This window comes from Massilia aerilata (genome assembly GCF_042656905.1).
GTDB classification, from domain to species: domain Bacteria; phylum Pseudomonadota; class Gammaproteobacteria; order Burkholderiales; family Burkholderiaceae_D; genus Telluria; species Telluria aerilata.
This window is the reverse complement of record NZ_JBHSMZ010000026.1, coordinates 447,631-531,175: the sequence shown is the minus strand read 5'-3', so window position 1 is coordinate 531,175 and position 83,545 is coordinate 447,631. Positions and strand designations below refer to the sequence as shown.

General features: G+C 62.9%; 68 protein-coding genes, 1 tRNA gene and 1 pseudogene (1 of these 70 cut by a window edge). 38 read left to right on the top strand and 32 right to left on the bottom strand.

Annotated features, from left to right (window positions below; genetic code table 11):
* Positions 1-530 precede the first annotated feature (530 nt).
* Positions 531-1,538: a ParM/StbA family protein gene (locus ACFPO9_RS27675; RefSeq protein WP_379777644.1), complete on the top strand. Its 1,008-nt coding sequence runs from the start codon at positions 531-533 to the stop codon at positions 1,536-1,538.
* Here ACFPO9_RS27675 and ACFPO9_RS27670 read toward each other — a convergent pair.
* A complete protein-coding gene (locus ACFPO9_RS27670) occupies positions 1,529-1,756 on the bottom strand; it encodes a hypothetical protein (protein WP_379777642.1) in 228 nt (75 codons plus the stop codon). The two genes, ACFPO9_RS27675 and ACFPO9_RS27670, sit on opposite strands and share 10 nt — an antisense overlap.
* Before the next feature lie 271 nt (positions 1,757-2,027).
* Positions 2,028-2,798, bottom strand: a complete 771-nt coding sequence (locus ACFPO9_RS27665) for a penicillin-insensitive murein endopeptidase (protein WP_379777640.1) — start codon at positions 2,796-2,798, stop codon at positions 2,028-2,030.
* 114 nt (positions 2,799-2,912) lie between these two features.
* On the opposite strand from ACFPO9_RS27665, the gene ACFPO9_RS27660 reads away from it, so the two are divergent.
* Entirely contained in the window at positions 2,913-3,182 is a 270-nt protein-coding gene (locus ACFPO9_RS27660; protein ID WP_379777638.1) for a hypothetical protein, read from the top strand.
* A gap of 63 nt (positions 3,183-3,245) precedes the next feature.
* On the opposite strand, the pseudogene tssK reads toward ACFPO9_RS27660, so the two are convergent.
* Positions 3,246-4,574, bottom strand: a pseudogene (tssK, locus tag ACFPO9_RS27655) (type VI secretion system baseplate subunit TssK).
* Positions 4,575-4,776: 202 nt separating this feature from the next.
* Between tssK and tssE the strand changes: the two are divergent.
* The 3 genes from tssE to tssG are packed head-to-tail and all read left to right on the top strand — an operon-like array spanning position 4,777 to position 8,158.
* Positions 4,777-5,256, top strand: coding sequence for a type VI secretion system baseplate subunit TssE (gene tssE / locus ACFPO9_RS27650; protein WP_379777636.1), 480 nt, complete (start codon positions 4,777-4,779; stop codon positions 5,254-5,256).
* Between the two features lie 11 nt (positions 5,257-5,267).
* Positions 5,268-7,097, top strand: a complete 1,830-nt coding sequence (gene tssF / locus ACFPO9_RS27645) for a type VI secretion system baseplate subunit TssF (RefSeq protein ID WP_379777634.1) — start codon at positions 5,268-5,270, stop codon at positions 7,095-7,097.
* Positions 7,061-8,158 (top strand): type VI secretion system baseplate subunit TssG, encoded by a 1,098-nt coding sequence (tssG, locus tag ACFPO9_RS27640; protein WP_379777632.1) that lies wholly within the window; start codon positions 7,061-7,063, stop codon positions 8,156-8,158. The genes tssF and tssG overlap by 37 nt, the downstream gene beginning before the upstream one ends.
* Positions 8,159-8,168: 10 nt before the next feature.
* On the opposite strand, the gene ACFPO9_RS27635 is transcribed toward tssG, so the two are convergent.
* Positions 8,169-9,380, bottom strand: a complete 1,212-nt coding sequence (locus tag ACFPO9_RS27635) for an AcrVA2 family anti-CRISPR protein (protein WP_379777630.1) — start codon at positions 9,378-9,380, stop codon at positions 8,169-8,171.
* Between the two features lie 247 nt (positions 9,381-9,627).
* On the opposite strand from ACFPO9_RS27635, the gene ACFPO9_RS27630 reads away from it, so the two are divergent.
* The 5 genes from ACFPO9_RS27630 (at position 9,628) to ACFPO9_RS27610 (ending at position 16,133) form a co-directional block, all read left to right on the top strand.
* Positions 9,628-12,258 (top strand): type VI secretion system Vgr family protein, encoded by a 2,631-nt coding sequence (locus ACFPO9_RS27630; protein ID WP_379777628.1) that lies wholly within the window; start codon positions 9,628-9,630, stop codon positions 12,256-12,258.
* A gap of 1 nt (position 12,259) precedes the next feature.
* Positions 12,260-14,113 carry an esterase/lipase family protein gene (locus ACFPO9_RS27625; protein WP_379777626.1) on the top strand — a complete coding sequence of 618 codons (1,854 nt, stop codon included), beginning with the start codon at positions 12,260-12,262 and terminating at the stop codon, positions 14,111-14,113.
* Between the two features lie 94 nt (positions 14,114-14,207).
* Positions 14,208-15,293 (top strand): T6SS immunity protein Tli4 family protein, encoded by a 1,086-nt coding sequence (locus ACFPO9_RS27620; protein WP_379777624.1) that lies wholly within the window; start codon positions 14,208-14,210, stop codon positions 15,291-15,293.
* Positions 15,294-15,343: 50 nt separating this feature from the next.
* Complete coding sequence (locus ACFPO9_RS27615; protein ID WP_379777622.1) at positions 15,344-15,622, top strand: PAAR domain-containing protein; 279 nt, start codon at positions 15,344-15,346, stop codon at positions 15,620-15,622.
* Positions 15,623-15,818: 196 nt separating this feature from the next.
* A complete protein-coding gene (locus tag ACFPO9_RS27610) occupies positions 15,819-16,133 on the top strand; it encodes a T6SS immunity protein Tli4 family protein (RefSeq protein WP_379777673.1) in 315 nt (104 codons plus the stop codon).
* Positions 16,134-16,539: 406 nt separating this feature from the next.
* Here the strand turns inward: ACFPO9_RS27610 and ACFPO9_RS27605 are convergent, their stop codons facing one another.
* The 7 genes from ACFPO9_RS27605 to ACFPO9_RS27575 form a co-directional block, all read right to left on the bottom strand.
* Positions 16,540-17,877, bottom strand: coding sequence for a tyrosine-type recombinase/integrase (locus tag ACFPO9_RS27605; RefSeq protein ID WP_379777620.1), 1,338 nt, complete (start codon positions 17,875-17,877; stop codon positions 16,540-16,542).
* A gap of 273 nt (positions 17,878-18,150) precedes the next feature.
* Complete coding sequence (locus tag ACFPO9_RS27600) at positions 18,151-19,188, bottom strand: tetratricopeptide repeat protein (RefSeq protein WP_379777618.1); 1,038 nt, start codon at positions 19,186-19,188, stop codon at positions 18,151-18,153.
* A 48-nt stretch (positions 19,189-19,236) separates the two neighbouring features.
* Positions 19,237-19,980 (bottom strand): hypothetical protein, encoded by a 744-nt coding sequence (locus tag ACFPO9_RS27595; protein WP_379777616.1) that lies wholly within the window; start codon positions 19,978-19,980, stop codon positions 19,237-19,239.
* A 48-nt stretch (positions 19,981-20,028) separates the two neighbouring features.
* On the bottom strand, positions 20,029-21,048 hold the full coding sequence (rtcA, locus tag ACFPO9_RS27590; RefSeq protein WP_379777614.1) for an RNA 3'-terminal phosphate cyclase: 1,020 nt from the start codon (positions 21,046-21,048) through the stop codon (positions 20,029-20,031).
* A gap of 9 nt (positions 21,049-21,057) precedes the next feature.
* Positions 21,058-22,293 carry an RtcB family protein gene (locus ACFPO9_RS27585; protein WP_379777612.1) on the bottom strand — a complete coding sequence of 412 codons (1,236 nt, stop codon included), beginning with the start codon at positions 22,291-22,293 and terminating at the stop codon, positions 21,058-21,060.
* 94 nt (positions 22,294-22,387) lie between these two features.
* Positions 22,388-22,451 (bottom strand) — tRNA-Cys (locus tag ACFPO9_RS27580).
* Positions 22,452-22,590: 139 nt separating this feature from the next.
* Positions 22,591-24,144, bottom strand: coding sequence for a vWA domain-containing protein (locus ACFPO9_RS27575; protein ID WP_379777610.1), 1,554 nt, complete (start codon positions 24,142-24,144; stop codon positions 22,591-22,593).
* A 189-nt stretch (positions 24,145-24,333) separates the two neighbouring features.
* Here ACFPO9_RS27575 and rtcR point away from each other — a divergent pair, with 189 nt between their 5' ends.
* Positions 24,334-25,941 (top strand): RNA repair transcriptional activator RtcR, encoded by a 1,608-nt coding sequence (gene rtcR, locus ACFPO9_RS27570; protein WP_379777608.1) that lies wholly within the window; start codon positions 24,334-24,336, stop codon positions 25,939-25,941.
* Between the two features lie 109 nt (positions 25,942-26,050).
* Positions 26,051-26,827 carry a GIN domain-containing protein gene (locus ACFPO9_RS27565; RefSeq protein WP_379777606.1) on the top strand — a complete coding sequence of 259 codons (777 nt, stop codon included), beginning with the start codon at positions 26,051-26,053 and terminating at the stop codon, positions 26,825-26,827.
* A 51-nt stretch (positions 26,828-26,878) separates the two neighbouring features.
* Here the strand turns inward: ACFPO9_RS27565 and ACFPO9_RS27560 are convergent, their stop codons facing one another.
* The 12 genes from ACFPO9_RS27560 to ACFPO9_RS27505 form a co-directional block, all read right to left on the bottom strand.
* A complete protein-coding gene (locus tag ACFPO9_RS27560) occupies positions 26,879-27,205 on the bottom strand; it encodes a BON domain-containing protein (RefSeq protein ID WP_230025138.1) in 327 nt (108 codons plus the stop codon).
* A gap of 93 nt (positions 27,206-27,298) precedes the next feature.
* Entirely contained in the window at positions 27,299-28,399 is a 1,101-nt protein-coding gene (locus ACFPO9_RS27555) for a LytR C-terminal domain-containing protein (RefSeq protein WP_379777604.1), read from the bottom strand.
* A 21-nt stretch (positions 28,400-28,420) separates the two neighbouring features.
* Positions 28,421-29,359, bottom strand: coding sequence for a type II secretion system F family protein (locus tag ACFPO9_RS27550; RefSeq protein WP_379777602.1), 939 nt, complete (start codon positions 29,357-29,359; stop codon positions 28,421-28,423).
* A gap of 10 nt (positions 29,360-29,369) precedes the next feature.
* A complete protein-coding gene (locus ACFPO9_RS27545) occupies positions 29,370-30,347 on the bottom strand; it encodes a type II secretion system F family protein (protein WP_379777601.1) in 978 nt (325 codons plus the stop codon).
* Positions 30,348-30,363: 16 nt separating this feature from the next.
* Positions 30,364-31,710, bottom strand: a complete 1,347-nt coding sequence (locus ACFPO9_RS27540; RefSeq protein WP_379777599.1) for a CpaF family protein — start codon at positions 31,708-31,710, stop codon at positions 30,364-30,366.
* Between the two features lie 20 nt (positions 31,711-31,730).
* Positions 31,731-32,906 (bottom strand): AAA family ATPase, encoded by a 1,176-nt coding sequence (locus ACFPO9_RS27535; RefSeq protein WP_379777597.1) that lies wholly within the window; start codon positions 32,904-32,906, stop codon positions 31,731-31,733.
* 82 nt (positions 32,907-32,988) lie between these two features.
* Entirely contained in the window at positions 32,989-33,273 is a 285-nt protein-coding gene (locus ACFPO9_RS27530; RefSeq protein ID WP_379777595.1) for a hypothetical protein, read from the bottom strand.
* A gap of 9 nt (positions 33,274-33,282) precedes the next feature.
* Entirely contained in the window at positions 33,283-34,839 is a 1,557-nt protein-coding gene (locus ACFPO9_RS27525) for a type II and III secretion system protein family protein (RefSeq protein ID WP_379777593.1), read from the bottom strand.
* Between the two features lie 35 nt (positions 34,840-34,874).
* Positions 34,875-35,729 carry a Flp pilus assembly protein CpaB gene (cpaB, locus tag ACFPO9_RS27520; RefSeq protein WP_379777591.1) on the bottom strand — a complete coding sequence of 285 codons (855 nt, stop codon included), beginning with the start codon at positions 35,727-35,729 and terminating at the stop codon, positions 34,875-34,877.
* Positions 35,730-37,097, bottom strand: coding sequence for an ATP-binding protein (locus ACFPO9_RS27515; protein WP_379777589.1), 1,368 nt, complete (start codon positions 37,095-37,097; stop codon positions 35,730-35,732).
* A 96-nt stretch (positions 37,098-37,193) separates the two neighbouring features.
* Positions 37,194-37,715, bottom strand: a complete 522-nt coding sequence (locus ACFPO9_RS27510) for an A24 family peptidase (RefSeq protein WP_379777587.1) — start codon at positions 37,713-37,715, stop codon at positions 37,194-37,196.
* 54 nt (positions 37,716-37,769) lie between these two features.
* Positions 37,770-37,946 (bottom strand): Flp family type IVb pilin, encoded by a 177-nt coding sequence (locus ACFPO9_RS27505; RefSeq protein ID WP_379777585.1) that lies wholly within the window; start codon positions 37,944-37,946, stop codon positions 37,770-37,772.
* Positions 37,947-38,358: 412 nt separating this feature from the next.
* Between ACFPO9_RS27505 and ACFPO9_RS27500 the strand changes: the two genes are divergently transcribed.
* The gene (locus tag ACFPO9_RS27500; RefSeq protein WP_379777583.1) at positions 38,359-39,390 is read left to right on the top strand and encodes a GGDEF domain-containing protein; all 1,032 of its coding nucleotides are present in this window, start codon (positions 38,359-38,361) and stop codon (positions 39,388-39,390) included.
* A gap of 7 nt (positions 39,391-39,397) precedes the next feature.
* Here ACFPO9_RS27500 and ACFPO9_RS27495 read toward each other — a convergent pair whose 3' ends face one another.
* The gene (locus ACFPO9_RS27495; RefSeq protein WP_379777581.1) at positions 39,398-40,621 is read right to left on the bottom strand and encodes an HD-GYP domain-containing protein; all 1,224 of its coding nucleotides are present in this window, start codon (positions 40,619-40,621) and stop codon (positions 39,398-39,400) included.
* A gap of 131 nt (positions 40,622-40,752) precedes the next feature.
* Between ACFPO9_RS27495 and ACFPO9_RS27490 the strand changes: the two genes are divergently transcribed.
* From ACFPO9_RS27490 to ACFPO9_RS27460, 7 genes are all read left to right on the top strand, one after another.
* Positions 40,753-41,691 carry a LysR substrate-binding domain-containing protein gene (locus ACFPO9_RS27490; RefSeq protein ID WP_379777579.1) on the top strand — a complete coding sequence of 313 codons (939 nt, stop codon included), beginning with the start codon at positions 40,753-40,755 and terminating at the stop codon, positions 41,689-41,691.
* A 171-nt stretch (positions 41,692-41,862) separates the two neighbouring features.
* Entirely contained in the window at positions 41,863-45,453 is a 3,591-nt protein-coding gene (locus ACFPO9_RS27485; protein WP_379777577.1) for an indolepyruvate ferredoxin oxidoreductase family protein, read from the top strand.
* A 109-nt stretch (positions 45,454-45,562) separates the two neighbouring features.
* On the top strand, positions 45,563-48,850 hold the full coding sequence (icmF, locus tag ACFPO9_RS27480; RefSeq protein ID WP_379777575.1) for a fused isobutyryl-CoA mutase/GTPase IcmF: 3,288 nt from the start codon (positions 45,563-45,565) through the stop codon (positions 48,848-48,850).
* A 206-nt stretch (positions 48,851-49,056) separates the two neighbouring features.
* On the top strand, positions 49,057-49,359 hold the full coding sequence (locus tag ACFPO9_RS27475) for a hypothetical protein (protein WP_230025174.1): 303 nt from the start codon (positions 49,057-49,059) through the stop codon (positions 49,357-49,359).
* Between the two features lie 226 nt (positions 49,360-49,585).
* The gene (gene prsT / locus ACFPO9_RS27470; RefSeq protein WP_379777573.1) at positions 49,586-52,360 is read left to right on the top strand and encodes an XrtA/PEP-CTERM system TPR-repeat protein PrsT; all 2,775 of its coding nucleotides are present in this window, start codon (positions 49,586-49,588) and stop codon (positions 52,358-52,360) included.
* Positions 52,361-52,427: 67 nt separating this feature from the next.
* Positions 52,428-53,300 (top strand): PEP-CTERM/exosortase system-associated acyltransferase, encoded by an 873-nt coding sequence (locus ACFPO9_RS27465; protein ID WP_379777571.1) that lies wholly within the window; start codon positions 52,428-52,430, stop codon positions 53,298-53,300.
* A gap of 26 nt (positions 53,301-53,326) precedes the next feature.
* On the top strand, positions 53,327-54,154 hold the full coding sequence (locus ACFPO9_RS27460) for a PEP-CTERM/exosortase system-associated acyltransferase (protein WP_379777569.1): 828 nt from the start codon (positions 53,327-53,329) through the stop codon (positions 54,152-54,154).
* Here the strand turns inward: ACFPO9_RS27460 and ACFPO9_RS27455 are convergent.
* Entirely contained in the window at positions 54,151-55,020 is an 870-nt protein-coding gene (locus tag ACFPO9_RS27455) for a ThiF family adenylyltransferase (protein ID WP_379777567.1), read from the bottom strand. The two genes, ACFPO9_RS27460 and ACFPO9_RS27455, sit on opposite strands and share 4 nt — an antisense overlap.
* 208 nt (positions 55,021-55,228) lie before the next feature.
* Between ACFPO9_RS27455 and ACFPO9_RS27450 the strand changes: the two genes are divergently transcribed.
* Positions 55,229-56,107, top strand: a complete 879-nt coding sequence (locus tag ACFPO9_RS27450) for a PEP-CTERM sorting domain-containing protein (protein ID WP_379777565.1) — start codon at positions 55,229-55,231, stop codon at positions 56,105-56,107.
* A 129-nt stretch (positions 56,108-56,236) separates the two neighbouring features.
* Here the strand turns inward: ACFPO9_RS27450 and ACFPO9_RS27445 are convergent, their stop codons facing one another.
* The 6 genes from ACFPO9_RS27445 to ACFPO9_RS27420 form a co-directional block, all read right to left on the bottom strand.
* A complete protein-coding gene (locus tag ACFPO9_RS27445; protein WP_379777563.1) occupies positions 56,237-57,340 on the bottom strand; it encodes a nucleotidyltransferase domain-containing protein in 1,104 nt (367 codons plus the stop codon).
* A 5-nt stretch (positions 57,341-57,345) separates the two neighbouring features.
* Positions 57,346-58,263 (bottom strand): HprK-related kinase A, encoded by a 918-nt coding sequence (locus tag ACFPO9_RS27440; protein WP_379777561.1) that lies wholly within the window; start codon positions 58,261-58,263, stop codon positions 57,346-57,348.
* Positions 58,257-58,544 (bottom strand): HPr-rel-A system PqqD family peptide chaperone, encoded by a 288-nt coding sequence (locus ACFPO9_RS27435; RefSeq protein ID WP_379777559.1) that lies wholly within the window; start codon positions 58,542-58,544, stop codon positions 58,257-58,259. Before ACFPO9_RS27435 ends, ACFPO9_RS27440 begins: the two co-directional genes overlap by 7 nt.
* A 1-nt stretch (position 58,545) precedes the next feature.
* Positions 58,546-59,172 (bottom strand): hypothetical protein, encoded by a 627-nt coding sequence (locus ACFPO9_RS27430; protein WP_379777557.1) that lies wholly within the window; start codon positions 59,170-59,172, stop codon positions 58,546-58,548.
* 190 nt (positions 59,173-59,362) lie between these two features.
* Entirely contained in the window at positions 59,363-59,947 is a 585-nt protein-coding gene (locus tag ACFPO9_RS27425; protein WP_379777671.1) for an XrtA/PEP-CTERM system exopolysaccharide export protein, read from the bottom strand.
* Positions 59,948-60,095: 148 nt separating this feature from the next.
* On the bottom strand, positions 60,096-60,797 hold the full coding sequence (locus tag ACFPO9_RS27420; RefSeq protein WP_379777555.1) for a S1 family peptidase: 702 nt from the start codon (positions 60,795-60,797) through the stop codon (positions 60,096-60,098).
* Between the two features lie 445 nt (positions 60,798-61,242).
* Between ACFPO9_RS27420 and ACFPO9_RS27415 the strand changes: the two genes are divergently transcribed.
* From ACFPO9_RS27415 to ACFPO9_RS27335, 17 genes are read left to right on the top strand one after another with little or no spacing between them, the layout of a single operon-like run.
* The gene (locus ACFPO9_RS27415; RefSeq protein WP_379777553.1) at positions 61,243-62,787 is read left to right on the top strand and encodes an XrtA system polysaccharide chain length determinant; all 1,545 of its coding nucleotides are present in this window, start codon (positions 61,243-61,245) and stop codon (positions 62,785-62,787) included.
* Positions 62,788-62,823: 36 nt separating this feature from the next.
* On the top strand, positions 62,824-63,774 hold the full coding sequence (locus ACFPO9_RS27410) for an XrtA-associated tyrosine autokinase (protein ID WP_379777551.1): 951 nt from the start codon (positions 62,824-62,826) through the stop codon (positions 63,772-63,774).
* Positions 63,755-65,338 (top strand): TIGR03016 family PEP-CTERM system-associated outer membrane protein, encoded by a 1,584-nt coding sequence (locus ACFPO9_RS27405; RefSeq protein ID WP_379777549.1) that lies wholly within the window; start codon positions 63,755-63,757, stop codon positions 65,336-65,338. Before ACFPO9_RS27410 ends, ACFPO9_RS27405 begins: the two co-directional genes overlap by 20 nt.
* Positions 65,339-65,350: 12 nt before the next feature.
* A complete protein-coding gene (locus tag ACFPO9_RS27400; RefSeq protein ID WP_379777547.1) occupies positions 65,351-66,406 on the top strand; it encodes an XrtA/PEP-CTERM system-associated ATPase in 1,056 nt (351 codons plus the stop codon).
* Positions 66,403-67,287 (top strand): XrtA system polysaccharide deacetylase, encoded by an 885-nt coding sequence (locus tag ACFPO9_RS27395; protein ID WP_379777545.1) that lies wholly within the window; start codon positions 66,403-66,405, stop codon positions 67,285-67,287. Before ACFPO9_RS27400 ends, ACFPO9_RS27395 begins: the two co-directional genes overlap by 4 nt.
* Positions 67,284-68,381, top strand: coding sequence for a FemAB family XrtA/PEP-CTERM system-associated protein (locus tag ACFPO9_RS27390; protein WP_379777543.1), 1,098 nt, complete (start codon positions 67,284-67,286; stop codon positions 68,379-68,381). Before ACFPO9_RS27395 ends, ACFPO9_RS27390 begins: the two co-directional genes overlap by 4 nt.
* A gap of 5 nt (positions 68,382-68,386) precedes the next feature.
* Positions 68,387-69,589, top strand: a complete 1,203-nt coding sequence (locus ACFPO9_RS27385) for a TIGR03087 family PEP-CTERM/XrtA system glycosyltransferase (protein ID WP_379777541.1) — start codon at positions 68,387-68,389, stop codon at positions 69,587-69,589.
* Positions 69,580-71,127, top strand: coding sequence for an exosortase A (gene xrtA / locus ACFPO9_RS27380; protein ID WP_379777539.1), 1,548 nt, complete (start codon positions 69,580-69,582; stop codon positions 71,125-71,127). The genes ACFPO9_RS27385 and xrtA overlap by 10 nt, the downstream gene beginning before the upstream one ends.
* Before the next feature lie 37 nt (positions 71,128-71,164).
* Complete coding sequence (locus ACFPO9_RS27375; protein WP_379777537.1) at positions 71,165-72,334, top strand: TIGR03088 family PEP-CTERM/XrtA system glycosyltransferase; 1,170 nt, start codon at positions 71,165-71,167, stop codon at positions 72,332-72,334.
* On the top strand, positions 72,322-74,220 hold the full coding sequence (locus ACFPO9_RS27370) for an XrtA/PEP-CTERM system amidotransferase (RefSeq protein ID WP_379777535.1): 1,899 nt from the start codon (positions 72,322-72,324) through the stop codon (positions 74,218-74,220). The genes ACFPO9_RS27375 and ACFPO9_RS27370 overlap by 13 nt, the downstream gene beginning before the upstream one ends.
* On the top strand, positions 74,221-75,435 hold the full coding sequence (locus ACFPO9_RS27365; RefSeq protein ID WP_379777533.1) for a TIGR04063 family PEP-CTERM/XrtA system glycosyltransferase: 1,215 nt from the start codon (positions 74,221-74,223) through the stop codon (positions 75,433-75,435).
* Complete coding sequence (locus ACFPO9_RS27360; protein WP_379777531.1) at positions 75,432-76,607, top strand: glycosyltransferase family 4 protein; 1,176 nt, start codon at positions 75,432-75,434, stop codon at positions 76,605-76,607. Before ACFPO9_RS27365 ends, ACFPO9_RS27360 begins: the two co-directional genes overlap by 4 nt.
* On the top strand, positions 76,600-77,901 hold the full coding sequence (locus ACFPO9_RS27355; protein ID WP_379777529.1) for a putative O-glycosylation ligase, exosortase A system-associated: 1,302 nt from the start codon (positions 76,600-76,602) through the stop codon (positions 77,899-77,901). Before ACFPO9_RS27360 ends, ACFPO9_RS27355 begins: the two co-directional genes overlap by 8 nt.
* Positions 77,898-78,878: a polysaccharide deacetylase family protein gene (locus ACFPO9_RS27350; protein WP_379777527.1), complete on the top strand. Its 981-nt coding sequence runs from the start codon at positions 77,898-77,900 to the stop codon at positions 78,876-78,878. Before ACFPO9_RS27355 ends, ACFPO9_RS27350 begins: the two co-directional genes overlap by 4 nt.
* A gap of 4 nt (positions 78,879-78,882) precedes the next feature.
* A complete protein-coding gene (locus tag ACFPO9_RS27345; protein WP_379777525.1) occupies positions 78,883-80,262 on the top strand; it encodes a glycosyltransferase in 1,380 nt (459 codons plus the stop codon).
* The gene (locus ACFPO9_RS27340; protein ID WP_379777523.1) at positions 80,259-81,707 is read left to right on the top strand and encodes an MOP flippase family protein; all 1,449 of its coding nucleotides are present in this window, start codon (positions 80,259-80,261) and stop codon (positions 81,705-81,707) included. Before ACFPO9_RS27345 ends, ACFPO9_RS27340 begins: the two co-directional genes overlap by 4 nt.
* Before the next feature lie 24 nt (positions 81,708-81,731).
* Positions 81,732-83,471: an asparagine synthase-related protein gene (locus ACFPO9_RS27335; RefSeq protein ID WP_379777521.1), complete on the top strand. Its 1,740-nt coding sequence runs from the start codon at positions 81,732-81,734 to the stop codon at positions 83,469-83,471.
* Between the two features lie 15 nt (positions 83,472-83,486).
* Here the strand turns inward: ACFPO9_RS27335 and ACFPO9_RS27330 are convergent, their stop codons facing one another.
* Positions 83,487-83,545, bottom strand: partial view of a pyridoxal-dependent decarboxylase, exosortase A system-associated gene (locus ACFPO9_RS27330; RefSeq protein WP_379777519.1) — the 3' portion only. The gene runs 1,177 nt beyond the window's last position; the window shows 59 of its 1,236 coding nt (coding positions 1,178-1,236); its start codon lies beyond the right edge, outside the window; the stop codon is at positions 83,487-83,489.

The following is an 83,545-nucleotide window of genomic DNA, read 5'->3' as shown; positions in this document are numbered from 1 at the left end:
TCACAGTCGTATTCCTATCCGTAAGGATACCGCACCGACCGTGTCTGGTGAATCAGGGGGCTATCTCAAGGGGTAACTAACCCGATCACGATGGTTGCAGTTGAGATTGGACGTGGCGCACTCGAATGACGAGCCGAGACGCACCGAAGGCGCTAACGGCTGAGCTAGGGAATTCAATCTGTGATCGAGTTTTCCCTGCCATTTCGCTAGAACACCGACGGCGACACGCTTTCGGGATCACTCTGTACCTGTCTGTGAAGACCCGTGACGAGACTTCAGGCATTGCGGGAGACCTACATGGCGCAATGCATCCCAGCGGCAACTACGCGTCAAGAGACAACAGCCGCGCATGAGTTGCCAAGATTTCCGCCGGTGGCGATAGGTAGTGACAGCGCAATTTCGAACCTGATTTTCCGACACGGACGGAATCCAGGTTTCGATTGCAGCTCGGTGTCGCAAAGCCAGACCTGACTTGCGTACGCCGACTTCCCCGTTACCTTTAAATCTTTAACTCATATCTGGAGTCATCAGTGGAAAACCTCTCGATCGCAATTGACGGCGGCCATTCAATGTTCAAAGTACGCGCAGCCTCTCTGGCCTCGCCCGACAAGCGCTTCTCTTTCCAGATCCCGACCGTCGTGATGCCGGCAATCGCGCTGACGAACGAGCAGACCCGGCAGAAAGCCGATCTTGAGACTGTCGAGCTGGACGGCCGCCGATACTTCTTTGGTGAGACCGCACTGCGGCAGGGACGCTCCGAAGTCTATACGGGGCAAAACGCGGACTGGATCGAAAGCCCCCAGCACGACGCGCTGGTACTGGGCGCATGGCGCAAGGCCATGCAGGCGTTCAGCAATCCACCCGCCCGGGTTCATCTGGTGATGGGCTTGCCGGCGAAATTCGTTGGGCCGCAGCGTGACACGCTTCGCAGCCGCATCGCGGCCTTGCTCACGCCGCGGCTCTTGCCAGGTCAAACACTCAGGGTGATGGCCCAGAGCCAGGCGGACGCACCGCTGCAGTGGCTCTCGATCCAAAGCAACGGTAGCCCGCACCCGCAGCGAGACCTCGACAACGAAGCCTGGGGTGTGATCGAGATCGGGCATTACACCACCGACTTCGCCCTGTCCGACCGAGGCGCAATGATGGAATACGCGGCCGTGTCATGCGCAGGAATGCATCTGGTCTACGACGGCATGTCGAGTGCACTGGCGCAGTCCAAGCTGCCGACGTCCCTCGACGTCGTGGACGAAGCGGTGCGCAGCGGTAGCATCAAGCACTTCGGCGAGCGGGTCGATGTGTCGCATCTGCTGCGGCAAGCGAGAGCTGGCTTTGAAGCGGTAGTGATGGATGAGGCCAACCGAGTGTTTGGCCAGAAGGCTGCAGTTCTGGACGGGATCATCGTTGGCGGTGGCGGCGCCGAGCTGCTCCTAGACGGCCTGAAACAACGATACCCCAATGCTGTTTGCAGCGACGAGCCGCGGATGATGGTGGCGGAAGGCTTCTGCCGTCTCGGCTTGCTGTCCCTGCTTCAGTCCTGACGCTGGAACTTCCTATGTCGGCACAAACGGAAAAACCGCCGAAAATCGGTACCGAGATCACCGTGCGAATCAGCCTGACTTTTCAGGAGGCCCCGGACGTTCACACTTTGCTGGCAATGACGCCGGTGCGTGAACGTGGAAAGCTGGTGCGCCTGGCACTTGAACGGTACATCGCGGAGACGGATCATCCTGCTGGAGACGTCGAACAGCAGATCCATGCCATTTCGACGTGGCTGAGGTCTCGAACTGTGCATGCGGAGACAGCGCTACCTGTCGCCCACCGCCCCCAGGCTGATCGCACAATCTGTACTGAGGTGCCCCGTCCGGCTCACGACACCACAACGCCCACGTCAGCGCAAAGTGATCCGGTTTCCGAAAGTGCGACTGGGTCGGCTTCATCCATTAATCGATGGCTTCAGGTCTAGCCAACCGGACTGAAGCTCAGGGGGGCCGACAGCGAACTTTGTCTGCCTCCCTCAGCATGACCGACTACGGGGCACACGGTATAGCGAAGTCGACGTGATAATGCTCATCGTGGCGGATCCAGGCTTCGCCTTTCATGTAGGGCAGCCCTCGAATTTGCGGGCCGCGCGCAGTCCTCATTAGCTGCTTGGTCAGCACCGGATCGAAAATCACCAGACCAATGCGGACACCATTACGGCGTGCGACCTGGTCCAGCTGATAAAGATGCTCTGCAATCGTCTCAAAATCGATACGCAGTGGCCCGAATTTGCCATTCATGTCGAATTCGAGACCATAGCCGAAGCGATTGTTCGGACTACGAGGCAGTAATGCGGGCTGCCCATTCCGATCCTTCACCGGAACGAGAAAGTCGAGGGACGTGCCTGCTTGATGAGTTCGATGCGGCAGCATCGGCCCGCCCTCTTTCAGTCCTGTCTCACCATACACGAGCTCTACCTGCGGCCGACTTTTCTGCATTTCTGCATACGTCTGTAGCACGATGTCACGCACAGTCGAATGTACGTATGTTCGGCCTAGCTGTATTCCTAATTGGCTGTACGCTTCGAAGTTCGGACCACGAAGCGGGAGTTGTACCGCGTGTTCTATTCTCCCTGCGGCAGGTCTGCCATGGCAAATACTGGGAATATCCGCTGCAAGTGCAGGTCCGGTAAGGAAACTGATCGCGACGGCCGGCAATATACATGCCCAAAATTGTGCACGCAGCCTTGAATTGGCTGACGCGTATCTCTTCAGGATCAGCGCGGCGCGCTCCGCAGCAGCTTCTTGCTCACTAGCCAATTTGTGCTCTCATCGAAAATGTCAGCGGCGATACCATCTGGACCGAAAGGGCAACTTGCCCCATGAAGATGTCAATCTACAATCAAAGCATTATCTACTTCAGAAAGAATCTTTATGTCACTGGATTTGATCGATATGAGCGATGATGTTTTTGATGAATGGTTGCAAAAGATAAGCGGCCTGAATCCAGGAGATGATTTGACCGAGGAACGGTTAGTAATACTGGTGAGTACCACTCTCCGGGAGCTCAAGCCGGAAGCACGGGCAAGAGGCTTGGTCGCCTTGGCGAATCTATGTTATGCAATGGCCGACAAGACGTTAGGGGCCCAGCAGCCTGTGACGAAATGCTTGGAGATTGTAGTCAGCGCTACTCAACGGCATTGACCAATCGGTGCAGAGTAGCGCAGCCAGCAATAGCAAGAAACGCATGGCGCGTCGTCATCAAGCTCACTGCGTGAACGCGATCAGCTCCATTTTCAACTCACGCATGCCGTCCGGCGCATAGATCGCAATCGCCTGCGCTTTCAGCGCGTTCTCGTAGAGCCCGTTCTTGGTCGACAGCAGGAAGTAATAGGTGTCCGGACGAACAGGCACCGCGGTCGGCACCTGTGGCATGTGCGTCAGCGTGATGCCAGGAAGTGCCGATACCACGATGCGCTCGATGTCGTCGGGCGAGCCGATCTTGAACCGGAGCGGTACCGCCGCCACCAGCTCGAGCGCCGGCATGTCCGCACTTACCGCAAGACAGAGCTGCGTTTCCTGGGTCAGTTTCGACGCATCGAGCGTCCCCCTGTAATGGGTGCGGCGATTGTCCTCGGCGATGAGCGGAATGGTGAAGTACTTGGCCGAGATGACGGTATCGACCAAGTCGCGGATCACTGCGTCGAGCTGCGCAAACGTGACGCCGGGATCGGCGTGAACGTAGGCCGGCAGATCCGACGTCGTGTACCTGTCCGAAAATGTCATCAAGCCGCCGGCAAGGGCAAGCAGCTTCTCGTACAGGTCCTCGGGATGCTGCACCCGTGAACGGGCGCAGTGCTGCAGGGATGCGTTCGCCGTGCTGATGATGTTCAGCATCCACTAGGACGTGATGTCGCCAGCATGCACCTCGAAGGTAGACGCATTCGTCTTCCGGTGCGAATTGTGCAGCGACACGATCTTGGCCGAGAGCGCGCTCATCAAGCCGTCGAGCAGTTGCTGGAGCGGACGAGCTGCACTGATCGCCACGCATGGCGGGACGAAGGTCGGATCGGCCTCGAAGCCACCGCGCGGGGCGCGATGGATGCGCAGTACGGGAAAGCTGACATGGCCATCGCACGGCTCGGCGTGGGACATCAGCCGGAGCCGCTTCTTCAGGAATGGCACGTCGATCGGCACCGCATCGCTGAACAGGTCGGACGTTTCAGCCTCCGCCAGCGCATAGCGCCCGCCCTCCTCCGCATTGGCGCCATGCGGCCGGATGGTCGGAAGGGCCGCGTAGATGGTGAAGGTGTTGATTTCCTGCGGCAGCTGGGTCAGGTCGACCGGAAGCGGCAACAGGTCCGTCGCCGGTGCGTCGTAGACCTCTCCATCCTGGAAGATCAGCGACATCGCCTGCGCCTCGAGCATGTTATGGCCGAGTCCTTCCATGTTCCACTGCAAAAGCCGGACACCCCAGAAGTTGGGATTGAGCGCGGAAACCATCCTGAGCAGTCGCGTCTCGTGGTACAGGTCCTGCCGCTGGAAATGCTGGGGGCCCAGCGTCAGCCCTTCGGACCACAAGATTTTCGCTCCCATGCTCATCGATTTCTCCTCGACCCAAATCCGCATTGTTCAGATTCCACAAAGCATGGCCGGCATCGCGTAAAAATTGTTGATCTGGCGCATCAACCTTAAATTTCGTCTGCTAAATAGGGCTGTTGATGGGGCGCAACTTTATATTTTGCCAGAAGGGAATAATGGCGCTTCTTCCGCTGCAGGACGGCTTTAGGGGAACAATATGCAGAGTTTCGTGCCAGGCTTGTTCGACCGTTTGGATGCCGATGACGACGCCCCGCAGGGCGAATTCCGAGCACCGACCAAAAAGGCCGACGAATGGAAGGAAAGTATCACTCGCGACCTGGAGGCGCTCTTGAATACCCGTTCCGCCCTCCTTCCTGATGCACTGGACGGTTACCCCGAAGTCGGCGGGTCCATCGTGAACTACGGCCTGATCGACTTCGCCGGCATGTGCATGACGAGCGACACGGACCAGCAGCGCATCTGCACCGCGGTCCAGAAGGCGATCGAGCGGCACGAACCGCGGCTGCACAAGGTGATGGCCACGCTACAGCCCCGAAAAGGGGCCATAAACCGGGTCGACTTCGTGATCACCGCCGAATTGAAAAACGCACAGGTAGCTGAACCGATGCAATTCAACGCCGTGTTCCAGCCGTCGCTGCAGCGCTATTCGGTCCAGAGCGTACGCAGCGCTCCTTAGGCAGAGCCACCATGGACGAACTGTTTGCGCAGTACGAACGCGAGCTCGTCACGATGCGGCAGCTTTGCCGCGAGTACGCCGACCGCTATCCGAAGGTCGCGGCCAAACTGCAGATCGGCGGCGACGCCTGCGACGATCCGCATGTCGAGCGCCTGATCCAGTCCGTCGCCCTGCTGTGCGCCAGGGTATCGAAGCGCCTGGACGACTCCTATCCAGAATTCACGGAGGCGCTGCTCAACCTCCTGTTTCCGCACTATCTGAGGCCGTTTCCCTCGTGCGCGATCGTGCGCTTTCCCCCGGCCGCCCGCAGCGCCGGCGGTAGCACCGGAACCGTCCCGCGGGGAACCTTGCTGGAGTCGGCGCCGGTTCGCGGCGTGAACTGCAAGTTCCAGACCGCATACGATGTCACGCCGTCCCCGGCCGCCATTGCCTCGGCCTGGTTCGATGCGGTCATCCGCGCGCCTTCCTCTGCCAGGCTGCCGCCGGGCGTGGCGGCGTCGATCGGCATCGAGTTCGAAGTCGCAGCCCCCGTCCTTGCAGTGACGACACCCTTGCGGGTCTACCTCGACGGCGACTCGTCGTTTTGCGCAGCGCTGCGCGATACGCTGTTCATGCGCACGTCAGTTGCGTACGTCCAGGCGGCAGGCGAGACGGCATGGGTTCCGGTCGCCTCGATACCGATCGCGCCAGCTGGCTTTGTCGACGAGGACGCCCTGATCCCGTTCGACGCCCGCTCCCACCGCGCCTACCGGGTACTTGCGGAGTACTTCGCCTTTCCAGAAAAGTTTAGTTTTGTTGACATCGACCTGGCCGCACTCCGCGCTCGTCTCCCTGCGGATTGCACCCGCTTCACGCTGCATCTGGGGCTGGCGGGGATGCCGCCAGGCTCGGACCAGGCAAGGATGCTCGGCGGGCTGTCGGCGCAAAGCCTGCTCCCCGGCTGCACCCCGGTCGTCAACCTGTTCAGGCAGCCGGGTGTCCCGATCGACTACAGCCAGCAAACGGCCGAGTATTCGGTGCTGGCGCATGCCACGCATACACCGGCGTACGAAGTCTACTCGGTCGACCGCGTTCACATGGTGCGGCAGCGGGGCAAGGACATCGCGCCGGTCGAATTCCGCCCCTTCTATGCGCTCCGGCACGGCGACAGCGATGCGCGCAAGGGGCGCTACTGGATCCTGCGCCATGACGACACGCTGGCAGCTACCAGTCCGGGCCATGAAAAAGTCATCTCGCTCGTCGACGTCGACGGTGCGCCGCTCGAGATCGAGCAAGCAACGCTGTCGATCGACCTCACCTGCACGAACCGCGACCTGCCCTGCCTGTTGAAAACCGGAGCGGCCGGTGGCGACCTGTCCATTCCGGGCGCCACCAAGGGAACGGCGGCCCGCATTCTTCGCAGGCCCACGCGCCCCCATCGCCTGGCAAATGGCCATGGCGCCCACTGGCGCCTCATCTCGCACCTGACGCTCAACCATCACTCGCTCGCCACCGGAGGCGCGGACGGCCTGCGCGAGATGCTGGCCTTGTACGACTTCAACGGATCGGCGGTATCGCGGCGGCAAATCGCCGGCATCGTCGGGCTGGAACATGCGGAGGCCACCGCGTGGCTGAGGCACAAGCGCGGGGCATCCCTGGCGCACGGCACCGAAGTGCGCCTGACGATCGACGAAGAGGCCTTCGTTGGCGCCGGCCTGCACGTGTTCGTCCAGGTCATCGACCAGTTCTTTGCGCTGTACGTCCAAACGAACAGTTTTATCGAGCTCGTGATCCTGTCACACCAGTCCGGAGAGGAGCTGTTCCGATGCACACCGAGAAGCGGCAGCATGCCGCTGTCATGATCGAGCCTCTGCGCGCAGCGCCATACCGGTACCGGTTCGCACAACTGCTGAACATCCTGGTGCGGATGCTGCGGCAACAGGGCATCCCGTATACCCAAGCCTTCAGCCGAGTGCTGCGCTTTCGTAATAGTCTGTCGCTGGCTTTTCCGGCCAGCGAGATCGAAAGCATGCAGGTCGAAGCGGAGGACGGCGGCGGTATGCCGCGCATTCACATCACGCCGGCATTCATTGGGCTGCTTGGCGCAAGCGGTACCCTGCCCCTGCACGACACCGAGCGCGCGGCCGCCAGGGCGGGTCTTGGCGGGGACGAGAGCTGGAAGCCATTCGTGGACCTGTTCTCGAATCGCGTTATCGGCTTGTTCTACGAGGCCTGGGGAAAATACCGCGTCGAGCACGGCCTGGACACGCGAGGCCAGGATGATCTGCTCCCGCTGCTGAGTGCATTGGGCGGTCTGCGGCCGGCCAGCTTCGGGGCAGCCAGGTCGTATGCGTCGATTCCGGCAGAAGTCGCCGGCTACTATGCCGGCTTGCTCAGGACGCGTCCAATCGCCGCCTCGACCGTGGAGCGGGTGCTGGGCGAGTATTTCGGTGTGCCTGTTCGTGTCGAGGAATTCGTCGGCGCCTGGGATCCCTTGCCGGCGAAGATGCGCAGCACGCTTGGCGTTACCGATCCCACCCTCGGCTTCGGCGCCGCCCTTGGTACGCGCACATGGCGCAACGACTTGCGGGTCCGTCTGCATATTGGTCCACTAGATGATGAGACGGCAAAAGCCTTCCTGCCGAATGGCCGATCCCATGCCGCATTGAAGGAAATCGTCAGCCTGTTTGCAGTGCCTTCCGTGCAGTACGAAGTCAGGCTCTTACTGGACAAGCCGTGTCTCAAGCCATTGACCCTGGCGACCAAAGGGCCGGATCGCAAACGTCTCGGCCTGAATTCCTTCCTGACCGTCAGTGCGGGGAAAGCGAGCCGGCCTGAGATACGTTCTGTTCTCCGTCTGACGGCGAAGGGACCGACCGGACAGCAGAATCGGGCGGAACAAACGCCTGCGATTCGGCTGTAATCGCATTCACCTATAAGCCAATCGGACGCTCAGAACCCCGCGTGCCGCCGGCACGATACGGCTTAGGGGCTGGAATGTCTCCCTGCAGCTGTGACGCGTGGATCAGCATGGGGGCGACGAATATCAGCTTGCGTTCGACTTTCCCGACTCCACAAGCCTGCATTCGGAAGTGCCCGCGGCGCCAATGCGGCGCCACGGTACCGCCACCCTCATGAGCGGCGCTCTCCTGAGGCAGGTCATCCGGGCCAACGCGGATGCCGTTGTAGAGGGATTCGGCGCGTTGAAGCAATCGAGCCCGCTTCTTGACCCCGAGTCCGGCGATGCGCCGCATCGCTTCATCGAATTCGCGATGCTCGATGCTCCGTGCCTGCCTGAGCGCCATGTAGAGGAAGACCTTGACCACATAGCTCACCGCCGCGTACATGGGCTTGTAGAAGGTCTCGGCCGACCGTCCCTTCGCCGTATCAAGAACCCGATTGAGCCATTCGCCCAAGGGCTTATCGTCACGCTCCGTGTCTCCCAGCAGGGACACATGGCCGCTAAAGCAGTCCTGGCGCTGGCTGATGAAAATGAGCTCGAGCGTCCACTTGATTCCATCGCCCTCGCAGCTCGATGGCGGCGTGAAAAAGCAGAACACGCCATCGAACTGACGGTCCGGCAGATCCGAATCCGGCACCTTCAGGTGGCGAGCCGCCTCCGGACCGAACTTGAGATATTGCGCAGGATAGGGAGGCGCAACCATCTTCATCGGCAGCTCCAGGTCCATGTCCGAATTGAGGAGCAAGGTCTCGAGCGCCGGCGTCGCTTCGATGACGGCTCCCTTCTGCAGTTCGTACTTCAGGTTCGCGCTGATCGATATGGCCTGCAGGCGCGCGTCGACCTGCGCCTGTGCTTCGGCTTCCATGCTGCCATGCTTACCCGCACGCATGTCGTTGAGCTGCTGCTGGATCTCCTGGCGGATGCTCCAGCACGTCGCCTCCGGGTCCGCCCACCGCGTCCATTCCTGGCCGCTGCCGAGCGCCTGTTTCCAAGCATCGAATGCACCCTGGTTCCGGACCTGGACCGGGTACGGCCGGCCATGGAGCTTGCCGACGCGGCTCTTCTTCAAGGCCGGGCCGACCTCGATGCGTTCCACGATGAGTGCATCCCCGTTCCCGCTGCTGGCGGGCCTGAGAACGATCTCCATCCCCATGGGCCTTCCGGTGGATACGTGCTTGCGCATACTCTCTCCCTTGTTTTGCGCTGCTTTCTGGCAACCAAGGGAAAAATGTAGAACCCGCCCGCCGGCTCGCCTTGAGATTAATCAAGCTCAGCTAGATCGGCACATGCAACGGACAACCGTTGTCATTCTGCCACCATCAAAACAAATGCTGAGCCCGGCTTTTGATTTTGATCAAGTTCCCCGAAGACCTGTTGGTTACGTTAACTGATGGAAAATCTGATACCTGGTAAACCATCGGAGGCAACACATGGGCGAAAGCCAAGCGATCGCGGCGGGAGCTGCGCTATCGGCGTTCAGTTACGGTGCGCAGCACAACCGCCTGATGCGCATGGACTTCCCCCGCGGCGACGGCCCGGATCGCATCCTCCTGCCTAACCGTTTGAAGGCGCATGAGGAAGTCTCGCGGTGCTATCTCTACGAGCTCGAAGTCCTGTCGGACGACGCGCGGATTCCCCTGAAGGCGATAATGGCCAAGATGGTCACGATCTCCGTGGTACGCGAAGACGGCTCGCTGCGCTACTTCAACGGCTATGTCACCGAATTCCGTTTCCTTCGCACCGATGGCGGTTTCGCTTTCTACCGCATGGTCCTCGAACCCTGGCTGGCATTTACGAAGCTGCGCAAGGACAACGTGTCCTTCCATGGCAAGAGCGTCATCGAACTGACCGAACTCACGTTTGCCCATTACCGCCAGGCCGACTGGCGCACGCACATCATCGACGACGACCCGCGCTTGACCTGCGCGAACCAGTACGGCGAAACCGACTATAACCACCTGCACCGCCGCTGGGAGGCGCTCGGCCTGATGTATTCGTACGAGCATCGGGCCGACGGGCACACGCTCTGGCTCTACGACAGGAGCACGCTGGCGCAACCGATCGATCCGACCAGGATCGACGATTCCGGCGAGATCCCGTTCCGCGACAAAGCGGGCTCCCTCGAAGACGACGGCATCCGCGAATGGAGCCCCGTGCGCCGCCTCGGCTCCGGCCGGACGACCCTGGCCAGCTTCGACTACAAGAACCCGGTGGTGCAACGGGCAAGCGCCGAGTCCCTGAATAACCAGGGCGACGTCTATCCCCATGAAATCTACGAAAACACCGGCTCGTACGGTTTCCGCACCCACGACGAGGGCGAAAAGCTCGCGCAGCAGCGCATGGGCGAGCGCGACGCCAACACGCAAACCTTCGAAGCGCGCGGCAACGCTCGTACCGCCCAGCCGGGCCGGTGCTTCAAGCTCGGCGGCCACTTCAGCGCCGAGCTGCGCGTGCCCAAGCGCGGCGAGCCGGCCAAGCCCAGCATCCGCAACCGCGACTACCTGATCCTCTCGGTCGACCACGAAGCCAGCAACAACTACCAGGCCGGACCGGGCGCGCCATCGCACTACGAAAACACGTTCCGCTGCGTGCGCAGGGACATCCAGTGGCGCCCGGGACGCCACTACAACAGCCAGCCCTGCAGCTACCCCGGTATCCAGACCGCCATCGTGGTCGGGCCGGCCGGCGCCGAGATCCACACCGATGGTTACGGGCGGGTCAAGGTGCAATTTCATTGGAACAGGCTGGACAACTACGACGAGAACAGCTCGGCCTGGGTGCGCGTGATGTCACCTGGGGCCGGGGTCGAATTCGGGAATATCCGCCTCCCGAGGGTCGGTGAGGAAGTGGGAGTGGTCTTCCTCAACGGGAACATCGACCACCCGGTCATTCTGGGCGCGCTGTATAACCACACCCATATGCCGCCGTGGCAGCTGCCGGAGCAGCAGGCTTTGACGGGACTGCGCAGCCGCGAACTGCAGGCGGGCGAAGCGAGCGGGCGTGGCAATCACCTGGTGCTGGACGATACCCCAGGCAAGATCCAGGCGCAGTTGAAGAGCGATCATCAGTGCAGCCAGCTGTCACTCGGGCATATCTCCCGCATCGAAGATCACCAAGGGCGCCAGGACGAACGAGGTGAAGGCTGGGAAATCGCTACCGATGCCTGGGGCGTCGCCCGGGCCGGAAAAGGCCTGCTGATCACCACTGAGGCGCGCCCCAACGCGAGCTCCCAAGTCAAGGACATGGGCGAGACCATTCAACGTCTCGCCTCCGCCCAACAAAAACAAAAGGACCATGCGGAAGTAGCGGAGAAAAACCGGGCACAGGAAAGCGGCCAGCAATCACGCGTAGCGGCCTCGCTCAAGGCGCAAAACGACGCGGTTCGGGGTGCTGGCGCCAGTTCCGCAAAACGCAGCTTCCCGGAACTCTCCGAGCCTCATTTGATACTAGCGAGCTCCGCTGGAATTGCCACTACCACGGCTCAGTCTACGCACATCGCTAGCGACGTGGACACCGCGATCACAACGGGAAAAAGCGTCGCGATCGCGGCCGGCGACGGTTTGTTCGCAAGTGTCGTCACTACGCTCCGCCTGTTCGTTCAACGAGCTGGCATGAAGCTGATTGCAGCGGCAGGCGATATCGACGTGCAGACCCTCTCGGACAGTATCAATTTGCTCGCCAAATTGAACATCACACAGACGGGGAACCGAATTGTTATCAATGCCAAGGAAGACATCGTCATCAACGGCGGTGGTAGCTACGTCAAATTCAGTAAGGCCGGGATTGAGCACGGTACAACCGGCACATTTGTGGCCCATGCCGCCTCCCATAGCTTCATCGATCCAAAGAGCCTCGCGCTGGCCTCGAACGAAATGGAAAAGGGCCACTTCGATCAGACCCCAATCTTGCGCGATCTCGACGGACCGCTAGCAAATCGCAAGTTCGAGCTGACCCGCGAAGATGGAACGATCATCAGGGGCGTCACCGATGCCGAGGGTCGTATGCCGGTGCAAAAAGGCATTTCGATGGCGACAGCAAAATTACGGATATTGAGCGACTAATATGACCGACAGTACGAACGATGTTAAAAAGATGACACAAAGCGTAGGTGGGGCGATGGAGGGTGAATTTGACCTGACACCAAGTCACACCGAGCAGCGCGAAACCATATTCATGATGCCGCCGAGCAGAGTGATTCCAATTATTTTCTTGCCGGGGGTTATGGGGAGTAACCTTCGCATGAGCAGGGCTCGCACTGCAAAGGTTGGTGACGAAAACGATATTGCATGGCGGCCGGATACGCTGGGAGCAACGACACTATTCACCAAAGTCACGACAGCCTCGCTTTTGACACCCGAAGAACGCCAATTAAAACTCGACCCAGATGAGACCGAGGTTGACTATTACCGATTTACCGAAAATGAGGGAAGATTCGACCCAAGCGGCGATCAAACCCAAACGTCGGATAATCGGCACAGTAATATTCCCGATTCTCTCCGGAACGTCGGTATGTTGACGACCGACCGCGCTGCATGGGGCGCCGATAGTACAAAGAAAAGCGCAGGCGCGGCTACTGCAGCACAAAAAGCACGCTGGCGTGGCTGGAGCGAAATCGGATTTAACGACTACCGTGACGCACTTGAAATCCTAGAAGGCCGGCTCTATCACATCACGGACCCCTATTATGCGCAGGTTTCACATAATCCTTTGCATGAAGTCTGGGTGTCCGGAAAAGATTATGGCAGATCGGTCACGGGTGTCAATCTGGCAAAGTGGGGCGCTCCTGCTGGCAAAGCATTGGAAGAGACCGAAGTTTTGCGCATAGCGAATTGCCTCTACCCTGTCCATGCGATGGGGTACAACTGGCTGCAGAGCAATGCAGTATCGGCTCGAAAAACGGCGGCGCGGATCAGGGCATTAATCAAGTCATATCAAGATCATGGACAAAAATGCGATAAAGTCATATTGGTTACGCATTCGATGGGAGGAATACTGGCGCGTGCAATTATTCATCCGGAAATGGGTGGGCTGAACGACGCCGTACTGGGAATTTATCACAGCGTTCAGCCCGTGCATGGCGCAGGTGCCGCTTACAAGCGCGTTCGCAGCGGCGTTACGGGTCATTTGCCAACTGCGCTCGTCATTGGCAATACGGGCCAGGACGTTACGGCCGTTTTTGCCAATGCACCGGGTCCTCTCGAGCTGCTGCCAACTTCTGCATATGGCCAAGGCTGGCTGAAGGTAGTCGATCAGAATGACAGAGTACTTGCACAATGGCCAACAAACGCCAAGGACGTCGGTAGCCAACCAGGAACGTCAAATGCACTGCAAACGGATGGCACGCCGCTCAAGGATATCTACCTTCAAAAGAGCGGCAACTGGTGGCGTTTGATTAACCCGGAGTGGACCAATCCGGCCGGCAAGAAGTACAAAAACAGCTCGGCTTGGGAAATGGTGAGACAACGGATTATTGACTCGCAAGATTTTCACGATAAGATCAAGCATACATTTCATGCAAATACTTATGCGAGCTATGGTACGGACGCCACTGACAAGAACCTGACCCATGGAAACGTCATATATAAAGTGGATTCGCTATCGAACGACTTCAACGATATTGCGTCCTCCATATCGCCAGGACGTGGCGCGCCATCGACCTGGAAAATCATCAGCGAAGATGGAAAAGGCGATTTAATTGTTATGTCGGCGGAAAAGCGAAAATTCAAGCTCAAGTTACTATCTCCAAGAGATCCTGGAGACGGAACAGTTCCAGCCGATTACTCAGCCGCAAAAGTTAAGGCCAAGATACACTTCAAACAAACTGGTTATGATCACCAAGGCAGCTATCACAACGACTTTGTGTTAGCGTCAATGCTGTATTCTGTGGTCAAAATTGCCAACACAGCGGAGGGTTGAAAAAAATAGCATAGTCTGCATTAAGCCGCTACGTGCCCGGCAAACTGCGCGCCTCCCATTATGTTTGCGAACATTTTTATTCTCATCAAACCAAATGGCTATAGTCAATAGACGAGATTCTGGAAAAGCGGGTACTCGTATCGCAGTGATCACATTTATCGCCTTCTTAATTCTGCTATTTTTGTTCAATTGCCAGAAGTATTCGTATAAGGAGCGGGGCGTGCCAAATAGAATTGAACCATCTCGCAAGCTGAGCGAACTTTTTTCTAAAACTAAAGATGTTTGTTTCGGCCGTTATGTATTGACCGTGCCAGCCGAAGCGCGTCTTGTTTTTGGCTATCAGGAATTTCCGGCTGAAATTACTACTCACAAGAATGCAGCAGGACAAGCAAAACATTTAGCTGACGCATTCATTGTCGAGTTAAAAAAGGAGCGAAATGACGCAGAGGTGACGTACCTGGGTCCCGGAGCAATCCCTTCAAGCGTCCAAATTCGCTTTTTTGCTAGTGCCTTCTTAAAGCAGGAAGGTGCCCAAGGGATTAGGAACTTCAATCAAATCGGCGATCATGTCTTTGAATATGGTTGGGGTTCAGGCGAAGAGGAGTCAGCGGACCAAATCATAAAGCGCATGGCTGAGATTGCCCGTAATCTTCGTGTCCGCGACAACGCAGAGGTCCCGAAAGAGCCCGGAGTATGCATTGACGAAGGATTTATTGCCGACAACACTAGCAACGATCAGGAGATCTTCGGCGCGGGAATCTCGCTGCCAAGCATCCCCGATGTGAGATTCTCGATCAGGTCGAACAAGAATGCGAGTACCGAGGGGCCGAATGGTGTCGGTCTTATTGAACGCCATAAGGGCGCAATGACAGCTCAAGGCATTGTTTTCCCCGTAGTCGCGGACTTGGCGAGGTTGCGAATGGGCAGGCACATGGTGAATTCCTGGGATGGTGAAGAGGTATTGCTTCGGCACAATGGGGAGGAAGGGGCAATTGCGCACGAGTTCTTATGGGCATTCGTGGGCAAAACCGGGGACGGGGCCAAGCCAGCCAGCGTTAACATCCATCTGGACACCGGGGTTGCTGCCGACACGAAATTTGCGACAAGGGGCTCACTCTCAGATGATGAGGCCGTGGCCTTATGGGACAAACTTCTTAGCGGCCTGCGCTTCCGGAATTGAGCCTGGGGCGTGGTCGAAATAATGAAACCGCTGCGAAGAGAGTACGAAGCATGTCAATGAAAATCATCGTCGTGGGCGATTCTACCGATCACGGCGGCAAGGTGATCAGCGGCTCGCCACAGCACGACGTAGACGGGAAGCCCATCGCGCGGCTTGGCGACCAGGTGGATTGCCCCCAGCACTACCCGGGCGGTAAACCACACGGAGTCAACAAGATCATTACCGGCCACTCCAGCGTGACTGTGGGAGGTATTGCGGTAGCCGTGGAAGGCTGTGTCACGGAATGTGGATGCAAGTTAATTGGCACGCACCGGGCCAGCGTGGGCTGAACGGGCCCGATAACTGTCCCGCCAACTCACCGCCAAGCTACGCAAGGACAACGTGTCGTTCCACGGCAAGAGCGTCATCGAACTGACCGAGCTCACGTTGGCCCATTACCGTCAGGGCGACTGGCATACGGCGATCGTTGGCGCCTATCCGTGGCTGACCTGCGCGAACTAGTACGGAGAGACCGACTACAACCATCTGTACCGCCGCTTAGAGAAGCTCGAGCCGCACCACTGGTACGAGCACCGGGCCGACGGGCACACGCTCTGGCTCAGCGACCGAAACACGCTCGCGCAGCCCACCGATCCAACGGGATCGCTCATCCCCAGGCCGGACGGTACCCACGACTTCGAGTGGGCTTTCGTCGGTACCCCGAGAGACGTCGCTAACCCATCCGATTTTCACGCCGCCATGTTCATCAAGGTTACAGACAATATGGTCGGCGCAGCGAAGAAGACATCGGTAAGCGACGACGAAGCTGTTGCATTTTGGGACGAGCTCTCTCGGGGCTGAAGTTCAGGGTCAAAGTGCCTGGCGCACCTGAAGGCTGGTACTTCCCCCCCAGATAAAGCCGGCACTGCAGCCGCAAGCTAGTGACGTTCGAATCGCTCTCTCTGCTGATCAACAAACAGGACCAACAAAGAAGCATCAAGGACGCGGCGTAATTCGCCTCAACGATAAACCCGGTCACGGCGGCCAAGTCATCAGTGCATCCTCGGGCACAACCGTAATGGGCGTGGTCGCAGCACTCCAAGATGACATGACGTAGTGCCCGAGGTGCAAGGGTAACATTGGGATCAAGCCTGATGGCGCGGGGGCGCACCATGAAGGCAAGCCGTATGCCTACGACGGAGACGTAACCGAATGCGGCGCAAATTGATCACGCCAGTATGAGCTGACCGCTAAAAGTACCGCCACCTCAGCCAGCCACAACGCGCAAGGGGGCTGCCAACGGTGGTATGTCAACCTGGGCCTGCTCAAGTATCCACGCCTCGATCTTCACGTGCCAGACCCTCAGCAGATCAAGCGGCCGACGAATGTAGTTTTGCTCGCGCACACCTTGCGGCGCGTGCCCTTGTATCTGCGCGGCGATACCTTTCGGCGTTTCGATCCACTCGCTCAGTGTGGCGAACGAGCGCCGCAACCCGTGCAGAGTAAGTTTCGGCAATCCAGCCGCTGCGACTGCCTCATTATGCGCAATTCGCGGCTCCGCGATGCGACCGGACTTGGACGTCGGGCTCGAAAACACGTAGTCGTTACGACGCGGCAGCTTGGTTAGTAGCTGCGCCACAAACGGGGTAAGTGGGACCATCCGAAAATCCTCGACCTTGTCGGAAAGCTTGATGCTGCCCCACTGGAAATTCACGTCGGTCCACTTCAATGCCGCTAGTTCCTCGCGCCTGGCACCGGTGAGCAGCAGGACTTGGAGGTAAGCGGCTATGACAGGGTTTCCGATCTTGCGCACGGCGTCGAACCACGACTGCAACATCTCGCGCTGAAGGACGTCGTGGCGTCGTTTCTCTTTCCCCAGACTCTCGCGGGTTCGCGCGCTCTTCGTTGGATTAGTGTTCACCAGGCTCGAGTACGTTTTATGCGAAGCACACCAATTCATGAACGCCTTGAGCAGCCGCCAAGCCAAGCGTGCGCTCGATGGGCGGATCTTTGCCTCTTCCTTCGCCCAGGCCTCGATACGCTCCGTCGTCAGATCGATGAGTCGCAGCTTCGACAAGGACCAGAGCGGCCCTGCCTTGGTCGGTTTCGGACTGCGCTTCCGGGGTTGCCCACCTTCCTGGATAATCTTGCGATGCGCGGCAATGTGATGGCCGGACCAACCCTTCTCTCGCGTCGCTATACGGTCATCGATGTACTCGGACCAGACGTCACCCAAAGTCACGGACTCGCGCAGCCGTCTGTCGTGTTCGGCCGCGATTGCGGCCTCCTGAGCATCGCGGGCCGCCTTCTCTGCCGCTAACGCATCCGCCTTCACTTTCCGCGGATCCTGTCCGTTATCAATCAGGACCTTCAGACGGCGGGCTTCTGCCTGGGCCTTGGCGATGTCCCAGGTACGTGGGTCACCAATCGTGAGTCGAATGGTAGAGCCGTTCAACTTTCCCTGAAAAATATAGGACTTTGCCCCGTTCGCGGTCACTCGCAGGCCAAGGCCCGGTGAAGCCGTGTCCCAAAGAAAGGATTGGCTCTTCCCACTCTCGCAGGCGAACTCCTCTACCCTCCCAGCCGTGAACTTTATTTTTTTCACTACTACCCATGAATAAGCCCTGTGTAACCACCATGTAACCCAAATGGTAGCATACTCATCAACACATTTCCATGTGGAATCGGTCGTGGAATAATCATAAGCCAATGATTTAAAAGGAGTTTGGCTCATAAAATCAACACCACTCAACACTCACGAATACCGATTTGTGGTGATTTGTAATCATCAGGTGGCGGGTTCGAGTCCTGCAGCCGGCACCAAACACATGCATCCAGCCCAGCCTTTACCGGTTGGGCTTTTTGCTTTCTGGGCCACCTATAAAGCAGCCAGCGCCGGCATCCCCTCCTTGCCCAGCCAGGTTGTATTGAACCGCTGCTGCACCAGCCGCAGCGACACCGCATCCCCCTTCTGCCGATACACCTCCATCAGCCCCCGCAGCGCCCAGCCATTGCTGGGCGTGTGCGCCAGGGCCGCACGGAACACATCCTCGGCATCCTCCAGCTTCCCGGCTTTCAACAAGGCGACGCCCAGCGACTGCCGCGCCGGGTAGTACCAGTAAGGCGGCTCCATGTAGGGCAGCCTGTCCTGTGCCGCAACCGCCTCGCGGTAGGCCGCCAGCGCCACCGGGTGATCTCCTTGCGCATCGGCCAGGCGGCCGGTGGCGACATATCTCGCGGTCCTGACGATGTCCCGGGCCGGCACGTTCCAGGCGGCGAAGGGTTTGAAGTCCGTGTTGCGCTCGATCGCCGCCAGTGCATCGATCTCGCGCCGGCTGTCCTTGACCATGCCCTTGCGCGCGTACCCGACCGCGCGCGCGTAACGCCACATGGCCTGCACCAGTACCAGGTCCGGTCCCGGGTCCGGCAGCGCGATCAGGGTGTCCGGCTCGCTGAACTGGACCTGCGAAAAATACGGCGCCGCCTTCACCGGCTGGATGCTCGGGTATTTCGCCACCAGTTCACGAGGCAATGCCTGGTCCAGCTTGCGAGCGGCTTCAAGCGCGGTCTTGCCGTCGCCGCCCATCAGCGCAGACACCATCACGAAGTGGATGTTGTGCGGGTAGTAGGCGCCTTTATAAACCGGGTCGCTGCCCGAGCGGCCGAAGTAGCGCTCGTCGGTAGCGACCGCGGCGATGTTCGCCGCCAGCGATTCCCTGTACATGCCGAGCCGGTAATAGATGTGGGACGGCATGTGCACGATGTGGCCGGCGCCGGGAATCTGACGGGCCAGCAGGCGCGCATACGGCAAGGCCCGTTCCGGCGTCGACGAGGCTTCCACCGCGTGGATGTAGTAGTGCTCGGCGCCGGGATGGTTCGGATTGCGCTTGAGGACAGTCTCCAGCGCCGCGATCATCTCGGGCGTGCGGCCCTTCGGCTGGGTGCCGCCGGCCTCCCAGTAATCTCAGGGCGCCAGGTCCATCAGCGATTCGGCGTACAGCACCTGGATGGTATCGTCGGCCGGATAGGCGCGCGCGGCTTCCGCCATGGCGTCGGCATAGGCCTTGTCGAGGTGGGCGCGGTCTTCCACCGCCGTGTCGGCGTAGCGCTGGGCGACGGCGCGGATCAGCGCCTGCTCCCGCGGTCTGGCGCGGCTCGAGAGCTGCAGGGCCTTCTGCGCCGCGGCGTGGGCCGGGGCGGCCGCATCCGGGAACATCGGTGCGTTGATGTTGGGGCCGAGCGCCAGCGCTTCGCCCCAGTGGCACATCGCGCAGTCGGGGTCGATGCGGGCGGCGGCGCGGAAGGCGCGCTGGGCCTCGGCGTGGTTGAAGGCGAAAGTCAGGCGCAGGCCCTGGTCGAAATAGGCCTGGGCTTGCGGGCTGCTGGTGGTGACCGGCATGTGCAGCTTGCCGAGGTCCTTGTACAGCGGCGGCGGCGCGTTGTCGCCGGCGGCCGGCAAAGCTTGGCCCGGCCGGAAGGGCCGCGTTTCGGTCGGGTAGCTTTGCTGAAGCGGCGCTTGCCGGGCCTGCAGCAGGCTGGCCAGCAGCACGGGGCGTCCGGGCCGGGCCGGCGTGCAGCTGGCGCCTCCAGCGAACAGCGGGTCGAAGGCGGGGCGCTGCTGGCCCGGTCCGGCCTGCGACGGTATAAAACCCAGCAGCGAAACGAGGCCGGCGCTCGCCAGGGCCGGCAGGATGCGATGATGTCTCATGATGCCCTCCTCTCACCAAGCTAGGCGATGGTGGAGGGCTTGGCAAGATCAGCGTGGATGCACGCTGATGGCGTCGGCGCCCTCGTGTTTGCCGAACGCGAAGCGCACCGGCAGAAACAGCTCGATGACCTCGGCATTGGTGCGCGCATGCATCGACACCTCGTCCACCGTGAAGCCGCCGCCGCCCGCCAGCGCCAGCGGCAGCATCAGCTGGTCGCCCAGGTATTCAGCCACCGCCGCCTGCGTGCACAGGTACTGGCGGGCGCGCTGGACGGCATGGCGCGCCACCGTCTCCGCCGACACCGATTTCTCGCCGAAGGCCGTGAACACCTCGGCCGCGTGCTCGTATTCCAGGGTCAGCATCAGCGCGTTGCCTGGTCCCTGGTCGGCCGGCAGGGTGCGGTTCAGCAGCTGGTCCTCGCCCCAGTTCATGGATTTGCCGACGCACTCCAGCTCGCGCTGCGCGACCCGTCCCGGGATGCCGGCGATGAAGCATTCGGCATACGCCGCCTTGCGCTCGCCGCGCGCCATCCAGCTGCGCGGACGCAGCGCTGCGCAGGGGCTGACCCTGGCCAGCACTTCGCCGCCGCCCGCCGGATAAAAACCGAAACGATCCAGGTGCAGCTCGATGTGTGCGCCCATCTCGGCCAGGCGCGGCAGGAAGGCGCGCTGCAGGAACTGGACCGGCGGCGCCATCGGATTGTGGGTGCCGCCCGACAGCCGCAGGGTCGACGGGCGGTCGGCCGTCAGCAGCGCCGGCAGCACGGTCTGCAGCACCAGCGTGCAGCTGCCGGCGGTGCCGATCGCGAAGTGGTAGTCGCCGCCCTGCACCTTGCCCGGATTGAATTCCAGCTCCTGGCTGCCAAGTACGGCGCCCGCGGCCTCGGCGCCGCAGATGCGCGCGGCCGCCTGCACCGCCACCAGGTGCTGGCGCATCAGGCCGGGCTTGGCGCGCCGGGCGCGGATCTGCCGGATCCGGAAAGGCCGCCCGGTGATCATCGCCAGCGTCAGCGCCGTGCGCAGGATCTGGCCGCCGCCTTCGCCGGACGATCCATCCAGTTCGATCATCTTCTTCTCCTATCCCTTCACGCACACGACCTGCTTCAGCGTATGCACCACTTCGACCAGGTCGCTCTGCGCCTGCATCACCGCGTCGATGTCCTTGTACGCCATCGGGATCTCGTCGATCACGCCCTCGTCCTTGCGGCACTCGACGCCTTCGGTCGCCCTGACATGGTCGTCGATCGAATAGCGGCGCTTGGCTTCGGTGCGGCTCATGGTGCGGCCGGCGCCGTGGCTGCAGCTGTTGAAGCTCTCCGGATTGCCCTTGCCGCGCACGATAAAGCTCTTCGCGCCCATCGAACCCGGGATGATGCCGAGCTCCCCTTCGCGCGCCGACACCGCGCCCTTGCGCGTCACCAGCACTTCCTTGCCGAAGTGCTGCTCCTTCTGCACGTAGTTGTGGTGGCAGTTCACCGCTTCCACGTGGGTCTCGAAGGGTTTCGTGATCACCGTGCGCACCGCCGCGATCAGGTTCCGCATCATCACCTCGCGGTTCATGCGGGCGAACTTCTGGGCCCAGCCGACCGCTTCGATGTAGTCGTCATAGTGCTGCGTCCCTTCCGGCAGATAGGCCAGGTCCTGGTCCGGCAGGTTGATGAAGTGGGTCCGCATGTCCTGCTTGGCCTGCTCGATGAAGTGGGTGCCGATCGCATTGCCGACGCCGCGCGAGCCCGAGTGCAGCATGAACCAGACGAAGCCCTGCTCGTCGAGGCAGATCTCGATGAAGTGGTTACCCGTCCCCAGCGTTCCCAGGTGCTTGTAGTTATTGGTGTTGCGCAGCCGCGGCGTCTTCTGGCAGATGACGTCGAATTCGTCCTTCAGCGCCATCCAGGCCGTGTCGACGGCTTGCGGCGGCGAATCCCACGAACCCTTGTCGCGTCCCTTGAAGCCGCGCGTCTTGGGCGACATCCCGTGCGGCACCGAGCGCTCGATCGCGCTGCGCAGCGGCCCCAGGTTGTCCGGCAGGTCCGACGCAGCCAGGGTGGTCTTGGCCGCCATCATGCCGCAGCCGATGTCGACCCCGACCGCGGCCGGGATGATCGCGCCCAGCGTCGGGATCACGCTGCCGATGGTCGATCCCTTACCGAGGTGGACGTCGGGCATCGCCGCCATGTGCTTGTAGATGAAGGGCATGCGCGCCGTGTTGGCCAGCTGGCGCTTGGCTTCCTCCTCGACCGGCACGCCGCGGGTCCACATCTTGACCGGACGGCCGCCTTCCACGTTCAGGACATCGTAGTGTTCGTTTTTCATGTTCGTTCTCTTTTCGTTCTACTGCATGATAAATAAGTGGCGACAAAATTGGTGAAACGGTGCTCTACCAGCTGAGCTACGCCGGCCTTGCGGCTGGCGGCGGGATTCGAACCCGCGACACCCTCGGTTGTAACGATGTAGTTCCACCGGCATTCGCCAAAACGGTTTACTGCTTGTTAAGTCCCGACAAGGGTCGACAAGACGTTCTGCCAGACGCGCTGCGCCTGCCAGGCCGGAATCGAACCGGTATCACCAGATGTAGTCCTGTCTGCATTCGGGAAAACCTTTTGTCCTTCGCTACAAGGCAACCGCTTCGATCTCGCCCACCCAGTGATCCGATTGCAGCTGGCCCGCGGCAAAGGCGGCGGCGATGTCGAACACCGCGTCCGAAAAGCCGCCGACGTTCAGCACATCCGCCGCCTCCTGCGCCTGCACCGTGCCGTAGGGCGTGATGTCGATGCACACCAGCCTTGCCTGCGGGTTGCGCTGCTTGAAGCGGCGCCATTCGTGCATGGTCGCGGTGGCGCCGCTGCGCGTCGCGTCGATCCACGACTGGTTGTCCGACACGAACACCACCAGGTCGGCGCGCGCCTTCATCCGGTTCAGCCGCGCCAGCGGTGCGCTGCAGTTGGTGCCGCCGCCGCAGACGGACGCCAGCCGTTCCGCGTTGGCCATCACCGGATCGCCTGCGTCGAGCCCGACCTCGACCACGTCCTGCGCGAAGGGCAGCACGCGGGTCTGCGGGTTCGTGCGCAGCATCGCCGCCGCCACCAGGGCCGCCACGTCGATGCAGCGCATCTTTGTGGTGGCCGAACCGCGGTAGCCCGACACGGGGCTGGACATCGAGCCCGACACGTCCGGACAGACCACGACCCGGCCCTCGATGCGCGGCACCTTCGCCAGCGAGATCTCCAGCGCGTCCCGCAGCGCTTCGTGCAGCATGCCCGGCAGGTCCGCGTTCGCCGAGCGGCAGGCCGCCATCAGCTGGTAGGGAAAGACCCGCGCCCTGGCGATTTCAAGCGGGTCGCGCAAACGCGCTGCCACGGCCCCGATCATGCCTGGCAGTTCGAACACGCCATGGCGCTGGAAGGTGTTCAGGTTCATGCGCAGCATCTGCCAGCCGCCGCGCAGCGCCAGCTGAGCCCAGGCAGCGGCCGGCAGCTCGAGCGCGGTCAGCATCTGGAACGGCACCGCGGGCAGCTCGGCGCCGCGTTCCTTCTTCCAGACCTCGAAGGCGCGCACGCTCGCCGGCAGCGCCTGCACCGCGCAGGGTTTGCCGATCAGCCAGGCAAAGAAGGCTTCGCGCCAGGCTTCCGCCGGCTTCGGATGCACCATCTTGACCACATCGGCCAGCGAGGGCGTCGTGCCGACCGCGGCCGCCAGCAGCGCCTGTTCGCTGGCGCCGTTCAGCCATTGCTGCACCAGCTTCTTCGGACGCGTTCCCAGCGACTTGCGGCCGGTGGCGCCGGAGCGCAGGATCTGCACGAAATTGCGCAGCATCCGGCCGTTGTCGATGACCCGGCCGAACACCAGGACCAGTTCCGGCGCGCCGCGCGCCGCCAGCAGGGCCGCCAGCAAGGCCGGCATGTCTTTCATGTAGCCGCGTTCACGGCAGTAGATCGCGGTCTGGGCGATGAAGCGGCTGTCGATTTCCCTGGCCAGCCCGAGGATGGTCTCGAGCTGGTTTTCGGCGCCGGCGTACCAGGTGTCGTTCAGGCATCCGGTGGCCGCGTACTGCGCCAGACGGTGCTTTGGCGCCAGACGGTAGGCCGGCGCTGCCTCGAAGTCGAGCGCATCGGCTGCCGGGAGCAGCTTGCTCTTGAGGGTCTGGAACAGGCTTGCGTTTGCCATTTTATTTTTCCTTCTTGTCGTTTGCCTCTCTTCTTTTGCAAGCGCCGTGCCAGGCGAAGCGGCTTGTGTATCTGGTATTGGCAAGTACTTGATTTACAAGGCAACCCCGGCTTTTTCACGCGTGACTCAGGCAATCCCCTCATCGACATAAATGTGATAAATTTATCCTCTGAGATAAATTTTTATACGATGAAAAACAAGAAAATCGTGGTGATCGGTTTCGTCGGCGCCCAGCTCGACAGCGGCAGGGGCAGCGTGCGCTGGGAAAAATGGCGGCCGACGGTGGCGCTTACCCAGCATGAAGACGTGGTCGTCGACCGCATCGAGTTGCTGTTCAACGGGAATATGCATGCGCTGGTCGAACAGGTCAGCCAGGATATCGGCGCGGTGTCGCCCGAGACCGTGGTGGTGCCGCGCCATGTCGAGATCGGCGACCCCTGGGACTTCGAGCAGGTGTATGGCGCCCTGTTCGATTTTGCGAAGACCTATCCCTTCGATCCGGACAGGGAGGAGTACTGGGTCCACATCACGACCGGCACCCACGTCGTGCAGATCTGCCTGTTCCTGATGACGGAGGCGAACTACTTCCCTGGCCGCCTGCTCCAGACCTCGCCGCCGCGGCGCCACGAGCCGGGCGTGCCGGGCAGTTATGCGCTGATCGACCTCGACCTGTCGAAATACGACCAGATCGCGCAGCGCTTCTCGCGCGAGCAGCAGGAAGGAGTGGCTTTCCTGAAGTCCGGCATCGCCACGCGCAATGGCCGCTTCAACGGGATGATCGAGGAAATCGAGCGCGTCGCCATCAAGTCGAAGGCGCCGATGCTGCTGATGGGTCCCACCGGCGCCGGCAAATCCTTCCTGGCGCGCCGCCTCTACGCGCTGAAAAAGGCGCGGCGCCAGGTCGAGGGCGCCTTCGTCGAGATCAACTGCGCGACCCTGCACGGCGACGGCGCCGGCTCGACCCTGTTCGGCCACATCAAGGGCGCTTTCACGGGCGCCGCTTCCGACCGCGCCGGCTTGCTGCGCACGGCGAACAAGGGCCTGCTGTTCCTCGACGAGATCGGCGAACTGGGCCTCGACGAGCAAGCGATGCTGCTGAAAGCGATCGAGGAGAAGCGCTTCCTGCCGGTCGGCGGCGACCATGAAGTGCACAGCGACTTCCAGCTGATCGCCGGCACCAACCGCGACCTGGCGCGCGAAGTAGCGCGCGGGCGCTTCCGCGACGACCTGTTCGCGCGCATCAACCTGTGGACCTACGAGCTGCCCGGCCTGGCCGAGCGCCCCGAGGACATCGAACCGAACATCGACTACCTGCTGCGCGAGTTCGGCGCCGAGCATGGCCAGATGGTCCGCTTCAACAAGGAGGCGCGCGACCGCTACATGCGCTTCGCGATGTCGGATGCGGCGCGCTGGACCGGCAACTTCCGCGACTTGTCGGCCTCGGTCATGCGCATGGCCACGCTGGCCGAGTCGGGCCGCATCACCAACGAGATCGTCGAGGCGGAATACGGCCGTCTGAAGCGGCTCTGGCAGCCCTTCCGCGAGCCGGCCGGCGGCGCTGCCGACATGGATCTGGGCCAGTTGCTCGGCGCCGGCGCCGCTGCGGAGCTGGACCAGTTCGACGCGCTGCAGCTGGCGGCGGTGGTGGGCGTATGCCGGCAATCGAAGACGCTATCGGACGCGGGCCGCAGGCTGTTCGCGGTCTCGCGCAATGCCAAGCGCCAGCCGAACGACGCCGACCGCCTGAAGAAATACCTGGCGCGCTTCGGCCTGTCCTGGGATGCCTTGCAAAGTTAGGGGATTTTGCGCTTCATACCGCCGATGCTGCAGTCTGTCGCAATCCGGGCAGCCGGCGGAATGTGCAGGCATATAGTGAATCCATCAGAACACCTTTTGGAGACAAGTCATGAACAAACTGCTCGGCACCGCATTCCTGGCCACCACCTTCGCCATGGGCACCCATGCCGCCTGGGCGGACGACATCGTGCGTGAAAACCGCGCTGTCGATGCCAGGGTCTCGAAGATCCACCTGGGCGGCGTAATCCGCCTGAACGTGCGCCAGGGTGCGACGCCGTCGCTGGTGGTGTCGGGCGACCGCCGCTACGTGGCGAAGATCACCACCACCCAGCGCGGCGACACGCTGACCATCGACACCGAGAACAATAACAACCTGCACTTCGGGCGCAATAATCCGGGCGAGCTGCGCGCCGACCTGGTGGTGCCGAACCTGCAGGAATTCGTGTCCGAGGGCGTGGGTTCGAGCGAGGTATCGGGCTTCAGCGGCGACAAGCTGACCGTCTCGCTGGATGGCGCGGGCGCCGTCAAGGTCAGCGGCCAGTACCGCGACATCGATGCCCACCTGGGCGGCGTCGGCGGCCTGACGCTGAATACCACCGGCCAGGCCGACCGCATCGAGGTGGAACTGGGCGGCGCCGGCCAGATCAGCGTGAGCGGCCATACCAAGGTGCTGCGCGCCCACCTGGGCGGCGTCGGCAGCCTCGATGCGCAGCAGCTGCGCGCCGACTCGGTCGACCTCGACATGTCCGGCCTGGGCGGCGCCAGCGTGTTCGCGAAGACCGCGGCCAACGTCAGCCTGAACGGCATGGGCTCGGCCACGGTCTACGGCAAGCCGTCGACGCGCAATGCGACCACGAATGGGTTTGGGAAGGTGAGCTGGCAGTAATCAGCCAGGAATCCCGGCCGGCGGAACCGGCCGGTATTGCAGATGCGGCGCTTAGCGGATCACCGTGTCGTTCTTCACGGATTTCACGCCCTTCACGCCGCGCGCCAGTTCGACAGCCTTCTGGGCGCTTTCGCGCGAGTCGACGAAGCCGCTCAGCTGGACCGTACCCTTGAACGTTTCCACCTGAACCTGGGTTGCCTTGACTGTCGGATCGGCGGCGAAGGCTGCCTTCACCTTGCCGGTAATCATCGAATCATCGATGTATTCGCCGGTGCCTTCGCGGGTGGCAGTCGGGGCGCAGGCGACCACCGATACCAGCATGGCGCCAGCGATGACAGATTGGGCAATAGCGATCTGGAAACGACGAGTAAAAGCCATGGCAGTTCTCCCGAATTGGTTGAGATTTTTATTATTCCCAATTTCGGCCTGGGCCGGCGCTCGATACTGTTGTGAAAACGATACCGCCCCTGTTCAAGGCGCACCCGCTACGCTTGCCTGCCCTGCCGGCACGGCGCTCGCGCGGCTGGCAATCAATCCGGCCGACAGGTCGCGGCCGATCACCAGCCGCAGGCTGGCGCGTCCGGTCTTGCTGACTTCGACCGGCTTGCCGGCGCCGAAACGCTCTGCCAGCCGCTCGGCCACGCCGCGGAAGGCCGGCTGGTACTCGACGCGGGTCTGGCGCACCGCGAAACCCTTTTCGTTGGTCAGCCGCACCACCTTCAGGTCGGCATCGCGTAACTGGCGCGACATCAGCCGCGCCAGGCCCTGACGCCCGTTGCCGTTGCTGATCTCGAGCGCGGCGACGATGACCGGATCCCGGTTTTCTTTCGGCAGCTGCGGCGCGGGCGGCCTGGTTGCCGGCGCCGGCGGCGTGCCACGCGAAGGGACCACGCGGCGCAGTTCGAGCATGCCGTTCGGCCGGGTGGTCACTTCGACGAAGGCCCAGTCCTGGTCCGGCCGCTGCGACGCCTTGACCGCCTGTTCGATGGCCGGCAGCCTGGCGCCGCCATCGGCGGCGGCGTAATCGCTGCGGAAATCGTGTTCACGCAGGGCGCTCGCCTGGCGCAGCATCTGCCCCGCGCGCTCGTCCTGGCCGAGCTGCTGCAGGGTCTCGCCGAGGCGCTGCCAGGTGCGATGGTTGAGCGGGTCGAGCAGGCAGGCTTTCTCCAGCGCGACCAGGGCTTCATCGTATTGGCCATTGAGGAAATAGGCATGGCCGAGGTTCCCGAACAGGAAGGCGGTGCCGGCGCCCGAGGCCATCGTGGCACCGCGCGTGAGCTCGCGCCAGATCGGGATCGCTTTGGCGAAATCGCGTTGCTCGGCGTAGGCGGTCGCCAGGCCGTTGCGCGCGTTGACGTGGCTGGCATCTACTTGCAGCGCCTGCTGGTAGGCAGCGATCGCATCCTCGTAGCGGCGCGCCAGGTGCAGGTTGCGGCCGCGCAGGTAGTGGTCGTCGGCGGCTGCGACGGCGGCCTGCGGCGCTTCATGCCGCAGATAGGGACTACCGCAGGCCACCAGCAGCGCGCCACTGCACAACAGAGGCAAGGTGTGGATCAGGATTCGGGTACGCATGACACTCTCCGCGATTGATCATTAATTGCTGAGGAGACTGCTGAAGACGCGCGTGAGCTGGATCATGGCGGGTCCAAGCAGGACCATCAGCAAGGTCGGGAAGATGCAAAAGATGAGGGGGAACAGCAGCTTCAGGCCGATCTTGGCGGCCGCTTCCTCGGCGATCAGGCGGCGCTTGTTGCGCAGGTTTTCCGAGTACACGCGCAAGGCGTCGCCGATGCTGGTGCCGAAGCGCTCCGACTGGATCAGCATCGCGACCAGCGAATCGACGTCGTCCAGGCCGATCCGCAGGGCGAAATTGCGCAGCGCCTTTTCCTTGGTGAAGCCAGCCCGCATCTCCATCAGCACCAGTTGCAGTTCCTGCGCCAGGGTCACGCTCTTGATGTGGATTTCGGCCGCCACTTTCACCAGCGCGCGCTCGAGGCTCAGGCCCGCTTCGACGCAGACGGTCAGCAGGTCGAGCGCGTCGGGGATGGTCTCGAAGATCTCGCGCTTGCGGCGCTTGATGACGTGGGCCAGGACCGCGTTCGGCAGGTAATAGCCGCAGGATGCCGCCAGCAGCAGGAAAAACATCACCCGGGTGCCGCCCGGGGAGCCCGGCACGAAGGCGATCACGATGCCGGCCAGCGCGGGAAGGACCAGCGCCAGCACGGTCTTCGCGGCGAAGTACAAGGCCGGCGCAGCCGGGTTGCGCCAGCCGGCATTCATGAAGCGCGCGCGCAGTGCCGACTTCTCCCACCCCTCTTCCGGCACCGACAGCTTGGTCAACGGGCGCACGGCGCGCACCACTTGTTCGACCCAGCCGCGGCGGCGGTCCGCAGCTTCGGTGTCCGATTGGGCAGTGGAATCCGCCAGGCGCGCGCGCAGTGTACCGGGAGAGAACAGCACCATGCCCAGCCAGATCAGGCCGCAAGCGATCGCGAACACGATCAGCAGGAACAGCAGTTGTGCGCTCGTCATCGATGTCTCCTCAGATGCGGATACGGATTATCTTGCGCAGCCATATCACGCCGAAGACGATCATCGCCAGCGCGTACCAGAGCAGCCTGATGCCACTTGGATCCGTCCAGAGCGGCCTGATGTAATCGGGATTGATCAGCACCAGCATGCCGGCCACGCAGAATGGCAGCAGGCCGAGTACCCAGGCCGACATCCTGCCTTCGGCGGACAGCACCCGCACCTGGGCCGCCAGCTTCAGGCGGCCACGGATGATCTGGCTGATATTGCCGAGGATTTCAGCCAGGTTGCCGCCGGTCTCGCGCTGGATCAGGATGGCGATGATCAGGTAGCGCAGGTCGGTCAGCGGAATCCGCGCGGCCAGGTTGTGCAGCGCTTCGCTCATCGGTACGCCATAGTTGATTTCTTCGCGCGCGATGCGGAACTCGCCGCTGAGAGGTTCGGGCAGCTCGTTGCCGACGATCTGCAACACGTTGGTGAACGAATGGCCGGCGCGCAGGGCGCGGGCGATGAAATCGGCCGCTTCCGGCAGTTGCTCTTCGATGCGCGCCAGGCGCCGCACGCGGGCGCGCCGCACCAGCACCAGCGGCACGACCGCGAACAGCAGCGCCACGCCGGCCTGCAGCGCCAGCGGCGATGGCCATCGCGTGACCAGGAAGGCGCCCGCCAGCAACGCGGCGCCCGACCATGTCAGGAAAGACCCGACTGACCATTTCACGCCGGACTGCACCAGCAGCTGGTCGATGCGGTGCGCGAACGCGGCGCGGTGCAGAAGCCGGTCAGCCAGGTCGTTGCGGCTGAAGCGACGCTGCTTCAGGATCGAGATGCGCTCGCCCGTGCGGCCGGCGACGCCGGACATGAGCTGCAGACGGCGCGCCACGCGCTGCGCCGCTGCGCCATGCGCGCCGACCCACCAGAGGTAGAAGCCTTCGATGCCGAGAATGATGGCAGCGAACAGGAACACCACGAAAGCATAGAAGAGAATGTCCATGCGAGACCCCGCGCGCTCAGGTGAATATCCGGTCGGGGTCGAAGGTGTCTTCGGGGACCGGCGCGCCGAACATCCTGAGCCGCTCGGCGAAGCGCGGACGCACGCCGGTGGCGCAGAAATGGCCCAGCACCTTGCCGTCGGCGTCAACGCCAGTCTGCTCGAAACGGAAGATCTCCTGCATCGAGATGATGTCGCCTTCCATGCCGGTGATTTCCTGCATGCTCACCACCTTGCGGGTGCCGTCGGTCAGGCGCGACGCCTGCAGGACCACGGTGATGGCCGAGCAGATCTGCTGGCGGATCGCGCGCGGCGTCAGGCTCACGCCCGCCATGCCGACCATGTTCTCCAGTCGCGCCAGGGCGTCGCGCGGCGTGTTCGCGTGGATCGTCGCGAGCGATCCTTCGTGGCCGGTGTTCATCGCCTGCAGCATGTCCATCGCTTCCGCGCCGCGCACCTCGCCGAGAATGATGCGGTCGGGCCGCATCCGCAACGCGTTGCGCACCAGGGCGCGCTGCGTGACCTCGCCCTTGCCTTCGATATTGGGCGGGCGGGTCTCGAGGCGGACCACGTGCGGCTGGCGCAATTGCAGCTCGGCGGCGTCTTCGATGGTGACGATGCGCTCGTTGCCGGGGATGAAGCCGGAGATCAGGTTCAGCAGGGTGGTCTTGCCGCTGCCGGTGCCGCCCGAGATCAGGATATTCACCTTGGCCAGGCCGAGGCTTTCCAATACCTTGATCATCGGCGGCGTAACGCTCTTGTAGTCGAGCAGATTCTGCACCGTCAGCGGCGTCGCGCCGAAGCGGCGGATCGACACCAGCGGGCCATCGACCGCGAGCGGCGGGATGATGGCGTTGACGCGCGAACCGTCCGGCAGGCGCGCGTCGACCATCGGGCTCGATTCATCGACGCGGCGGCCCACGCGCGAGACGATCTTCTCGATGATCTTCATCAGGTGGGCATTGTCGTGGAAGGTCACCTCGGTGAGTTCCAGCCGTCCGCGTCGCTCGACATAGACCTTGTTGCAGGTGTTGACCAGGATGTCGGATATGCTCGGGTCGTTCAGCAGCGGCTCGAGTGGACCGAAGCCGAGCATTTCGTGCTGGATGTCGAGCACCAGATGGTGCCGCTCCTGCTGGTTCAGCACGATCCGCTCTTCCTCGATGATGCGCTGGACCAGCAGCGCCAGCTCGTGCTTGAACTGCTCGCTGGTCAGGCGCTTCAGGCGCTCCAGATCGATCCGGTCGAGGATCATCTGGTGCATGGTCTTCTTCAATTCCTGGTAAGCCTGTTGCGCCACTTCCGGCAGGTGGGTGTGGTGCTGGCGCTCCTCGTCAGCTCCGGACAAACGCTCGCGCAGGGACATGGGATCGGCTCCTTCAAAGTTCAGTCATCGCCTTCGCCGCGCCCGAACAGGCGGTCGAGCAGGCCCTTGGTTTCGGTCACGCGACGCGCAGTCACCACTTCGACCAGGTCGGAGAGGCTGCGCGCGGCGGCGCTGCCGCGCGACAGCTGCAGCACCGGGATGCCCTGGTTGACCGAATCGGTGACGGCGACGTAGTCGTTGGGGACGGTATGCAGCACCTCGGCGCCGAGCGCCGCATGCAGGTCCTGCAGGCGCAGGCGTCCGCCCTTCTCGTAACGGTTCACGATCAGACGGATGTGGTCGGTGACGTAGCCGAGCGAGCGGAAGATGTCCAGCAGGCGCCGGGCGTCGCGGATATCCGGTAGCGCCAGCTGCAGCACCGGGTAGATCGCATCGGTACTGTCGAGCGCGCGCAGCGACACGGCGTCGATCTGGCGGCCGACATCGAGCAGGATGTAGTCGTAATGCTGGCGCGCCACGCGCAGGATGGTGTCGATGTGCTCGGGCTTCGCCTCGGTGGTCTGGCCCGGGTCGTCGGCCGCGGCCAATACGCCGAAGCCGGGCGTTACATGCACGAGGCAGGATTCGAGGAAGGGGCCGTCGATGCGTGCGATCTGCCGGCATACGTCCGACAGCGTCATCGCCGGCTTCTGGTCGGACACGTACAGGGTAGCGTCGCCGAACTGGCGGTGCAGGTCGATCAGCAGCACCTTCTTGTCGGCCAGCGTGGCCAGCGCATAGCCGAAATTGGTCGAGATGAAGGTCGCGCCGCTGCCGCCCTTGCAGGCGATGAAGGCGAGGACTTTACCGTCGCGCATCGAGGCCACGCCGGCGCTGGCGGCGATGCGGTCGATCGCTTCGTGCAGCGCGCGGTGCACCAGCGGCAGTTGCAGCACCTCGCGCACGCCCGCACGCATGGCGCGGATCAGCAGTTCGGGGTGATGGTTATCGGTCAGCAGCATGAAATGCGCTACCGCGTAATGGCGGGTCAGGCGCTCGAACAGATCGCCATCGGCGACATCGGCTTCGCTGGTGTCGACGATGACGAGGCTGGGCGCCTCGGCGAGCGGGCGGTCGAGCGCGTCGCGCAGGCTGGCGCGGCTGGCCGCGACATTCAGCGGCGGCACGCGCGCTGCGCCTTGGGAGGCGATCTCCGCGTAAAGCTGGGTGTCGCGGCTGATCAGCAGGGCTTTCATTGGATTCCTCGGGACGGCAATCGATCGGGTCCATGTCGGATGGGGGGCGGTGCGCGCTGGAGCCAGTCAGGCAGGCCCTGCATCATTTGGCGCCGCTCCCGTTGATCAGGAACTGCACGGGCTTGGGATCGGGTTCCTTGAACGAACGCTGGTAGCGCTCGCGGGCCGCGAGAGCGGTCTTGCCGTCCACGCCGGAGGCGGGGTTGGCATTCGCCGTTGCCGCCGGGTCGATGACCTGGGCCGCCAGGTTGGCGCGCACCGCATCGCCAAAATGGTCGTCAAAGCGCGGGGCCGTGCTACAGCCCTGCAGCAGCATGGCGGCGAGCGCCGCGGCGCCGGCCGCGAGACGGTTGCATGTGATGAGCATCGCTTCCTCCTATTTCAGTTCGAAGCCGCCCGCGCTCTGCGACGGACGCTGAACCGGGGCCGGCGCCGAAGCAGCGGCGGTGCTGACTTCCGGCGCCGGGCCATCCAGGCGGCCGCCGAGCATGACCGCACCAACCGAGGGCACGCCCACTTTATCGGTCGGCAGTTCGTAGCCTGGACCCTGCAGCGGCTTGACCAGGTGGGCCGTGATCACGAACACCAGTTCGGTGCGGTCGTGCTGATAATCGGTGCTGCGGAACAGCGCGCCCAGCACGGGTACTTCGCCTAATACCGGCAAGCCCTTCAGATTGGTGACCAGGTTGTTCTTGACCAGGCCACCAATCACGAAACTCTGGCCGTCGTACAGCTGCACGGTGGTGCTGGCGCGGCGCGTGGTCACGACCGGCAGGATCGCCGCGCCATTGAGGCCGGTGGCCGAGATGCCGATGCCTTCGCGCGACAGCTCCGAGACTTCGGGCGCGACCCGCAGGTTGATGCGCCCTCCTCCAAGCACGGTGGGGGTGAAGCGCAGGCCAACGCCGAATTCCTTTTCTTCCAGCGTAACGCGGTTGTTATCCTGGGCCACCGGCACGTAGAACTTGCCGCCGGCGAGGAAGGTGCCTTCCTGGCCGCTGATCGCCATCACGTTCGGCTCGGCCAGCACACGCACCAGGCTGTCCTGCTTTTCCGCATCGACGGTCAGGCCTTTCACACTGGCACCGCTGACCTTGGTGCCCTGCAGCGTACCGTGCGCATTGCCGGTGATGAAGTTCGACAGCAGCTGCGCCCCCCAGCTGCCCGAGCCGAAGCGCCAGGCGGCGCCGGCTTCCAGGCGTTCCAGCAGGGACTTCGACACTTCTGCCACCTTCACTTCCAGCTGCACCTGCTGGGGCGCGCGGACCGTCAGGAGGTTGATCACCCGCACGCCCTGCGTGGCCTGCTGGCTTGCCTGGTTCTGTGCATTCGCTCCGCCCACCGTGCCGGGCGCGGCATCATCCTTGTCCGGCATCGCCAGCGGCCGCAGCGGCCGGCGCACATAAGTGGTCGCCAGTTCGACCGCGCGCTCGACGGCGCCGGCGTCGCTGACGGCGCCGCTCAGGATCAGGGTGTCGGCGGCGGCCAGCACCTTGATGTCGCGCTCTTCCGGCAGCGCGGCGGCCAGCGTGGCCTGCACCGCCGACGGGTCCATCGCCACCGTGATGTCGAGCATGCTGCAGACGCCGCTCTTGCCCTGCACGATCATGTTGGTGGTGCCGACATCGACCCCGGCGATATACAGCGTATCCGGCGCCACCAGGATGGCCTGCACGACCCCCGGATTGCCGACGCTGCGGTGCTGTACCGCCTCCGGCAGGCGCATCAACTGCGATTTGCCGACGTTCAAGGTCAACTGGGCCGGCCGCGCCGCTTCGCCCTGGCAGCGCGGCCCCGGATCGGCGCGCACGGCGGGCGGGTTGTCGTTCGCCTGCGCGGCGGTCCTGGCCGCGGTCTTGGCGGCGGCGAGCGCGGGCCCTGCCGCGGCCAGGACCAGGCCGGCGAAGAGAACACGGACGATCGGCGTATGCATCGGACTTCCGTTCATGGCATCACCCCGGAGTAGGTTCAGAAGCATTCCTGCGCCGTGCGCAGGCCATTCAGCACGGTGACGCAATCGCGCTCCGCCTTGGCCGCAGTCTTGACCACCACCGGCACCTGGCGCACGACGACCACTGGTTTGGGAGCAGGCTTGGCCGGCGGCGGCGGCGCTGCGGCCGGTAACAGCGTCAGCTTGGTGGCGCCTTCGGTCGTCGCCGACTCCGGATCGACCTGGTTGCGCAGGGCCAGCGACAGCGTGCCTACGCTGCGCGCCAAATCGAGCTTTTCGGCCTGCTCCGGCGTGACTTCGAGCGTGACCGCGTTGACGACTTTCGGCTTGGTCTCGTCGCGGTTGACTTCCTGGGCCACGGCCAGCACCAGGATCCGCTCGAGCACGATCTTCGAGATGCTCTGCTCGCGGACGCTGGAGCCGGACGGCACGTCCTTCTGCATGCTGACGATGATGTCCACATAATTCCCCGGCAGCGCGAAGCCCGCTACGCCGATCACGTCGTTGACGCGCACGGTGATGGCGCGCTTGCCCTCGGTAATCAGGGCCGACAGTCCGCCCAGCGTTCCCGCCGGCGCCAGCTTGGCTTCGCTGACCGGTTCGCCCATCACCAGGTTGTTCTTGAGGACGCGGCCATTGAGCTTCTGCGGATCGGTGAAGGCGCCCTTCGGTACGCTGTGCGCCGGCCAGTCGGCCAGCTTGAACATCTCCGGCGTCAGGCGCTGGCCGAGGCTGATGTCGACGGCGGCGACGGCGATCTTTCCGGACGAGGAGCCCGGCTGGCTCAGCAGCCAGCGCGAGGCGAACACCACGGCCGCGAGGCCGAACAGGATTGCGATGGCCATCATCGCAACGGCACGCTTGTTCTTCATTTATGCCTCCGCTTCGCAAGCAATGAACATGCTGCGCCAGGCCTGTTCGACCGAGGCCGTGGACAGGCGCGCGTCCTGTCCGGCCAGGCCGGCAAAGTCGGCGATGCGGTCGAGAAGCTCGCCCGGATAGCAGGCCAGCAGCGCACGCCTGGACTGCACGTGCAGGCGCTCGATCAGGTGCTCGGCCGCGGCGTCGTCGTACTCGATGCGGCGCAGCCGGCACTGACGTCGCAGCAGGGCGCGGTAGGCACTGGCCGGCCAGGCCCCGATCTCGGCCTTGTAGCCGATCCGGCGCAAGGCGGCGTCGTCGAGGATCGCGCCGGGCGCCAGGTTGGTGGCGAACACCACGGCGGCGTCGAAAGGCACGGCCTCGGCCTGGCCACCCTGCAGCGTCAGCTGGTCGATGCCGGTGTCGAGCGGGCCGATGAAGCGGTTCAGGAGTTCGGCGGCGTCGATGCGCTGGCGGCCGACGTCGTCGATCACCAGCATGCCGTTGTTCGCCTGCAGGTGGGGCGGCGCATGGTAGAGGCCTTCCTCGGCGTCGTAGCGCAGGTCGAGCATCTCGCGTCCGAGCTCGGCGCCGACGTGCACCAGCGGACGCTGGCAGACGGTCCAACGCGCATCGCAGCTGCGCCGTTCTTCCTGCTGGCGCGCGAGCGGCGGCGGCGACGCATGCAGCACCGAATCGTACAGGCGGATCACCTGGCGGCCGACGATCAGCGCATACGGCACCGCGATCGAACCCGGCAGCAGCCGCCCGAGTTTGCCGGCCAGCTGGGTCTTGCCGCTGCCGGACGGACCATGCAGCAGCAGCGAGCGGCGCGCATACAGGGCAGCGCCGAGGATGTCGCGGGTGCCCGGCGCCAGGCCATCCTCGCCCAGCGCCGCGGCCAGCTGGGCCGGCGTCACGCGCTCGGCCTGGTCATGGCGCAGCGCCTGGCGCTCGACCACGGCGCGGTAGGAAGCGAGCGTGACCGGGGCCGGGCCGACATAGCGGCAACGCACCAGGGCATCGGCGGCGGCGCGCTGGCCGATGGCGGTCAGCTGGTACTGCATGTCGATGTCGGACTCGCCGCACCATGCCACCTCCACCTGCTGCTCGGCGATCAAGGGATTCAGCACTTCGCGCAGCACGTTGATCGACAGCCGCAGCTTGCCTGCGAGGACCGCCAGCGGGGCCTTGCCGATGACCTGGATCGACTTCAGCACCAGGTCGGTGACGAAACGCGGCTCCAGGCCCGTGTCGCGCACCGTCTTTGCCTGGCGCGGCAGGATGGGCGCGATCTCAGGGGCGTCCGGCAAAGAAGGCGCCGGTTGCGCGGCGCGCGGCGCCGTCGCGGTACTTCCGGTCGAAATTGTGTCAAACATCGGAATCCCCTAAGCATGCATGTTTTCCGAGACCTATCGGAATCGATTCTAGCCACCACCCTCAGGCCGACTCTTGCGTTTCGCTAAAAGCCGGACTCAACTGTAGTCGCGCACCAGGACCGTCATCGTGCCGATGGCGATCGCTACCCCATACGGCATCGATCCCACGCTCGTCTGTCCCGGCGCGGCGATGCCCACGCCCGGTATCAGCGCCCCGCCAAGCATGCGACCGACGTTGCTCAACAACATACTCAGACGCCCTCGGCATGCCACCATCAGCAAAGCCATCAACCCACCGACGCACCAGCTCAGCATGGCCACGTGGAATGCTTCGGCCGGCCCGATAAACGCTCCTACCGTTGCTATCATCTTGACGTCGCCGGCGGCCATTCCGTGCAGCAGATAAAACGGCAGGAACACAACGAATCCCACGCCCATGCCGCCGAGCGCGGACAGAACGGAAGACGCCGGATCGGCGGAATACGCGTGCAGAAAAAAGGCACAAACCAGCCCGGCCAGCAGCAGCCGATTCGGAATACGGCGCGTGGCCAGGTCGTTGACTGCGGCAATACTCACCAGCAAAATCAGAGCGACGTCGAGATACTGTTTGACTGGCATGGCGTCCTCCAAAACGAAAAAACCCTCCGGGCCGGAGCCCGGAGGGTGCGACGTTTACTTAGGCAATTCCCCGCTGATCTTGGTGAAGAGGTTCGACAGATCGCCTCCCAGCGTTTTTGCAGTTGCAGCAACTGCCACACCGATCAAGGCGGCAATCAGCCCGTACTCGATTGCGGTAACACCATTCTCATCAGCCATGAAGGTTTTGACTGCAGAGGTGAAAGTGCTCATTTGAAACTCCCATATGGTAGGTTAATGAAGACAACCCTGACCGGAAGGCGCTGACTGCGACTGCGACTGCAAAACGACTGTTGCGCCGTTTGCGGCTGGCTGCTCCGCGTTCCGTGTCAGTGAGTTCACTATAAAAGGTGATGCCACACGGCAAGTTGACTGTACGCAAGTTTTCCCAAGGGCATCTTTTCTTGTCGAGCAGAATCAGTCACCCCCTGACTAGGGGATCTACATCACGAGGATTCTTGAGAAAATGCCTTGAGGGCGAAAAAAATTGCTTTTGCATAATTGCATAGAATACAAAAACGCTATATGCTGTTTCGCTTGCTCTTTGTGACATGCCAGATACCTGCGGACGCAACGGCGGTTGGATTTGGCCCGCAGGTCGGTGGATTACATTGCTGAGAACGACATGGACTCGCTTCTGAAACACATGGTGGACATGACCGGTCACCGCGATCACGCAATGCTCGACCTCTCCGTGATTTCGGCGGTGCAGGAACTGGCCGGCGCCGCGCAGACGCGCATCCTGAGCATTGCCACCGTGGCCGGACAGCAGTACCTGCGTTCCCGTGCAACGATCCTGTCAAGCGGCGAAGCGCGCCTGGAAGACATCCAGGACGGCGCCCTCGGCGAGCCCCTGGGTCCGGAACTGGCGAGCTGCCTGATCGAACACCGTAGCAGCGCCGAAGCAATCGGCGCCGACGGCAGGCGCACGCTGTGGCTGCCGATCTGGTTCGGCGACAAGGCCAGCACCTGCCTCGAGCTGCGTAACGACAAACCCTTCTGCAGCGCCACCATTCACACCGTCGGCGGCATCGTCGGCGTCTACCGCAATTTCCAGAACCTGCTGGACTACAGCGAGCGCGACTCGCTGACCGGCCTGCTCAACCGCAAGACCTTCGACGACCAGTTGGCGCGCATGCTGCACAGCGCCCACGAGCAGGACCCGCGCCTGCCCGGCCTGGCCGAACGGCGCCAGATGCATGGGCCGGAAAAGCAGTGGTTGGCGGTGGTCGATGTCGACCACTTCAAGGCCGTCAACGACAAATTCGGCCACCTGTACGGCGACGAGGTGCTGATCCTGATCGCCAACCTGCTGCAATCGTCGTTCCGGGTGCAGGACCGCGTGTTCCGCTTCGGCGGCGAGGAATTCGTGGTGCTGCTGCGTTCCACGACCCTGGAAAACGCCTGGAAGATCATCGAACGCTTCCGCACCAACGTCGAAAACCACGAGTTCCCGCAGGTGGGCAAGGTGACGGTCAGCGTGGGTTTCGTGAGCATCAGCGCCTACGAGTCGCCGGTGGTGACCTTGGGCCACGCCGACCAGGCCCTGTACTACGCCAAGAGCAATGGCCGCAACCAGGCATGCCACTACGACGACCTGGTCTCGCACGGCGTGCTGCAGGCGGTGGCCTCGAACGACACCGCCGAATTCTTCTGAAATAAGCTCAGGCTGCCAGCGCCATGAAGCGCATCGGATCGACCTTCCACTTCTCGGGCGATTCATGGCGCACGATCTTGTCGCCGCCGCCGAAGCCGAGGCCACGCGACAAATCGATGGTCTCCGGCTTGATATAGGTCTGGCTTTTGGTGCTGAAGAACACGTTCACCTTCGGCGTCAGCAGGCTGGTTTCGTGCGGCTCGACCACCACGCCCAGGCGCCCCGATTCCAGCAGCACCAAGGTACCGACCGGGTAGATGCCGACGCAGCGCATGAATTCCTGGGTCAGCGTCGGATTGAAGTGGAACTTGCTCCACTCGTACATCTTGCGCAGGGCCTCGGCCGCCGGCATGCCCTTGTGATAGCAGCGGTCGGCCGTGATCGCGTCGTAGACGTCGACGATGGCCGCCATCTGCGCCAGCTCGCTGATCTGCTCCGCGCCCTGGCGGTCCGGATAACCGGTGCCGTCGCGGCGCTCATGGTGATGCAGCGTGATGTCGAGCGGGATCGCGCCGATCTCCGGCGAACGGCGCAGGATGTCATAACCGTCGCGCGGATGGCGGCGCACCACCTCGAACTCCTCGTCGGTCAGGCGGCCCGGCTTGTTCAGGATATGGTCCGGCACCAGCGCCTTGCCGGTATCGTGCAGCAGGCCGCCGATGCCGGCCTGGTAGGTGGTCTCATCGTCCATCTTGCGCGAACGGCAGAACGCCACCAGCAGCGTGCACACGCTCACCGAATGCAGGAAGGTGTAGTCGTCCTTGTTCTTGATGTACGAAAGGCCGAGCAAAGCGCTGGGGTTGCGCAGGATGGACGCCGTGATGTTCTCGACCACCGGCGATACCTTGTCCAGCTCGATCGCCTTGCCCAGGCGCGCGTCCTGCATCACGGTCTTCACCAGGCCGGCGGCCTGGCGGCGGATCGCGACGGCGCGGTCGAACTCCTCGGCCAGCGTGGCGCGCAGCGGCGTCACCGGCTTGGCCGCGATCGCCGCCACTTCCGCTTCGGTCGCCGCAGCGGCTTCCTCGACCGTCGGCGCATCGCTGACGTCCAGCCCTTTGCTGCAATCGATGGTCACGCCGCGGATGCCGGCGTTCAGCACCTTGCGGACTTCATCCTCGCTGGTGATGACGAAACGGTTACGGACGAAGGGATGTTCCATCCAGCCGCAATCGAGGTCGTGGATGGCCATCCCCACGCGAAGCTGTGAAGAATCGATTTTCTTGAGCATGGCAATACAAACGGGTGTGTTAATCTCGCCGCGTTTCGACGCGCTTTCAGTATAGCAACTGTTGAGCTGCCTCATTGCCGCAGGTTAACTTTCTTTACATTTTGTATCCTTAAACATACATCCATTAATTTATGGAACTCCGCCAGCTGCGCTATTTCGTCGCCATCGTCGACCACGGCTCGCTGTCCCGCGCAGCGCTGGTGCTGCATGTGGCGCAGCCGGCGCTGACCCAGCAGTTGCGCCAGCTGGAAGACGAACTCGGTGCCCAGCTGCTGCACCGCTCGGCGCAGGGCGTGGTCAGTACCGATGCGGGTAAAGTCTTCTACGAACATGCACTGGCGATCCTGAAACAGGTGGCCGACGCCCAGGCCGCCGTAACCCAGTCGGCCGAACGGCCGTCCGGCAGCGTCACCCTCGGCCTGCCGCACAGTATTTCGGGCGCGCTGGCCCTGCCCCTGTTGACCGCGATCCGCCAGCGCTATCCCGAAATCACCCTGCAACTGACGGAAGAGCTGACCGGCAACCTGGCCGAGCAGCTGCGCGCGGGCCGCGTCAACCTGGCCGTGCTGCTCGACGACGGCCAGCTGGCCAGCTTCGCCACCACCCCCCTGGTCGAGGAAGAGCTGCGCTTCATCTGCCGCGCCGACGCACCGTGGGCGGAAGGCCGCGACGGCCTGAACCTGGCGGAGGCGCTGGACGCGACCCTGATCCTGCCCGGCCTGCAGCATGGCGTGCGTCCGCGCATCGAAAGCACGGCGCGCGCCGCCGGCCTGCATACGCGCGGCGTCATCGAGATCAATTCGATCGCGATCCTGAAATCGGCGATCCTGGCCGGCATGGGCGCGACCATCCTGCCGGTGGCGCCGGTGCAGGACGAAGTCGAGCGCGGTGCGATGCGCGCCCTTTCGATCCACAGTCCGGCGATTTCGCGCACCGTGGTGCTGTGCACCTCCAAGAACATCCCGCTGACGAATGCCGCCGCCGCCGTCAGCCGCCTGGTGGCGCAGGTGGCGCTGGAACTGTGCGCAAACGGCGCCTGGATCGGCGCCAGTGCGATCCAGCCTGTTTGATGGGCCATCATTTTTTCTTATAGCCCCATCCCCATTCCGTATTTCCGTATACGTCAACTTGTCTCTACACTGCGGGCCAAAGCTAAAAAAGCGTTAACCGGCCCGCCCCAGCCAGTGCTTACCCGGCACGAAGCCTGGCGCCAGCCCCCCTGAATACCATTTGGAGACACCATGCCTGACACCATCCTGGGCCAGGGCGCGCCTGCGCCCCTCGCACCTGCCGCTCCCGCCACGCCTGCCGGTACGCCGGACCGCCTGAAAGACGTCAGCCTCGACGACAAGTACACCGCCACCGCCGGCAAGATCTTCCTGTCGGGGATCCAGGCGCTGGTGCGCCTGCCGATGATCCAGAAGATCCGCGACGAACAGGCGGGCCTGAACACGGCCGGCTTCGTGTCGGGCTATCGCGGTTCGCCGCTCGGCGGCCTGGATGAAAACCTGTGGAAGGCCAAGGGCCACCTCGAAGCGAAGAGCATCCAGTTCGTGCCGGGCGTGAACGAAGACCTGGCCGCGACCGCCGTCTGGGGCACCCAGACCGTCGACCTGATCGGCCCGGCCAAGCACGACGGCGTGTTCGCCATGTGGTATGCGAAGGGTCCGGGCGTGGACCGTTGCGGCGACGTCTTCAAGCACATGAACCATGCCGGAACAAGCAAGAACGGCGGCGTGCTGCTGGTGGCCGGCGATGACCACGGCGCCTATTCCTCGACCCTGCCGCACCAGTCCGACCACATCTTCGCGGCCTGCATGATCCCGGTGCTGTATCCGTCGAACGTGCAGGAATACCTGGACCTGGGCGTGCACGGCTGGGCGATGTCGCGCTACGCCGGCGTGGCTGTCGCCTTCAAGGCGCTGGCCGACACGGTCGAATCGAGCGCCTCGGTGGATGCCGACCCGTTCCGCGTCGAGGTGAAGCTGCCGCAGGACTTCGCAATGCCGGAAGGCGGCCTGAATACGCGCCTGTCCTCGGTCCCGCTGGGCCAGCAGGCGCGCACCCAGGAAGCGCTGATGCAGGACTACAAAATCTATGCAGCCCTGGCCTACGCACGTGAAAACAAGCTGAATCGCGTCACCATCGACAGCCCGGACGCCAAGCTGGGCATCATCGCCTCCGGCAAATCCTATGTGGACGTGCTGGAAGCGCTGGAAGAACTGGGCATCGACGAAGCGATGGCGGCCCAGGTCGGCCTGCGCCTGTACAAGGTTGCGATGATCTGGCCGCTGGAGCCGGAAGGCGTGCGCGAATTCGCCCAGGGCCTGGAAGAGATCCTGGTGGTCGAAGAGAAGCGCCAGGTCGTCGAATACCAATTGAAAGAACAGCTGTACAACTGGCGCGACGACGTCCGCCCTCACATCGTCGGCAAGTTCGACGACAAGGGCGAGTGGGTCTCGCCGCGCGGCGAATGGCTGCTGCCCCCTAAAGCAGACTTCTCGGTGGCCCAGGTGGCGCGCGTGATCGCCGGCCGCATCGCCCGCCTGAACCTGGAAGACCGCACGCGCGACCTGATCAAGGCGCGCCTGGCCTTCCTGGAAGCCAAGGACGCGGTGCTGATGAAGGCCGTCACGACGCCCTTCCGCCCCGCCTTCTACTGCTCCGGCTGCCCGCACAACACCTCGACCAAGGTGCCGGACGGCTCCTTCGCGCTGGCCGGCATCGGCTGCCACGTGATGGCGACCTCGATCTACCCGGAGATGAACAAGCTGACCACCCACATGGGCGGCGAAGGCACCCCGTGGATCGGCCAGGCCGCGTTCTCGAAAGTGCCGCACGTGTTCCAGAACCTGGGCGACGGCACCTACTTCCACTCGGGTTACCTGGCGATCCGCGCGGCCGTTGCGGCCAAGGTCAACATCACCTACAAGATTCTCTACAACGACGCGGTCGCGATGACCGGCGGCCAGCCGGTCGACGGCATCACCTCGGTGCCGCTGATCGCCCAGCAGATGGCGGCCGAAGGCATCAAGCGCATCGCCCTCGTCACCGAAGACCTGTCGCGCTACGAAGACCGCTCGGCCCTGCCGGAACTGGTCACCATCCACGACCGCAAGCACATGGACGACATCCAGCGCGAGCTGCGCGAACTGCCGGGCGTGACGGTCCTGATCTATGACCAGACCTGCGCCGCCGAGAAGCGCCGCCGCCGCAAGAAGGGCGAGTTCCCCGACCTGAACAAGCGCATGGTGATCAACGAAGCCGTGTGCGAAGGCTGCGGCGATTGCGGCGTGCAGTCGAACTGCGTCTCCATCCTGCCGAAGGAAACGGAATTCGGCCGCAAGCGCGCCATCGACCAGTCGTCCTGCAACAAGGATTACTCGTGCACCAAGGGCTTCTGCCCGAGCTTCGTCACCGTCGAAGGCGGCACGCTGAAGAAGAACAAGGCCGGCGTCGCCAAGGAAGGCACGGATGATGGCTGGGGCGCGCTGCCGGCGCCGATGCTGCCGTCGATCGCTTCGCCCTACAACATCCTCATCAACGGCATCGGCGGCACCGGCGTGATCACTGTCGGCGCGCTGATGGGCATGGCGGCCCACCTGGAAGGCAAAGGCGCCTCGGTGCTGGACATGACCGGCATGAGCCAGAAGAACGGCTCCGTCACCTCGCACGTCAAGATTGCGGAAACGCCGGAACGCCTGCGCGCCCAGCGCATCGCCACCGGCGAAGCCGACCTGGTGCTGGGCTGCGACATGCTGACCGCCGGCGCCTCGGACGCGATCTCGAAGATGCGCCCGGGCCGCACCACCGTCGTGGTCAACCTGCACGAGCAGCCGACCGGCACCTTCGCCCAGCAGCGCGACTGGGAATTCCCGGCCGCGCAGGTGCGCTCGCTGATCGCGGAAGCCGTCGGCGGCGAAGCCGGCGTCGACTTCATCGATGCCACCAAGCTGGCGACGAGCCTGATGGGCGACTCGATCGCCGCGAATCTGTTCATGATGGGTTACGCCTGGCAGAAGGGCCTGATCCCGCTGTCGGAAGCCTCGCTGCTGCGCGCGATCGAACTGAATGGCGTGGCCGTCGGTTCCAATAAACGCAGCTTCCTGTGGGGCCGCCGCGCCGCCGTGGACATCAAACGCGTCGAAAAGACCGCAACGCCGGCGCAAGCCATCGTCGTGCAGATGCCGCAGAGCCTGGACTCGGTGATCAAGAAGCGCGTCGAGTTCCTGACCGGCTACCAGAATGCCGCCTATGCGGCGCAGTACACGGACCTGGTGTCGCAGGTGCGCGATCGCGAATCGGCATTGGGCATGGGCAGCAAGCTGACCATGGCCGTCGCGAAATCGCTGTTCAAGCTGATGTCTTATAAGGACGAGTACGAAGTCGCGCGCCTGTACACCGATGGCCGCTTCGTCGAACAGCTTGCCACCCAGTTCGAAGGCAAGTTCAGCGTGAAATTCAACCTGGCGCCGCCGCTGTTCGCCAAGAAGGACGCCAAAGGCCATCTGGTCAAGGCGGAATTCGGTTCGTGGATGTGGAGCGCCTTCAAGCTGCTGGCCAAGCTGAAAGGCCTGCGCGGCGGCGCCTTCGACCTGTTCGGCTACACGGCCGAGCGCAAGATGGAGCGCGCCCTCATCGGCGAATACCGTGCGATGATCGAGGAGGTGCTGCGCTCGCTGGATGCGTCGACCCACGCGACTGCCGTCGAGCTGGCTGCGCTGCCGGAACAGATCCGCGGCTTCGGCCACGTGAAGGAAAAGGCGGTTGCCGAGTACCGTGCACGCAAGGCTGAGCTGCTGAGCGGGAACGTCAAGAAGCGCGCTGCTTGATCGTAGGGTGGGCACCCCGTGCCCACCCTACGTCGATTCTTGACGTTTACGTTAACGTCATATACCGTACCAAGAACTCCTGTTCGCTTCCGCAATCTCAAGGAACACCATGAACGACATCACCCCCGCCGCCAAGCTCGAGCTGCCGGACCAGACCAAGCTGGCCAATAAAGTGCGTTTCGTGACCGCCGCCTCGCTGTTCGACGGCCATGACGCCTCGATCAACATCATGCGCCGCATCCTGCAGTCGAACGGCGCCGAGGTCGTGCACCTGGGCCACAACCGTTCGGTCGACGACGTCGTCACCGCGGCCCTGGCCGAGGACGTGCAAGGCATCGCCATCTCCAGCTACCAGGGCGGCCACGTCGAGTATTTCAAATACATGATCGACCTGCTGCGCCAGCGCGGCGGCGCCCACATCAAGGTCTTCGGCGGCGGCGGCGGCGTGATCGTCCAGAGCGAAATCGACGAGCTGCATGCCTATGGCGTGACCCGCATCTTCAGCCCGGAAGACGGCCAGCGCATGGGCCTGGTGGGCATGATCCGCTCGATGCTGGAAGCCTGCGACATCGATTTGTCGGCGTATTCGCCCACCTCGCTGGAGCCGCTGCAGACCGGCGATATCGCGCAGCGCCACCGTCCGCTGGCCCAGCTGATCACGGCGCTGGAAAACGGCAAGGCCTCCTTTGATCTGCGCAAGCAGATCGTCGACGCCGCCGAAGGTTTGCAAGTGCCTGTCCTCGGCATCACCGGCACTGGCGGCGCGGGTAAATCCTCGCTGACCGATGAACTGATCCGCCGCATCCGCCTCGACCAGAACGACCGCCTGAACATCGCGGTGATCTCGATCGACCCGTCGCGCCGCAAGTCGGGCGGCGCCCTGCTGGGCGACCGCATCCGCATGAATGCGATCAATCCCTGGAACGGCCAATCCCGCGTGTTCATGCGCTCGCTGGCGACCCGCGAAGCCGGTTCCGAGATCTCGCAGGCGCTGCCGGAAGTGATCGCCGCCTGCAAGGTGGCCGGCTTCGACCTGGTGATCGTCGAGACCTCCGGCATCGGCCAGGGCGACGCCGCCATCGTGCCGCACGTCGACCTGTCGATGTACGTGATGACCCCGGAATTCGGCGCCGCCTCCCAGCTCGAGAAGATCGACATGCTGGACTTCGCAGACTTCATCGCGATCAACAAGTTCGACCGCAAGGGCGCCCAGGACGCGCTGCGCGACGTGGCGAAACAGTACCAGCGCAACCGCGAACTGTGGTCGCAGTCGCCGGACCAGATGCCGGTGTTCGGCACCCAGGCCTCGCGCTTCAACGACGACGGCGTCACCGCGCTGTACCACGGCCTGCTGCCGGCCCTCGCCAATCTGGGCCTGAAGGCGGAAGCGCCGAAGCTGCCGCAGCCCTCGCAGAAGTACTCGAGCGGCAAGAACGTGATCGTCCCGCCCGCGCGCACGCGCTACCTGGCCGAAATCGCCGACACCGTGCGCGGCTACCACCGCAACGTCGGCAAGCAGGTGAAACTGGCGCGCGAGCGCCAGCAGCTGCTTGAGACCAAGCGCATGCTGGCGGCCGCCAACCGTGAAGTGGTGCTCGACGACCTGATCACCGAGCGTGACGGCGCCATGGATGCTGGCGCCCGCAAGCTGCTGGCCATGTGGCCGGACATGCAGGCGGCATACGCCGGCGACGATTACGTCGTCAAGATCCGCGACAAGGAAATTCGTACCAAGCTGGTGCAGACGACCCTGTCGGGCACCAGGATCCGCAAGGTCGCGCTGCCGAAGTACGAAGACCACGGTGAAGTGCTGCGCTTCCTGATGCTGGAAAACGTGCCGGGCTCCTTCCCTTTCACGGCTGGCGTGTTCGCTTTTAAACGCGAAGGCGAAGACCCGACCCGCATGTTCGCCGGCGAAGGCGACGCCTTCCGCACCAACCGCCGCTTCAAGCTGGTGTCGACCGGCATGGAGGCGAAACGCCTGTCGACCGCCTTCGACTCCGTCACCCTGTACGGCGCCGATCCGGCCCTGCGTCCCGACATCTACGGCAAGGTCGGCAACTCCGGCGTGTCGATCGCGACCCTGGACGACATGAAGGTGCTGTACGACGGTTTTGATTTGTGCAGCCCGTCGACCTCGGTGTCGATGACCATCAACGGCCCGGCCCCGACCATCCTGGCGATGTTCATGAACACCGCCATCGACCAGCAGATCGACAAGTTCGTCGCGGACAACGGCCGCCAGCCGACCGACGACGAAGCGGCAAAGATCAAGGAATGGGTGCTGGCCAACGTGCGCGGCACGGTGCAGGCCGACATCCTGAAGGAAGACCAGGGCCAGAACACCTGCATCTTCTCGACCGAGTTCTCGCTGAAGGTGATGGGCGACATCCAGGAATACTTCGTTCACCACCAGGTGCGCAATTTCTATTCGGTGTCGATCTCGGGCTACCACATCGCCGAAGCGGGCGCGAATCCGATCTCGCAGCTGGCGTTTACCCTGTCGAACGGTTTTACGTTTGTCGAAGCCTACCTGGCGCGCGGCATGCACATCGACGACTTCGCACCCAACCTGTCCTTCTTCTTCTCGAATGGCATGGATCCGGAATACACGGTGCTGGGCCGCGTGGCGCGCCGCATCTGGGCGGTGGCGATGCGCGACAAGTACGGCGCCAACGACCGTTCGCAAAAGCTCAAATACCACGTCCAGACCTCGGGCCGCTCGCTGCACGCGCAGGAAATCGACTTCAACGACATCCGCACCACGCTGCAGGCGCTGATCGCGATCTACGACAACTGCAACTCGCTGCACACCAACGCCTATGACGAGGCGATCACCACGCCGACCGACGAATCGGTCCGGCGCGCGCTGGCGATCCAGCTGATCATCAACCGCGAATGGGGCCTGGCGAAGAACGAGAACCCGAATCAGGGTTCCTACATCATGGACGAGCTGACCGACCTGGTCGAGGAAGCCGTGCTGCAGGAGTTCGAACGCATCGCCGAGCGCGGCGGCGTGCTGGGCGCGATGGAAACCGGCTACCAGCGCGGCAAGATCCAGGAAGAGTCGATGCTGTACGAGCACAAGAAGCACGATGGCTCGTTGCCGATCATCGGCGTGAACACCTTCCGCAACCCGAAGGGCGCCGAAGCGCCGGCCACCATCGAGTTGGCCCGTTCCACCGACGATGAGAAGCAGTCCCAGCTGACGCGCCTGGAAGCTTTCCACGAGCGCAACGCCAACGCCGCCCCGGCCGCCCTGGCCGCCCTGCAGCAGGCCGCGATCGACAACGAAAACGTGTTCGCGCGCCTGATGGACGCGGTGCGCGTGTGCTCGCTGGGCCAGATCACCACCGCGCTGTTCGAGGTGGGCGGTCAATATCGCCGCAATATGTAAGCAGGCCGCTTCTGCCCACGACGGCGCCTCCGGGCGCCGTTTTCATTTGCGAAACCGCAAACCGGGGTCAGAGCCCGATTCTTGAAAACATCACTGAAGACATTGCCAAATTTCGGGCTCTGACCCCGGTTTGTGTTTGATCAATCCCGTGGGCATGGCACGAGACGGTACTTTAGAATGGTTCCGACGCCACGACGGAGCTATATATGCCGATCAAGCCCGAGCAACTCGCCGCACTGATGCGCGAGGTCGAGCAGGAAGACCCGATCGATTTCGCGGATCTGCCCTTCGCCGAAGACGATTTGCGCGAGCTGGTGGCCAGCCATCTGTGCGAGATGGCGGCGTCGATGGAAAACTTCAGCACCGAGGACCGTCTGATGACCCTGCTCGCGGTATCGGCCAAGCTGGTGCTGGAAAACCTGGTGCTGCACGTGCAGCTGTTGCGCCGTCACGGCATTCCTGCCGGCGACAATGTGGAAGCCCTGCTGAGCCGCCTGCGCAAGCCCTGATTCCCCCTCGCGTGGCGTGGCATTTCCGCGCGAACTTCTGTTATCTTTCCCCAAATCAACACTGGTCTGCTGCTATTTCCCAGAATAGCAACGGACAGCAGTAAATTGTTGTTGCCTGATGAAATCGTGCGCTTTTTATTCCCATTCCATAGGGTATTATTAACACTCGGGAAACTTTTGCTTGCAGTCCCCAAGTTCGCAAGCGCCTTCATCAAAGGGAACGATCATGCCGGGCAATCTCACCAAAACCAAAGTAGCCGTCGTACTCGGCGCTGTCCTGCTCAGCACAGGAATGATTGGTTGTAAACGCACGCAGACTACCGAAGAATTACTTGCCGACGCCAAACAATATCAACAAAAAGGCGATCATAAGGCAGCGCTTATCCAGCTCAAGAATGCCGTGGCCAACAATCCGGAGAATGTCGAAGCGCGCCTGCAACTGGGCGGCGAGTATCTCAAAATTGGCGATGCAGTTTCTGCTGAAAAAGAATTCCGTAAGGCTGTCGGCTTCGGCATGTCGGCCGATAAAATACTGCCCTCGCTGGCACGCAGCTTGTTGACGCAAAACAAGTTCCAAGTATTGCTGAACGATATTTCAGAAGAGAAAGCCAAGGGTTCCGCTATCCTGCTGGCGCGGCGTGGCGATGCCTATCTCGGCCTTGCCGATAAGGACCAGGCGCTCGAAGCCTACAAGGCCGCGCTGGCGATTGATCCGAATTCGGGCGATGCCCTGGTCGGCATGGCGCGTCACGCCGCATTCTCGAAGGACTTCGCCGGCGCCCAGCGCTTTGCAACGGAAGCGTCCACGCGCGCGCCGAACAATCCCGAAACCTGGATGGTGATGGGTAACCTGCTGCGCATCGAGGGCAAGAACAAGGAAGCCCTGGCCGCCTACGACAAGGCGCTCGCCGCCGATCCGGCGCACCGCACCGCGAATATCGAAAAAGCCTATATCCATATCGGCCAGAAGGATTTCGCCGCCGCCAAGACCGACCTCGATACAGCGCGCAAGTACAATCCCGCCGACCTGAATGCCTTCTACGTCCAGGCCCTGCTCGACTTTAATACCGGCAAACACAAAGAAGCACGCGATTCGCTGCAGAAGATCCTGAAAGTCGCGCCTGGACACATGCCCAGCCTGTTGTTGTCCGGCGCCGTCGAGCTCAACCTGGGCAATACGCAGCAGGCCGAACAAATCCTGGACGGCTACGTGAAAACGAACCCGACCAACACCTACGCCCGTAAGCTCCTGGCGCAGACCCTGATGAAGCAGGGCCGGGCAGCCGACGCGGTCACCACGCTGGCGCCGGCACTCAAGGACGACGTCAAGGATCCGCAGCTGCTCGCCCTGGCAGGCCAGGCCTACCTGCAGACGCGCGATTTCGCCAAGGCCTCGACCTACCTCAAGCAGGCTAGCACCCTCGCGCCCAACGTCGCCGACATCCGTACCGCATTGGGCATGTCCAAGCTGGGCCAGGGCGACTGGAACAATGGCGTCGAAGAACTCCAACAGGCAGCGACCCTCGACCCGAAATCGATCAGCGCAGGTTTCGCCCTCGCCCAGGCCGAACTGGGCCACGGCCAGTTCGACAAGGCGCTGGACGCCATAGAGGCCCTCGAAAAGGCGCAGCCAGCCAATCCCGCTGTGCAAAACATGAAGGGCCAGATATATCTGAGCAAGAACGACACGAAGAATGCCCGCGCGAGCTTCGAGAAAGCCGTGTCCCTGGACGCTACCTTCATGCCGTCCGTTGCCAATCTTGCTCGACTGGACATGGCCGACAAGAACGTCACTGCCGCCAAGCAGCGTTTCGAAGCCGTGCTGGCCAAGGACAAGAAAAACGTCGAAGCGATGAGCGCCCTGGCCGGTCTCGAACTGTCGCAGGGTCACGCGGCCGAAGCTACCACCTGGCTGGAAAAAGCCCAATCGGAAAATCCCGACGCGGTCCGTCCGGCGGTGACCCTGGGCACCCATTACCTGCGTTCGAAACAGGCTGACAAAACGGTGGTGTTGACGCGCAAGATGCTGGTCGCCCATCCGGATAATCCCGAACTGCTCGACCTGATGGGCCAGGCCCAGCTCGTCACCAAGGACGCCAACGGTGCGGTCGAAACCTTCAGCAAGCTGGCCGCGGCCCTGCCGAAATCGCCGGCAGCCCAGGTACGCCTGGCAGCGGCACATGCGCTGAACAAGAACGAAAGCGCCGCCGCGCAGGACTTGAAACGCGCCCTGAGCATCGATCCGAACTTTACCCAAGCCTCTGTCGCGCAGATGGAACTCGCCATGCGCAGCAACAAGCCGGATGAGGCACTGGAAGCCGCGCGCCAGGTTCAGAAAAACAATCCCAAGGCGCCGACCGGTTATGTACTGGAAGGCGACCTGATGCTGAGCCAGAACAAGATTGCGCCTGCCCTGGCTGCTTACGAAAAAGGCTTTGCGACCACCAATTCCCCGCAAATCCTGGCCAAGATCTCGCAAATCATGGCGCGCACCGGCAAGGGCGCCGAGGCCGAGGCACGACTGGTCAAGTTCCACACGGCTTATCCGGCCAACGACATGATTGCCATGCTGCTTGCCGATAACTACCTGGCCAAGCGCCAATTCAAGCCGGCCATTGCCAGCCTGGAAGCGGCGCTGAAAGTGAATCCGTCGAACGCGGCGGCGCTCAACAACCTGGCGTTCGCCTATCAGCAGGAAAACGATGCGCGCGCGCTGCCGACGGCGGAGCAGGCATACAAGCTGGCCGGACAGAATGCGGCAATCATGGACACGCTGGGCTGGATCCTGGTGCAGAAAGGCGATACTGCACGCGGCATCGAGTTGCTGCGCAAAGCCGTCGCCGCCGAACCGAAAGCCTCGGAGATCCATTACCACCTTGCCGCTGGACTGGCGAAAAGTGGCGACAAGGCCGGTGCGCGCAAGGAAGTCGAGCAATCGCTGGCTGGCGATCAAAGCTTTGCCGCCAAAGACGATGCAAAAGCACTGCTAAAACAACTTTGATGTAAAGCGCGCCACTCCGGTGGCTTTTTCCCAGCTTCGCAATGACGGCCTCCAGGATGAGCCCACCATGACTTCGATGACGCAAGAACAAGACTACGAACAGGCACCCACCGGATTTTTCTCTCGGTTCGCCGAGCGCTTTCTCGGCAAGAGCGACGTTCTGGTCCCCTACTTTAATTTCCGCAAGGTATTAAAGGGGGACATGGAATCCTATGTTCTGAAAGAGATTTACCGGCTGCGTTACGACGTCTATTGCCTCGAGCGTCATTATCTGGAGGCCAGCGATTTCGAGGAAGAGCTGGAAATGGACGAATACGACGATTGCTCGATCCATTTTGCCGCTTACACGCTGAGCAACGATATCGTCGGCACGGTCCGTCTGGTGCAGCCGGCGCCGGGCAAGATCTACCCCTTCGAAACGCATTGCGCGGCGTTTCCGGAATTCGTCTACCCGGCGCGCGACAATGCTGCCGAGATCTCCCGTCTGGTCGTCAAGAAAACGCATCGGCGGCGCCGTGGCGACTCGATGGAGGGTATTTCGGCGGATTTCATGGAAAAAGGCAGCACGAAGTCGATTCAACCGAGGCCAACCGTACGGCGCGACAAGCGCGGAAATAGTCCGCTATTATTGCTCGGCATGTATCGCGAGCTCTACAGGTACAGCCGCCAGAACGGTATCCGTTACTGGTATGCCGCCATGGAACGCTCGCTTGCGCGTTCGCTGGAAAAGATGGGATTCAAATTTGTGCCGATTGGACCGCAAGTCGACTACTACGGTCCAGTCACGCCCTTTGTCGCAGATTTGGATGAGTTGATCGGCCGTCTACAAAACGAAAACAAGTTTCTGGCTGCTTGGTTCAATGATGAGCCGATCCCCATGTGGATCATGGTGAAAACCATGGTCGGCAACTTCCTGGAGGGTCGATTCAGGAAAAAATAAAAGGGTCCGTCAGGACAATAAATGGGATGAACAACGGAAAAGCATACGCCGCGCCCAGCGCCTTCCTGCCACCAACGGATTATGGGGCGCACCAGGAACGTATCGATTACGTCAACCGTAAAATTTTCCGAATATACCTGGGCAACCATGCCAGTACGGTGCCCAGCGATATCTTCAAGCTACGCCACCAAGTGTATTGCGTGGAATGCGCTTTTCTCCAGGCAGAACAGTACGTAGACGGCCTGGAGTTCGACGATTACGATAGTGTTTCCACCCATTTCGCGGCCTACACGATGGACGAGAAACTGGTGGGTGCAGTCAGGCTCGTGCAGCCCAAAGGTGCCAAGCCATATCCGTTCGAACTCCACTGCCGGACCTTCGACGATTTCGAGATGCCCGACTCGGAGCAATGTGCCGAGATCTCGCGCCTGGTAGTCAGGAAAAGCCATCGCCGCCGGCGCGCGGATAGCGTGCTCGGCATTCCCGGCTTCGGGTCGGAAGAGCCGCCGATCGATCCCGCCATCGACCGCCGAGACTATACCTCACCCATGCTCTTGCTCGGCATGTACCGCGAAATGTTCCGCCACAGCTTCGAGACAGGTGTGCGCTACTGGTTTGCGGCAATGGAACGTTCGCTCGCCCATGCCCTGAAAAAGATGGGTTTCCGATTCACGCCGATCGGCCCGGAAGCCAGCTATTACGGCGCCGTGACCCCCTACGTCCTCGACCTGGAAGATTTGCGCGACAAAATGGCATCCGGCAACCCGACACTGGCAGCCTGGTTCAGCGAACGGCTGCCGGTGGTCGAGCATCATGCCGCGCACCTGCACGTGGTGCGCCAGCAGGAAAATTAAGCGGCAATACTGACGCGCTTGGTGATGTGGTTGCGAAAGCTGTGGATGACCATGTTCGGCGCCGCAGGCACTTCCATTCCCGCCAGCGTGTCATGCATCATTGCCACCGCCAGGGCGGCCACCGAGAAACTACCCACGGCAATCTGCGATGCCGGGCAAGCCGTGCCATCTTCCATGATGGTCAATGCCTTGGCGACTTCCTCCCGAACTTGCTGGTCGAGATGGGCGCCGATGCGTGCCATCACACGGCCGAACACGGCCGTATAGCTCAGGTTGCCTTCGGCCGCGGCGGCCTCGACGTCCCGCTGCAGGATTTCGGGCAAGGAATTGCCTGAGTTCGGCGGGAAATACAGCACACCGGCGCCGAAGCCGATGTTCATCGCCGTGAAGATCGGCTTGCCTTGCGCGGCTGCATTGCCGTGCAGGGCCAGCACCGCCTCCAGGTCCACGAAGTCGATGGTGTCGAAGATGAGGTCGACCTTACTGACCAGGTCAGCGGCGTTGTTCTTGTCGAGCATGGCGACGTGGGCCTCGACTTTGGCTTCCGGATTGATGCGCAGGATGTGCTTTTTCAACGCTTCGACCTTGGTCATGCCGACATCCTCGAGATCGAAGAACTGGCGATTCAGGTTGTGGGCGTCGATCGTGTCGCCGTCGATCAGCACGAAGTTCTGGAAACCGCTGCGCGCCGCGCAGATGACTGTGCTGCTACCCAGCCCGCATCCTGCAAACAGGACTCGGACGTTACGTATCTTGTCCTGTGTCGCGATGTTGATATAGCCGCCGTTTCGCTTGGTAAATTCGTCGTAGTTGAATGTAGTCATAGTGGCTTGGTGAAAGTTATCGTGGAAATCGGTACAGGGCACTGCTCCAGGCCAGCTATTATGCGACAGATGTGTTCGCTAGTTAACTGTCGGTTTTTCTTACAGCCACATTATGATAATTTCCAAAATTTTACGATGAGTCGATTTTTTCTTTTAAAATCAATTACTTAAAAATAAAATTTAAAGATGGCACAGATAATGCTTAATACTCTGTGTCGCTGTTGTGTATAACTACCTTGTGAGGATCAAGATGAACATGAAGAAGATTTCGGGAATTGTCGCTGGAGCCGCACTGGCCCTCGGCATGGCAGCTCCAGCAAGCGCCCTGACCTTGGTCGCTGGCGATATCAAAATTACTATCAATGCGTTCGACGCTGGCACCACTGGCTACGGTGATACTTTGGGTAAAAAATGCGACACCGTCGACACCTGCGACGCTGCTGCTTTGTATAAAGCGCCAAATTCGTTCGACGGCAAGGAAGATACCTGGGGTATTTTCTCGGTACAGTCCATCTCGCGTCTGTCGAACAATCAAACGCTGTTCAGCATCGAGAAAGATGGCTACATGACCGGTGTTTTCGGTGGCCTGAAAGACATGCGTGTCAGCGTGATCGGTGACGAAGATGGTGGCGACATGACGACCGTTACCTACAGCACTGGTGGCTGGATGAACCTGTATCTGAACAGCGCCAATTACGATTTTACCCAGGGCCCCTCCGCCCGTATTGGTGAAAAAGGCTACAACGGCATTTCCAATACGGGTGGCGAACTTGCTCTCTCCGCTGTTTTCAGCGGTGACGCAGTTAAGAATCGCCCAGGTGCCACTTATACCTCCACCTTCCAGAACGATAACATTTCTGGTTTTGGCGCAGGTTACTTGGACGTGACCGGCGGCTCATGGCAAGAGGTTTTCGATACCAACATGCAAAATGACCTGAACGGTCACGCGCATGATCTGTACCTCAAGACCACTTTCGGTCAAACCGGCCGTTCGTCGGGTGCCGGTTGGACTGTCGACGCAACCGGAGACGTGCAAGGCAATATCGGCGAAGTCCCGGAACCGGGTTCGCTGGCTCTGCTGGGCCTGGGCCTGGCTGGCGTGGCTGGCCTGCGTCGTCGCCGCAAGTAATCGTCAGGACAAGCGCCGGATAATCCGGCCTTGCCAGGCCGAAGCCGCCATCGGCTTCGGCTTGACGGAATTCTTTACACCCTGCAAAGCCTCGGCTTGCAGGGTGTTTTCATTTCTACTTTGTTATTTTTACTGCTGGACCTGGCCGGCGTCGACGCGCGGCGTGATGAAGGCTTTATGGAATAGATGCCGCGAGAGCAGCAGGGGCGGCATGCGCAGCCAGTTGCCGCGCACATATAACATGCTCAGCGCCAGCGGCGTCAGGGCATCGGCGCAGCTCGGGTGGGCCGGCGCCAGGCCGCGCAGGAACAGCCGGTCCATCAGCGCCAGCAGTGCCCGGCCCGGGCTTCCGCCCCCGCTGCCCGCGTCCGCCAGCACCGTGTCCGGCACCGGCGTGTTGAACAGACGCACCGCATAGCGCAGCGCATAGAACAGCGGCCGCTCGAGCTCGAGCGCGCGCGCACGCGGCGCCAGCCCCGCCCAGAACCCGGCTTGTCCGCCGAACTCCAGCAGCAAGCGGTGGATATCGAACAGGTCGCGCAAGCCATGCTTGAATTCGCCGTCCGAGAACAGGTGCACGGCGCTGTGCAGCACCATGTCGTGCGGGGCCAGCACCTGCACAGGTGGGAGGCCGTCGCCGGCATCCGCCACAGTCACCGCGGCCGCGCGCAACTTGGCCGGATCGGGGCGCGCCGCTGCAGTCTCCGGCACGATCGCGTGATGGACGTCGATATTGGTCTGGCGCCGCACGTGATGCATTGGCGGCAATTCGTGCATCCACTCGCGGTAATAACGCTGGTCGTAGGCATCGTGGTGAGTGCTGGCCCAGCCGTGCAACATCAGCGCCGATTCGACCTCGTCCAGCCGTGACTTGGGCACGAGGATATCGATGTCGCCGTACAAGCGGCCCTCGCCAGCACGCAGGCCGGCCATCGTGTAGGCCGCACCCTTCAGCAGGATGAGCGGCAAACCGGTCGGCCGCAAAGCACTCTGGATACAGTCGACCTCGAAGCCTACGGCCTGGCGATGGCGCGTTGCCAGCGCGCGCGACCAGTCGAGCTGGGCGCGCGCCTGATGCGGCACCTGGTCGAGGGTGCCGGCTTCCTCGATGGTAGCAAGCAGGGTCGGCGTCAGATTCGCACTGGTTGACTGACGCAATAGCAAGTTCCAGTCGGCCAAGCTGAACGAGGCGATCTGACCGGGACTGCGCAGCGCAAGTAACAATATCGACATGTGCTTCACTGCCGAGGCCTCTCCAGGGCAGCGAACAGGGCAATTGCCTCATCTATGTTGCTGTAACGAAAATCATAGCTGGCGCAGCCGTCTATCACAGCCGTCAGGGTCTGGAATCCGGCAGCCCCCATATGGCTATAGTTGAATGCATTTTCTGCCACGCGGAAAAAGGCGCGCGCATGTGGAATCGGTACCAGTGAGGTTGCGGCACCAGACTCGTATTTGGGGAAAACGATCCAGGCGGGCTGTGCCGTCTCGTCGGCGCGGGCAATGCTCTCGGACGGCGCTTTCAGGTGCGCTACCGTTCCTTTGGTGGTGTTGCCGACCGGGACACTGAATACGGCGTCGGGCACATAGTTGCGGATCACCTCGATCGACCGGTTCTTCAAGCTGACCGGGCGCGGCACCGGCACCAGGCGTGCGTCCGCCAGACGAAACATCGCCAGCTCGTCGGATAGCAGGCGCCAGCCACGGTTGACCAAGGCCGCGCACAGGGTGCTCTTACCTGACCCTGGTGGCGCCGGCAGGATCGCTGCCAAGCCATTCCTTTCGACGACGGCTGCATGCACCGTTAGCCAACTGTGCGCACGGGTCGAAATACACCAGTTCAAGGCCCACTCGAGCATGGGGAAAGCATGTGCTTCCGGCAACGGCTCGAAAGGTTCGTGCCCATCGAGATCGAAGCGCACTTGCGGTTTGTACCAACGCCGCAAACCTGCAGAACGTCGCATATTCACATGAAAGTCGGCAAAGCCGTTCTCGTCCACGAGTGGGTAATCGCCGTACAGCAAGGCTATACCATCAGCAATCTGAGCAATCGGCGAGTGGATGCGGCTAACGAAAGGCCCGGTCCGCACCACTAAGCCCACGCCTGCCAGACGCTTGTTGAGTTCGTTGCGGGAAAGCGATGCGACCGTCAGCATGCCAGCGTATCGATCAGGTAGAGATGTTTCAGCCGTTCAAGCAGAATACCTATCTCTTCATACAATTCGGTATCGTCGATATCGAAAGCCGACTGCAGCACGGCGGCGAGCACGGGTAAGGGAGCAGGGTCGTTTTTCAGGAACAATAGGATTTCGATAGCGGCGTCATCGAGCAGATGGGTGTCACCGGACAGGTCGTTGTACAACACATATTCATCGTCCCAGTGCCGGTATTGAAGAGTCTGCCCTGGGCGCAGACGCCAAATTTCACGGTCGGCCACGTCAGTCCATGGTGCCGTACAGGTAACCGACGATATCATTGGTATACCAGCGCTGGCCGGCCATCGGTGCATAATACCCCTTCGTACTCCACTCGATCCACAATTCCTGCAACGAACCGACGGTAAGGAAATTCACGCGGTTCGACAGAACGTTCAAGTAGGCCGCCAAAATATATTGGGCCATACGCGAAGGATCTTTGCTCGATCCTGCCATGATTGACTTGCAGGTCACGTTGTAATACGGACTGCGCGAACTGCAGCTGAAATGCTTGCGAAACAAGTCGCCAGACGCACACCCTTTGGGCCAGGACATGGTGGTCCATTCGCGCGGCAATTTGCCGTAGCAGACTGGGGAGCGTGCCTGATGGCTCATCACGGCAGTGGTCTTTTGCTTACCCACTGCCGATACGGCGGCCGACATCGAAACACCGCAAAAAGTACATGCCATGCCGGGCTGACTGTGCAAAGTCAGCAACACCCCAGTCGCACCGGCTCCGGCCCTGGCAAAGCGACGACGCGCCTTGCCTTTTACCGACAAGGGATCTGAGGTGGCAAATTGGACCTGCTCAATGCCGGTGTCTGCTGAAAGCTTGCCATTTTCGCTTGCGTGCGGGTCTTCGGTAGCCACTTAAGGTCCTCGTTCGGTATCTAAACAGTTAGGCAGCATAAACAATGCCAGATTCTTTAAGAGTAAGCAATACCTATGCCACCCCATGCCTGCTCAAAAGCAACGCTTTAGAAATCAGCCACTTAAAACTATAGTTGCCGATAAGAATCGTGCTTAATCTTCCTATGCTGTAAAGAAAACTGACAGAGCTTCAGAAGTAACTTTCAGGAATAACAAGCACATCGCCTGGGCGCATCGGCATGTTGGCCGAGATATCGCCTTCCTTGATCAGGTCGTCCAAACGGACGTTGAATTTCTGCTGTTTGCCGTCGACGGTACGGATCAGGCTGGCACGGTTGCCCGCCGCGAATTCGGTCACGCCGCCGACCGCGATCAGCACGTCCATCAGGCTCATGTCACGGCGGTACGGCAGGGCCTGCGGCTTGGCGGCCTGTCCCACCACACGGATCTGCTCGCTAAAATTGCCGACGAAGTTGGTGACGATGACGGTCACCACCGGTTGCTGGATGAACTTGGCGAGCGCCTTTTCGATGTCGCGCGCGAGGTCGGTCGAAGTCTTGCCGGCGGCCGGCAGGTCTTCGACCAGCGGGGTGGTGATCTTGCCATCCGGACGGACCGGCACCGACATCGACACCTCCGGATTGCGCCAGACCATGATGTTGACGGTGTCGCCCGGCCCGATCAGGTAGTCGGGATTGGTCACCTGGGTTTGCGGCGGAAGAGTCCGGGTGGCGCAGCCGGTCAGGACCAGTGCAAGCGCAGCGGTGGCCGCCATTGCCGTATGTTTGATCAGGTTCGCCTTGTACTTGCCCACGTCATTCCCTTTCGTCCAACACAAATGTTAATAAGCCGCTAACGGCTATGTATTGTATAACATAGTGCTTTAGGAAAAGCCTCGCACGCTAGAAAACTTTCCCAAAGCCTCACTTCTGTTGCATGAGATTCTTCACATACTTTACCGGCACCGCATAGGTAATCCCGCTGGGATTGCTGATCGCGCTCTCCTTCAGTCCTTTCACGAACACGGCATTGATGACGCCCCAGACTTCGCCGCTGGCCGGGTCGTAGACCGGGCTGCCGCTGTTGCCGGGATAGGCCGTGCCGTCGAGCTGGAAAATATCGAAGGAGCTGCGCTGCAGCTGCACCACCTGGCGCGGGTCGAGCTTGCGCGAATTGAGCGAGGGCATGACGATCGGCGTGACGGCGGCCAGGGTGGCGCGGTGGGTGGCGGCATGCAGGCCCAGCACCATGCCCAGCGGATAGCCGGTGTAGGCCAGGCCCTGCCCCTCGAGCACGCCGTCCGAATCACCCAGCTTCAATGCCGGCAGCGGCGGCCCGCTCAGGCGCAGGTGCGCCAGGTCGTGCTCGGTGTCGCGCGCCACCAGCTGGGCCGGGCGAAAGCGCACCATGTCGCCGTCGCCGATGACAATGCCGAGCTGCTCCATGTGCGCCTCGTCCAGCTTTTCGGGCACCACGTGCGCATTGGTAATCACGCTCAAGCCGTCGCCCACCACGAAACCGGTGCCGAAGAACACGGTCGACGGACTGCGCGTGCGCTCGAAAGTGCCGACGCCCACCACTGAACGCTTGACGACCGGAATCACGGCCGTCAAGTCGGCCGCCACTGCTGGCGCCAGTACGCAAATTGCTGCCAAGCCAGCCAACACAGCTTGCCACAGCTTCCATGGTGTTTCGATAGCGCACCAACCGTGCACCCCTTTTTGCAATTTAGACATTACAATGAAGCAGTTACTTTGAGAAAGTTGCGATTCCGCAAGTCTACTTCATGAATGCTTTGCACGTCATAGTCCTATTTCCTCAATGCAAAAAATGGAAGCGATTTCATTAAAACCCCGTCAATAATTTCACAAAGCCAATCCAAAACTAGCCTAACTCCGGGTTTCTTAAAGGAATTTGTGTTGTAGACGAGGTACGCCTTGTTGAGCCCTTCACATTTTTCTTGTGCTTAATTGCAATTGCCCTGAGTACAAGCGATGATGCGATGTATTCCATTTTCCTTTGATCTGGATCACTACCTGACTCCAGATTTTTCATTGTGAGATTGACACGATGGCAGAGATCACAGCCACCCTCCTGAATTTCCTTAAAGCAATCGGCAAGTACCGCTGGTACGCGGTCGCCATTACCTGGACCATCGCCGTCATCGGCTGGGCCGTGGTACTGCGCCTGCCGAACCAGTACGAGGCCTCCGCCCGTGTCTATGTCGATACCCAGAGCATCCTCAAGCCCTTGTTGTCAGGCATGACCACGATGCCCAACCTGGACCAGCAGGTGGTGTTCATGCGCCGCACGCTGATCAGCCGCCCGAACGTCGAGCGCCTGATGCGCATGGTGGACCTGGACGTCAAGGCCAAGGACAGCAAGGAACACGAAAAGATGGTCGACGAATTGATCTCCCAGATCAAGATTGCGGGCACCGAGCGCGACGACATCTACACGATCACCTATAACGCCAGCAACCCGAAGCTCGGCAAGGACATCGTACAGTCCCTGCTACAAATCTTCGTCGAGGGCAGTTACGGCGGCAAAACGCAGGATTCGGAAAAGGCCGTACAGTTCATCGACAACCAGATCAAGTCGTATGAAGAAAAGCTGACCGCCGCCGAAAACTCGCTGAAAGAGTTCAAGATCAAGAACATGGGCCTGCTGCCGCGCGAAGGCGGCGGCGACTTCAGCGGCCAGTTGATCGCGGCCACCGACGCCCTGAGCCAGGCGCGCCTGGAACTGGCCGAGGCCGAGCAGGCCCGCAACGCGATCCGCCGCCAGATCTCGGGCGAGCCGGCCAAGCCGGGCAAGTCAGGCGAAGTCGTCGAAATCCCGGTCACCGATCCGGAACTCGAAAACCGCATCGCCACCACCCAGAAGAACCTGGACGCGCTGCGTCTGCAGTACACCGAGCAGCACCCGGACATCGTCGCCAATCGCCGCCTGCTGGACCAGCTGCTGGCGCAAAAGGCCGATCTGGCCAAGAACAAGAAGCGCAGCGCCGATCCGGGCGCCGGCTACAGCCCGATGCTGCAGCAGCTGAGCGTTTCGCTGTCGCAGGCCGAGGCCCATGTGGCATCGATGCGTACCCGGGTCGAGGAATACGCGGCCCGCGTGGCGCGCCTGCGCACCCAGAGCGGCCAGGTGCCGGAAGTCGAAGCCCAGCTCGCCCAGCTGAATCGCGACTACCAGGTCAACAAGGAAAACTACCAGAAACTGCTGGAACGCCGCGAATCGGCGCGCCTGTCGGGCGACCTGTCGTCCGCCACCGACATGCTGGCCTTCCGCGTGATCGATCCGCCGATCGTCCCGACCCAGCCGACCGGCCCGAACCGCCTGCGCCTGTTCTCGCTGGTGTTTGCCGGCGCGCTGGCGGCCGGCATCGCCGTCGCCTTCCTGATGAGCCAGCTGCGCCCGACCTTCCTGAGCCAGGCCACCCTGCGTGAGGTCACCGGCCTGCCGGTGCTCGGCTCGATTGGCATGAACTGGACCGCGGAACAGACCGTGCGCCGCAAGCGCCGCCTGGCCGCCCTCGGGGTATCGGTGCTGGTGTTGTTCGGCATCTATGGGGCCGGCATGGCGGCCATCCTGTCCCACCCCACGCTTTAATCGCGGCGCCCCCGCAAAGATTGCAAGGAGTACCACGTGAGCATTATTGAAAAAGCAGCCAGCCGCATCGACCGGCAGCGCAGCGCCGCCACGGCCGTCCCTGCCAGCCCCGCCGAGGCGAGCGTGGCCCACGCCGTGCTGGCGGACAGCCCGGCCGTGGCCGAAACCGTCATCCACGACACCGTCGTCCACGAACCCGTGCACGCGATCCCGGCCGCGCCGGCCATCGGCAACGAACAGCCGGCAATGCCGAAATTCACGACCCGCCGTGTCGAACTGGACCTGGCGCGCATGCGCGAACTAGGCATGGTCACCGCGGCCGGCGGCCGTACGCCGCTGCTGGAAGACTTCCGCATCATCAAGCGTCCGCTGCTGCAGCGCGCCTTCGGCGAACGCTCGCCGGCCGGCAAGCCGGGCAACCTGATCATGGTCACCAGCTCGCTGCCGGGCGAAGGCAAGACCTATACGGCGATCAACCTGGCGATGAGCATCGCCATGGAACTCGACCACACCGTACTGCTGGTCGACGCCGACGTGGCCCGCCCCTCGGTGCTGCGCACCCTCGGCCTGCCGAACCAGCGCGGCTTGATGGACATCCTGGTCGACGACAAGCTCGACATGGCGGACGTCATGCTGCGCACCAACGTCGATACCCTGTCGATCCTGCCGGCCGGCACCAGCACGCCGCGCGCGACCGAACTGCTGGCCAGCTCGACCATGAGCAACCTGGTCAGCGAAATCGCCAACCGCTACCCGGACCGCGTCGTCATCTTCGATTCGCCGCCGCTGCTGCTGACCTCGGAATCGCGGGTGCTGGCTTCGCACATGGGCCAGATCGTGATGGTGGTCGAAGCCCAGACCACGACCCAGCACGCGGTCAAGGAAGCCCTGAGCCAGATCGAAGGCTTCGGCAACGTCAATCTCATCTATAACAAGACCAGGGACCTCCCCGGCATCGAAGAGACGTATGACTATCACTACGGCTAAGCTGCCGCTCAAGGCGCTGCGGCTGACGCCGTTCGCCCTCGCGGCATTGATGCTGTCGGCCGAGTGCCGTGCGGACTGGAAATTCACGCCGACCATCGGCGTCTCCGAAACCTATAGCGACAATCCGGGCTTGCAGCGCGACCAGGAAGCCCATGGCCAGTGGATCGCCGAATCGACCCCCGGCTTCACGCTGGTCAGCCATTCGCGCCGCCTGCACCTGGCAGCCTCCGGCGAATGGCATTTCTACGCCTACGACGACAAGAACCTGCCGAACACGCACGACCGCGAACGCCGCTATGCGGTGAATGCGCAGGCGATGCTGATCGAGAATCTGCTGACCCTGGAAACCCGCGCGAGCGGTTCCAGGCAGGCGATTTCGGCCTTCGGGCCGCGCTTCACGACGCCCTACTCGACCTTCAACAGCACCGACGTCCAGACCTGGAGCATCAGCCCGATCCTGCAGCACCGCTTCGGCAGCGTGGCCGACCTGCGGGTCCAGCTGACGCGCGACGGCGTCAGGACCGATGGCCAGAACCAGACCTCCGCCTTCGGCAACAGCTTGTCGAGCTCGGGCGCGTTCACCTTGAACAGCAGGCAGAGCACGAATCCACTCGGCTGGACGCTGCAGTACTCGCGCCAGGACATGGAGACCGAGCGCTTCGGCGGGTCGCACATGTCGAATGCCTCGGCAACGCTGCACTACCGCCTCAGCCGCACCTGGACCGCGCTCGCCACGGCCGGCTACGACAGCTACGAATACTCGACCTCGCACGACCGCAACGCGGGCCGCAGCCTCACCGCCGGCTTTACCTGGACGCCGACCGCCCGCACCAGCGTCGACGCCAGGTTCGGGCACAGCTATCTCGGCAAGACCGGTTCGCTGCAGGCGGTGCAGCGCAACCGCCACCTGGTCTCGAATCTCAGCTACACCGACCAGGTGACGACCAGCCGCTCGCAGTTCCTGCTGCCCGCGGCGATCGACACCGCGGCCATGCTCGACCAGCTGTTCAGCGCCACGATCACGGATCCGGTCCTGCGCGCGCAGGCGGTCCAGAACTACATCGCCGCCAGCGGCCTGCCGCCGACCCTGGCCGACTCCGTGAACTACCTGAGCAACCGCTTCATACGCGAGAAGCGCCTGCAGGCGGGCTACATCTACAGCATGCCGTACAGCAGCGTGAGCCTGTCGGTGTACAAGTCGGAACGCGTCGCCCTGACGACCCAGCAGAGCGACAGCGAACTGCTGGGAAGCCAGTTCGGTTCACTGAACAACAATGTGCGCCAGAAGGGCATCCAGGCCGGCTTCGACTACCGCCTGTCGCCGCGGACCAGCGCCAATCTGCTGGTGACGGGCAGCCGCGCCCTGTCGCTCGCGACCGGCATCGAATCGCCAAATCACCAGATCAGCCTGGGGCTGACGCGCCAGTTCGACCGCAAGACACGCGGCAGCCTCGAGCTGCGCCATGTCCATGGCCCGAGCGGCGTCCTGATCAACAGCGCGGGCGCAGCCCCTGCCGGCTACAACGAGAACGCCCTGGCGGCGACGATTACCGTCCAGCTTTAATTCGGAGCAGCGATGTACGAGACCTTTTACGGATTTTCCGCCAAACCCTTCCAGCTGCGCCCGGACCCGCACTTCTTCTTCGGCAGCAAGGGCCACAAGCGCGCCATGGCCTACCTCGAGTACGGCCTGTCGCAGGGCGAAGGCTTCATCATCGTCACCGGCGAAGTCGGCGCGGGCAAAACCACGCTGGTGCGCAACCTGTTCAACCGCCTGCCCTCGGACCAGATCGTGGCGGCGCACATCGTCAACACCCACCTGGACCCGGAAGACACCCTGCGCATGGTGGTGTCGGCGTTCGGCCTGCCGTATGAAGGCGCGAGCAAGACCGACCTGCTGACGCGCCTGGAAAAATTCCTGACCGAAGTCGACCGCCAGGGCAAGCGCGCCCTGCTGGTCATCGACGAAGCCCAGAACCTGTCGGCGCGCACCGTCGAAGAACTGCGCATGCTGTCGAACTTCCAGACCGACGACAAGTCGCTGCTGCAGACCTTCCTGCTCGGCCAGCCCGAATTCCGCGCCACCCTGCACAGCCCCGGCATGCAGCAGCTGCGCCAGCGCGTGATCGCCAGCTACCACCTGGGCCCGATGGACGCGCAGGAAACCCGCGCCTACATCGAGCACCGTCTGGCAACGGTCGGCTGGAACGGCGACCCGGCCTTCGACGACGGCGCCCATGCCGCGATCTACGCCTACAGCGGCGGTATCCCGCGCAAGGTCAACACCCTGATGGACCGGGTGCTGCTGATGGGCTACCTGGAAGAGATGCACGCCTTTACGGAAGCGGACGTCAACACCGTCATCAGCGACATCAGCGAGGAATTCCAGCTGCCCGAAGGTCAAGCCGCACCGGTCCAGGAAACGCTGCCGGGGTCCGGCCTGGGCAGCCTGCCGCAGGAGCTGCGCACGCTCGACCAGCGCGTCGGCGAACGCCGCGTCGCCAGCGTCGAGGTGCTCGACGAACGCATGATGCGTCTTGAAAAATCGATCGTTTCCGTGCTGTCGATCCTGAAGAAGATCGTCGCCACGCCCCAGGGGGCGGTAACCCAGCCGATGGACAACCAAGAATGAACATGTTCGAACTCGCCCCGCATCGCCTGCCGGCGCCGGGGGAACGCATCCGCAATGCGATGACCTGCGATGTCGAGGACTACTTCCAGGTCTCGGCTTTCGCGCCCTACATCGACCGCGCCAGCTGGCCGAGCCGCGAGTGCCGCGTCGAAGCCAACATGGACCGCATCCTGGCCCTGTTCGAGCGCAAGGGCGTGCGCGCCACCTTCTTCACGCTGGGCTGGATCGCCGAGCGCTATCCGCAGGTCGTCAAGCGCATCGTCGCCGGCGGCCACGAGCTGGCCAGCCACGGCTACGGCCACCTGCGCGCCTCCGACCAGACCCGCGCCGAATTCGCCAACGACATCCGCTCGAGCAAGGCGCTGCTGGAAGACATCGGCGGCCAGGCAGTGCTCGGCTACCGCGCGCCCAGCTTCTCGATCGGCCGCACCAACCTGTGGGCACTGGACGAACTGCTGGAAGCCGGCTACCGCTACAGCTCCAGCATCTACCCGATCGCGCACGACCACTATGGCATGCCGGAAGCGCCGCGCTTCGCGTTCTATCCAAACGGCCCGGATGGCCTGCTGGAAGTGCCGATCACCACGGTCCAGATGATGGGCCGTAACCTGCCGGCCGGCGGCGGCGGCTACTTCCGTCTGCTGCCCTATGCGCTGTCGCGCTGGATGATGGCCAAGGTCAACCGCGACGACCGCCATCCCGCGCTGTTCTACTTCCATCCGTGGGAGCTCGACAGCCAGCAGCCGCGTCCCGCGGGCCTGGACGCCAAATCGCGCTTCCGCCACTACATCAACATCGACCGGATGGAAAGCCGCATCGAAGCCCTGGCGCGCGATTTCGCCTGGGACCGCATGGACCGCATTTTTCTGAATCAAGCATGAACTCGATCATTGAAGCAGCAGTAACCAAGCGTACCGCGCCGGCCACTGCCGCCGGACCGCTGACCCTGCACCTGATGCAGCCGCAGGACCGCACCCGCTGGGACGCCTTCGTCCGCGCCTGCCCCGAAGCCACCTTCTTCCACCTGTCCGGCTGGCAGCAGGTGATCGAAGCCTCGTTCGGCATCAAGACCTGGTTCTACTTCGTCGAGCAGGATGGCCAGATCCAGGGCGTGCTGCCGCTCGCGGAGATCAAGAGCCGCCTGTTCGGCCACTCGCTGGGTGCGATGCCCTTCTGCGTCTACGGCGGCCCGGCCGCGACCAACGAGGCCGCGCGCCCGCTGCTGGACCAGGCCGCGCACGAACTGGCGCAACAGCTCGGCGTGGGCCACCTGGAATACCGCGGCATGCGGCGCTTCCACCCGATCGATCCGAACTGGCACACCAAGGAGCTGTACGTCACCTTCCGCAAGGAGATCAGCGGCGATGACGAGGAAAACCTGAACGCGATCCCGCGCAAGCAGCGCGCGATGGTCCGCAAGGGCATCAAGCTGGGCCTGAAGGGCGTGGTCGAGGACAACGTCGATCGCATGTTCGAAGCCTATGCGCACAGCGTGCACCGCCTCGGCACCCCGGTATTCCCGAAAAAATACTTCGCCCTGCTGCAGAAGACCTTCGGCGACGAGTGCGAAGTGCGCACCATCCTCACCGAGAAGGACGAACTGGTGGGATCGGTGCTGTCGTTCTACTGGCGCGACGAAGTCGTGCCCTACTACGGCGGCGGCATGGACATCGCGCGCAACGTGGCCGGCAACGACTTCATGTACTGGAACTTGATGCAGGCCGCCGCCGCGCGCGGCTGCCGGATCTTCGACTTCGGCCGCAGCAAGCTGGGCACCGGCGCCTACGACTTCAAGAAGAACTGGGGCTTCACCGCCGAGCACCTGCCCTACGAGTACAAGCTGTACGGCGCCACCGCCCTGCCGGACAACAACCCGCTGAACCCGAAATACCAGCTGTTCATCAAGATGTGGAAGAAGCTGCCGCTGCCGCTGGCGAACTTCATGGGTCCGTACATCGTCCGCAACCTGGGCTGAAAATCGTGGAAGACCTGCTCCTGCTGATCCACCGGATCCCCTACCCGCCCAACAAGGGCGACAAGATCCGTTCGTACCACCTGCTCAAGCACCTGGCGAAGCATTACCGCGTACACCTGGCGACCTTCGTGGACGATCCCGACGACTGGCAGTACGTGCCGCACGTCGAGGCGCTGTGCGCGAGCAGCCATTTCGCCCGCATGCGCCCGCTGGCGGCGCGTATCAAGAGCCTGGGCGCGCTGCTGAAGAACCGTTCGCTCTCGCTCGAGTACTACCGCGACGCCGGAATCGCGCGTTGGGTGCGCGACACCGTGGCCGCGCGCGGCATCGAACGCGTGCTGGTGTTCTCGTCGGCGATGGCGCAGTACGCCGATCCCTACCGCGATGCGCGCCGCGTGGTCGACTTCTGCGACGTCGACTCGGATAAATGGCGCCAGTACGCGGACAAGAAATCCGCGCCCATGAGCTGGCTGTACCGCTACGAGGCGAACCAGCTGCTGCGCTACGAGCGCCAGGTGGCGCGCGACTACGACGCCTCGCTGTTCGTGTCCGCGCCCGAGGCCGACCTGTTCCGCCAGCTGGCGCCGGAAAGCACCGCCAAGATCGGCCACTTCAACAACGGCGTCGACACCGACTACTTCTCGCCCGAGCAGGCCCACGCCAGCCCCTACGCGGCGGGCGAACGCGCGCTGGTGTTCACCGGCGCGATGGATTACTGGCCCAACGTCGACGCCGTGGAATGGTTTGCGCGGAATGTCTTCCCGCAGCTGCGCGAGCGCTTCGCCGACCTGCGTTTCTACATCGTCGGCGCTCGCCCGGCGCCGGCGGTGCAGGCCCTGGCCGGCCAGGCCGGCGTGGTGGTGACCGGCACCGTGCCGGACGTCCGTCCGTATATCGCGCACGCGGCGGTGGCCGTGGCGCCGCTGCGCATCGCCCGCGGCATCCAGAACAAGGTGCTGGAAGCGATGGCGATGGCGCGCGCGGTGGTGGTTTCGCCGCAGGCCCTGGAAGGCATCGACGCCGAACCGGGCACCGAACTGGTGCTGGCCGAAGACGCCGCCGCCTTCGTCGACACCGTCGCCACCCTGCTGGCCGGCCAGGCCAGCGCCGCCGACGCCATCGGCAAGGCCGCGCGGGCCAAGGTCCAGCGCCGCTACAGCTGGTCGAGCAACCTCGCATGCATAGGGGAGAACCTGGAATGTTCCTGACACCGCCGCCCGGCGTCGCCCACACCGCCACCCCGGCCGCGCCGCCGCTGGCGCGTTCGTCCATCGTCTTGATCGCGCTGGCCCTGCTGGCGCCCTTCGCCCTGTATTTCGGCACCGTGCACTCGATCGTCTCGATCTGGAACAGTTCCGAGACCTTCGCCCACGGCTACGTGATTTTGCCGATCAGCCTGTGGCTGATCTGGCGCCGCCGCGAGAATTTCAGCGTCTATCCGCCCGAGCCCTATGCGCCGGCGCTGGTCCTGCTGGCGCTGCTCGGCGCCGGCTGGCTGGCGTCCCAGCTGGGCGAGGTGCAGGTGGTCTCGCAATACACCTTCGTCGCCATGTTCCCGGTGGCGGCGCTGGCCATGCTCGGCCCGCGCCTGGCCGGCTCGCTGGCCTTCCCGCTGCTGTTCCTGCTGTTCGCGGTGCCCTTCGGCGAAATCTTCGTGGCCCCGCTGATCCAGTTCACCGCCGACTTCACGGTGGCCGCGGTGCGCGCCACCGGCATCCCGGTGCTGCGCAGCGGCACCCGCTTCGAGCTGCCGACCGGGAACTGGTCGGTGGTCGAGGCCTGCAGCGGCGTGCGCTACCTGATCTCCTCGATCACGCTGGGCTGCCTGTACGCCTACCTGACCTACCGCTCGATGGCGCGGCGCGTGCTGTTCATCGGCCTGGCCATCGTGGTGCCGATCATCGCCAACGGCCTGCGCGCCTACATGATCGTGATGATCGGCCACCTGTCCGGCATGGAACTGGCCACCGGCGTCGACCACCTGATCTACGGCTGGCTGTTCTTCGGCCTGGTGATGTTCATCATGTTCTGGATCGGCAGCTACTGGCGCGAAGACACCGAGGCGCTGGCAGCAGCGACGTCTGCGGCGCAGGGGGGCGTCAGTGTCCCGGGCCGCATTCCCGGCATGGCCGCCGCCGTCATCATCCTCAGCGCCGTGTGGCCGGCCTTCGCGCTTTACGGCGAGCACGCCAACCACAATCCGGCGCCAGTACAGCTGGCTGACGTGGCCGTGCAATGGCCAAAGGCACCCGAATTCGCCGACTGGAAGCCGTACTACATGGCACCCGACGTCGCCCTGCATCGCAGCTACGCGCAGGGCGCGACGCCGGTCGGCCTCACCCTGCTGTACTACCGCAACCAGAATCGCGAAAAATCCCTGATTAGTTCCCTCAACCGGCTGGCCGGCTACAAGGACACCTGGCATGAAACGGCGTCGGCCAAGCGTGTCGAAAATGTCGGCGACGCTACGCTGGCGCTGCGCGAGACCGTCTTGCGCAGCGATGGCCGCGCGCTGCTGGTGTGGGACTGGATGCGGGTGGGCGACAGTGACACCACCAGCGCCGTGGTCGGCAAATTATTACAGGCACGCTCCAAACTGTTGTTACATGGCGACGATGGTGCGGCTGTGATGCTGTCTGCGCCCTTTAATGACAATCCGGATACAGCGCGTGCGACACTACATTCATTTCTGTTAGACAATTATAAAAATATCAAAGTGGCGCTCGATAACGAGCGCCGGCATTAAAGCAATACGCGCAGTTACACGCACTGAAGAAGAACCGATGACCGCCCCCCTGATCGTCCATCTCACCTATCGTCTCGACTTTGGGGGACTGGAAACCCTGCTGATCGAGCGCATCAACCGGATGCCCGCATCAGCCTACCGTCACGCGGTCGTCGCGCTCACGCACTATACGGATTTCGCGCGCAAAATCAGTAAGCCGGACGTGGAAGTATATGCACTGGACAAGCAGCCCGGCCTGTCGCTCGGCACGCATGCCGCGCTGTTCAAGCTGCTGCGCCGGCTGAAGCCCGCCATCCTGCATACCTATAACCTGGCCGCGATCGAATATGCGCCGGTGGCGCTGCTGGCGGGCGTGCCGGTGCGCGTCAACGGCCTGCACGGCCGTGACGCCGCCGACCCGGAAGGACGCAACCCCAAGCACAAGGTGCTGCGCCAGCTGATGCTGCCCTTCTACGACCACTGTTACGCCAACTCCGGCGACATGCTGGCCTGGAACCGCCAGGTGATCGGCGTACCAGAACACAAGAGCAGCCTGCTGGCCAACGGTATCGATGCCGAACGTTTCCGCCCGCTGGCGGCGGACGAGCAGCGCCCGGATTTCGGTTTCGGCCCGGCCTGCCGGGTGATCGGCACGGTTGGCCGGGTGCAGGACGTCAAGGACCACGCGACTCTGGTCGACGCCTTCGCCCTCCTGCGCGCCCGCCTGCCGGGCGAGGCGGCCGCGCTGCGCTTGGCGATCGTCGGCGATGGCCCCCTGCTGCCGGCCCTGCGCGAAAAAGTGCGCGCACTTGGCCTCGAAGGCCTGGTGTGGCTGCCGGGCGCCCGTTACGACGTGCCCGAGATCCTGCGCGGCTTCGACGTGTATGCGATCTCGTCGATCGCCGAAGGCACCCCCGGCAGCGTGCTGGAAGCGATGGCGAGCGGCCTGCCCGCGGTCGGCACCCGCGTCGGCGGCGTACCCGAAGTAATCGCCGAAGGCATCACCGGCCAGCTGGTGCCGCCGCGCGACCCGTCCGCGATGGCCGACGCCCTGGCCCCCTATTTGCGCGCCCCCGAGCTGACCGCAGCCCACGGTGCGGCCGGCCGCGCGCGCGTGCTCTCCCATTATTCGATGCCGGCGATGGTCGCCGGTTACCAGGCGCTCTACGACAGCCTGCTCGAACGTAAAACCCCATTCAGGAAGCCCATCAAATCATGTGTGGAATAGTCGGTATTTTCGATACCATGGGCGCACGCCCGATTGATCCCGTGCTGCTCAAGCGGATGAACGAGACCCAGCATCACCGCGGTCCTGACGAGGGCGACATTTATACCGAGCCCGGCGTTGGCTTCGGCCACCGGCGCCTGTCCGTGATCGACCTGGCCAGTGGTCAACAGCCGATGTTCAACGCCGCCGGCGACGTCGGTGTGGTGTTCAATGGCGAGATCTACAATTACCGCGAGCTGACCGTCGAGCTGGAAAAACTCGGCTTCGCGTTCCGCACTAACAGCGACACCGAAGCCGTCCTGCATGCCTGGGAAGCCTGGGGCGAGGACTGTGTGCACCACCTGCGCGGCATGTTCGCTATCGCCGTCTGGGACCGCACCAAACAGGTCATGTTCATGGCGCGCGACCATATGGGCGTCAAACCCTTCTTCTACGCGCACCTGCCGGACGGAATGTTCATCTTCGGCTCCGAACTAAAATCGCTGCGCGCCCATCCTGGGCTGTCGCGCGAGATCGACCCATGCGCGGTCGAGGAATACTTCGCCTTCGGCTATGTGCCGGAACCGAAAACCATTTATGCGGGCGCGCGCAAGCTGGCGCCCGGCTACTGCCTGACGGTGCGCATCGGCCAGCCTGTGCCTGAGCCGAAGCGCTGGTGGGACGTGCCGTTCAAGCAGCACGCGCAGATGACCGAGGCCGACGCCGCCGGCGAGCTGGCCTCGCGCGTGCGCGAAGCGGTCAAGAGCCAGCTGAAGGCCGACGTGCCGCTGGGCGCCTTCCTGTCGGGCGGCGTCGATTCGAGCGCGGTGGTGGCAATGATGGCGGGCCTGGACGACAAGCCGGTCAACACCTGCTCGATCGCGTTCAACGACAAGGCTTTCGACGAATCCGAATACGCCGAGCAGGTCGCGCAGCAGTACAAGACCAATCACCACAAAGAGACCGTCGACACCGACGACTACGCGCTGCTGGACACGCTCGCCGGCCTGTACGACGAGCCGTACGCCGACAGCTCCGCGATCCCGACCTACCGCGTCTGCCAGCTGGCGCGCAAGCGCGTCACGGTAGCGCTGTCGGGCGACGGCGGCGACGAAAACCTGGCCGGCTACCGCCGCTACCGCCTGACCATGGCGGAAGACGCGGTCCGCTCGAAAATCCCGCCGGCACTACGCCGCAATGTGTTTGGCCCGCTCGGCCGCTATTATCCGAAGGCAGATTGGGCGCCGCGTGTTTTCCGCGCCAAGACCACCTTCGAATCACTGGCGCGCGACCTGGTCGAAGGCTACTTCCACGGCGTGTCGATCATGTCGGACGCCATGCGCGAACGCCTGTTCACCCCGGAATTCCGCCAGCGCCTGCAAGGCCACCGCGCGATCGACGTGATGCGCGGCCACGCCGCCAACGCTCCCACCGACGACCCGCTGTCGCTGATCCAGTACCTGGACATGAAAACCTACCTGCCCGGCGACATCCTGACCAAGGTCGACCGCGCCAGCATGGCGCATGCGCTCGAGGTTCGCGTGCCGCTGCTGGACCACGAACTGGTCGAGTGGATTTCCGGTCTGTCGTCGTCGATCAAGCTGAAGAACGGCGAAGGCAAATATATCTTCAAGAAGAGCATGGAACGCCACTTGCCGCACGACATTCTGTACCGCAAGAAGCAGGGCTTCGCGGTGCCGCTGGCGGCCTGGTTCCGCGGTCCGCTGCGCCAGCGCGTGCGCGAATCGCTGCTGGGCCCGATTTTGACCGGCACCAGCATCTTCAACACCGCCTTCCTGGCCGAAATCGTCGAACAGCACGAATCCGGCCGCCGCGACTACAGCGCGCCAATCTGGACCACGCTGATGTTCGAGGCATTCCTTCGCAAAGAAATGGAGGGAGCGTAAATGCGTGTCCTGCACGTCCTCGATCATTCGATCCCGCTGCACAGCGGCTACACCTTCCGCACCCGCTCGATCCTGCGCGAGCAGCGCGCGCTCGGCTGGGAAACCTTCCACGTCACCGGCTCCAAGCAGCATTCCGGCGACATGCTCGAGGAAACCGTCGACGGTCTGCACTTCTACCGTACGCGCGCCTCGACCGGCCCGCTGGCGAAGCTGCCGGTCCTGAACCAGAAGGAAGTGATCGACGGCCTGGCCAGGCGCCTGGCCGAGATCATTCCGCAGATCCAGCCGGATGTCCTGCATGCGCATTCGCCATCGCTGAACGCCGTCGCCGCCCTGCGCGCCGGCCGCCGCTTCGGCATCCCGGTCGTGTACGAAGTGCGCGCCTTCTGGGAAGACGCCGCGGTCGACCACGGCACTGCCAAGGAATTCGGCCTGCGCTATCGCGCCACCCGCGCCCTCGAGACCTGGGCGCTGCAGCGTGCGGATGCCGTTACCACCATCTGCGAAGGCCTGCGCAAGGACATCGTGGCGCGCGGCATCCCGGCCAGCAAGGTCACGGTGATCCCGAACGCGGTCGACATCGACAAGTTCGAGGTCGGCGGCAGCGCTGACCTCGCCCTCAAGGAAAAGCTCGGCCTGTCCGGCAGCCGCCTGGTCGGTTTCATCGGCTCGTTCTACGCCTACGAAGGCCTGGACGTGCTGCTGCGCGCGGTGCCGCGCCTGGTCGCGAAACAGCCCGACCTGCGGGTGCTGCTGGTCGGCGGCGGTCCGCAGGACGAAGCCCTGCGCCGTCAGGCGGTCGAACTCGGGATCGCCGACAAGGTGGTGTTCACCGGCCGCGTGCCGCACGAGCAGGTGCAGAAGTATTACGACCTGCTTGATGTCCTGGTCTACCCGCGCCTGTCGATGCGCCTGACCGACCTGGTCACACCTTTGAAACCGCTGGAAGCGATGGCCCAGGGCCGCGTGCTGGCGGCCTCGGATGTCGGTGGCCACCTCGAGCTGATCGCCGACGGCAAGACCGGTGTGCTGTTCAAGGCGGACGATCCGGACGCGCTGGCCGACAAGCTGGGCGCCCTGCTGCAGGCGCAGGACAGCTGGCCGGCGCTGCGCGCGGCCGGTCGCGAATACGTCGAAACCGAACGCAACTGGCGCGCCAGCGTGGCGCGCTACAAGAACATCTATGGGCAGCTGACCGCCCGCAGGGCGGCATGAAGATCCTGACCTTCAGCACCCTGTTCCCGAACAGCGTCAAGCCGGGACACGGGATCTTCGTTGAAACCCGCCTGCGCCACCTGATCGCCAGCGGCCAGGTCGAGTCGCGCGTGGTCGCGCCGGTGCCGTGGTTTCCGTCGCGCCATCCGCGCTTCGGCCCCTGGGCCGCGTGGGCCGCGGTGCCGCGCCACGAGCAGCGCTTCGGCATCGAGGTGGCGCACCCGCGCTATCCGGTGCTGCCGAAGATCGGCATGAACGTGGCGCCGGCGCTGCTGGCCGCGGCCAGCCGCGGCGCCATCGGCCGCCTGCTCGACGAGGGCTTCGACTTCGACGTGATCGACGCCCACTATTTCTACCCGGACGGTGTGGCCGCCGTCATGCTCGGACGCTATTTCAACAAGCCGGTGACGATCACCGCACGCGGCTCCGACATCACCCAATTGCCGAACTACCGCCTGCCGCGCCGCATGATCCAGTGGGCCGCGGCCGGCGCTGACCATGTCATCACGGTCTGCAACGCGCTGCGCGACGAAGTGATCGAGCTCGGCGTGGCGCCGGAGCACGTGACCTCCCTGCGTAACGGCGTCGACCTGGCGCTGTTCCATCCGACGCCGCGTCCCGCTGAGCAGAGCCCGTTCACGCTGCTCGCGGTCGGCCACCTGGTGCCGGTCAAGGGCCAGGAACGCATCATCGGCGCACTGCCGATGCTGCCGGACGTCCATCTGCGCATTGCCGGCGATGGTCCAGACCGCGCCAAGCTGGTGCAGCTGGCGCAGGACCTGGGCGTGGCCGGACGCGTCGACTTCCTCGGCGCCGTGCGCCAGGCCGAACTGGTGCAGCACTACAACCAGGCCGACGCGCTCGTGCTCGCCTCCAGCCGCGAAGGCTGGGCCAACGTGCTGCTCGAATCCATGGCCTGCGGCACCCCGGTGGTGGCCAGCCGCGTGTACGGCACGCCGGAAGTCGTGGCGGCGCCGGAAGCCGGCGTGCTGATGAACGAACTCAGTGCGCGCGGCGTGGCCGACGGCGTGCAGGCGCTGCGCGCCAACTACCCGGACCGCACCGCCACCCGCCGCTACGCCGAGTGCTTCAGCTGGGACGACACCACCGCCGGCCAGCTGGCCGTGTTCAAGGCGCTGGTGCAGCGCGATGGGGCGTACTGCCATGCGTGACATCATCGTCTTCCTCGCCATCGCGGCCCTCGTGGTGCAAATCCCCAAGCGGCCGGCCATCGGCGTGATGACCTTCGCCTGGCTGTCGCTGATGAACCCGCACCGGCTGGCCTACGGCTTCGCCTTCAGCTTCCCCTGGGTGGCGGTGGTCGCCGGATTGACCCTGGTATCGCTGTACCTGCGTCCGGGGCAGATCAAGCTTCCCAAGACGCCGTTGACAATCGTCTTGATGGTGTTCATGGTGTGGATGACGATTACGACGCCGTTCGCGTTCGAACAGGAACGCGCCTGGGAAGAATGGAACCGGGTCATGAAGACCCTGTTCTTTACCCTGGTGACGATTGCCGCACTGAACAATGAAAAGGACGTCAAGCAGTTTGCGCTGGTGGTGATGCTGTCGCTCGGATTCTACGGCCTGAAGGGCGGCGTGTTTACCCTGCTCTCCGGTGGTTCCAGCCGCGTCATGGGGCCGCCCGGCACCTACATTGCCGACAACAACGACCTGGCGCTGGCGCTGCTAACGATCGTCCCCCTGGTCTGGTACCACTACCTGCAGGCCACCAAGCGCTGGATGCGCTGGGGCTTTGCGGCACTGGCGCTGCTGACCGGGGCTGCGGTGTTGGGCTCTTACTCACGCGGCGCCCTGATCGGCGGCGCCGCCATGATGTTCATGCTCTGGCTGAAGAGCCGTCACAAGCTCAAGACCGGCCTCGTGGTCCTGATGATCCTGCCCCTGATCTTCTTCCTGATGCCGGAACAATGGTTCGGCCGGATGGAATCGATCGGCGAATACAAGGCCGACGGCTCGGCGATGGGTCGCGTGAATGCCTGGCACTTTGCCTTCAATATCGCCACCGACAACCTCCTGGGCGGAGGTTACCGGGTCTTCACGCCCAGGATGTTCCACATCTACGCGCCGAATCCGTATGACGTCCATGCGCCGCACAGCATATATTTCCAGGTGCTGGGCGAGCACGGCTTCATTGGCCTCGCGCTGTTCCTTGCCTTCCTGGTGATCAGCTGGCGCACCGGCAGCCGTGTCCTGCGGTTTTGCAAGGACAAGCCGGAGCTGAAGTGGGCGTCGGACCTGGCCGCGATGGGCCAGGTCAGCCTGGCTGGCTACTGCGTCGGCGGCGCGTTCCTGACCCTTGCCTATGCCGACCTGCTGTATGATGTCGTGATCATTTTGGTATTACTCGAAAAAGTGCTGATCCCGAAGAACTGGAAGCCGAAGCAGCACCCGGTATCCGCTGCGGCGCCTCAGCCGCCTATTCTGGAAAGCAGCCGCGCATGATGACCTCCCGAGTAATTAACGACCTGCCGGAGCTGCTGGTGCGCGCGGCCGGGACCATGCTGTCCCGCCGCAGCGGCGCCAGGCGCCTGTTCGTCCTTAACTATCACCGCATCCTGCCCGAGCCCGACCCCTTGTTCGACGACGAGCCGACGGTCGAGACCTTCCGCTGGCAAATGAAGCTGCTGGCGCGCTGCTTCAACGTGCTGCCGCTGTCCGAGGCAATGGCGAAGCTCGCCGCCGGCACCCTGCCGCAACGCGCGGTCTGCATCACCTTCGACGACGGCTACCGCTCGACCCACGACCTGGCGCTGCCGGTCCTGAAAGAATTCGGCCTGTCGGCCACCGTATTCGTGACGACCGGCTACCTGGACTCGGGCGCCATGTGGAACGAGACCCTGGCCGCAGCGGTGCGCTGCCTGCCCGACGGCGAATTCGATCTGAGCGCGGCAGGATTGGGCCCCCAGGTGCTGCGCACCCGGGCGGACCGCAAGAACCTGCTGAACACACTGACCGCGCACGCGAAATACCTGCCGCCGGCGGAACGGCTGGCGCTGACCGAACGCGTGGCCGAGGTGGCCGGCAGCCACGCCGGCAGCCTGATGCTGACGCCGGCGATGATCCAGGCAATGGCCGCGCAAAATTTCGAAATCGGCGGGCATACGGTATCGCACCCTATCCTCACCTCGCTAGGCGACGAAGCGGCGCGCGACGAAATCGTCCAATGCAAGCACGACCTGGAAGCGATCACCGGCACCGCCGTGCGCTACTTCGCCTACCCGAACGGCAAGGTCGGCAAGGACTTCGACGAGCGCCACGTGGAGATGGTGCGCGCCGCTGGCTTCACGGCCGCCTTCACGACCGAAGTCGGCGCCGCGATGCAGGGACAAAACATGTTCCGGCTGCCGCGCAGCCGTCCATGGGACAGCAATCCCGTGTTCTTCGGTTTGCGCCTGTTGCGCTGGCTGACCCAAGAGTAAAACGATGTTAACCAAAGAATCTACCAGCACGCCGTCCGCCGGCGGCCCTCGTAACGATCCGGACCGGCTTCCGGCGGCGCCTGCCCTTCACCAGTCGGGATCGGCAGAGACGGGCAAACGGGCCCTGCTGATCGCTTTCCACTTTCCGCCGGAAGCCAGCAGCAGCGGCATCCAGCGTACCCTCAGCTTCTTCAAGCACCTGGGGAAGTACGGCTGGGAGCCGATGGTCCTGTCGGCCCACCCGCGCGTGTACAGCCAGCAGAATCCGTCGCAGCTCGCCAATCTGCCCGCCGGCCTGGTGGTGCGCCGCGCCTTCGCGCTCGACGCCAAGCACCATCTGGGCTATAAGGGCCGCTACCTGCAGCTACTGGCCTTGCCCGACCGCTGGGTGTCCTGGTTCCTGGGCGCGGTGCCGGCCGGCCTGGGATTGATCCGCCGCTACCGTCCACAAGTGATCTGGTCGACCTTCCCGATCCCGACCGCGCATTTGATCGCATGGGCACTGCATCGCCTGACCGGGATCCCTTGGGTGGCCGATTTCCGCGATCCGATCATCCAGCCCGCGTATCCTGCCCCGGGCATGCAGCGCAAGGTCTATCAATGGATCGAGCGCCAGACGATCCGCCATTGCCAGGCGGCGGTGTTTACCACGCACAGCGCAATGGCCTCCTATCGCAACCGCTATCCGGAGATTCCGGCGTCGAAGTTCAGCGTCATCGAAAACGGCTACGACGAAGAAGGCTTCGGCGCGGCCCTGGCCTCGATTCCCGCCGCGCCGCAACCGGTGCCGGGCCCGCGCCGCCTGACGCTGGTGCACAGCGGCGTGCTGTACAAGGATGGCCGCGACCCCAGCGCCTTCCTGCAGGGGATCGCCGCCCTCAGGGACGCCGGCAAGACCGATGCATCGCGCCTGCGCGTGGTCCTGCGCGCGCCCGGTCACCTGGAGACCATCTCTGACTTGGTGGCGCGTCACGGCGTCACCGACATCGTGGAGGTGGCGCCGCCGGTGCCCTACCGCGACGCGCTGGCCGAGATGCTGGCGGCCGATGGCCTGATGGTCTTCCAGGGCACGCCGTTCAACACCCAGATACCGGCCAAGATCTACGAATACTTCCGGGCTGGAAAACCGGTCCTCGGCCTGGTCGATACCGCCGGCGAAACCGCGCGCGTGCTGCGCGCAGGCGGTTTTACCAGCCTGGCCAACATGGACCGCCCGGGCGAGATCGCCGAGGTGCTGGAGCGCTTCCTCGACGACATCGAGCGCGGCGAGGCGCACGTGGCAAGCGCGGAACTGGTCGCCGCGTCGTCGCGTACGCGCCGCGCCGGCCAGCTTGCGCGCATTTTAGACACCGTCGGACATACCGTTACGGAAGCCCGGTCATGAGTTCCGTTGTCAGCGGCGTCAAGTGGACGTCGGTCTCCACCATGGGCCGGCGGGTACTGGCCCTTCTCGCCAACGTCGCGTTCGCGCGCCTGTTGGCGCCGTCCGATTTCGGCTTGGTCGCTATGGCGGGCGTTTTGCTGGGCTTTATCGACATATTCAAGGACCTCGGCACCGGCACCGCGCTGATCCGCGACAAAGACCTGAGCGAGGAGCGCCTGTCCAGCGTGTTCTGGCTGAACACCGCATTCGGCCTGGGGATGACCCTGGCTATCGTTGCGCTGTCTCCGCTGGCAGCGGTGTTCTATCACGAGCCGCGGGTTCAGGGCGTACTGATGGCAATGGCGCCGTCCTTCTTTCTGTCGGCCCTTGGCATTGTCCAAAGCAGCCTGCTGACCCGGCAAATGGCCTTCGTCAAGCTGGCCAAGATTGAACTCGCGGCGGCGCTTCTGTCATATATGGTTGGCATGGTCGCCGCCGTACTTGGCCAAGGCGTTTGGAGCCTGGTGTACCAAGTGCTGACAAATACACTGCTCGGCGTCGTTTTCATGTGGGGCGCCAGCGGTTGGCGGCCCAAAATGCTGTTCCGCTGGCTGGAAGTAAAGCCGATCATGAGCTACAGCTTGAACCTCACCGGCTATAACGTCTTCTACTACTTCGCGCAGAATGTCGACAATCTGCTGATCGGACGCTTCCTCGGCACCGAAGCACTCGGCCTGTACGATCTTGCATACAAGTTGATGAGTTTCCCGATGCAGGCAATCTCCTCGGTCTTCGCGCGCGTGATGACGCCCTACTATGCACAAGCACAAGACGATTTACCGCGCTTCCGCCAAGCCTTCCTTCAGGTCGGCTCAGCGATCGCGTTCGTCACCTTCCCGCTCATGATTGGCCTGCTGGCGGTGCGTGGACATTTTGTGTTGACCGTATTCGGCCCCAACTGGATGCCGGTCGCGACCCTGCTGGCGATGTTCGCGCCGCTCGGCGCCATTCGCTCGGTACTGACCACCACTGGCTCGATCTATATCGCCAAGGGCCGTACCGATCTGCAGCTACGCTGGGGCGTGCTGTCCAATCTAATCGTGTTCGCTGGCTTGGCGATCGGCCTGCATTGGGGCGCAGTAGGCGTGGCGGCCGGCTTCACCGTGACCGCACTGCTGCTGCTATACCCGAATTTCGCGATCCCAATGCGACTCATCGATCTGCCGTTCCGCCAGATGATGGCCGCGCTGATCCCATCCGCCGTATGCGCGTTGCTGATGTTCGCCACCATCGTCGGCGCCGACATGCTGTTCCAGGACCGGATGTCCCCGCCAACTGCCCTGATGGTGCTAGTTGCCTTGGGTATGGCAAGTTACACGCTATATTCGTGGCTGTTCAACCGCGAAATGCTGCTCAGTATCTTGTCCAAAGTTGGTATTCGTACGCCAGCCATGGCTTCTCTTTAACAATCCTATTCGAAGGCTACTTCCATGACGATTTTTGCCGGCGCCTGCAGCCTCCACCCCAATCAGCCCCTGCCTGACGAGCTGTTGAGCCAACTGCGGTCCGCCGTCTCGCGCTACCCGACCGACATCCCCGTGGAATACCATGCGCCTGGTTTCCTGGCGGTCAAAGTCGACATTGGGGTCTTCGGTGTGAGCGGCGATATCTGCGACGCTGCCGGCAACGCGACCATCATCGCCGGCGAGCCCCTGCTGAGCGACGGCGAAGGCGACGACGATTGGACCCGCGCGAAGGATGCAGCCGTCCTGCATGCCGGCGCGTGCACCGCCGATGTGCTGCGCCGCGCGCGTGGCACTTATTGCGGCGCCCACCACGACGCTGCCAGTGGCAGCACCAGCCTGTTCGTCGACAAAACTGGCGTGCGTCCGCTGTACGTGTGGATCGGACCGCAGTTCGCGGTGTTCGCAAGTGCATTGCGTATCCTCGAAAATGCCGCACTGGTAAGCAAGAAATTCGACATCCGCGGCGTCACCGAAGTGGCCGCTTTCACGTATCCGCTAGCGGATCGCACGCCCTATCGCGACATCGTCATGCTGCGCGCCGGTGAACACATTGAATTTTCCGGCGGCCAGGTCAAGCGCGAGCTGTACTTCCGCTGGGACGGTCCGCTGTACGAAAACTGCGATTATTATCAGAGCGCCAAACGCAGCTATCAGGAATTCATCAAAGCGATCGACCGCCGTCAGCGACGCGAATCTGTCGCCGCAGCCTTCCTGAGCGGCGGACTGGATTCGCGTGCGATTGTTGGCGGCCTGCGCGCCAGCGGCCGTGAAGTCTACACCGTCAACTATGCGCCGGACGGCAGCCAGGACCGCGTGTTCGCCAAACTGGTGGCAGACCAGATAGGAACGCATCACACCGAGATCCAGACCAGCGCCGAAAACGTCGGCCAAGGCTATCGCAAGGACGCAGTGTCGATGTGGCTGAAGAAGACCTTCAGTGCCGGCCCAGCACGCCAAGCGCAGATCGTGTGGTCCGGCGACGGCGGCAGCGTCGGTCTCGGCCACGTTTACATGACACCTCAGGTCGTCGAGGCGATGAAGCGTGGCCCGACCATCGAGGACATCAAGGTACTGACCTCGCATCTGCCGATGCGCCTCATCCGCCGTCCTTTCGCGGACAGCCTGGCCGATCTGCCGTCCAAGGGCGTAGCAGAGGAAATTGCAGCGATCGACAGCCCGGACCGCAGCCGCATATATCACCTTTTCCTGATGTTCAACGACCAGCGCCGTCATCTGGTCCAGCACTTCGAGGACATTGATCTCGAACGCATCGAGCTGCAACTGCCGTTCTTCGATGCCGACTTCCTCGAAAGCGTAATCCGGATTCCATGCGAGTGGCTGATGCTGCACCGCTTCTACATGGATTGGCTGGCCGAGTTCCCGAACGGCCTGAATACGATCCCGTGGCAAGCTTATCCAGGCCATATTCCCTGCACACTGCCTAGTCCCCCAGGCTTGAAATACCAGTGGACGGAATATTACGACAAGAAGATGTACGTGCAGATGCGCCGCAATATGGGCAAGAACGGGCACCGGATCCTGAAGCAGGATCGCTTCCCGAACCATATCATCGACCGCAAGCTGCTGCTTGTGGCCAGCACGCTGACGACGTTCGGTGTGCGCGATTACAGCTACCTGATCAAGCTCGCCGAAGTCTACCATCGTTACTGGCAGATCAGCGAAGACGTACCACAGGCCGCCTGAGGCTGAACCGGAAGCTCAGATCAGCACTTCAAGCGCATCCGGGTGGCTGAGAAAGCCGCCCGGGCTCGCGCTCA

Bases quoted from the DNA above. Each gene is read 5' to 3' on its own strand.
- ACFPO9_RS27670 (WP_379777642.1), bottom strand. From the start codon at position 1,756: ATGGATCTGCTGTTCGACGTCTCCAGCAGGATGATCCGTCTCCGCGAT.
- ACFPO9_RS27475 (WP_230025174.1), top strand. From the start codon at position 49,057: ATGCCGATCAAGCCCGAGCAACTCGCCGCACTGATGCGCGAGGTCGAG.
- ACFPO9_RS27490 (WP_379777579.1), top strand. From the start codon at position 40,753: ATGGAACTCCGCCAGCTGCGCTATTTCGTCGCCATCGTCGACCACGGC.
- ACFPO9_RS27495 (WP_379777581.1), bottom strand. From the start codon at position 40,621: ATGCTCAAGAAAATCGATTCTTCACAGCTTCGCGTGGGGATGGCCATC.
- xrtA (WP_379777539.1), top strand. From the start codon at position 69,580: ATGTTCCTGACACCGCCGCCCGGCGTCGCCCACACCGCCACCCCGGCC.
- tssF (WP_379777634.1), top strand. From the start codon at position 5,268: ATGGACGAACTGTTTGCGCAGTACGAACGCGAGCTCGTCACGATGCGG.
- ACFPO9_RS27565 (WP_379777606.1), top strand. From the start codon at position 26,051: ATGAACAAACTGCTCGGCACCGCATTCCTGGCCACCACCTTCGCCATG.
- cpaB (WP_379777591.1), bottom strand. From the start codon at position 35,729: ATGAAGAACAAGCGTGCCGTTGCGATGATGGCCATCGCAATCCTGTTC.
- prsT (WP_379777573.1), top strand. From the start codon at position 49,586: ATGCCGGGCAATCTCACCAAAACCAAAGTAGCCGTCGTACTCGGCGCT.
- ACFPO9_RS27555 (WP_379777604.1), bottom strand. From the start codon at position 28,399: ATGCGTACCCGAATCCTGATCCACACCTTGCCTCTGTTGTGCAGTGGC.
- ACFPO9_RS27405 (WP_379777549.1), top strand. From the start codon at position 63,755: ATGACTATCACTACGGCTAAGCTGCCGCTCAAGGCGCTGCGGCTGACG.
- ACFPO9_RS27585 (WP_379777612.1), bottom strand. From the start codon at position 22,293: ATGAAAAACGAACACTACGATGTCCTGAACGTGGAAGGCGGCCGTCCG.
- ACFPO9_RS27365 (WP_379777533.1), top strand. From the start codon at position 74,221: ATGCGTGTCCTGCACGTCCTCGATCATTCGATCCCGCTGCACAGCGGC.
- ACFPO9_RS27450 (WP_379777565.1), top strand. From the start codon at position 55,229: ATGAACATGAAGAAGATTTCGGGAATTGTCGCTGGAGCCGCACTGGCC.
- ACFPO9_RS27530 (WP_379777595.1), bottom strand. From the start codon at position 33,273: ATGCTCATCACATGCAACCGTCTCGCGGCCGGCGCCGCGGCGCTCGCC.
- ACFPO9_RS27375 (WP_379777537.1), top strand. From the start codon at position 71,165: ATGACCGCCCCCCTGATCGTCCATCTCACCTATCGTCTCGACTTTGGG.
- ACFPO9_RS27460 (WP_379777569.1), top strand. From the start codon at position 53,327: ATGAACAACGGAAAAGCATACGCCGCGCCCAGCGCCTTCCTGCCACCA.
- ACFPO9_RS27345 (WP_379777525.1), top strand. From the start codon at position 78,883: ATGTTAACCAAAGAATCTACCAGCACGCCGTCCGCCGGCGGCCCTCGT.
- ACFPO9_RS27625 (WP_379777626.1), top strand. From the start codon at position 12,260: ATGACCGACAGTACGAACGATGTTAAAAAGATGACACAAAGCGTAGGT.
- ACFPO9_RS27340 (WP_379777523.1), top strand. From the start codon at position 80,259: ATGAGTTCCGTTGTCAGCGGCGTCAAGTGGACGTCGGTCTCCACCATG.
- ACFPO9_RS27630 (WP_379777628.1), top strand. From the start codon at position 9,628: ATGGGCGAAAGCCAAGCGATCGCGGCGGGAGCTGCGCTATCGGCGTTC.
- ACFPO9_RS27535 (WP_379777597.1), bottom strand. From the start codon at position 32,906: ATGAAAGCCCTGCTGATCAGCCGCGACACCCAGCTTTACGCGGAGATC.
- ACFPO9_RS27370 (WP_379777535.1), top strand. From the start codon at position 72,322: ATGTGTGGAATAGTCGGTATTTTCGATACCATGGGCGCACGCCCGATT.
- ACFPO9_RS27445 (WP_379777563.1), bottom strand. From the start codon at position 57,340: ATGTCGATATTGTTACTTGCGCTGCGCAGTCCCGGTCAGATCGCCTCG.
- ACFPO9_RS27395 (WP_379777545.1), top strand. From the start codon at position 66,403: ATGAACATGTTCGAACTCGCCCCGCATCGCCTGCCGGCGCCGGGGGAA.
- ACFPO9_RS27515 (WP_379777589.1), bottom strand. From the start codon at position 37,097: ATGTTTGACACAATTTCGACCGGAAGTACCGCGACGGCGCCGCGCGCC.
- ACFPO9_RS27600 (WP_379777618.1), bottom strand. From the start codon at position 19,188: ATGATCGCGGCGCTGGAGACTGTCCTCAAGCGCAATCCGAACCATCCC.
- ACFPO9_RS27540 (WP_379777599.1), bottom strand. From the start codon at position 31,710: ATGTCCCTGCGCGAGCGTTTGTCCGGAGCTGACGAGGAGCGCCAGCAC.
- ACFPO9_RS27525 (WP_379777593.1), bottom strand. From the start codon at position 34,839: ATGCATACGCCGATCGTCCGTGTTCTCTTCGCCGGCCTGGTCCTGGCC.
- ACFPO9_RS27575 (WP_379777610.1), bottom strand. From the start codon at position 24,144: ATGGCAAACGCAAGCCTGTTCCAGACCCTCAAGAGCAAGCTGCTCCCG.
- ACFPO9_RS27465 (WP_379777571.1), top strand. From the start codon at position 52,428: ATGACTTCGATGACGCAAGAACAAGACTACGAACAGGCACCCACCGGA.
- ACFPO9_RS27335 (WP_379777521.1), top strand. From the start codon at position 81,732: ATGACGATTTTTGCCGGCGCCTGCAGCCTCCACCCCAATCAGCCCCTG.
- ACFPO9_RS27415 (WP_379777553.1), top strand. From the start codon at position 61,243: ATGGCAGAGATCACAGCCACCCTCCTGAATTTCCTTAAAGCAATCGGC.
- ACFPO9_RS27560 (WP_230025138.1), bottom strand. From the start codon at position 27,205: ATGGCTTTTACTCGTCGTTTCCAGATCGCTATTGCCCAATCTGTCATC.
- tssG (WP_379777632.1), top strand. From the start codon at position 7,061: ATGCACACCGAGAAGCGGCAGCATGCCGCTGTCATGATCGAGCCTCTG.
- ACFPO9_RS27550 (WP_379777602.1), bottom strand. From the start codon at position 29,359: ATGACGAGCGCACAACTGCTGTTCCTGCTGATCGTGTTCGCGATCGCT.
- ACFPO9_RS27595 (WP_379777616.1), bottom strand. From the start codon at position 19,980: ATGAGACATCATCGCATCCTGCCGGCCCTGGCGAGCGCCGGCCTCGTT.
- ACFPO9_RS27485 (WP_379777577.1), top strand. From the start codon at position 41,863: ATGCCTGACACCATCCTGGGCCAGGGCGCGCCTGCGCCCCTCGCACCT.
- rtcA (WP_379777614.1), bottom strand. From the start codon at position 21,048: ATGATCGAACTGGATGGATCGTCCGGCGAAGGCGGCGGCCAGATCCTG.
- ACFPO9_RS27355 (WP_379777529.1), top strand. From the start codon at position 76,600: ATGCGTGACATCATCGTCTTCCTCGCCATCGCGGCCCTCGTGGTGCAA.
- ACFPO9_RS27545 (WP_379777601.1), bottom strand. From the start codon at position 30,347: ATGGACATTCTCTTCTATGCTTTCGTGGTGTTCCTGTTCGCTGCCATC.
- ACFPO9_RS27505 (WP_379777585.1), bottom strand. From the start codon at position 37,946: ATGAGCACTTTCACCTCTGCAGTCAAAACCTTCATGGCTGATGAGAAT.
- ACFPO9_RS27635 (WP_379777630.1), bottom strand. From the start codon at position 9,380: ATGCGCAAGCACGTATCCACCGGAAGGCCCATGGGGATGGAGATCGTT.
- ACFPO9_RS27440 (WP_379777561.1), bottom strand. From the start codon at position 58,263: ATGCTGACGGTCGCATCGCTTTCCCGCAACGAACTCAACAAGCGTCTG.
- ACFPO9_RS27425 (WP_379777671.1), bottom strand. From the start codon at position 59,947: ATGGCGGCCACCGCTGCGCTTGCACTGGTCCTGACCGGCTGCGCCACC.
- ACFPO9_RS27350 (WP_379777527.1), top strand. From the start codon at position 77,898: ATGATGACCTCCCGAGTAATTAACGACCTGCCGGAGCTGCTGGTGCGC.
- ACFPO9_RS27400 (WP_379777547.1), top strand. From the start codon at position 65,351: ATGTACGAGACCTTTTACGGATTTTCCGCCAAACCCTTCCAGCTGCGC.
- tssE (WP_379777636.1), top strand. From the start codon at position 4,777: ATGCAGAGTTTCGTGCCAGGCTTGTTCGACCGTTTGGATGCCGATGAC.
- ACFPO9_RS27500 (WP_379777583.1), top strand. From the start codon at position 38,359: ATGGACTCGCTTCTGAAACACATGGTGGACATGACCGGTCACCGCGAT.
- rtcR (WP_379777608.1), top strand. From the start codon at position 24,334: ATGAAAAACAAGAAAATCGTGGTGATCGGTTTCGTCGGCGCCCAGCTC.
- ACFPO9_RS27360 (WP_379777531.1), top strand. From the start codon at position 75,432: ATGAAGATCCTGACCTTCAGCACCCTGTTCCCGAACAGCGTCAAGCCG.
- ACFPO9_RS27620 (WP_379777624.1), top strand. From the start codon at position 14,208: ATGGCTATAGTCAATAGACGAGATTCTGGAAAAGCGGGTACTCGTATC.
- ACFPO9_RS27510 (WP_379777587.1), bottom strand. From the start codon at position 37,715: ATGCCAGTCAAACAGTATCTCGACGTCGCTCTGATTTTGCTGGTGAGT.
- icmF (WP_379777575.1), top strand. From the start codon at position 45,563: ATGAACGACATCACCCCCGCCGCCAAGCTCGAGCTGCCGGACCAGACC.
- ACFPO9_RS27615 (WP_379777622.1), top strand. From the start codon at position 15,344: ATGTCAATGAAAATCATCGTCGTGGGCGATTCTACCGATCACGGCGGC.
- ACFPO9_RS27390 (WP_379777543.1), top strand. From the start codon at position 67,284: ATGAACTCGATCATTGAAGCAGCAGTAACCAAGCGTACCGCGCCGGCC.
- ACFPO9_RS27660 (WP_379777638.1), top strand. From the start codon at position 2,913: ATGTCACTGGATTTGATCGATATGAGCGATGATGTTTTTGATGAATGG.